We start from the raw sequence: 114,203 nt of genomic DNA, 5'->3' as shown, positions 1-114,203 counted from the left end.
AAGAAAGCCCCGATGGCACTGATGATGCCGCGTCCTATCGAGGGCCGAACCGCCTGATATTTCACCAGTCTAGTGGTATAGCCGTTGAGCTTGTTGAACACTTCATGCAGGTTATAAAAGGTGTCGTGACGCACCCGACCCGGCATTTTCACGGCGACAATATTGCCTTCAACTTTGTCATCCACTGGTCGTTGGTTGAAACGAGCCAGTGTACGATTGAACAGGCGCACCGGGAAATCAGGAGAGGAAACAGGATAGATTGTACGCACTTCCTCACCCAGCACATGCCAGTACCGGGCGATACGCCATGCGCGATCGGCGGAAGGTTCATCCCCGGCTTTGAGGGTCAGAATAAAGTCGACAGTTTCTGCGTCCAGAATCTCGTCGCTATCAATACACAGCACCCAGTCATTGCTCGCAAGGTCGATCGCATGGTTCATCTGCACGCCATGCATAGTATAGGGGTGATGGTAAAGGGAGAGGCTATACTCGCGGCAAATAGAAAGAGTGGCATCAGTACTGCCGGAATCCAGAACGACAATTTCATCTGCCACTGTCAGCAGCGGAGGGATCACCTCGCGCAGCAAACGCGCTGAATTACAGGTCAATAAACAAACGGTAAGCTTGAACATAGGCACTGTAAATGTAAACGGATCGTCAACAAACTTTATAAGTGTGTGGATAAAAAAGCGAAGGAAAAATCAAAATAATCTGATTGCGGATGTAAGAAATGTGAAGAAGCCGAAAAAAAAACGCCCGAAGGCGCTTTTTCTGTTAATCCCAGCTCAAAATAACTTTCCCAGACTGACCTGAACGCATCGCGTCAAAGCCTTTCTGGAACTCATCAACTGAGAAGCGGTGAGTAATAATCGGGGACAGATCCAGACCAGACTGAATTAATGCCGCCATCTTGTACCAGGTTTCGAACATCTCACGGCCATAAATGCCTTTGATGAACAGCCCCTTGAAGATGACCTTGTTCCAGTCGATAGACATATCTGACGGCGGAATACCCAACATCGCGATACGGCCACCGTGATTCATGGTGTCGAGCATGGTGCGGAACGCCGGTGGCGCACCGGACATCTCCAGACCTACGTCAAAGCCTTCGGTCATGCCCAGCTCTTCCATCACGTCGGTCAGACTCTCTTTGGAAACATCCACCGCGCGGGTGACGCCCATTTTACGCGCCAGCGACAGACGGTATTCGTTCACGTCGGTGATCACCACGTTACGCGCGCCCACATGCTTCGCCACGGCTGCCGCCATAATGCCAATGGGGCCCGCGCCAGACACCAGCACATCCTCACCCACCAGGTCGAAGGAGAGTGCCGTGTGTACCGCGTTACCGAACGGGTCAAAGATGGAGGCCAGATCGTCAGAGATATTGTCCGGGATTTTGAACGCGTTAAACGCCGGGATCACCAGGTATTCCGCGAAGCAGCCCGGGCGGTTTACGCCCACGCCAATGGTATTACGGCACAGGTGCGTACGCCCACCGCGGCAGTTGCGGCAGTGGCCGCAGGTGATATGGCCTTCACCGGAGACGCGGTCGCCAATCTGGAAGCCTTTGACTTCCTGACCAATGCCAACCACTTCACCCACATATTCGTGACCGACAACCATCGGGACCGGAATGGTTTTCTGTGACCACTGATCCCAGTTGTAGATGTGAACGTCAGTACCGCAGATGGCGGTTTTACGAATTTTGATTAGCAGATCGTTATGACCGACTTCCGGCTCCGGCACGTCGGTCATCCAAATCCCTTCTTCCGCTTTCAGTTTGGATAACGCTTTCATCACACGTCCTCAGGCAATTACGCCCAGCTGTTTGCCGATGCGGGTAAAGGCTTCCACCGCACGTTCAATTTGTTCAGGCGAATGCGCCGCAGACATCTGGGTGCGGATACGCGCCTGGCCTTTTGGTACCACCGGGAAGAAGAACCCGGTGACATAAATCCCTTCTTTCTGCAGTTCACGAGCAAATTTCTGCGCCACGACCGCATCACCCAGCATCACCGGGATGATGGCGTGATCGGCACCGGCCAGGGTGAAACCTGCGGCGCTCATTTTTTCACGGAACAGACGGGCGTTCGACCACAGGCGGTCGCGCAGCTCAGCGCCGGACTCCACCATCTCCAGTACCTTGATGGAGGCGGCAACAATGGCTGGCGCCAGGGAGTTGGAGAACAGATACGGGCGGGAGCGCTGACGCAGCCATTCAACCACCTCTTTACGCGCAGCGGTATAACCACCGGACGCGCCGCCGAGCGCTTTGCCCAACGTACCGGTGATGATATCCACGCGGCCCATCACGTCACAGTATTCGTGGGAACCGCGGCCATTTTCGCCGACAAAACCGACCGCGTGAGAGTCATCGACCATGACCAGCGCGTCGTATTTATCCGCCAGGTCACAGACACCTTTCAGGTTAGCGATCACACCGTCCATGGAGAACACGCCGTCGGTGGCGATCAGCACGTGGCGAGCACCCGCTTCACGGGCCTCTTTCAGGCGCGCTTCCAGTTCAACCATGTCGTTGTTGGCGTAACGGAAACGCTTCGCTTTACACAGGCGTACGCCGTCGATGATGGAGGCGTGGTTCAGGGCGTCGGAGATAATCGCATCTTCTGCGCCAAGCAGGGTCTCAAACAGACCGCCGTTGGCGTCGAAGCAGGAGGAGTAGAGAATCGCGTCTTCCATTCCAAGGAAGCTCGCCAGCTTTTGCTCAAGCTGCTTGTGGCTATCCTGGGTACCGCAAATAAAGCGTACGGAGGCCATACCGAAACCGTGAGTATCCATGCCGTTTTTCGCTGCGGCAATCAGCTCAGGGTGATTCGCAAGACCTAAGTAGTTGTTCGCACAAAAGTTGATCACGTGGCTGCCGTCGGCAACGGTGATGTCCGCCTGCTGAGCAGACGTGATAATACGCTCTTCCTTGAACAACCCTTCCGCACGTGCGGTGTCGAGGTCGCTGTTTAACTGTTTGTAAAAATCACCACGCATTGCAATTCTCCAGACTCGGCAAATTTCGGGACATATTACCCAAACCTATAGTTCATGACGAGATGACGCAGTATCTCTTGTCGTTTTTGCAGCATAAATCACGTGTACCCCTACCGCATATCGGTGAATGGCTGAAGACAGGGCATTGTGATGATATGATAGAAACATTAGCGTTCGGGATTGTCCCCGGACTCCACACTTCAAAGGTTACCGTTATGATCATCGTTACCGGCGGCGCAGGCTTTATCGGCAGCAATATTGTTAAGGCTCTCAATGACAAAGGCATCACCGACATCCTGGTGGTGGACAACCTGAAAGATGGCACCAAGTTCGTTAACCTGGTGGATCTGAACATCGCTGATTACATGGATAAAGAAGACTTCCTTATCCAAATTATGGCAGGTGAAGAGTTTGGCGAGATTGAAGCCATTTTCCACGAAGGTGCGTGCTCATCCACCACCGAATGGGACGGCAAGTACATGATGGACAACAACTATCAGTACTCCAAAGAGATCCTCCACTACTGCCTGGAGCGTGAAATTCCGTTCCTGTACGCCTCTTCTGCTGCCACCTACGGCGGGCGTACCTCAGACTTCATCGAATCCCGCGAATACGAGCAACCGCTGAACGTCTACGGCTACTCCAAATTCCTGTTCGACGAATACGTGCGTCAGATTCTGCCAGAAGCGAACTCCCAGATTGTCGGCTTCCGTTACTTCAACGTCTACGGGCCGCGCGAAGGGCACAAAGGCAGCATGGCGAGCGTGGCATTCCACCTGAATACCCAGCTGAATAATGGCGAAAGCCCGAAACTGTTCGAAGGCAGCGACGGCTTTAAGCGCGACTTCGTCTACGTGGGCGATGTGGCTGCAGTCAACCTGTGGTTCTGGGAAAACGGTGTGTCCGGCATCTTCAACCTGGGGACTGGCCGCGCGGAATCCTTCCAGGCAGTGGCAGACGCGACGCTGGCGTACCACAAAAAAGGCAGTATTGAGTACATTCCGTTCCCGGATAAGCTGAAAGGCCGCTACCAGGCGTTCACCCAGGCAGACCTGACTAACCTGCGTAAAGCTGGCTACGACAAGCCGTTCAAGACCGTTGCCGAAGGCGTAACGGAATATATGGCCTGGCTGAACCGCGACGCGTAAGTATGAGAATTCTGGTGATCGGCCCGTCATGGGTGGGCGACATGATGATGTCGCAAAGTCTCTATCGCACGCTCAAGGCGCGCTATCCCCAGGCGATAATCGACGTGATGGCACCCGCGTGGTGCCGTCCGCTGTTATCGCGTATGCCGGAAGTGAACGAGGCGATCCCGATGCCGCTCGGCCACGGTGCGCTGGAAATCGGCGAACGCCGCAAGCTCGGCCATAGCCTGCGCGAGAAGCGCTACGATCGCGCGTATGTCCTGCCGAACTCTTTCAAATCTGCCTTAGTGCCCTTCTTTGCGGGTATTCCGCACCGTACCGGCTGGCGCGGTGAAATGCGCTACGGCCTGCTGAACGACGCGCGGGTGCTGGACAAAGAGGCCTGGCCGCTAATGGTGGAGCGCTACGTGGCGCTGGCCTACGACAAAGGCGTGATGCGCAGTGCGAAAGATCTGCCGCAGCCGCTGCTCTGGCCGCAGCTTCAGGTTAATGACGGCGAGAAATCCCAGACCTGCAACGCGTTTGGTCTTTCGTCTGAACGCCCGATGATTGGCTTCTGCCCTGGTGCGGAGTTCGGTCCGGCAAAACGCTGGCCGCACTATCACTATGCGGAGCTGGCAAAACAGCTGATCGACGAAGGCTATCAGATTGTGCTGTTTGGCTCGGCAAAAGACCACGAAGCAGGCAATGAAATTCTCGCCACGCTCAGCACAGAGCAGCAGGCCTGGTGCCGAAACCTGGCCGGGGAAACGCAGCTCGAACAAGCTGTTATTCTGATCGCCGCCTGTAAAGCCGTGGTGACCAATGATTCCGGCCTGATGCACGTCGCTGCCGCGCTGGACCGCCCGCTGGTCGCGCTGTATGGTCCAAGCAGCCCGGACTTCACGCCGCCGCTGTCGCACAAAGCGCGCGTCATTCGCCTGATTACCGGCTACCACAAGGTGCGCAAAGGCGATGCCGCAGAAGGCTATCACCAGAGCCTGATCGACATCACGCCGCAGCGTGTTCTCGAAGAACTCAACGAACTGCTGTTGAGCGAAGAAGGGTAACGGATGCGGGTATTGATCGTTAAAACCTCGTCTATGGGTGATGTTCTGCATACGCTGCCTGCGCTGACGGACGCGATGCAGGCCATTCCGGGCATCCGTTTTGACTGGGTGGTGGAAGAAGGCTTCGCGCAGATTCCTACCTGGCATGAAGCAATAGACCGCGTGATCCCGGTGGCCATTCGCCGCTGGCGCAAAGCATGGTTCTCCACACCGATTAAAGCCGAGCGCACCGCCTTCCGCGAAGCGGTTCAGGCGCAGCGTTACGACGCGATCATCGACGCGCAGGGGCTGGTGAAAAGCGCCGCGCTGGTGACGCGTCTGGCACACGGCGTAAAGCACGGCATGGACTGGCACTCCGCCCGCGAGCCGCTGGCGAGTCTGTTCTATAACCGTCGCCACCGTATTGCAAAACAACAGCACGCGGTGGAGCGTACCCGTGAACTGTTTGCCAAGAGTCTTGGCTATGTAAAACCCAAAACGCAGGGTGATTACGCTATTTCTCAGCATTTTTTGCACAGTTCGCAACAAACAGATGCGCATTATCTGGTTTTCCTTCATGCCACAACGCGCGATGATAAACACTGGCCAGAAACACATTGGCGCGAACTGATAAGCCTGCTGGGGAGTGCGGGGCTACGTATCAAACTCCCGTGGGGAGCGCCGCATGAAGAAGCGCGTGCCAAACGTCTGGCGGCAGGGTTTGATTATGTAGACATTCTGCCGCGCATGAAACTTGATGGTGTGGCTCAGGAGCTGGCCGGCGCTGCGGCAGTGGTCTCCGTGGATACGGGCCTCAGCCATCTGACGGCAGCGCTGGATCGACCTAATATTACGCTTTATGGCCCAACGGACCCGGGCCTTATCGGCGGCTATGGAAAAAATCAATATATCTGCCGCCCGAAAGACTCATCGCAGCTAAGCGACCTCAGCGCCGCTGCGGTATTTGCGCAATTAGAGCCTTTGCTGGCAGCAGAGAGAGCCTATGTCTGATTTTTTCTCAGCGGAGCGTCCACCAAAGCGCGTGCTGATCGTTAAGTTGCGTCACCACGGTGACGTTCTGCTTACTTCGCCAGTGTTTACCGTATTGAAAAAGAACTGGCCGAATGTAGAAGTCGACGCACTGGTCTATGACGACACGCAGGCGATGCTGACCAGCCACCCGCATATCGACCAGGTCCATACGATTGGTCGTAACTGGCGTAAAAAGGGGTGGTTTGAACAATTCCGCCTCTACCGCTCGCTGCTCAATACCCTGAAAGGCCGTCAGTATGACGTGCTGATTAATCTGACCGAACACTGGCATGGCGCGCGTCTGGCGCGTCGCCTGAAACCGCGCGTTTCCGTTGGCTTTAAGCCGGATAAACGCGGGGGTCTGGCACGTCGTCGCTGGGTGAAATCGTTCACCACGCTCTACCCGGCTATTCAGGACAACAGCCGCCATATGGTGGAGGTCAATCTGGATGCCCTGCGCCGAATCGGTATTCATCCGCAGTCCGACGAAGACAAACATACTCTTTTTGTGCCTGGTGAAGCGGCAGAAGTCTCTGTTGCCGAAAAGCTGGCCGGATTTGGGCTCACGAGTAAATCGTACATTCTGGTTCACCCGACCTCGCGCTGGATGTTTAAAGCCTGGGATATCAAAAAGCTGGCAGCGACGATTGATAACCTGGCCGCGCGCGGCCTGCCGATTATCCTCTCCGCTGCACCGTCAAAAGAAGAGAAGACCTACATGGATGAGCTGCGCGCAGCCCTCACCCAACCGGTCTTTGATTTAAGCGGTCAGTTGAACCTGAAAGAGCTGGGCGCGCTCATGAAGCACGCGCGGATATACTTCGGAGTGGACTCCATGCCGATGCACCTTGCAAGCGCCGTCGGTACGCCGACCGTCGCCATTTTTGGCCCTACCGGCGCCATCAAATGGGCACCATGGGGGGTCAACTACCGTGTGATTGTGGCTGGGTTTACCTGCCAGCCGTGCGGTAAAGCGGGCTGCGGAGACAGCGGTGTCTCAGACTGCATCACTGCTATCACACCACAGCAGGTGCTGAGCGCCATCGACACGATGCTCCTGGCAACGGAAACACCTGCATGAAGCTGGCAATTGTTCGACAGACCTACAACCCCAACGGTGGCGCAGAGCGTTTTGTCTCACGTGCGCTTAACGTACTGGCGCAGAATACCTCGCTTGATGTCACGCTGATTGCCCGCCAGTGGGAAGATGCCGCAGGCTGGAAAACATTGACGGTCAATCCGCCGTTTCGCAATCGCATCGCTCGTGAATCCGGTTTTGCCGCGGAAGCCGCCGCGCACTTTGCGCAGTTTGATATTGTGCAAAGCCACGAACGCATACCAGGAGCGACTATCTTTCGGGCAGGCGACGGGGTTCACGCCACCTGGCTTGAGCAATATGGTCGCATTCTGTCGCCATTGGCGCGCTGGGCGCAATCTCTGAGCCGCTATCACCGCTACATCCTGCGATCTGAAACGCAGATGTTTACCCATCCGCAGCTACGCAAGGTAATCTGTAATTCGAAGATGGTGCGCGACGATATAGCCCGCCGCTTCGGGCTGTCGGATGACAAGCTGACGGTGATCTATAACGGCGTCGACACAGACCAGTTCAGCCCTGAGGTACGCTCCCTTTCGAAGCGTGTAGCACTGGGCATTCCCCATACTGCGCCGGTGCTGGCGTATGTTGGGTCAGGTTTCAGCCGTAAAGGTGTTGCCACCGCGCTGCGCGCCATTGTGGCGCATCCTGACGTCTGGCTGCTGATTGCCGGGCGCGATAAACATGCGCGGAAGTTCGAGAAACTGGCGCAAACGCTGGGGGTCGCCGCACGCGTGGCGTTCCTGGGCCCCGTTGCCAACGTGCGTGAAGTGTATGGCACGGCTGATGCACTTATCCTACCGACGCTCTACGATCCCTTCCCGAACGTCTGCGTGGAAGCACTGGCATGCGGTTTGCCGCTGCTCACCAGCCACGGCTGTGGCGCAGCCGAGTGGATAACCGAGGGTCAAAACGGTTGGGTGCGTGATGCGCTGGACAGCGAAGGTTACAAGCAGGCCATCTCTCTTTGGTTGAAAGGCCGTGAACAGGGTGTCGATTACTCCGCGGCTGCACGTGCAACTGCGGAGCCTTTCACCCTGGGCAGAATGGCGCGAGAGTTACAAACGCTTTATCACGATTTGCTGCGCTGAACGGCATCGGAGAAGACTTTCTCCATCGCGTCCAGCATGCATTCGCGGGTAAAGTGATTGCTTAGGTAGTCATAACCCTGTTGCGCGAGTGTTTCGCGAAGCGCTGAGTCGTTATAGAGTTTCATTATGGCATCGTGCAGGGCGTTTTCGTCGCGCTGCGCAATTAACAACCCCGTCTGCCCGTTAATCACCGCATCTCCCGTTCCACCAGCATCCGTTGCAATGGTTGCAACGCGGGTGGCTAACGATTGCAACACGCCCTGCGGGACACCTTCCATATCGTGTGAAGGGCTCAGCGCAATATCGAATGCCGGGAACCAACGTTCCGGATCGGTTTGATGTCCCGCCACCACCACCCGCTGCTGTAATCCCAGCGCGGTAATTTCCTGCTCCAGCGTCGCTTTGTGTGGGCCTTCGCCAACAATCGCCAGCTTGATCTGTGGATTGTCGATTTTCGCCAGAGCACGCAGCAGTACGCTGTGACCTTTGTTTGGACGCAAATGCGACACCACGCCCAGCCAGAAATCTGACTCAGATAAGCCACAATGTGCGCGGGCTTCGTGCTTATCCCCCGGATGAAAGCGCTGCGTATCGACACCGCTTGGCACCGACGTACTCTGGGACATCGGCACGCCAATATTTGCCACCTGATGACGTAACGCTTCCCCCGTGGTCACGATATGCGCGCAGGCCGTGCGGAATAGCCAGCGGGTCGTCCAGTTATTGCGTGGTACACCTGACGCATGACGAGTGCGGACCAGCGGTACGGGGTGAGAGAGCGTCAGATTAGCCAACGCCACCAGCCAGGTATCGGCGGAGTTATGGCTGTTAACGACGTCAATCGACTGGCGGTTATCCTTCAGCCAGCGACGCAGAAGGAGCACGTTTTTAAGGTTCTTACGCTTCAACGACATGGTGATCACCTTCAATCCAGCATTGCGCGCCAGCGCGTGTAGAGGCGCTGTTTCCGGACAAAGGAGAGTCACCTGATGGCCACGCTGAATCATCCCTAGCGATTCGTTGATAATGCGCAGAGGCTGTCCGCCTTTGCCGCCGTCTGCTTCAGTGTGAACAATATGCATACATTTCCTGTCATTGAGCTGGAATCGCTGTCCAATCTGCCGATTATATACATTGGTATTAGGGTAATGCACAGACGGATTAATCTTGCTTACAAACATTGTCCTTCTGTAGTTATGGCTTCTGTGGTAATTTTCTCAGGCTTTTATTCCATTCGAAATCAGTGGAATTTGCGCATGGCATTGTTAACTAACCGGTATTAACGCCGAGATCCTTTACCAGTACCAAAATTATGACAAATACGCGTAACATCCTGACAGGTCTTTTAGTACTGTCTGTACTGGCTTTATGTTTTATCTGGCCAATTCCAAACGATCAGCTTCCTTTTCATCGTAATGGTCTGATTTATCCCAATATTGTGGTGGCGCTCGGTCTTTTCTTTAGCTCTTCAATGGCGAGAAAAGCGCTGGACTTAAACAAAATTAAGTTCGTGCTTATTGTGCTTTGGACCTTAACCTTTTTTATCCTGATTAACGGCTTTTTTGTCGCACCGGATATTAAAGAGATGGTTTCGACCTGGGACGGTCAGTGGTTACGTCCGGTATTGCTTTTCTGTGCTGGCCTGGTGTTATTACCCGTAATTCAGGATCGCTTCCCCTCGTTATCGGCAGCCCGATTCTTTACACTCGTGGTGCTTTTTTTCTGGGGCGTTGTCTGTATCCACTTACTTGATACCGCCTGGCTTTACTGGCGAGACGGCGTGATCCACTGGGGTGAAACGCGAATTGTTTATAACCGCACGCGCATGAGCTTCCAGGTCAATATGATCACCGGTTTCCTGCTCGCCGAACTGCTTGCGCGCGGCCTGCTTCATCAACGCTTTTTACGCCTGAAAACACCGTTCCTTGCCTTTATGCTGCTGTGTAACCTGACCTGTACGGCGTTAGTTGACACCCGCTGGGGAACTATCGGCCTGGTCGGCAGCCTTTTCTCCTCCTTCATTCTGCTCAGCCTGCACAGCATGCGTCGCAGCCGGGTCGTGCTCACAGGTGCGATTCTTGTGGGCATCATTATCGTTTCCGCGCTCCTGGGCTATGCTTCCTGGAAAACCGATCCACGCTGGCAAAATCTGGAAAGTGATGCGATAACAGGATGGAACGCTCCTTTCACCAGTTTTTGCTATAACAAAACCAACGGAACGGTACCGACTAACGATCTTGGTCGTCCGATGAACCACTCCAACGGATGCCGCGCCAGCTTTTTCCACCAGGGCTGGAAACTGGTAGGTGAGCATCCTGCAGGAATGGGGCCACGCAAAGAGGCATTCCGTTATGTATTGCGTCGCGACACTCAGGACAATCGCATCAACATCCCGCACAGCCACTATGGCCTGATTGAGTTTGGTATTCAGAACGGTATCGCGGGTATTGCGGGTTGGCTTATTTTACTTGCAGGTTGCTGGTACATCGGCTGGCGAGAGTTCCGTCATGGCAATGCAATGGTAGGGATGTTCTTGCTGCTGTTTACAGTTGGTTTCTTCTCCCGAACCATGGTTGACCACAATCTGAAAGATCATTACCTGGAGCAATATATGCTGCTAACCGGGCTACTCGTGGGCATGTGCGCGTTACGCCCTGCTAAACAGACAGAAACGACCTCCTGATCGCGTATACATTGCGCCGGGAGTAAAAAGTATCGGCGCAATGGTACCCATCAGAACTCTTTTGCCTGCCGACTGTCGAAAAGCCATTGCACGTTACTGCATCGTTCGTTGGCCGCATCTCACCGCGTTAAATTACGGAGTAAGCATGTCTGGAACGCCTCAATTAAGCCTCATTGTCGCCGTCTATAATGGCGAAAATTTCCTGAGCGCTTTTTTTGACAGCATAAAGAATCAGAATCTGCAAAATCTGGAACTGGTTATTGTTAATGACGGCTCTTCAGACGGTTCCGCAGATATCATCGCCCGCTACGCCAGCGAATTCAGTAGCTTTACGGTCATCAATCAGGCTAATGGTGGCGTCTCTGCCGCCCGTAATTCCGGCCTCGCTGTAGCAACGGGTGATTACGTTGCGTTTCCGGATATTGATGATGTGATCTACCCGGGTATGTACCCGCGTTTGCTGGAAATTGCGCTTGCCGGGCAACTGGACGTCGCGACCTGCAACGGCACCTATATCTATGATGATGGACGTCCGTCGAAAAAGATTTTTCCTTCAGATAAACTCGCTTCAACCGACGTACTGGATGGCCCGACCTGGCTGCAGATGGCGCTCGAATCACGCAAGTTCCTGCATGTGACCTGGCTGAATATCTATCGACACGCTTTTATCAAAGAGCAGGGCTTCAGCTTTGAACACGGCCTTCGTCATCAGGATATCCCCTGGACGACGGAAGTGCTGCTCACCGCCAGACGCGTGCAGTATGTGGATGAGGTCTATTACGACTACCTGATCCACTCCGCTTCCGTTTCCCATACCCCAGGCACAGACGATACGCGCATGCGTTCCGCACGCCACTATATGAAGATTCTGGAAATGCTGGACGCTATCAACAAACGCTATCCGGAACAGGTGAAACGCGTACCAGCCTGCCACTGGCAAATCGCCAAAGAGGGTTTGGGGATCCTGCACAGCATTAACAACATTGACGATATGGCCAAAAAACGTGAGATCACCCGTGAGCTTTTCGATCGCGGTATCTGGAACATGATTTGGCAAAATGCACGCGGCTTTCGCCAACGGTGGCGCCTGGGGCGCCGCTACTTCCGTCTTAAAAAAATTCTTGGCTAACGAAAATTATGAGCAAACTTAAATTACACGCGGTTTCCCGCGCGGATTTTATCGCTAAAAACTACGCAGATTTTCAGAACCTCCTGGATAAACGTGTCAATCCGGACGACATTCCGGAACGATTTTATTGTGGAGGTCGCGGTGGCTGGACGTTCCAAACCACACTGGCGTTGAACCATTATTATGGTGACGCTATCGAATGTTCGTTTGGCTCTGAATGCAGGCCAGATGCCATTAATCTGATGCATAACGACGATTTTGGTTCTCGTGTTAAACCCTGGCGTGGTTTCACCGTGGTCGCTCGTGCGGATCGTCCTCCCGTCATTGGGGCCGATGTTGTCGTAGACCAGAACCCGGAAGTGGACAACCATAGCAACCGTATCTTCGTCCCCTATTGGCCACAGCCGGGCGTAAAGCCTCGCGCGCGCGCCGACGAAACCATCAAAACCGTTGCGTTCTTCGGCCGCGTGGACAGTTTTCCGAACGAATATCGCGAAGGGGCCTTTAAGCAACGTCTTGCTGAACAAGGTATCGAACTCCGCATTTCATTCGATAACTGGACAAACTACCAGGATGTGGACGTGTGCATCAGCTTCCGTAAATCGCACGATCACAAACTGGCCCGCAAACCTGCCAGTAAACTCATTAACAACTGGCTGGGGAGGACCGTGATGGTTTGCGACGATGAGCCGTCTTACCGTGCGATCCGCGAAAGCGAGCTGGACTACCTGATCGCTAAAAACCCTGATGAAGCATTTGATGCCATCATGCGTCTGAAAAACTCTCCTGAACTGTATCGTCAGATGCGTGAACAGGGTGAAAAACGTCTACAGGTCTATTCCCGCGAAGCGGTCGCTGCCCGCTGGTACGCACTGTTTGAGGATATTTGGCGTAAAGGATTGCACAATCGCCCTACGGTGGTTCGCGCATTGCGCTTTGGTTTTGGTAAAGCCATTCGTCCGCTGACTAAAAAGTTCTGATCGGAATAGAGTTCTCTCATGTTTAAAACAACTTCACAATCTTCGTTCACCCCACGCAGTAATCTGTTGCGTACCCTGGGGCTGACGTTGGCATTCATGCTGCTGTTCTCGCTCTCAGAAATCATCATCCTACTGAAAGATCATGTCTACCAGCCGAAATCCAGTGATCTCTCGCTGTATCTGATTATTTCCCTGCTGGCCGCCGCCAGTGCGCGCTTCTTCCTGACTCGCCTGCTGCTGGCTGTCACGTTTATCGTGCAGATATCAGAAGCGGTGTACTACCAGTTCTATGGCCAGTTCTATGGCCCGAGCGAAGTGTGGCTGGCGTTCGTGGAAACGAAAGACATTGCCAGCGGTATCACTGATAGCTTAGGTTCATTGGGCATCTACTTCGCCATTATGATTGTGTCAGTCGTGTTTGGGCTGGTCTTTGCGCGTCGTCTGGCTCCGCTTTGGCATAAATGGATTGCCCTTCCTTGCCTCCTTGCCATCGTCGTGATGTTTGTCGGTCAGTTCTATAAAGCGGTCGACGGGCAGATGTACAAATTCAATCCGGACCTCCGACACTCCCTGCTGCGTAACGGCCTGTCCGCAATGAGCTTCAGTGCAATCCGCCTGATTCCGGAAGCTATTTCTGGCGAAAACCAGAATTTGGCCCATTACGATCCCTACCAGGTCAAACCTATAGCAGGAACGCACGCAGGTAAATATTCTATTATTCTGGCGATTGGTGAGAGCCTTAACCCACACCACGTTAGCGCCCTGGGCTACGAGCGAGATACCACGCCAGAGCTGAAAGCACTATTAAAGCAATATCAAGGGACGGGTCGTCTGATTGTCTCAAATGCGGTGTCCACACGTGTGGCCATTCCGATGCTGGTGAATAATCTGCGTGAACCGGATAACTACGGCGCCTACAAATCCAAATCCACCAATATCTTCGCCAATGCGAAAAAACAGGGTTATCAGACCGCCTTTATCTCAGCTCAAGGGCTGGAAGGGCTGAGCAACTGGATTGGTATCCATGATATTGATCTGTGGGAAGATACCCAGATCCGCCCGGCACCGGATGTCGGCGCGGACGTTGTTCTGACGCCATCCGTTGAGAAAGCAACGCTGGACTGGAACAAACCGTTCCTGATGGTGCTCAACAGCCGTGCTCCACATATCCCGTACGAGCGTAATATCCCGCAGGGCTTCGCGAAGTTCTCTACGCCGCGTCTGAGTGATGATGTGGCGCAGAAGAAAAATGAGTATGACGATGCGGTCCGCCTGTATGACAAAGAACTCGCGTCCGCGATTCGCACCGCGCTAGCAAAATCCAAACTGCCGGTGCTGGTGTTTATCACCTCCGATCACGGGGAACGCGTGGGCGATAACGGTCTGTTTGGCCACTCGGTTGTAGAAATGCCAATTGCTCAGGTACCGTTCCTCTACTTCAGCAACGATCCAGCTTACGCCATGAAGGAGATCAGCCCGCAGATGCCGCTCAACCATTATCAGGTGGCAACGCTCATCAACAAGATGCTGGGCTACGACGTCAGTAATCCAAATCAAAAAGATGACAGCTTCTTTATCACTGGCGGTGACATTCGCGGGCTTTCGGAGCGCGTAACCTACCATCTGAACGCCCTCCCCGAAGCGGAGCGCTAAACGGTGAGACAAGAAACGGGCAAGAAATTGCCCGTTTTTTTTAAGGCGAATGAACGTAACGCAGGCAAATGGATGCCTAAAAACACCAAAGAGATAGCTTTAGACGGCCCAAATGCTTAGAATTTGCCCGCCGAAACTAAAAAACGGATAATCGCTTGGAATTGTTGTATACCGCCCTGCTCTACATCATTCAGCCACTGGTGTGGCTGAGACTGTTGCTTCGTAGCCGTAAAGCGCCTGCGTACCGTAAACGCTGGGCTGAGCGCTATGGCTTTTGCCGCAATAAAGTCGCCCCGGACGGTATTCTGCTGCATTCCGTTTCTGTTGGTGAAACGCTGGCGGCGATCCCGCTGGTTCGCGCCCTGCGTCACCGCTACCCGTCGCTGCCCATCACCGTCACGACGATGACCCCGACCGGCTCAGAGCGCGCGTTATCCGCCTTTGGCAAAGACGTTCATCACGTCTACCTCCCTTACGATCTGCCCTGCGCCATGAATCGTTTCCTGAATACCGTTCGCCCGAAACTGGTGATCGTGATGGAAACTGAACTGTGGCCGAACATGATTTCCGCCCTGCATGCCCGTAAAATTCCACTGGTGATTGCCAACGCGCGCCTGTCAGAGCGGTCGGCGAAAGGCTACGGCAAGCTGGGTAAATTTATGCGCCGTCTCCTGAGCAAAATCACCCTGATTGCCGCGCAGAATGAAGAAGATGCCGCACGTTTTATCGCGCTGGGCCTGAAACGCAACCAGCTTGCGGTAACGGGCAGCCTGAAATTTGATATTTCTGTTACCCCTGAACTCGCCGCCCGCGCGATCACGCTGCGTCGCCAGTGGGCCCCGCGTCGTCAGGTCTGGATCGCAACCAGTACCCATGATGGCGAAGAAGAGATCATCCTGCAGGCGCACCGCAAGCTGCTGGAAAAATTCCCTGATTTACTGCTGATCCTCGTTCCCCGCCATCCGGAGCGTTTTAAAGATGCCCGTGAAATGGTGCAGAAAGGCGGCTTCAGCTTCACGTTGCGCAGCAGCGGTGAGATCCCTTCCGGCAGCACCCAGGTGGTGATTGGCGATACGATGGGCGAGCTGATGTTGCTGTACGGCATTGCCGACCTCGCCTTTGTCGGCGGCAGCCTGGTGGAACGCGGCGGTCATAATCCGCTCGAGCCAGCTGCGCACGCCATTCCGGTGCTGATGGGTCCGCACACGTTTAACTTTAAAGATATCTGCGCCAAATTGCAGCAGGCCGATGGTTTAATTACCGTGACCGACGCGGACTCCGTCGTCAAAGAGGTGTCGACCCTTCTGACGGACGAAGATTATCGTCTGTGGTACGGTCGCCATGCCGTCGAAGTGCTGCATCAGAACCAGGGCGCACTCACCCGTCTTCTGCAGCTTCTGCAACCTTATCTGCCTCAGCGGAGCCACTAATGTCAACGCGTCTGTCGGTCGTGATGATCGCCAAAAACGCCGCCGACCTGCTTCCGGACTGCCTGGCTTCGATCGCCTGGGCTGACGAAATCGTCGTCCTTGACTCCGGCAGCACGGACAACACGGTGGACGTTGCCCGCGCAGCGGGTGCAAAGGTCTTTATCAATACGGACTGGCAAGGCTATGGCATCCAGCGCCAGCGCGCGCAAAAGTATGCTACCGGTGATTACGTGTTGATGATCGACACCGACGAGCGTGTCACCCCGGAACTCCAGCAAGCCATTCAGACCGTGCTTGCCGCACCGCAGCCCGAAGCGGTCTACAGCATTGCCCGTCGTAACTATTTCTTGGGCCGTTTTATGCGCCACAGCGGCTGGTATCCAGACCGCGTAATGCGCCTCTATGAGCGCGAGCGCTATCAGTACAACGACAACCTGGTCCATGAGTCACTGGCCTGCGACAACGCCCGGCTGATCCCCCTGACGGGCGATTTGCTACACCTGACCTGCCGCGATTTCGCCAGCTTCCAGCGTAAACAGCTCAGCTATGCCACTGCGTGGGCGCAGGAACGCCACCAGCGCGGCAAGAAGGCCACGCTGACCGGCATCTTCACCCACACGCTGGGCGCGTTTCTGAAAACGTTGCTGCTGCGTGGCGGGGTGCTGGACGGTAAGCAGGGCTGGTTACTGGCGGTGGTGAATGCCCAGTATACTTTCAACAAATACACCGAGCTGTGGGCGCTCTGCCGCGGCTACTCAGAGAAAACGTGAGCCATGAGCACAAAAGCGATTTATCCGGGTACCTTCGATCCGATCACCAACGGTCATCTTGATATCATCACCCGTGCGGCGTGCATGTTCGACACGGTGATTCTGGCGATTGCCGCCAGTCCCAGCAAGAAACCCATGTTTGACCTCGACGAGCGTGTTGCGCTTGCCCGCGATGCGATTGCACACCTGCCGAATGTAGAGGTAGTGGGCTTCAGCGACCTGATGGCAAACTTCGCCCGTGCCCAGCAGGCAAACATCCTGATTCGCGGGTTACGCGCGGTGGCAGACTTCGAGTATGAGATGCAGCTGGCGCACATGAACCGCCACCTGATGCCGGAACTGGAAAGCGTATTCCTGATGCCGTCCAAAGAGTGGTCGTTTATCTCGTCCACGCTGGTAAAAGAGGTGGCTCGCCATCATGGGGACGTTACCCACTTCCTGCCGGTAAACGTCCACCAGGCGTTGCTAGAAAAGCTAAAGTAGCGCTATTTCTGACACTGACGGCAGTAGAACGTGGCGCGCTGTGCGTGCTTCGTGGCAATAACTGGCGTTCCGCAGACTCTGCATGGCTCGCCTTTACGGCCATACACCTGCAGCTCCTGAGCAAAATAGCCCGGCTTGCCGTCGCTTTGCAGGAAATCCTTCAGCGTGGTTCCGCCCTGCTCAATCGAGCGCAGCAATACCGCTTTAATCACTCTGACCAGCAGTTCGCACTCCTGAGCCGACAGTGAAGAGGCCAGCCGATCGGGATGGATCCCGGCGGCAAACAGCGATTCGCTGGCATAGATATTCCCCACGCCGACCACCAGCTTGTTATCCATCAGCCAGGGCTTAATCGGGCTCTTCTTCTTCGCGCACTTCGCTTTCAGGTATTCCGCATTAAACGCGTCTGAGAGCGGCTCCGGGCCCAGATGCGCCAGCACATTGTGCCCGTCCAGCTCTTTAGTCCACAGCCACGCGCCAAAGCGCCGTGGGTCGGTGTAACGCAGCACTTTGCCGTTGCTCATCACCAGATCGACGTGGTCGTGCTTTTCCGCGGGCAGTTCTTCAGTAAGGATGCGCAGGCTCCCGGACATCCCCAGATGGATGATTATCCAGCCGTCAGGCAGCTCCAGCAGCAGGTATTTCGCGCGGCGCTGCACGCTAAGCACGGGTTTATCGCTTAACGCGTGGATCTCATCGGACACCGGCCAGCGCAGACGTTCATTGCGAACGACAGCATGAAGAATCGTCGCGCCGACCAGATGGGGCTCAATGCCGCGGCGGCTGGTCTCTACCTCAGGTAATTCAGGCATGGTTCCTCCGTTGAGATGCAGAATGCAAAAAACCCCGCAGTTGCGGGGTTTTTCAATACAAGGAGGCTAAAATTATTTGATTTTAGCTTCTTTGTACAGTACGTGCTGGCGTACAACTGGATCGAATTTTTTCAGTTCCAGTTTTTCCGGCTTAGTACGTTTGTTCTTCGTGGTGGTGTAGAAGTGACCTGTACCAGCAGAAGAAACCAGCTTGATTTTCTCGCGAATACCTTTAGCCATGATTTATTTCCTCTTTAAGTACTTAGTACTTTTCGCCACGGGCACGCAGTTCAGACAGAACTGTATCGATGCCTTTCTTATCAATTACACGCATACCTTTAGCAGATACACGCAGGGTGACAAAACGCTTCTCGCTCTCAACCCAGAAACGGTGAGAGTGCAGGTTCGGCAGGAAACGGCGTTTAGTCGCGTTCAGTGCGTGGGAACGGTTGTTACCGGTCACCGGACGCTTGCCAGTAACTTGGCAGACTCGGGACATGTCTATTCTCCAAAAATCAAATTAGCTCGAGCTTCGTATGGGGTATCGGCGCCTCGTCAGGCTTTACAGCCCGGTCATCGCATAGTTCTAAGTGAACTCTCGATTGCCAGGCCCAAATGCCAAACCCGAGATTCTCAAAGGTGGCGTAGTATACGCTGACTCGGCGGTGTGCTCAAGTCCCGAACAGACAAAGATCCCGATGGATCGCCAGAAATAGCCTAAATCCAGCCATGTTCGGCAAAAGAAAGGTACTCTCCGCGGCCAATTATCAGATGATCCAGCACACGAATGTCCATGAATTGACAGCATTTGATAATGCGCTCGGTCATTTCTTTGTCAGCTCTGCTCGGTTCTGCACAGCCAGAGGGGTGATTATGCGCGAGGATCACGCCCGCTGCATTCACTTTTATCGCTTCGCGCACAATTTCACGCGGATGTACCTCAACATGGTTCAGGGTACCTGAAAAAAGATGGCTGTGTTTCAGTACCCGGTTCCTGTTGTCGAGAAAGATCACCATAAAGATCTCGCGTTCAACATCGGTTAACTGACTTTGCAGGAATTCACGCGTCATCGCTGGCGTCAGGATCGGCGCCTCCTTCTCCATGCGGACATTGTTAAAACGGCGGGCCAGCTCGGCAATCGCCCTCAGCTGAGCATATTTCGCCACGCCGATCCCGCCAATATGCTTAAACTGCACCAGGTCGGCGGTCAGCAAGCCATACAGTGAACCGAAATGAGCGATCAGCTCTTTTGCCAGCGTAAAGACCGTTTTCCCCGGGGTCCCGGTACGCAAAAAGAGCGCCAGCAGCTCATCGTCTGTTAATGGGGTGACGCCGTTGCGCAGCAATTTTTCGCGCGGCAGCAGCAGTTCATCCTCTTCTTCCATGCTCTTTCTCCCTTTTTACCCACATGCTGCCACAGGCCAGTCAGGCACTCGACGGCCTCGTATCGTTCTTGCGTAGCGCCTCGCAAAGTGAGCTAAGGACAAAATCACCCCGCTCAGGGGATTGTGATAAAATGCCCGCTCTCTGGTGAAACCCAACAGGAAAGAATCATGATGAGCCTGGCCGGTAAAAAAATCGTTCTTGGCGTAAGCGGCGGTATTGCTGCCTATAAAGCGCCGGAGCTGGTGCGTCGTCTGCGCGAGCGCGGGGCGGATGTGCGGGTCGCGATAACCGAAGGTGGCAAAGCCTTTATCACTCCCCTGAGCCTGCAGGCCGTTTCAGGGTACCCGGTATCTGACAGCCTGCTCGATCCGGCCGCCGAAGCCGCAATGGGCCATATTGAGCTTGGTAAATGGGCAGACCTCGTGATTCTTGCCCCTGCCACGGCTGATTTGATTGCCCGAGTGGCGGCCGGTATGGCGAACGATTTGGTTTCAACCATATGCCTCGCTACACCTGCCCCGGTCGCCGTTGTGCCTGCGATGAACCAGCAGATGTACCGTAACGCGGCCACCCAGCATAATCTGGAGATGCTGGCGTCACGTGGCCTGTTTATCTGGGGTCCGGACAGCGGCAGCCAGGCCTGCGGCGATGTGGGCCCGGGCCGCATGCTTGACCCACTGACGATTGTCGACATGGCCGCCGCCCATTTCTCGCCTGTCAACGATCTGCAACATCTCAACATCATGGTTACCGCGGGCCCTACGCGCGAGCCGCTGGACCCGGTGCGTTACATCACTAACCACAGTTCCGGCAAAATGGGTTTTGCCATTGCCGCCGCCGCAGCAAAACGCGGCGCCAACGTCACGCTGGTAAGCGGTCCGGTCTCGTTGCCTACGCCGCCTTTTGTGCAGCGCATTAACGTCACCACCGCCCTGGAGATGGAAGCCGCCGTGCAGGCTCATGCGCAACGCCAGCAGATTTTCATCGGTTGTGCGGCCGTGGCAGACTACCGCGCTGAGACCATCTCTGATGCGAAAATCAAAAAGCAAGGCGATGAATTAACGCTAAAAATGGTGAAAAACCCGGACATTGTTGCCGGCGTCGCCGCACTAAAAAACCATCGTCCTTACGTTGTTGGGTTTGCCGCAGAAACGAATAATGTGGAAGAATATGCCCGGCAAAAACGTACGCGCAAAAACCTCGATTTAATCTGCGCGAACGATGTATCGCTGGCCACGCAAGGATTTAACAGCGACAGCAACGCACTGCACCTTTTCTGGCAGGATGGAGATAAAATCTTACCGCTTGAGCGCAAGGAACTCCTGGGCCAACAATTACTGGACGAGATCGTTACCCGTTATGATGAAAAAAATCGACGTTAAGATTCTGGACCCGCGTGTTGGCGAGCAATTCCCGCTGCCAACCTATGCCACCTCCGGCTCTGCCGGACTTGACCTGCGCGCCTGTCTCGATGACGCCGTAGAACTGGCTCCGGGTGCCACCACCCTGATCCCGACGGGCCTGGCCATTCACATTGCTGACCCGTCTCTGGCGGCAGTCATCCTGCCACGCTCTGGCCTTGGCCATAAGCATGGCGTTGTGCTGGGCAACCTGGTTGGCCTGATCGACTCCGACTATCAGGGTCAACTGATGGTTTCCGTCTGGAACCGTGGTCAGGACAGCTTCACCATTGAACCGGGCGAGCGTATCGCGCAGATGGTCTTTGTGCCAGTGGTTCAGGCAGAATTTAACCTGGTGGCAGATTTTGACGCCACCGACCGTGGCGAAGGCGGCTTCGGCCATTCCGGGCGCAAATAAACGCCCAACAAACACGTATCTCACAGCGCCATAATGCAATAACAAACCGCAAACGTCCGTTTGCGGTCGCTGTGTGGATGCCAGCCTGGCAAGTGCTTATTTTCAGGGGTATTTTGTAACATGGCAGAAAAACAAACCGCGAAAAGGAATCGTCGCGAAGAAATACTTCAATCTCTGGCTCTGATGCTTGAATCCAGCGATGGCAGTCAACGCATCACCACCGCTAAACTGGCCGCCTCTGTAGGCGTGTCTGAGGCGGCGCTATACCGTCATTTCCCCAGCAAAACCAGGATGTTCGACAGCCTGATTGAGTTTATTGAAGACAGCCTGATCACACGCATCAACCTGATTCTGAAAGACGAAAAAGACACCACCGCGCGTCTGCGTCTGATTGTGCTGTTAATTCTGGGCTTTGGTGAACGTAACCCGGGCTTGACCCGTATCCTCACTGGCCACGCGCTGATGTTTGAGCAGGACAGGCTACAGGGCCGCATTAATCAGCTTTTCGAACGTATTGAAGCGCAGCTGCGCCAGGTACTACGCGAGAAGAAAATGCGTGAAGGCGAAGGATACACGATGGATGAGACATTGCTGGCAAGCCAGATCTTAGCGTTTTGTGAAGGTATGCTCTCACGCTTTGTCCGTAGCGAATTTAAATACCGTCCAACGGACGATTTTGACGCCCGCTGGCCGCTCGTCGCCGCTCAGTTGCAATAACTCCGGTGCCGGATGACGGCTTCGCCTTATCCGGCCTGCGAGTGATGTAGGCCCGGTAAGCGGTAGCGCCACCGGGCAATTCAGCTACACGCCAAACTCTTCGCGATATGCACGCACCGCAGCCAGATGGTCCGCCATCTCAGGCTTCTCTTCCAGATACGCAATCAGCTCTTTCAGGGTAATGATAGAGGTCACTTTGCAGCCGTAATCACGCTCAACTTCCTGGATAGCAGAGATATCGCCGCGCCCACGCTCCTGACGATCCAGAGAAATCAGTACGCCAGCCAGCGTCGCGCCGTGAGCCTGGATAATCTCCATCGATTCACGAATCGCAGTGCCTGCGGTGATCACATCGTCCACCAGCATCACGCGGCCCTGCAGTGCACTGCCGACCAGGTTACCGCCTTCACCGTGGGTTTTAGCCTCTTTACGGTTAAAGCAGTACGGCACGTCGCGATCGTGATGTTCCGCCAGCGCTACTGCGGTGGTGGTCGCAATCGGAATGCCTTTGTAGGCCGGGCCAAAAAGCAGGTCAAAATCAATTCCGGAATCCATCAGCGCTTCGGCATAGAAACGACCCAACAGCGCCAGATCGCGCCCGGTATTAAACAGCCCGGCGTTAAAGAAATAAGGGCTCTTACGACCGGATTTCAGCGTAAACTCGCCAAACTTAAGGACCTGTTTATTAATCGCAAACTCAATAAACTGGCGCTGATACGATTTCATGGATTCGCTCCTTTGGTTTCAGTCTTGCAGGCAAAAAAAAGGCGACTCATTGGTCGCCTTTAAAATCAATTTTCTAACGCCGCTTTCTGCGACGTGACAATAGATTCGATTCCCCCTCGGGCCAGAGCCAGCAGGGTAAGAAGTTCTTCATGGGTGAACGGCTCGCCTTCCGCCGTACCCTGTACCTCAATGATGCGACCATCTTCGGTCATCACTACGTTCATGTCGGTCTCGGCGGCGGAATCTTCGACGTATTCCAGATCGCACAGCGCTTCACCGTTAACGATACCCACGGAAACCGCCGCAACCATACCTTTCATTGGGTTGGTTTTCAGCTTACCGGCTGCAACCAGTTTGTTCAGGGCATCGGCCAGCGCCACACAGGCACCGGTAATGGACGCGGTACGCGTGCCGCCATCAGCCTGAATCACGTCGCAGTCGAGCGTAATCGTGAATTCACCGAGAGTTTTCAGGTCCACAGCGGCGCGTAGCGCCCGCGCGATCAGACGCTGAATTTCCATGGTACGGCCACCCTGCTTACCCTTCGCCGCTTCACGGGCGTTACGGGTGTGGGTCGCGCGCGGCAGCATGCCGTATTCTGCGGTGATCCAGCCCTGGCCCTGGCCTTTCAGGAAACGCGGAACACCTTCTTCGATGGACGCGGTGCACAGTACTTTGGTGTCACCAAACTCAACCAGCACGGAACCTTCAGCGTGTTTTGTATAGTTACGGGTCAGGGTGACGGGACGCACCTGATTGGCGCTACGACCTGATGGACGCATGATGGATTCTCCGGCTTGAAACGAATGTGGCTGCGCATTATACGGATAAAGGACGCTTATTCCTATCCTGAGAAGCCCCCGAAAGCTATAATCCCCCCATCTCTCCTTTAAAAACGGGAATGTCTATGATCCGCAGTATGACCGCCTACGCCCGGCGTGAAATCAAGGGTAGCTGGGGTAGCGCTACCTGGGAAATGCGCTCGGTAAACCAGCGCTATCTGGAAACATATTTCCGTATGCCGGAGCAGTTCCGCAGCCTCGAGCCCGTTGTACGCGAGCGCATCCGTACTCGTCTGACGCGCGGTAAAGTGGAATGTAACCTGCGTTTTGAGCCTGATGCCAGTGCGCAGGGCGAACTGATCCTGAATGAAAAACTGGCTAAACAGCTCGTGAATGCGGCGAACTGGGTCAAAATGCAAAGTGATGAAGGCGAAATCAACCCGGTTGATATTCTGCGCTGGCCTGGCGTCATGGCTGCCGGTGAGCAGGATCTGGATGCCATCGCCGCCGAAATCCTTGCCGCCCTCGACGGAACCCTGGATGACTTTATCGTTGCCCGCGAAACCGAAGGCCAGGCGCTGAAAGCGATGATTGAGCAGCGTCTTGAAGGCGTAAGCGCCGAAGTGGCAAAAGTCCGCACCCATATGCCGGAAGTGCTGCAATGGCAGCGCGAGCGTCTGGTAGCCAAACTGGAAGAAGCGGAAGTTCAGCTGGAAAACACCCGTCTGGAACAAGAGCTGGTGCTGATGGCGCAGCGTATTGACGTTGCCGAAGAGCTGGATCGTCTGGAAGCACACGTGAAAGAGACCTACAACATCCTGAAGAAGAAGGAAGCGGTAGGCCGCCGCCTCGACTTTATGATGCAGGAGTTCAACCGCGAGTCGAACACCCTGGCATCTAAGTCGATCAATGCTGAAGTAACCAACTCAGCGATCGAGCTGAAGGTGCTGATTGAGCAGATGCGCGAGCAGATCCAGAATATCGAGTAACCTCCCTCGATAATGTTTAAAAGGCCACTGGAAGCAGTGGCCTTTTTCGTTTGGCATTAGAACACAAGAAATTACTTATTGCTTTTGTTACACTCTCCGACGTTTTAATTAAAAGAAAAATATTGTTCGGAAAAGTGAATGGCAAACATCAACTTAACATTCGAGGAAAGCAAAAGCCTCGCCGCTGACCGCGAATTCCGCCAGGATATCAACCTGCTGCGTGGCGTTGCCATTCTTTCAGTAGTGCTTTACCACTTCGCACCAGCCCTTCTCCCGGGCGGGTTTGTTGGGGTAGATATCTTCTTTGTTATCTCTGGTTTTCTGATGACAAAAATTATATCTACAAGCCTGGAAAAGCATTCATTTAACCTTATAAAGTTTTATACTGCACGTGCTAAACGCATACTCCCTGCATTGCTTTTGATGTGTATTATCATGGCATTGGCGACTTTATTTTGGCTTCCAACAAACGAATATCGAAAACTCGGAAATTATATTGGCTATATCGTTATTTTTATTTCCAATATAAAGCTAAATAAGGAGTCTGGAGACTATTTTGCTACCGACTCGCATGAAAACTGGTTCCTTCACACTTGGTCACTCTCGGTTGAATGGCAGTTTTATCTGGTTTTACCCTTTATTATTATGGCGTTATACCCGCTCAGGAAATGGATCACTACCGGGTTATGCCTGCTGATACTTACGCTGGGTGCATTTTGGTATAGCATGAGTGCAACGGCGAATGACGCTACCCGGTTTTATTTGATGCCCTATCGCGCTTGGGAAATGCTCTGCGGTGGCCTCGTCTGGTATGGGGCAAATCGTTTAACCCTCCCCAGGGCTTTGCGCACGATAACGAGCCTGCTGGGATATATGCTCATCGCGGCTTCTGTTTTCTTTATTAGCGCTGAACGCGCCTGGCCAGGCGGGTTAACTCTGCTACCCATCATCGGTACCATGCTAGTTATCTATAGCAACGATAATTCACTGTTTAGCCTTGCTGACCGAAACCTTCGCTGGGTGGGTTTAAGTTCCTATTCTATCTATTTATGGCATTGGCCTGTTGCCGTGTACCTCATTTATGCAGGGCACCAGGACAACGGACTCTGGGTAGTCGGCGCTATTGCCTTATCATTTTTACTCGGATGGGTCTCATGGGTAATGATTGAGCAACCCGCCAAAAACTTTTTGAACCAGCTTAGCGTTGCAGCATTATGGATAATTCTGTTTAGCTGTATCGGGACAGCCTGGGGGTATAGCTATCTGGTAAAAAACGGCATGATTGTCAGCCACCCTGATGTGCAGGTAGAGCGGATTGCCACCGAAGCGAACAATAAAAACTATGCCGCCGATCCAAAAACGCACATGAGTTTTTACGGTACCGGTACACCTGCAGCCATCATTATTGGCGACAGCCACGCCGAAGCGGCGGCAACTGCCGTTGCTGCAGCGGCAGCAGATCGTGGTTCAGTTGTCGGCATAACCTATTCCGGTTGCCCTACGTTGGCAGATGCCACTCTGCTAGAGAGCAAACGTTGTGGCAAATTTAACCGCTCGCTGAGTGAAAAATTGAAAGCCTATCCTGCTAACGTCCCGGTAGTGATTATCAACCGTCTGACCCACTATGCTGAGAAAAGACTTGTGAAATTCATCACAGGCTCTCTGGACGATAAAGAATATTTACAGCAGTATGCGGCGTCCATCGTAAAGATGGCCTGTACGCTTAATCGCGAACATCCGGTGGTGCTGGTCAATCCTGTTCCAGAAATGAATGTGAATGTGCCCCGAACCCTCTCCCATCGCTTAATGACGTCTAAAAAAGCGCAGGATATCTCCATTCCTCTGGAAGAGTATCAGAATCGAAACCGCGCAATACTGATGGCGCAATCTCTGGCAGCAAAAACCTGTGGCGTTAAGGTTCTCGACCCCACGCCTTATCTGTGCAGTGCGGGGCGGTGCATGGGCAGTAAAAATCTTGAACCGCACTATTTCGACGATAACCACCTCAGCGAGACGGGTAATAAAGCGCTTGTGCCTATGTTTCGTCTGATCTTCACTCAACACACGCCCTAAACATGAGAAAAAATAATGTATTCATAAACACATTGACGCCATAAAGACGGCGCATGAACTGTTTTTGGATTAAAATAAGTAGGTCATTGTCGCTCACACAAAAAAAACTAAATAGTGACCCGCTGCACAAAACGCTACTCTGCCGCCCAACATGCTGGGGGAAGACATGCTGCTACATATTCTTTATCTCGTAGGGATCACAGCCGAAGCCATGACTGGAGCACTCGCTGCTGGTCGTCGACGTATGGATACGTTTGGGGTGATCATTATTGCTACTGCCACAGCACTGGGTGGTGGATCGGTACGTGATATCCTGTTGGGACACTATCCGCTTGGCTGGGTAAAAAACCCTGAATACATTGTTATTGTGGCGATTGCCGCTGTGTTGACCACCATCGTTGCGCCGGTTATGCCCCATCTTCGCCGTCTGTTTTTAGTCCTTGACGCTTTGGGTCTTGTGGTTTTCTCCATCATAGGGGCGCAAATCGCGCTGGATATGGGCGAAAGTCCGGTCATTGCCACTATCGCCGCAGTCGTAACAGGCGTGTTTGGTGGCGTATTGCGTGATATGTTCTGCAAGCGCATTCCGCTGGTTTTTCAGAAAGAGCTTTACGCCGGGATATCCTTCGCCTCTGCCGTTCTGTATATTGCTTTACAACACTATGTTTCGAGCCATGATGTTGTGATCATTGCTACGTTAATATTTGGCTTTACGGCTCGCTTGCTGGCGCTGCGCTTAAAACTGGGATTGCCCATTTTTCATTACACGCAGGACACACATTGAATTCTCAACAAAGCTACAACAAAGTAGTAAAAAGCACTTTTTGTTATCTCATTTTACCGGGGCAATTGCGATAAACTATCGCACCTTTCCCCCCATTAATTTGCGTTAAAACAATGTCCTTTGCCAAAACGTCAGCACTGATTATTCATAAAAAACTCAGCAGTCATTTTTTAATATTGCTGCTCGTTTCCGTGCTAATTCAATTATGGCCTGTATTTTTAACGCAACCTGCCCGATTCGCAGTGCGCATTGCGATTTGTAATGCGCTGTTACTGATTTGTGCCGCAGCGATCTATCGCTCGCTTTCCGGCAAGATGGTCGCATTTGCTTTAACCGCCCTGCTCACGTTAAATTTTGCGATTGCTTACAGTACATGGAGTGTCTACCAGAGCGAATTTAACACTGTATTTGCGATGAGTATGCTCGGCACTCACGTAGCCGAGGCAAAAAGCATGTCGGGTTTATACCTTCACTGTTTACCAGCCGCGGTTGCTTACTTTATTGTCACCTGGTACGCAATCCAATCCGCTGGCGAGCATGCTTCTTCCCGGGTAAAAACCGTCGGATTCGTTCTGCTTGCCGTTTATTTGGGATGGTACTCAACGGCAAGCTGGCTAAAAAAACGCCACGACCTTGAAGTTTATTATCCCCTAAGCTCCCGGATTTTAACCAATACACCGTTTTACATCGGCGCAGAGTTTATTATTGCTCATCGTGATAACGCGCTGGCACAGAAAATCAGTCAGCACAGTATCAATTATCCTGCGTTGCAGCATCATGAAACAGGCATCGAAAATTATGTTGTTATCGTAGGTGAATCCGCACGTCGCAGCAATATGCAGCTTTACGGTTTTAACCAGGAGACCACGCCAGTGGAATCCAGGCTGACTAAGAATGCCCTCATTTTTAGCAATGCTATTGCCCCCGCGTCAGCCACCGTTCTTTCCGTGCCGATGATATTAAGTAAAGCGGATCCGGACCACTTCACCGCCGATAAGCTTGCTGACAATATCGTTAGCCTTGCTAATCAAACGGGTTATCACACGGAATGGATTAGCGCCCAGGGTAATACAGGCAAGAGCAATAATTACATTGTGGCCATTGCCTCTGTCAGCCAAAAAGCCCAGTGGATTGACACGCGTTATGACTCCGAGCTTTTACCTGCCCTTGATGAGGCGCTTAAAACCCCCGGCAAGAAATTGATTTTTCTACATATAAACGGCAGTCACGAGATGGCCTGCGATCGGTACCCCGCATCCGCCAATATTCTGCACTCCGGCAACAAATATGAAGATTGCTACAATAACGCGATTTTGTTTACCGACTCTTTCATTGGCGAAGTGACTAAACGCCTGCAGGGTAGCACATCCTCTCTGCTCTATTTTTCAGACCATGGACTGGAAAAAAACCCGCAACTGAATTCTATCTATATGCATGGCTCACGTAATCCAAGCAAAGAAGCTTACCAGGTCCCCCAGTTTATCTGGTACAGCCAGCAAGCCCTGAATACTCAAAAAAGAGCGGTGGGTTGGATACATGAACCGTGGCCCACGGCAAGCAATTATGAATTGATGTTAACGTGGCTTGGAATCACAACGGGTGTTGATCAGTGCAGTTCGGTACTTGAAGCGTGCTACCAGGCTCCCACGCTTATCCCGGTGATTGATGGCGGCCGTCACATCTATGACTACGATCAGCTTCGCGAAACCTTCAGTTCGCCAGACAGGCATACCCCCTGGCGCAAAGCTAAAGCAAGCTCACTCTAAAATCCTGGCAGACCCTGTTTGCCGAGCCACGTCGCCAGGATGGCAACGCCAGGATCGTGAATGAATGCGACAATTTTCCGCGCCCTCTCTTCCCCCGTACCCGGCAAGGCCTGCCACGCCTTTGCGCTGCGTTCACGCATCTGTTGCCATGACATATCCCCCAACGCCTTCAGCGAGGCTTGTGGCAATGGCGCACCCAACGCCATCATCCAGTGGATAAAAGGTTGTTCACGTACCAGGTTGAAGCGATGCCAGATCGCCAGCCCCCGCGCTGGAGAAAACCCCGGCGTAGACTGGAGCTGCGCCTGCGTTAAGAGCAACCATGAGAAGAGATGTTCAAAACGATGCGCCTGCCAGAGTGTTCGCCAGCCTGACTCGCCTAATCCTTCAATGTTGAATACCTGCTTAGAACTGAGCCACGTCAACCGGGCGAAGAACTGTTCCATACACTCTGGCGAAGCATAAAAACAGCTCAGGGAGTGAAAACGCGAGGCCGGTGGTTCTGGTTTTTGTCTGTCCGTCCCTCGCCAGATAACCTTATCAAACCGTGGGATACCCAGCCCGGCAAGGCTCACCTGGATCTGATCGCCAGGGGCAATATCCAGCCTCTGCCAGCGTCCAACCGACCCCAGGCTCACCCGCTGTACCTGTTTATCATCCAGTTGCACCGGCTCCAGCGCCGCCACGACGGAAATTTTACCCGTACGCCCAACTGAAAAATGAATATCCCTGACCTCAGCAACCTGCGCAACTGGCGGATATTTCCACGCCATGACCCAGTTGCCTTCGCCAGGCAGCCAGCGCTCCCCTGAAGGCGACTCCGCGGACCGAACCACAATGCCATCCGTGGCAAAGGGTAATGCTGTGTTTTGCCAGGCCAAACGCTGCTTTTCAACTTCAACAACCGTTCGGGTGGGCAAGGTATAGGACGCCGTCATGGAAAACCCTGCTCCGGACAGCGCAGAAAGCATACTTTTCATCTCTTTCGGACCATCCGGCCAGGCCCAGATAAATATTCCTGTCTGGTTCAGAAGCGCACCGTCGTTCTGCCGCATCATCGCTCCCGCCACTTTTGCGCGTGCATTCATTCCGCCCATCTGCCGCTGAATGTGATTCTCGCGCATCCAGAAAAGCTCCCCCTGCAGGACGCTGTTTGCCAGCGCGCCGGATACCTCTTTAGGCACTGACGGAATCAAACGCACGCGAGCGGTCCAGTCCTCACCTTTTAACCCATTACCACGACTGATAGCCTGGGTGAGCTTTCCGTTGCGATACACCAGCGTCACCGCCACGCCGTCGACTTTTGGCTGCATCCAGAGATTTTTCTGGCCTCGCATCCACTGACCTAGCGCTTCTTTGCTGGCGGCCTTATGCACCCCCGTATGGGCAACAGGATGTTTTACGCTTCCCGTCAGCGCAGGTAAGGTGTTCTCTGAGAGATCATGGCCAAAACAGCGCTGCCACTGGGCTAAGCGTCCGTTGAGCTGGTCGTATACCTCGTCGTTGACCTCGCTGACGCCCTGCTTCCAGTAGGCTTCATCCCAGCGTTTGATCTGTGCGCTTAAGGATGCAATCTCTTTTCCGGCTTTAGCCTGTGACCACACCGGACACACCGCCGCCCCATAACCACACCACAACAGCATTAACCCGCTTATCCATCGCCACATCGCTACCCCTCCTTTGCAATGCCGGAGGTATAACCTGACGTGAGAAACATGGCTAATAACAACTTCTCATCATGCGAGACGCTATCCAGTATTCATTTTTATTGCAGCAAACCGCGGGTAAAACCTGAAAACGGTACGCAAAATTCAATAATCCAGGGGAAAAAGTGTGACAAAGGCTACGTCACACTGCGCCGACGTGTATAATAAGCCCGTATGTAGGACTTCTTCGCTAACACATACAAAAGACTCTCATGGCTCAAGGCACGCTTTATATTGTTTCTGCCCCTAGTGGCGCGGGTAAATCCAGCCTTATTCAGGCACTGTTAAAAACCCAACCGTTGTACGACACACAGGTATCTGTTTCTCACACCACGCGTCAGCCGCGTCCGGGTGAAGTGCACGGTGAACACTATTTCTTTGTGGATCACGACGAGTTCAGAGCGATGATCGCCAGGGATGCGTTTCTTGAACACGCTGAAGTGTTTGGTAACTACTACGGTACCTCGCGTGAAACCATTGAGCAGGTTCTGGCCACGGGCGTGAATGTCTTCCTGGATATCGACTGGCAGGGCGCACAGCAAATTCGTAAGAAAATGCCGGAGTCACGCAGTATCTTTATTTTACCGCCATCGAAAGATGAGCTGGATCGCCGTCTGCGTGGCCGCGGTCAGGACAGCGAAGACGTGATTGCAAAGCGTATGGCCCAGGCAGTTGCAGAAATGAGCCATTACGCGGAATATGATTACCTTATTGTGAATGATGATTTTGATGCCGCGCTGAGCGATCTCAAAACCATCCTTCGCGCAGAACGTCTGCGTATGAGCCGCCAGAAGCAGCGACATGACGCATTAATCACCAAACTGTTGGCAGACTGAACCCACTTTCAGTATCATGCCCAGTCATTTCTTCACCTGTGGAGCATTTTAAGTATGGCACGCGTAACTGTTCAGGACGCTGTAGAGAAAATTGGTAACCGTTTTGACCTGGTACTGGTCGCCGCGCGTCGCGCTCGTCAGATGCAGGTAGGCGGTAAAGATCCGCTGGTACCGGAAGAAAACGATAAAACCACCGTTATTGCACTTCGCGAAATCGAAGAAGGTCTGATCAACAACCAGATCCTCGACGTGCGTGAGCGCCAGGAGCAGCAAGAGCAGGAAGCCGCAGAACTGCAGGCCGTAACCGCCATTGCTGAAGGTCGTCGTTAATTAAACCTGCGGGTCGCCCTTGTATCTGTTTGAAAGCCTGAATCAACTGATTCAAACCTACCTGCCTGAAGACCAGATTAAGCGTCTTCAGCAGGCGTATCTCGTTGCACGTGACGCTCACGAGGGCCAGACACGTTCAAGCGGTGAACCCTACATCACGCACCCTGTTGCGGTAGCCTGCATTCTGGCCGAGATGAAACTCGACTACGAAACGCTGATGGCTGCTCTGCTGCATGACGTGATCGAAGATACCCCTGCCACCTACCAGGATATGGAACAGCTGTTTGGCAAAAGCGTTGCCGAACTGGTGGAAGGGGTCTCTAAGCTTGATAAGCTGAAATTCCGCGACAAGAAAGAGGCGCAAGCCGAAAACTTCCGCAAGATGATTATGGCGATGGTGCAGGATATCCGCGTCATTCTCATCAAACTCGCTGACCGTACCCACAACATGCGCACGCTGGGCTCACTTCGCCCGGACAAGCGTCGCCGCATTGCTCGTGAAACCCTGGAAATTTACAGTCCGCTGGCGCACCGTTTAGGTATTCACCACATTAAAACCGAGCTGGAAGAGCTGGGTTTTGAAGCGTTATACCCGAACCGCTATCGCGTCATTAAAGAGGTGGTGAAAGCCGCACGCGGTAACCGTAAAGAGATGATTCAAAAGATCCTCTCGGAAATTGAAGGGCGTTTACAGGAAGCGGGTATTCCGTGCCGCGTCAGCGGTCGCGAGAAACATCTGTACTCGATTTACTGCAAAATGGTGCTCAAAGAGCAGCGTTTTCACTCGATCATGGATATTTACGCGTTCCGCGTGATCGTCCACGATGCCGACACCTGCTATCGCGTGCTGGGGCAGATGCACAGCCTCTACAAACCGCGTCCGGGGCGCATGAAAGATTACATCGCCATTCCAAAAGCGAACGGCTATCAATCTTTGCATACCTCGATGATCGGTCCACACGGCGTGCCTGTCGAAGTGCAGATCCGCACCGAAGACATGGACCAGATGGCAGAGATGGGTGTCGCCGCGCACTGGGCGTATAAAGAGCACGGTGGCGAAAGCAGCACGACTGCACAGATCCGCGCCCAGCGCTGGATGCAGAGCCTGCTGGAACTGCAGCAGAGTGCGGGTAGCTCCTTTGAATTTATCGAGAGCGTGAAATCCGATCTCTTCCCGGATGAGATTTACGTTTTCACCCCAGAAGGTCGGATTGTCGAACTGCCTGCGGGCGCAACGCCGGTCGACTTTGCTTACGCAGTACATACCGATATCGGGCATGCCTGCGTGGGCGCACGCGTCGACAGACAGCCTTATCCGCTGTCTCAGCCGCTCTCCAGCGGCCAGACGGTAGAAATTATTACCGCACCGGGCGCACGCCCGAACGCGGCCTGGCTGAACTTTGTGGTGAGCTCCAAAGCGCGCGCCAAAATTCGCCAGTTGCTGAAAAACCTCAAGCGCGACGACTCCGTCAGCCTGGGACGCCGTCTGCTCAACCACGCGTTGGGCGGTAGCCGTAAGCTGGCTGAAATTCCACCAGAGCATATCCAGCGCGAACTCGACCGTATGAAGCTCACGTCTCTGGACGATCTGCTGGCGGAAATTGGTCTCGGTAACGCCATGAGCGTCGTGGTGGCGAAAAACCTGCAGCAGGGCGAAGCGATACCTTCTGCTCCTGGCGCATCCGGCCACGCTCATCTGCCAATCAAAGGCGCGGACGGGGTGCTGATCACCTTCGCAAAATGTTGCCGTCCAATCCCCGGTGACCCGATTATTGCGCACGTCAGCCCCGGCAAAGGGCTGGTTATCCACCATGAATCCTGTCGTAACATTCGCGGCTACCAGAAAGAAGCCGAGAAGTTTATGGCGGTCGAGTGGGACAAAGAGACGGCGCAGGAATTTATCACCGAAATTAAGGTGGATATGTTCAATCACCAGGGTGCCCTGGCAAACCTGACGGCAGCGATCAACACGGCCTCGTCCAACATTCAGAGCCTGAATACGGAAGAAAAAGACGGCCGCGTTTATAGCGCCTTTATTCGTCTGACCGCCCGCGACCGCGTGCATCTGGCGAATATTATGCGCAAGATCCGCGTCATGCCGGACGTGATTAAAGTTACCCGAAACCGAAACTAGGTTTATGAATTCACAACGTTATACACGTATCTGCGAAATGCTCGCCAGGCGTCAGCCTGACCTGACGGTCTGCATGGAGCAGGTTCATAAGCCTCATAACGTCTCTGCTATCGTTCGTACCGCAGACGCCGTCGGCGTGCATGAAGTGCACGCCGTCTGGCCGGGCACCCGCATGCGAAACATGGTGTCTGCTGCCGCAGGCAGCAACAGCTGGGTATCCGTCAAAACGCATCAGACGATTGGTGAAGCCGTATCGCACCTGAAAGGCCGCGGTATGCAGGTTCTTGCGACTCACCTTTCTGCTAAAGCTGTGGATTTCCGCGAGATCGACTACACCCGCCCAACCTGCATTTTGATGGGGCAGGAGAAAACCGGGATCACCCAGGAAGCGCTGGATCTGGCGGATCAGGACATCATCATCCCGATGATCGGTATGGTTCAGTCCCTGAACGTGTCGGTTGCCTCTGCGCTGATTCTGTATGAAGCGCAGCGCCAGCGCCAGAACGCCGGAATGTACGAGCGCAGCAACAGTATGCTGCCGGAAGAGGAACAGCAGCGCCTGCTGTTTGAAGGCGGTTATCCGGTGCTGGCTCGCGTCGCGAAGCAGAAAAAATTGCCTTACCCCCACGTCAACGCGCAGGGCGAAATTGAAGCCGATGCCGAGTGGTGGTCCACCATGCAGTACGCCGGGTAACTGATGAAAGGCCGCCTGCTGGATGCCATTCCGCTCAATAGCCTGACGGGCGTGGGCGCGGCGCAAAGCAGTAAGCTGGCAAAAATTGGCCTGCATACCGTGCAGGATCTCCTCCTGCACCTCCCTCTGCGTTACGAAGACCGCACTCAGCTCTACAAAATTGGCGATCTGCTGCCTGCCATTTACGCCACCGTTGAAGGCGAAGTCCTGAACTGCAACATCACGTTTGGTGGACGCCGGATGATGACCTGTCAGATCAGCGACGGTACCGGCATTCTCACCATGCGTTTTTTCAACTTCAGCGCAGCGATGAAAAACAGCCTGGCGACAGGCCGCCGAGTGCTGGCCTATGGCGAAGCCAAACGCGGTAAATACGGCGCAGAGATGATCCACCCGGAGTACCGCGTGCAGGGCGACCTCAGCACACCGGAACTGCAGGAGACGCTTACGCCGGTTTACCCGACGACTGAAGGCATTAAGCAGGCAACGCTGCGTAAACTCACCGATCAGGCGCTGGAGCTGCTGGATACCTGCGCGATTACCGAACTTCTGCCCCCCGAGCTGGCACAGGGCATGATGAGCCTGCCCGAAGCATTGCGCACACTGCATCGTCCACCACCCACATTACAGCTCAGCGATTTAGAAAGCGGCAAACATCCCGCACAACGGCGTCTTATCCTTGAGGAATTACTGGCACATAACCTGAGCATGCTGGCGCTTCGCGCAGGCGCGCAGCGTTTCCACGCTCAGCCGTTAAGCCAGAATGATGCGCTCAAAGATAAGCTGCTGGCCTCTCTGCCGTTTAAGCCGACCGGCGCACAAGCGCGCGTAACGGCCGAGATTGAACGCGATATGGCCCTCGACGTGCCGATGATGCGCCTGGTGCAGGGCGACGTCGGGTCCGGTAAAACTCTGGTTGCCGCCCTGGCAGCACTGCGCGCGATTGCCCACGGTAAACAGGTGGCGCTGATGGCGCCGACTGAGCTGCTGGCTGAACAGCACGCCAATAATTTCCGCGCCTGGTTCGCGCCGCTCGGGATTGAGGTAGGCTGGCTTGCCGGGAAGCAAAAAGGCAAAGCGCGTCTTGCGCAGCAGGAAGCCATCGCCAGCGGCCAGGTGCAGATGATTGTCGGCACACACGCTATCTTCCAGGAGCAGGTACAGTTTAACGGCCTTGCGCTGGTGATTATCGACGAACAGCACCGCTTCGGCGTGCATCAACGTCTGGCGCTGTGGGAAAAAGGGCTACAGCAGGGCTTCCATCCGCATCAGCTGATCATGACCGCCACGCCAATCCCGCGCACCCTGGCGATGACCGCCTATGCCGATCTGGATACCTCCACCATCGATGAACTGCCGCCGGGGCGTACTCCGGTCACGACGGTCGCCATACCGGATACTCGCCGCAGCGATATCATCGACCGCGTGCGCAACGCCTGTACCCACGAAGGGCGTCAGGCCTATTGGGTCTGCACCCTGATTGAAGAGTCAGAACTGCTTGAAGCGCAGGCTGCTGAAGCAACGTGGGAAGAGCTAAAGCTGGCGCTGCCGGAGCTAAACGTGGGTCTGGTTCACGGGCGCATGAAGCCTGCCGAAAAACAGGCGGTGATGCAGGCGTTCAAACAGGGTGAGCTGCATTTACTGGTCGCGACGACGGTTATTGAAGTGGGCGTCGACGTCCCCAACTCCAGCCTGATGATCATCGAAAACCCGGAGCGTCTTGGCCTTGCTCAGCTCCACCAGCTGCGTGGGCGCGTTGGGCGTGGCGCAGTGGCCTCCCACTGCGTGCTGCTCTATAAAGCGCCGCTCTCAAAAACTGCCCAGATGCGTTTGCAGGTGCTGCGCGACAGCAACGACGGTTTTGTGATTGCACAAAAAGACCTTGAGATACGCGGCCCGGGCGAATTGCTGGGCACGCGTCAGACGGGAAATGCCGAATTTAAGGTGGCGGATTTGCTGCGCGATCAGGCCATGATCCCGGAAGTTCAACGCCTCGCACGCCATATTCATGAACGCTACCCCGAACAGGCGGCAGCGTTAATTGAGCGCTGGATGCCGGAAACCGAGCGCTATTCCAACGCCTGATTTCAGGCAAACATCGGCAGCATCAGGTACAGCTTAATCACCAGCGCGTTGACGATATCAATAAAGAACGCCCCGACCATTGGCACCACCAGAAACGCCATGTGCGATGGCCCAAACCGTTCGGTGATCGCCTGCATGTTGGCAATAGCCGTTGGGGTTGCCCCCAGACCAAACCCGCAGTGGCCCGCTGCCAGCACCGCTGCATCGTAGTTTTTCCCCATCAGGCGCCAGGTCACGAACATGGCGTACAGCGCCATAAACAGTGCCTGCACCGCCAGAATCGCCACCATCGGCAGCGCCAGCGAGGCCAGCTCCCACAGTTTGAGGCTCATCAGCGCCATCGCCAGGAACAGCGACAGACAGACGTTACCGAGCACCGATACCGCACGTTCAAACACGCGGTAGAAGCCCATCAGCGCCAGACCGTTGCTCAGAATGACCCCGATAAACAACACGCAGACAAAGGTCGGAAGTTCAAACGCTGTACCCGCCAGCCATTGCGCAACCACTTTGCCCACGGTCAGGCAGATGGCAATCATCGCGATGGTTTCAATCAGTACCAGCGAGGTGATGCTGCGCCCGACATCCGGCTTTTCGAACGCGGTGGGCACCATTTCATCGTCCGGTCTGCCATTCGGCGTGGTGGAATGTTTAACGAGATAACGGGCCACCGGGCCGCCAATCAGGCCACCCAGCACCAGACCAAAGGTTGCGCAGGCCATCGCCACTTCCGTTGCGTTTTCAAAGCCGTAACGCTCGATAAACAGCTTACTCCACGCGGCTCCAGTACCATGGCCGCCTGACAGGGTAATCGAACCCGCCAGCAGACCCATCAGCGGATCCAGCCCCAGCAGCGTCGCCATGCCGATGCCAATGGCGTTTTGCATCAGCAGCAGTCCCACCACCACAATCAGAAATACGCCGAGCACCTTACCGCCAGAGCGCAGGCTCGCCAGGTTGGCGTTCAGGCCGATGGTGGCAAAGAAGGCCAGCATCAGCGGATCTTTCAGGGACATATCAAAATCAATTTCCCAGCCCATGCTTTTTTTCAGTACCAGCAGGGCCAGCGCCACCAGCAAACCACCGGCGACAGGTTCAGGAATGGTGTACTTTTTCAGAAAGGAAACACTGTGTACCAGCTTGCGACCAAGCAGCAGAACCAGCGTTGCGGCAACAAGGGTCGACAACGTATCGAGATGAATCATAAAAGGCTCCTGTTATGCGCGTGTTCCATACACACGCGGCGTTATCCTGGCCGGTTTGCGCTCTTCATGAGCCACCGGCGCAAAAAGTGTAATTTTTTTTCCCGACGGGTTGTAGAAAACCTGCTCACAACGGCAGATTTTCTTCCCTTTTTTTGCTGGCAATCGTTTGCTTTTACCAGGTGGTCAGATAAAATGCCCGCTTTTCCACCGTGGGATTGCCGCCGATGTCCGTTAACACCATAGAGTCGCCTGATGCGCAACCGATTGCGCAGAAGCAAAATAGCGAACTGATTTACCGCCTTGAAGATCGCCCGCCACTGCCTCAGACGCTTTTCGCGGCCTGCCAGCATCTTCTGGCGATGTTTGTCGCGGTGATCACCCCGGCGCTGCTGATCTGCCAGGCGCTCGGTTTACCGGCGCAGGATACGCAGCACATCATCAGTATGTCCCTCTTCGCCTCTGGCGTGGCCTCAATTATTCAAATTAAAGCGTGGGGTCCGGTGGGGTCGGGATTATTGTCGATCCAGGGTACCAGCTTTAACTTCGTGGCACCGCTGATCATGGGCGGCACAGCCCTGAAAACCGGCGGTGCGGATGTCCCGACCATGATGGCGGCGCTGTTCGGCACCCTGATGCTGGCAAGCTGCACGGAGATGGTCATCTCCCGCGTGCTGCATCTGGCGCGCCGCGTCATTACCCCGCTGGTCTCCGGCGTGGTGGTGATGATTATCGGCCTGTCGCTGATTCAGGTCGGCCTCACCTCCATCGGCGGCGGCTATGCCGCAATGAGCGACCATACCTTCGGCGCGCCGAAAAACCTGCTGCTGGCGGGCGTCGTGCTGGCGATCATTATTCTGCTGAACCGCCAGCGTAACCCTTACCTGCGCGTGGCTTCTCTGGTGATCGCCATGGCAGCCGGTTATCTGCTGGCGTGGGCGCTGGGCATGTTGCCGGAGAACACCGCACCGACCAACAGCGCGCTGATCACCGTCCCCACGCCGCTGTACTACGGTCTGGGCATTGACTGGGGTCTGCTCCTGCCGCTGATGCTGGTCTTTATGATCACCTCTCTGGAGACCATCGGCGATATCACCGCTACCTCCGACGTCTCCGAGCAGCCGGTGTCCGGCCCGCTGTACATGAAGCGCCTGAAAGGCGGCGTGCTGGCGAACGGCCTGAACTCGTTTGTTTCTGCGGTATTCAATACCTTCCCGAACTCCTGCTTCGGCCAGAACAACGGCGTGATCCAGCTGACCGGCGTCGCCAGCCGCTACGTGGGTTTTGTGGTGGCGCTGATGCTGATCGTCCTCGGCCTGTTCCCGGCAGTGAGCGGCTTTGTGCAGCACATTCCTGAGCCGGTGCTGGGTGGCGCAACGCTGGTGATGTTCGGGACTATCGCAGCGTCCGGGGTGCGTATCGTCTCCCGCGAACCGCTGAACCGCCGGGCGATCATGATTATCGCGCTGTCGCTGGCCGTAGGTCTGGGCGTTTCTCAGCAGCCGCTGATCCTGCAGTTTGCCCCTGACTGGGTGAAAAACCTGCTCTCTTCCGGCATCGCCGCGGGCGGTATCACCGCTATTGTGCTGAACCTCGTTTTCCCGCCTGAAAAGAACTGATCCCCTTCACGGCAGGCAGTCAATGCCTGCCGTGACATCTATTTACACCATTCCCGCCTTGAGGATTGCGCATAAATCGTGCATAACTCCCTTATGTACGTTTGCGGGATGGAAGACCATGAAATTTATTGGAAAGCTGCTCGTCTATCTTCTGGTAGCCCTGCTCATTGTGATACTGGCGCTCTATATTCTGCTCCAGACCCGCTGGGGCGCGGCTCAGGTCAGCAGCTGGGTGACGGTGAATACCGATTACGAACTCAGTTTCGACAAGATGAATCACCGCTTTTCGTCGCCTTCCCATCTTATTCTGGAAAACGTCACCTTCGGGCGGGACGGTAAACCTGCCACGCTGGTAGCCAAAAAAGTTGATATCGGCCTGAGCAGCCGTCAGGTGACCGATCCGCTGCATATGGACACCATTACCCTTTTCGATGGCACGCTGAACCTATCGCCGCAGACGGCACCGCTGCCCTTGCAGGCCGATCGTCTTCAACTGAGCAATATGGCCTTTAACAGCCCGAATACCGAATGGGATCTGAGCGCGCAGAAGGTGACGGGCGGCGTCAGCCCATGGCAGCCGGAAGCAGGCAACGTGCTGGGGAAAAATGCGCAGATACAGATGAGCGCAGGCTCGCTGACCCTCAACGGCGTCCCGGCCACCAACGTGTTAATTGAGGGCCAGCTTAACGGCAAGGAGGTGGTGCTGAACACTATCGGTGCCGATATGGCGCGCGGTTCGCTCACCGGCTCCGCCCTGCGTAACGCCGACGGAAGCTGGGTTATCGACACCCTGCGTCTGAATGAGATCCGCCTGCAGAGCGACAACACGCTGACAGCCTTCTTTGCCCCGCTGGCCACCCTCCCTTCTCTGCAAATAGGCCGTCTGGAGGTCACCGACGCCCGGCTGCAGGGCCCGGACTGGGCGGTGACCGATCTCGATTTAAGCCTGCGCAACCTGACGATAAGCAAAGGCGACTGGCAAAGTCAGGACGGGCGTTTGTCCATGAACGCCAGCGAGTTTATCTACGGCTCGCTGCATCTGTTTGACCCGATCCTGAACGCAGAGTTTTCCCCGCAGGGTATGGCGCTGCGCCAGTTTACCTCCCGCTGGGAAGGCGGCATGGTGCGCACCTCCGGCAACTGGCTGCGCGACGGCAAAGCGCTGGTGCTGGACGATGTCGCCATCGCCGGTCTGGAGTACACCCTGCCGCAGAACTGGAAAACGCTGTGGATGGAGCCGCTACCGGAATGGCTGAACAGCGTCACGCTGCAAAAATTCGGCCTGAGCCGCAACCTGGTGATCGACATCGATCCCGCCTTCCCGTGGCAGATCACCTCCCTGGATGGCTACGGTGCCAACCTGCAGCTGGTGAAAGACCGCCAGTGGGGCGTGTGGAGCGGCAGCGCAACCCTGAACGGCGCGGCGGCGACCTTTAACCGCGTGGACGTGCGCCGTCCGTCGCTGGCGTTGAATGCCAACGCCGCCACGGTGAACATTACCGACCTGAGCGCATTTACCGAGAAAGGCATTCTGGAAGCGACGGCGACGGTTTCGCAGTTGCCGCAACGGCAAACCACCGTAAGCCTTAACGGGCGCGGCGTGCCGCTCAACGTGCTGCAGCAGTGGGGCTGGCCAGCGCTACCGGTGACGGGCGATGGCAATATTCAACTCACCGCCAGCGGTAGCGTGCAGGCCAATGCGCCGCTGAAGCCGACGGTGAACGGCAAGCTGAGCGCGGTGAATATGGATAAACAGCAGGTAGAGCAGACGATGACGGGTGGCATTGTTTCAACACCCGTGCAATAAATAAGCCGGGTGGCGGTTTTATTCCCTCTCCCTGTGGGAGAGGGTCAGGGTGAGGGCATCAGACCGCATAATTACCGTAGGCCCGGTAAGCGAAGCGCCACCGGGCATTTTTATTGCTCAGAGGTGAACCACCACCTCATTCTCCTCCGCTTTCACCACCACGCCCCACTCGCTTCCCGCATGTGAACCGCCTTTCACGCCGCCCACCTTCTGCACGTTGCGCAAGCACACCGACCAGTTTCGCGCCTCACCCACGCCGGTCAGGGTCACGGTATCGCCCTCTCGCGACGCTTTCAGCGTAAACGCCACCGCGCCGTCCGCCGCAGGCACTTCACTCACCGCCGTTGCGCCATCCTCCAGGTTAAACAGCTGGAAGGCCGTGCCCTCGTTCCACGCATAGTCTGGTTTCTGGCTGTTATTGCCCAGCGCCAGCAGGGTGTTATCGCGCACATAGACTGGCAGGCTGCGGAAATCGTGCTGTTGCTTATGCCAGCGGCTACCCTGAATTTCGTCGTTATGCCACAGGTGCGTCCAGCGTCCTTCAGGTAGCCAGAACTGTACATCGCCCTCCTCTGAGAACACCGGCGCGACCATCACCGCATCCCCCAGCATGTACTGGCGGTCAAGATAATCGCACGCCGGATCGTCCGGGAACTCCAGCATCATCGCCCGCAGCATCGGCGTACCGCACTCGCGCGCCAGCGCCGCCTGACGGTACAGATACGGCATCATCCGGCACTTCAGCTGCGTAAAGTGACGCACCACGTCGCAGGATTCGTCATCGTACGCCCACGGCACGCGGTAAGATTTACTGCCGTGCAGGCGGCTGTGGCTGGATAAAAGCCCGAACGCGCACCAGCGCTTGTAGACGTGCGCCGGGGCGGTGTTTTCAAATCCGCCGATATCGTGGCTCCAGAACCCAAAGCCGGACAGGCCAATCGACAGCCCGCCGCGCAGACTTTCCGCCATCGACTCGTAGTTGGCGTAGCAGTCCCCCCCCCAGTGAACGGGGAACTGCTGCGCACCGACGGACGCCGAGCGGGCAAACAGCACCGCCTCTTGCTCACACACGGTCTCTTTCAGCACGTTCCACACCAGTTCGTTGTAGATGTAGGCGTAATGGTTATGCATCTTCTGTGGATCGGATCCGTCAAACCACTGCACGTCCGTCGGGATGCGCTCGCCAAAGTCGGTCTTAAAGCAGTCGACGCCGATGTCCACCAGGCCTTTCAGCTTGTCGGCATACCACCGGCACGCTTCCGGGTTAGTGAAGTCATAAATTGCCAGCCCCGGTTGCCACTTATCCCACTGCCACAGGGAGCCGTCCGGGCGCTTGAGCAGGTAGCCCTTCTCTTTCAGTTCGCGAAATACCGGCGACTTCTGGCCGATGTACGGGTTAATCCACACGCAGACCTTCAGCCCTTTCTCCTTCAGGCGGCGGATCATCCCTTCCGGATCCGGGAAGGTCACCGGGTCCCACTCAAAATCACACCACTGGAAGGCCTTCATCCAGAAGCAGTCGAAGTGGAAGACGTGCAGCGGCAGATCGCGCTCGGCCATGCCGTCGATAAAGCTGTTAACCGTCGCCTCATCGTAGTTAGTGGTGAACGACGTGGTCAGCCACAGGCCGAACGACCACGCGGGCGGCAGCGCCGGACGCCCGGTGAACCGCGTATAGCGGTTGAGCACCTCTTTCGGCGTCGGGCCGTCGATCACGAAGTACTCCAGATACTCCCCTTCGACGCTGAACTGCACTTTGGAGACTTTCTCCGAACCCACTTCGAACGAGACATTTTCCGGGTGATTCACCAGCACGCCGTAGCCGCGGTTGGTCAGATAAAACGGGATGTTTTTGTAGGACTGCTCGGTGCTGGTGCCGCCGTCGCGGTTCCACGTTTCGACCGTCTGGCCGTTGCGCACCAGGGCGGTGAAGCGCTCGCCCAGACCGTAGACCGTTTCGCCCACGCCGAGGTCGAGACGTTCAAACAGGTAGTTGCGATCGGTGTTGGTGTCCTGCACGTAACCGTTGTTTTTCAGCTGGCTGCCGGTAATGCGCTGGCCGTTGCGCAGGAAGTCCAGAGCCCAGAACTCCCCTTTGGTGACGCGCACGCTGACGCTGCCGCTTTTCAGCTCGGCAAATTCCGCGTTGTTTTCAATCTCGACCTTCACGTCTTTCAGCACGTTCAGCGGATAGTGCGGGCCGTTGTCCAGCGCGCCCTGGAAGTGCTCGATGCGCACCCCGACAATCCCCTCCTGCGGGGCAAACAGGCGCACCGTGAACATGAGCGTGTCGAGCTGCCAGGTGCGCTCACGCACGTCGCGCGGCGCCACGTACACCACCAGGTCATTGCCCTGCTGCTCCACGTCGAACACCTGTACCGGATACGTCACGTTCAGACCCGGTTGAATAAGCCAGTTTCCATCACTGATTTTCATGCTTTCGTCCTCTTAGTTCTGCAATTCTTTGCTGACCGGCAGGTTTTCAAACTCCTGCTGATTGCGGCGCGCACCCTGCGCCAGCTCGCCCAGGATTTTGGTCAGGAAGGGGGTTTTCAGCGTGTAGTAGCGTTTGGCGATAATGGCGCTCAGCACGTAGCAGACCGCCGGGGCCAGGGTAAAAAGGCCGATAATGATGCTGATGGTCGCGCTGTTCTGGGTTTTGGCTGCCGCGTCGTAGCCGCCGCCTGCCAGCATCCAGCCGATCATCGCCCCGCCCAGCGCCAGGCCAAGCTTCAGCACGAACAGCGTGCCCGCAAAGCTGATCCCGGTCAGACGTTTGCCGTTGGTCCATTCGCCATAGTCGACGGTATCGGACATCATCACCCACTGGATCGGCGTCACCAGCTGGTGCAGCACGCCGATGACGAAGATAAAGGCGAACATCACCACGGTGGCATGCATCGGCACAAAGAACATCGCTACGCTGACCACCGCCAGCGCGGCGTTGGTCCACCAGAAGATGCTGACCTTACACTTCCAGTCGGTGAGCGGTTTCGCCAGCGCGGAGCCGATCAGGTTGCCGACGCAGTAGGTGGTGAGGAACGCGACGAACACTTCCGGCGAGCCCATGATCCAGGTGCAGTAGTACATCATCGCGCCGCCGCGCACGCAGACGGCGAGGATGTTGAGGATGGTCAGCACGCCAACGATGCGCCACTGATCGTTCCGCCAGATGTCGCGCAGATCTTCCCGCATGGCGGTGGTGCTCGGCGGCACCTGGATGCGCTCTTTGGTGGTGAAGAAGCAGAACGCCAGCATCAGGAACGCGACCACCGACAGGACGGCGATCCCGCCCTGGAAGCCGAACGCTTTATCGTCGCCGCCGATCAGGTTCACCAGCGGCATCATCAGCACCGTGGAGAGCATGCCGCCCGCCGTCGCCAGCACGAAGCGCCAGGATTGCAGGGAGATACGCTGCGTCGGGTCGTTGGTGATCACCCCGCCCAATGCGCAGTACGGGATGTTAACCACGGTATAGAGCAGGGTCAGCAGCGTATAGGTAATGGCGGCATACACCATTTTGCCGTTGAGGCTGAGATCCGGCGTGGTATAGGCCAGCACGCAGACGATGCCGAACGGGATGGCGCCGAACAAAATCCACGGGCGGAACTTGCCCCAGCGGCTGCGGGTGCGGTCGGCAATCAGCCCCATACATGGGTCGGAGATTGCATCCAGCGCACGGGCGAGCAGGAACATGGTGCCGACAAACCCGGCGGGAATGCCGAAAATATCGGTGTAGAAAAACATCATATACAACATGACGTTATCAAAAATGATGTGGCTGGCGGCGTCTCCCATGCCGTAGCCAATCTTCTCTTTTACTGACAATACTTCGCTCATCTTTTATTCATCCTTCACGCTGTAGGGGGCGCTGAGACCGGTTACATTGGTTTTAAACCATTGTTTCATGAGCGGGTATTGCGTTTTCTGGTTAGCAGATTACGTTTCTTGTTTTTTGTGATCGCGGTAAATGTCGGAGAGCACAAAACGCTAACCTGAGGATTTTCTTAAGAATTAACTGAAACAGGGGGGTACAGGTCAAAAGAGAGGTGAAAAAAGTGTGTCGGGGTATGTGGTAAATGCCTGAAAGTAGCTATAATGCGCCCCGCCTCCATGTAGCAATGCAGGCGCGGAAGATCGTCATCTCCGGTGAGGTGGCTGGACTTCAAATCCAGTTGGGGACGCCAGCGTTCCCGGGCAGGTTCGACTCCTGTGATCTTCCGCCAAAAATGCTCATCTACCAACCATGAGTAAGCCTATCGTATAAGCATGCTAACTTCCTAAAGTAACTTGAATAGCTTGAGTTTTCGTTATTAAGCTTTTCTTGATGCTGAATGAGGAATTCCTTCGCTACATCCAGCTCTAATTTATCCCAAAGGAAAGGAAGATAAATCGCGGCCGACTCCGGTGTCGAATGGTTAATAATATAAGAGGTATCTTTATCTTTAAATTTCTTCACAAAAGCCCTCAAATAATTTGAGGACTGATAACTAATAGCTGTCCGATTCACCCATTTATCTAAAGGTAAACCAGAATCTAAATACTCTTTCTGGTTTCTGATACCAATAGTGGAAAGATATTTAAACACTACAATATTTGGACTATATCTACCTGCAGATGGAATTACGCTGCCAATAATCGCATTCGGATCATATTTTTTATTATCATGCAGTAAGTCATCAAATAAGTCTATGCTGCTAATTTGAGTATAACCGCAACTTCCAACTTCAATTTCTTTTCTCTTTGCTTCGGCAACCCCCACACCGACAATAAATTCAACATCAGCATGTTTTTCGACTTCATCTATATCCACAACACAAATCTTTTTTTCAGGCTCATTCGATTGAACTAAATTGTAAAGTTGCTCCTTACAATATCTAAGAATTCGCGCTGGAATTTTTCTTTTATTTTCATCAATAGATTCAAATATTGGAATAAAATCATCTGTCCTTATTAGTGTTATTGGAATTTGAACTCCGTCAATTGATGTGTAAGTGTTTGATATTGAACAATCGGTTAAACCCTCATCTCTTTCAACAAAAATTAGATTATGCTGCAATTGTTCTACATTTTGAGGGCCAATACATGTTGATATGGCGCTAAGTAAGGACGTAATATTTTTATCCGACAGTGAATAACCAATAAAAACCACAGGATGCTCAACAAAAATAGTTATTAACTTCGCTGCAAGATACGGATTTTTCAAATTAAACTCATGATAATCAGTATCGGTCATAATTAGTGATTTTGGCTTATGGGCACTTCCATGTATTTTATAAATTTCAGCTATTGATTGAGGATTTGAAAATAACAACTCATTTTGGCCTGTATAAACCTTGTAATCTGGAAATAGCTGCTCCAGGAAACAGTCCCAGTTTGTTGTAATTATCCCATCAACATTTAAATTTGAAAGCAATTTTATTTCATTGTAGTACTTGCTTTCTGTAAGAGAAACATCGAGAGCATTTGTTAAATATTCACAAATTTCAAAACGCAGTGCGGATGTTTTATCAACTACCTTCTTATGATACTTTTCCCTACTACTTGCAAAACGAGCGTCCTGCCACCATTCTTGATTAAAGTCTTCTGCAATAAGTCTTGCGGCAGTTGGATAAGTAGAATCACCAGTAGCTAAATAATATTCGAACGGTTTACCAAAAATACAATATTTTTCTAGAAGGGATTTCCAATCACATAATCCTAGGTATCTTCTAGAAAAACCTGAACCTATAAATAAAAATGGACCTGCATTACGTGACTTGAATATTGCTGTTAATTGTGTCTTAAGCTCTAGATTATTCATTTCATAATCCAAATAAATTATTAGGTTATCAAATTAGGCATTATTTTACAGGGATTATGCCTTTGCGTTTCAGTTCATCACGACCTAAAGTTTTTAACCAATTCCCCAAACTCATCCCCTCCTCCTTTGCAGCAGCCTCAAACTGGGCCTTCAACTCTGGCGTAATGCGAATCTGAAAAGTCGGTGCTTTTCCGGATTTAGATTTGTTAGGGTCTCGTTTAGCTGTTGACATGTACGTACCTACAGGAGCAAGATATCTTCATTGAGGTACGTACCTTAACATACGAAAACCTCAAATTGAAACGCCCTCGCCAGGTACTCGCAATACCGGACGAGAGCTAACCTCACCAACTATCAAGGAGTTGATTATGGCTGATTCGCATTCTACCCCAGACACCGACCAATCCGGAACCGAGCGTTCGTTAATTGTGGGATACCGCCCGAATGTTTTCGACAAATCCACGCCCAATATCATTCTGTCTGGCAAGTGGCTGCGTGCCGCAGGCTTTGATACCGGACAGCAGGTCACGGTCAAGGTGATGAAAGGTTGCATCGTTCTGGTGGCGTATAGCGAGCAGGAGCAGCGGTTGCAGGACGATTATAAACGGACCAAAGCAAAGCTCGTTGAGATAGAGAATGCACTCGCAGCGATTCAAATCCAGCATCCTGGAAAGCACCTCGCAAAATCAAATACAAACCACCTGGCTTAGCGGCGGTTTCTGGCATACAACCTGCCTGGTGCTTTAGACGATGTGGATGTGAACACGACATGCACAGGAAGACGCAACCCAGTCTCCGTGTTGGAACCATCAATTAGCATCTTATAAATAGATTTTCTGATGGCGAAATTGATCAGCATTCAACTATCCGGAAATTCCGGATAGTTGGCCAGGAAAGGAGACATCAGATTTACAGTGAGAGATCGCTACAATCTCCAAGCAACACTCGTAGTTACGCTCCGCTCGCGGCACCCAATTTCGCCTTTATCGGCCATACGGCTATTAAACTAATCTATAACGGATCTAACGCCCTCATTCTCACGCTCATACAATATCTAAATTAATAGCCAATAATCATTCATAGTAAATATAATGCAAAGGTTAAAATCCCTGTATTTTTTATTGAAGATAAACTATTGCGATATGCATCACAGCAGAACGCCAATATTAATAGAAACTTGTGCCTATGTTTATTGTTATAGGGTGCGATATGTATTATAGCGACTCATTAATAACATCAATAGATGCACATAAAATATTGGCTTTAAAGTTAGAGCACGCCTTAACAGGCGTAAAAGATGAAGTCTTAAAGCAAGCGCAACTGATAGATGATGGGGCAACGCGATTAAGCTATCAGCTTTCGTGCTTTACTGAAAACTATCAGGATGTATGTTTACGATTACGCAAAGAAGACTCAAGATTTTTGATAGGTATTGTTCAGTTGATAAAACACAGGGACGTTATCTATAAGATGCTCTACATTTATATTAAAAGCTTATTAACTAACAAGAGTGAAAAAAGGATACATAATATACAAAAAAATCTTATGCGTTTAGGTGTATCAATTTCATCATCGATGCTATCCAGTCAGGCTTTTATATACTCTGCAACTATTGCAATTTGTAGTAGTGTTCATACCAACATTTGGATGAAAGAAAAGATCACTTCGTTTTCTACTTATGCCGTTCTTGGTTTAAAAGCCTATGGTATCGTTGAGCAGGCATCCAGAAGCGCCAGCTATCTAAAAAACTATAATGCTTATTATTACAATCTACTTTACCAGGAAGAACTTGAAATGATGTTTTTCTTGATTGAACCCATAATAATGAGATCCCCTGTGCTTAACCAAGCTTATGCTTCAGACAACGACATTGCATATGCGATTTCAAGGATGATAAAGGGATGATTAAAGCTATTAAAGACTGGTTAAAAGGTCAATTCATATTCTTCCTAAGAGGCGCAACCCCCCTTCTATTCGTCATAATATTTGCATTATTTGCCGTAACCTGGCTACCCGAAAAAATCGCAATGAATGCAATATGGTCATTTGTAGTTATTGTAGGACTCTGCATTCTTCTACGTAAAAAAAGATAATTACTATTTAACAGGAGTAAATTATGTCAAATCCCGCTCATCTGTGGTTGTTTGATGAAAATGGTTCGCCCGTAGTTGGTCCATCATTACTGCCAACGAGATTAGGATCTTTTGAAATCCGTTCAGTTAACCATCAAGTATGGATACCTGAAAACTCGAATACAGGTCGTTTGACAGGTACAAGAGTTCATTCCCCGTTAAACTTGCATAAGGAATTTGATGCTGCAACACCTGTCTTGTATCGTGCTATGTGTGAAGGGAGAACGTTCCAAAAAGCAGTTTTGAAAATGTATCGAATCCTGGACCAGGGTGTTGAAAGTGAGTATTTCAATATGATAATGGAGAATGTCAAGATCACCTCTATATCCCCTCTGTTGCACCCCACCGGATTGACAAGTACGCATCTTGAAGAGATCCAACTCCGTTACGAGAAGATTACCTGGAAATATTGCGATGGAAACATTCTCTATACTGACGAATGGAATAACCGGGCAACATATTAGGGTATCGAAATGAAAGTACTGTTGATTTCTGCTGCGCTTTTATTCTTGGTTCAATATGCATCGGCAACCCAGATGTCCGGTTTCGCGGCCATGTATTATCAGGATGACAGAACAACGCCGGAAGAATCCACAAATGCGCCCCTCTTTCCCGCCATTATCCACGGCAAAAAAACCATTCGAATGGAAGTATCTCGACTGTCAGATATCACAAGTACACTCATTGAAAAAGACAGTTCTGCACACTGGGTCTGCCTTCATGACGACGATGGCACGAATTACTGGTTTATTTCTGATAACGAAATGGGAGCAGGACTGCTCACAGCGCTGGCCATATCCAAAGATGGCAGCCATAAAGAATGTGCGAAAACAACAGAACATGTCAGCGTCTCAGTCGCTAATATTCCATTGTTGAATGCGACTCATGGAAATTTAGTTAAATGGTTCGGCAAGAGTGAGATTGCCAAACAAAAAGCGGTACTTTTTTATCATGAGACGCCAGTAAAGAATGGATTCATCCAGAGTAATACGGTCTCTTATTACTTTGATGGCGAAAAAATACGGGGCGTCATTATCGGGCAAATTACCAGTAACTAGCTTGCAAACTCCCTCTACCAAAAGGAGAGGGAGTTAAGCCTACCCGCCCAACCGCATATGCAGCAACGGAAACGCATTTCCCTGTCCGTCAAGTTCCGAGCGCCCGAGCTGCTCAAATCCCATATGCCGATAAAAGGCGACTCCCTGCGGATTCTGCTCATTCACGTCCACTTCGTTCGCGCCGAACTCTGCGATGGCGTGTTTAAGCAGCAGTTTCCCGACACCCTTCCCGCGACTCGCATCATCCACAAACAACATTTCAATGCGGTTTTCATCCACCCCTAAAAAGCCGTGAATAACGCCTGCGTCATCGCGGGCTATCACGACCTTGAGGTTGGGGAGATACGCGTTGAGCAATAGCGGACGCAGCGCCGCAATATCGCTTTCCTGTAAAAAGTGATGGGTGGCGCGGACGGAGGATTCCCAGATCGCGACCAGGCGTTCGAAGTGGGAGGGTTGTGCGGTTTCGATTTTCATGGGGGGGATCATGATTGGAAAACCGAACAATTTCAAGCCACTCCTTGCGGTCAGTCCCCCTCACCCTAACCCTCTCCCTCAGGGAGAGGGAATAAACAGTGCTACACCCTCACTTCCATCACCGCATACACCCCGTCCTTCGGCACGACCACGGTGACGTTTTCCACCGGTACGCCCGCCGCCAGGTGAATATCCTGCAGCTGCTGTAGCGTCCTCGGGTGGATATCCTCCCAGCCGATACCGCGCAGCACAAAGTCAATCTGCGGGCTGCTGGTCAGCATGTTTGAGACAATCACCGCCCCGCCGGGCTTGACCAGCCGCAGCGCGCGCTGGAGAAGAATCACCGCGTCGGCGTCGTTGAAGTATTCAAAAATCCCCAGCGCGTCGACTAGTTCGGCCTGATGCTCGCCCAGCTCCAGCAGCAGGTCCTCGTTACGCACCAGCGTGTGCACCAGGTTGCGCCTGAGCAGGGTCAGCTGTTCGCCCACCACAATGCCTTCCTGCGCCGCCATGGTTTCGGCCCAGCTAAGCGCCACGGGGTCTTTATCCACCAGCGTGAGATAGACCTGCTGACCATCGAACTTTGCTTCGCGCAGCGCCTCCAGCACCGGAATGGCGGCGCCGCTTGCCAGGCTGACCCAGTTGTTCTCGCTCTCATTGTGAATGTACTTCTCCACCAGCGCGGCAAGCACCCGGGCGCGGGCGCGCACGCCGATGGCATCGTTCGCGTGGATAAACCACTGGCGACTGTCGCTGTCCATCTTTGTGCCGTCCGGCAGGCGATCCTCAAGCGGGTTTTGCACCACAAACAGCGCCAGCGCGGAAGGCACCAGCCGGGTTCGCCATGCGGTAAGCGCCGGACGGTTGCGGAAAGCCTGCTCGGAATAGCGGTTCTGCGGGACGAGCACGGCCTGCCCCCCTTCCTGATATTCGACCTGCGGAGGGCGAAGCGCTGGCTCGGCTTTCAGCGCCCGATCGAGCGCAGCGATTTCACGGGCAGCATCGTCTTTCATCGGCCACTGGTCGCTGACGTCGGGAAAGGACGCACTGAAAATCGTCATGTTTTTCGGTGCGTCACCACGAAAAGGCTGCCAGATCATAACGTCTTCCCTCCGTTGGGGTTTTAACGGAAGTCTATCCAGGCGAGTCCGTAATACCCTACGAAGAAAGCACGATCTTTACTGCTTCACCCACACCAGTTGGTCAACCCGGAAGCCCAGACTGCGCGCGGTGTTCAGGTAATCCTGCTTCACCGCATCCGGGATGGTCGGCGTGCGTGACAAAATCCACAGATAATCGCGGTTCGGGCCGCTGACCAGCGCGTACTGGTACTTGTCGTCCAGTTTGATTACGTTATACCCGCCGTAGAACGGACCGAAGAACGACACCTTCAGCGCGGCGGTGGTCGGCTCGCCGGTGAAGTACGCTTTCCCCTCACTTTCATTCCACTTGTTTTTCACCGGATCGTAACCCCGGTTCAGCACGCTGATACCGCCGTCGCTACGCTTGCCGTAGGTGGCGGTCACCTGCTCCAGACCGCGTTCAAAGCGGTTTTCAAGGCGCGCGACTTCGTACCATTTGCCGAGATAGCGGCTGGCTTCAAAATGAGTAATAGGCTGCACGCCTTTCGGCGGCGTAGGGGATTTACAGGCAACCAGGGTCAGCGCAATGGCAACACCGGTCACAACAGGCCATAGCTTCATGAGAATTCCTTTCATTTGCACGGTTGGATGTTAAGTGTAGTGCACCGTTTCGGCGCTTCATCCCGTTCGGGAAAATTCGTAGTATATTGAGAGTATTCCTCCACTCTGGACACGGACATGGCTTACTCCATCGGCGAATTCGCCAGACTCAGCGGCATTACCGCCACTACCCTCCGGGCGTGGCAGCGTCGCTACGGTTTACTCAAGCCACAGCGCACGGAAGGCGGTCACCGCCAGTACAGCGATGAGGACGTCCAGCAGGCGCTGAAAATCCTCGACTGGGTCAAAAAAGGCGTCCCAATCGGCCAGGTCAAACCGCTGCTGGAACGCCCGACGCTGGGGCGGACCAACAACTGGCAAACCCTGCAGCAGAACATGCTGCAGCGCCTGCAGGACGGCAAAGTCGAGTCCCTGCGCCAGATGATTTACGACGCCGGACGCGAGTACCCAAGACCAGAGCTGGTCGCGAACGTGCTGCGTCCGCTGCGCAGCCAGGTCTCGGCTAACGTTGCCGCCGCCATGACCCTGCGCGCGATCCTCGACGGCATCATCATCGCCTACACCTCGTTTTGTCTCGAAGGTGATAAGAAAGCGCCGGGCGACAATATTCTGCTCAGCGGCTGGCATCTCAACGACCCGTGCGAGATCTGGCTCGAGGCCTTAACGCGCACCGGTCAGGGTCACCGGATCGACATCCTGCCGGTTCCCCCTGCCACGCTGGCTCCGGAGATTTTCCCGGAGCGAAAATGGCTTCTGGTCACCAGCGGCAAACTTACCGCCGGACGGAAAAAGCAGCTGGAGCAGTGGCAGCAGCAGGTATCGCTTGAAGTGATTATCCTCTGATCATTTTCTGCTATGGGAATCTTCACGAAAAGTTGAATATTTTCCCGCGCCGCAGATGCTAACGTTTTCCTGTGACCAATAACTCCACAGGAAAACACCATGAAAAAAACAACCCCTCTGCTGTTCCTGGCCGCCATGGCCTTTGCCCCTGCCGCCTTTAGCGCCCCTGCCGGCACGCTGAGCGTCCACATTCTCGACCAGCAAACCGGGATGCCGCCATCAGACGTGACCGTTACGCTGGAGAAGCAGCAGCAGGACAAATGGACCCCGGTTGCCAGCGGCAAAACCGACCACGACGGACGTATTAAATCGCTCTATCCGCAGGACCAGGACATGCAGCCTGGCGTGTATAAAGTGACCTTTAAAACCGCAGAGTACTTCCACGGTAAAAAGCTGGACACCTTCTTCCCGGAGATCCCGGTGCTGTTTACCGTGACCCGCACCAACGAAAAGCTGCACATCCCGCTTTTGCTGAGTCAGTACGGTTACTCGACCTACAAGGGCAGTTAAGACGCATTGATTCTAAAGGAATAAAAAAAATAGTTCCGCGAATACTTGGACAAATTAGTCATGTTGTGTAAGTTTTAATGATATGAACGGGAGGACCACACCATGACAACGAAACCTGTGCTCGGTATTAGCGGATGTTTGACCGGCTCCGCCGTACGCTTTGACGGCGGACACAAGCGTATGGGCTTCGTTATGGATGAGCTGGCCCAGTGGGTGAATTTCCGCCCCGTCTGCCCGGAAATGGCGATCGGGCTGCCGACGCCTCGCCCGGCCATACGCCTGACGCTGACGGACAGCGGCGAGACGCAGCTCCGTTTCAGCAAGCCGCCTCATGATGACCTCACGCAGAAAATGGCCAACTTTACGGCGGACTATCTGCCAAAAATCGGCGATCTTTCGGGATTTATCGTCTGTGCAAAATCCCCAAGCTGTGGCCTGGAACGCGTGCGGCTGTACGATGAAAACGGCAACCGGGGCCGCAAGGAGGGCGTCGGGCTGTTCACCGCCGCCCTTCTTGAAACCTACCCGTGGCTGCCCGTCGAGGAAGATGGTCGGCTGCACGACCCTGTGCTGCGGGAAAACTTTATTGAGCGGGTATTTGCCCTGCACGAGCTAAACACGCTGCGCGCTAAAGGTCTGACGCGACGTGGGCTGCTGGATTTCCACAGCCGCTATAAATTGCAGCTGCTGGCGCACCATCAGGCGGGCTACCGCGAAATCGGCCCGTTCGTTGCCTCGCTGCACGAGTGGGAAGACCTGGACGCCTTCTTCGTGGCGTACCGGGAAAAGCTGATGACCATCCTGAAAAAACCGGCTTCGCGGAAGAACCACACCAACGTGCTGATGCATATTCAGGGGTATTTCCGCAACCAGCTAAACACCCGCCAGCGCGGTGAGCTGCGCGACGTGATCCTGCACTATCGCAACGGGCAGTTACCTATTCTCGCCCCGATCACGCTGCTGAAGCACTACCTGGCCGAATATCCTGACCGGTATCTGATGACGCAAAACTACTTTGATCCCTATCCTGATGATTTGGGTCTGCGTCTGGCAGTCAAGTGATCACAAAAATGCGAAGGCCCCATTGACCCGTAGAGGCCCAAAGCAGTACCCCGTTTAGACGACATCCTCACTGTCGTCTCTTTTTTGCATTTAACCTCAAATACTGTGATTATATACAGGCTTATTCTGCAAAAAGGGGCCTGCCCGTGATCAACACCCTGCACATTCAAAACTACCGCTCCATCCGCGAGATGTCGCTTGAGCTGGAGCAGCTCAACATAGTCTTCGGCCCGAACGGCACCGGGAAATCCAATATTTACAAGGCGATACACCTGATGCACAGCGCCGCCCAGGGGCAGTTCTCCCAGGCGCTGGCGAACGAGGGCGGCATTCTGAAGGTGTTCTGGGCAGGCAAAACCCGCAGCGACCAGCTGCGGCGGATGAACCTGGCGGTGGAAACCGAGACCTACGAATACGAGCTGCAGGTCGGGTTTGTGGAGAGGCTGCCCTATCCCTCGCAGTTTCAGCTCGACCCGGTGATCAAAGAGGAGTCCATCTGGCTGAGCGGCCAGCATCGACGCCCGTCGTCACAGCTGATGAAGCGTAAGAATCAGGCGGTGTTTCTGAATAACGTGCATCACGAGAAAGTGACCCACAGCGGCACGCTGTACGAGAACGAATCGGTGTTCGGGCAGCTCGGCGAACCGCATCTTTACCCGGAAGTGTCGCAGATGCGCGAGTCCCTGCGTAACTGGCGCTTTTATCATGAGTTTTCCGTCTCATCCGGCTCGGCGATGCGTGCCCCGCAGGTCGGGTTCCGTTCCCCGGTGCTGGCCAGCGACGGTGCCAACCTGGCGGCGGCGTTTCAGACCATCGTGGAGATTGGCGACGAACTGCTCCTGATGCGCATCCTCGACCAGGCCTTCCCCGGCTGCGTGTTTTACAGTGACAACACCGGCGGACGTTTTCGCATGATGATGCAGCGCGAGGGGCTGAGCCGCCCGCTGGAACCGGCGGAGTTCTCCGACGGCACCCTGCGCTTTCTGTGCCTGGCGGTGGCGCTGTTAAGCCCGCGCCCACCGGCGTTTATCGCGTTGAACGAACCGGAAAACAGCCTGCATCCGCAGATGCTCCCCGCGCTGGCGAGCTTAATCGCCGAGGCCAGCCGCTACTCGCAGATTTGGCTCACCAGCCACTCGCCGGAGCTGGCGAAGTTGATTGAGAAACAGCGATCGTTTTCGCTGTACCAGCTGTCGATGGCGGAGGGGGAGACGAAGGTGGAGAGGCTGGGGTAGATCAATCTATCATACCCAACTTACCGGAGGGGACTTCCACGCTAGCTATGCAGACGGAACGTCTTTCGCCACTCCGCCGGGCTGACCCCAAAACGCGCCTTAAACTGCTGTCGCCAGGTGACGGCAGAATTAAATCCCACCAGCTCGGCCACGCGTTCAATCGGCATATTTCCGGCTTCAAGCAGGATCTGGCTACGCCGCAGGCGTTCGGCGGTAAGCCAGTCGGCGACGCTCATTCCCGTGGCTTTAATAAAGTGACGGGTCAGCGTGCGGCGGCTCATCGAAACCACCTCCGCCAGCGAGTCCAGGCTATGCGGTTCGGTGATGTGCTGCTGTAGATAGTCGATCAGGCAATTGATACGTGCATCGCGGGTGTCATTCGGAACAGGCTGAGCAATAAACTGCGCCTGACCGCCCTCGCGGTGCGGCGGCACAATCATCCGCCGGGCAATCTGGTTGGCGACCACGCTGCCAAAGCGCTGACGAATGATATACAGGCAGCAGTCCAGCGCAGCCGCGGTTCCGGCAGAGGTGATGATATTGCCGTCATCCACGTAGAGGGCATTGATATCCAACTGGACGTGCGGAAAGAGCGACTGGAACTGATTTTCGAACTCCCAGTGGGTGGCAGCGCGCTTGCCGTCGAGAATGCCCGCATAGCCCAGCACAAACGACCCCAGACACAGCCCGACGATTTCCGCGCCGTTGTCTCTCGCCTGCACCAGGCTGTCGAGCAGCGTCTGAGGCGGGCGTTCGAGGACGTGCTGCCAGTAGGGAACAACGACTATATCGGCCCGACCAATGGCGGTGTAGTCCTGCGTGGCGTTGAGGGCGAACCCGTCTTTTGAGGTGAGGAACCCCGGCGTTTCGGCGCAAATCGTCACGTTAAAGCGCTTTTCGCCGGAAACGGAATCGCCAAACAGAATGCAGGGAACGGAGTAGTGGAACGGGCTGAACCCGTCTACCGCGACAATCGCGACGTTGATTAGCGACATTTGTCTCTCCTTTCCCTTTAACGCACTCAGAATATAACGGTTTCACCATCCTGGGGAATGGTCACTACGTCACTCACCTGATTGGCTTCAACGTACTCACGCAGCGCGCTGCGGGTCAGCAGGCAGTGGTTAATCGCCTCCATATGGCTCGCCACTATTTTGGCCTGTGGGAGCAGGAAATGAACGTTGAGCACATCTTCCTGGCCCATAATGATGGGCCCAAAACCAAGCACGTGGGCATATCCGGCATTAAGTACCACCACGTCCGGCTGGTGCTTTTGCAGATCGGCCGCCACCGCGTCACGCCAGACGGTATCCCCGGCAAGATAGAGCGTCTTCTCATCAGGATGACGGAGCACCACGCCACAGGCCTCGCCCAGACGCTCCGCCAGCTCCGGCACGGCGTAGGCCCGGTCGGTACCGTGCTGGCCGCCGTGGGTTTTCGTAATCTGAATATCGCCGAAGAAGGTCGCGTCGGTCATGACCGTCAGGTTGCTAAACCCCTGGCTGCGCAGCAGCGCGGCATCACGATCGTTTTGCACGTAGATCGGCTTGTCTTTGGCGATCAGCTCCGCCGCGGTGCGATCCCAGTGATCGTCATGGGTATGGGTGACAATCACTGCATCGGCGTTCAGCAGCGTGTTGACGTTAACGGGGAGCTCAACCATTGGGTTACGACGCTCGGCATGCGCCGTGCCGGGAAAACCCGGATAAGCATCTTTCGGGGCCAGCATCGGGTCGATTAAAAGACGTTTCCCGGCGTAGGTAATCAGCAGGGTGGCGTTGCGAATTTGGGTAATGTTCATGGGCTATCCTCCGGTTGGTGTGATAAGGAGGATAGCCCGACGTCGCAGGCCACGCTGTGGGTTAAAGGGCGATTACCGATGGAATCGGGCCAATTTAAACTCCGCGTTTTCAGGCTGAATTTACCAGCCCGGTACCGCTCCGCCGTTAAAGATCGTCTCAGCCGCTTTCGCCACTTCCGGCGACTGATACGACTGGATAAATTCCTTCACGTTCTCCGCGTCTTTGTTGTCTTCGCGCGCCACCACGATGTTCACGTACGGCGAGTTTTTATCTTCAATAAAGACGCTGTCATGCACCGGCGACAGCCCGGTTTGCTGAAGATAGGTGGTGCTGATGATGGCGACATCCACTTTGGGATCGTCCAGCACGCGCGGCAGTTGTGCCCCTTCCAGCTCCATGATGTTCAGATGTTTAGGGTTAGCGGTAATATCCAGCGCCGTCGGCAGCAGGCCGGTGTCTGGCTTCAGGGTAATGAGCTTCTCTTTTTGCAGCAGCAACAGCGCGCGGCCAAGGTTGGTTGGGTCGTTTGGAATGGCAATGGTCGCACCGTTCTTCAGGTCCGAAACGGATTTGATTTTGCGTGAATAACCGGCCATCGGGAACACGAAGGTATTCGCCACGGCAACCAGCTTGTAGCCATGCGCCTTGTTATCTTCTGCAAGGAACGGACGGTGCTGAAAGACATTGGCATCCAGCTCCCCCTGGTTGGTGGCATCGTTAGGCAATAGCGAGCCGCTGAAGCCGACCAGCTCCACGTCCAGACCATATTTCTCTTTCGCCACCTTTTTGGCGACTTCCGCCACGTCCTGCTCGGCGCCGTTGATGACGCCTACTTTAATGTGTCTGGCATCGCTGCCGTTTTGATCGCATCCTGCCAGCAGCAGGCCAGCGAGGACCAGCGCACCCAATCGACGTTTCACGAGACAGTTCCTTTTGCTGAATGTTTCAATGACTATATCGACAACGAGGCGGGGAAATAAAAAACGAAAAAGAATCAATAAGAAGGATAAGTTATATGCGGGTATCGCCGGGTGGCTCTGCGCTTCCCCGGCCCGCAGAATCAGAATTTAAAGCGCTTTCGTCAGGTAATGACGCTGCATACCCGGGTATGGGTAATCCTGCAAAGACATCTGCAGCTGGTAGCCCTGTTTTTCATAGAACGGGCGCGCCTGGAAGCTAACGGTATCCACCAGCGCGTGCTTGCAGCCTTTACGCCTGGCTTCATTTTCCGCCGTGTTGATAAGCTGGCTGCCCACACCGCTGCCCCGCACGGTATCGCTCACCCAGAGATAGTCGATATTCAGCCAGTCGCCTTTACGTACGCCAATTAAGCCGCCCAGCATGACGCCCTTTTCGTCTCGAACGTAAACGCCTATGTCACCGCTAAAGTTCGTCAAATCGAGGAACTGTCCGTTATAGGCTCTCAGACCCACAAGTAGCTCTTCTTTTTCCTGCGGCGTGACGGCGTCAGTAATGCTCAAGTGCATATTTTCTCTCCTTGTTTTCTGTGCCGTCTCACTATCGCACACCGGTGGCGTGGAGAAAATTCATACTTTCGACTGGCGTCGCTACACTGAATGTAACGATATATTTCATGGGAAGCATGTGACTTCTAAAGGGGGTTTTGATGAAAGCTGCGCACCTGGTCTGCCTGCTGGTTTGTCTGCTCTTCGCCGCGTTTGTCCATGCTCAGGAAAAGGATGACCCCGCGAAAGAGGCGCAAATAAAGCAGCAGGTCCTTAAAGATATTAAGAAAACCTGTACGCCACAGAGAAAGCAGAGCGATAAAGCCTGGCAGGAGATGATTTTGTCGTCCGAGGCCAATCAGTTGCTGATCAAAAATGCCGTTACCGCCGTCAAGCGCGACAATCTGGATGCTTACTGGGCGGCGATTGGTCAGGTGGACTGTATGGAAGATTATTGAGGGCTGGAAACGTGCTTCTCGCCGGGTGGCGGCTGCGCCTTACCCGGCCTACACAACATTTTTAACGCTTACGCACATCCGGAATAATTAAATCCCCGCGCAGCACATACGACCCCAGCATCTGCGTTTTCTCCGTCAGCCAGCTCACGATACGCGCCGCCATGGCATCCATGGAATATTCAATGGCCGGGATCACCGGAATACCCGGCAGGTGCAGGGATCCAGCAAGGCTGAAGACCATAATGTCTTCCGGCACGGATTTATTAAACGCCTGCAGCTGTGGGATCACTCGCTGGGCTTCTTGCTCGTCCGCCACCAGTAATGCGTTGAAATTCAGCGTGCTGGCGTTGTTAAGCAGCTCCTGTAGCGCAACGGACGAGGAGGTCGCGTCCATAAAGACGAGGTTGCGATTAAAGGGCAGGAAATTTTTCTCCAGCGCATGTTTGTAGCCGAGCAGCACCTGATCGGCAAAACCGCTGCCGTGCGGGTGGATCAGGGCAATCTGGCGACGACCCTGGCTGGTCAGGTAGTTACAGGCGGTTTCAGCGGCAAAGGCGTGATCGAACTGGATGCTATTGGAATTATCGGACTCCATACAGTCCACGAGGATGACGTTGTCCATATCCATGTCCAGCGGGAAACGCGCGCCGATGACGAGGATGTCATCACACAAACCGCAGGAGAGCTCTTCGAGCGCATTCATTACTTCGGCTTTGCTATGCGCGAAGCGCAGCAGCAGGTGTTTTTGATGCTGGCTGAGATGTTTTTCCAGCGCGTACAAATAACCGGTGGTCTGGTTAATATTTTCCTGTGCGCAAATGACGCCGATACATCCCGTCGACTGGCTCAGCAGCGACTGGGCAATCACATTAGGCCGGTAGTTAAGCTCATCCACTGCCTTCAGAACGGCCTGACGGCTGGCTTCCTTTACGCCACGCGACCCACTCAACACTCGCGATACCGTGGCTTTAGATACCCCGGCAAGACGTGATACATCATTGATTGTCGACATCTCTTTCCCCTGACAGGCTTACCTCGCGCCTGCAAATTCCATGACCGCTTCGGCTCATATTATAGCCAGAACGGAGTATATCCGTTTCCGTTTTCCATGGAAACCGATTTTCCGTTTCCACTCAAAATGATGTCAAAACAGCCAAATTATGTGACTTACATCCGGTTAATTATCCTCATAAGTAAGGGATCTTGATGGTTGTCACACTTCTGTCTTTTATGAATGGAAACCGGTTTCCGTATAATGTCCAATCATTCCCGCAATAACTTTTTACATTTAGAGGATGGTTGTCGATGTTCAAGATTATGCTGTGCTGCTCTGCCGGGATGTCCACCAGCCTGTTGGTCAGCAAAATGGTCGATGTCGCGAAAGAACGTGGTTTGCCGGTGAAAATAGATGCGTACGGTGTTTCCGAATTTGATACGCAGTTTCCGCAATACCAGGTGGTGCTTCTCGGACCACAAGTGAAATACATGTTACAGACACTCTCAGACAAGGCGGCTACGAAAGGCATTCCGGTCCAGCCCATCGACATGATGGACTACGGCATGCAGCGTGGCGATAAAGTACTGGACTATGCTCTGTCGCTCATCGAAGCGGCACACTAAAAGGTGTTCACATGAGTTCGTTATATCAATCCATGGTCGCGGTGATTGAGCAGTCAATTACCCCGCTGGCCGCCAAACTTGGTCAGCAAAAGTATGTGATTGCTATCCGCGACGGCTTTACCGCCGCGCTGCCGTTCATGATCATCGGCTCGTTTATGCTGGTGTTCATCTTCCCGCCGTTTTCGGCGGATACTACCAATAGCTTTGCGCGCGGCTGGCTGGATTTCTCCCAGACTTACCGCGAACAGCTGATGCTGCCGTTTAACCTCAGCATGGGCGTGATGACCTTCTTCATCTCGGTGGGGATTGGGGCGAGCCTGGGGCGCCAGTTTAACCTCGACCCGGTGATGTCCGGCCTGCTGGCTTTTATGGCCTTCCTGCTGGTCGCCGCGCCGTATGCCGACGGTAAAATCTCGACCCAGTATCTCTCCGGCCAGGGCATTTTTACCGCGCTGATCACCGCCATCTACGCCACCCGCGTTTATGCGTGGCTGAAGCAGAACAACGTCACCATCCGCCTGCCGAAAGAAGTACCGACCGGCGTGGCGCGTTCGTTTGAGATCCTGATCCCGGTGGTGGTGGTGATCGGTACCCTGCACCCGTTGAACCTGTTCATCGAAGCGCAAACCGGCATGATTATCCCGCAGGCGATCATGCACCTGCTGGAGCCGCTGGTCTCTGCCTCCGACTCCCTGCCCGCTATTCTGCTCTCCGTGCTGCTGTGCCAGATCTTCTGGTTCGCCGGTATCCACGGCTCGCTGATTGTCACCGGCATCATGAACCCGTTCTGGATGGCGAACCTCTCGGCAAACCAGGCGGCACTGGCGGCCGGCGCGGCGCTGCCGCACGTATACCTGCAGGGCTTCTGGGATCACTACCTGCTGATTGGCGGCGTAGGCTCCACGTTACCCCTGGCGTTCCTGCTGCTGCGCAGCCGCGTTACCCATCTGCGTACCATCGGCAAAATGGGCGTGGTGCCCAGCTTCTTTAACATCAACGAACCGATTCTGTTCGGCGCGCCGATCATCATGAACCCGATGCTGTTCATTCCGTTCGTGTGCGTTCCGCTGATCAACGCCTGTCTGGCGTATGCGGCAACCAAACTCGGCTGGCTGGCGCAGGTCGTCTCGTTAACCCCGTGGACCACCCCGGCACCGATTGGCGCCTCGTGGGCGGCGAACTGGGCGCTGAGCCCGGTGGTGATGTGCCTTGTGTGTATGGTGATGTCCGCGCTGATGTATCTGCCTTTCCTGCGTGCCTATGAGCGTACGCTGATGAAAAACGAAGAGCAGAAAGCGCAGGCGACCGTCGGTGCTGCCGAAACCGCAAGCAATTAAGTCAAAGAGGAAAGGTCATGAAATACGCATTTCCCGATAACTTCTGGTGGGGCAGCGCAAGCTCCGCTCTCCAGACGGAAGGGGCAAGAGAGGGCGAAACCACGTGGGATTACTGGTTTGCCCGCGAGCCAAACCGTTTTCACAACGGCGTGGGGCCGCAGCAGACCTCCACGTTTTATCAGCACTGGAAAACGGACATTCAGCTGTTAAAGCAGCTGAACCACAACAGCTTTCGTACCTCGATTAGCTGGGCGCGCCTGATCCCTGACGGTATCGGTGAAGTGAACCCGGAAGCGGTCGATTTTTATCATCAGGTCATTGATGAGCTGAATGAACAGGGCATCACGCCGTTTATTACCCTGTTCCATTTCGACATGCCGATGGCGATGCAGGCGATCGGTGGCTGGGAAAACCGAGAAGTCGTGGACGCATACGCCCGCTATGCGCAGATTTGCTTCGAGCTGTTTGGCGATCGCGTGCTGCACTGGTTTACCTTCAACGAGCCGATTGTGCCGGTGGAAGGCGGCTATCTGTACGACTTCCACTACCCGAACGTGGTGGATTTTCGTCGGGCAGCCACCGTGGCGTATCACACCGTGCTGGCCCACGCAAAGGCGGTTCAGGCCTACCGCGCCGGTCACTACGCGGGGGAAATCGGCATCGTATTAAACCTGACGCCGTCCTATCCGCGCTCGCAAAACCCGGCGGACGTGAAGGCGGCACACATTGCGGATCTGATGTTTAACCGCAGCTTCCTCGACCCGGTCCTGCGCGGCGAATACCCGGCGGACCTGGTTGCGCTGCTGAAGGCATACGATCAGCTGCCTGCCTGTAAGCCGGAAGATAGCGCCCTGATCGCGGAAGGGAAAATCGACCTGCTCGGCGTGAACTACTATCAGCCGCGCCGCGTTAAGTGTCGTGACAGCGCGGTGAACCCGCAGGCGCCGTTTATGCCGGAGTGGTTCTTTGATAACTACGACATGCCGGGCCGCAAGATGAACCCGTACCGCGGCTGGGAAATCTACGCGCCGGGTATTTACGATATTCTGGTTAACCTGCGTGATAATTACGGCAACCCGCGCTGCTTTATTTCGGAAAACGGCATGGGTGTCGAAAATGAACAGCGCTTTATTGAAAATGGCCAGATTAACGATAAATACCGTATCGAGTTTATTTCTGAGCATTTAACGTGGCTGCATAAAGGGATTAGCGAGGGCTGCAATTGTCTTGGCTACCATATGTGGACGTTTATTGATAACTGGTCATGGTGTAATGCGTATAAAAATCGCTACGGGTTTATTCAGCTCGATGTAGAGACGCAGCAGCGCACCATTAAGAAAAGCGGAGAGTGGTTTGCCGCCACCGCCTTAAATAATAGTTTTGAACAAGAGTAATGATGATGATCGCACTAGAAGAAGCCGTAATGGAAATTATCGTCAATGCCGGACAGTCCCGCAGCCTGTGCTTTGAAGCCCTGCACGCGGCGCGTCAGGGCAACATTGACGAGGCCAAAAGTCTGCTGCGCGAAGCCGATGGCTACGCGCGCCAGGCGCACAAGATGCAAACCAAACTGATTGAGCAGGATGCCGGCGAAGGCCGCCAGCCGATGACCTTAATTATGGTTCATGCCCAGGATCATTTAATGAACTCCTTATTAGCGCGTGAATTATCCGAAGAAATTATTCATTTATATCAGAGATAGTCTATGGCGAAATAATTAATGTAATACCTCTGTACCCTAAATAGAGATCCACTTGTTCTGATGATAGCGACATACTCTGTCAGATCGGAGCGGGATGGTTATTGTCTGAATAAAATTAAACTATATTGAGATAACCATGAATACGATTAAAAAACTTCCATTAACCATGGCGGTTATCGCCGCGCTTTGCCCAATTTCTGTACTCGCACAAGAATTTACGCAGGAGCAAATCGACGCCATTGTGGCTAAAGCGGTGGACAAAGCGCTGGCCGAGCGGCAGGCCAAAATGGATGCGGCGGTCGCGAAAAAGGCAGACGTGGTGACCGAGCCGCAAAGCGCGGCGCAATCCCCGGATATGGCGATCCCGTTCGGGGTGAAATTTACCGGTTACGCCCGCTACGGCGCGCACTTCCAGGCCGCCGATCAGAAATACGTGGCGGTGGACGGTTCCTACAACGGCGCCTCCGCGATTGGTCGTCTGGGTAACGAGGGCAACGGTGGGGAATTCCAGCTCTCTAAAGCCTTCAAGGGTGATAACGGCGCCATTTGGGACATCAACGTGATGATCGACCACTGGGGCGACGAAGTTAACCTTAAAAAAGCCTACGCGGGCGTGACCAACATTATGGCCTCCAACCCGAACGCCTATTTCTGGGCGGGCCGTGACTTCCATCAGCGTCCACAGCAGGGCATTAACGATTACTTCTGGATGAACCACGACGGCCAGGGTGCCGGGGTGAAGAACTTCGACATCGGCGGCGTGCAGTTTGACGTCGCTGCCGTGGCGGCGGTGGAATCCTGTAGCCCGGAAGTGATGGAGGATGAAGCCAACCCGTCGCGCATCACCTGTACCGGCGGTTCCGGCACGGGCGACAAAGGCAACTACGCCGCGACGTCAAAAATTCACGGCATGAAGCTCGGCCCGATCGACATGGAGCTGTACGCTAACTACGGCTTTGACTCCAAAGCGGTTGAAAGCGACGAACGCCTGAACGCCTGGCAGGGCGGCGTGGTGCTGAGCCACACCAACGACAGCGGCGTGAACAAGGTGATCGCGCGATACTCCGATAATGCGGACAACAGCGTGTTCAACAAAACCGAGGATCTGACCACGGTTTACGCCAGCTTCGAAGGGTTATACAAATTCACCCAGGCCACGCAGGTAGAGTACATCCTCGCCTTCCACGACTACGACAACAGTCGTGATAAGACCGACAACCGTAAGAACTACAACGCCATCGTGCGCCCAATGCACTGGTGGAACGACGTTCACTCCACCTGGCTCGAAGCGGGCTGGCAGCACGTTGATTATGACAACGGCGGCGATAACAAGGGCTGGAAGCTGACCCTGTCGCAGAACATGTCTATCGCCATGGGTCCGGAGTTCCGTCCAATGCTGCGCTTCTACGTGACCGGCGGCAAAGTGGATAACGAACGCACCGCCCGCGTGAATAATACCAAAGACGAAACGCTGGACGACTTCAACGTCGGCGCGATGTGGGAGGCGTGGTTCTAGCAAGGTAAACGCAAAACGGCAACGCAACGTTGCCGTTTTTAGTGTTTTCTCCCTCTCCCTGTGGGAGAGGGCTGGGGTGAGGGCATCAGGCCGCACACAACCATGCTATGCTGTTGACCGAATTAACGACAACATAGCAGGGGAGAACATGGGTTCCACACGCAAAGGGATGTTAAACGTCCTGATCGCCGCCGTTTTATGGGGAAGTTCAGGGGTTTGCGCGCAGTACATCATGGAGAAAAGCCACATTTCTTCGCCTTACCTGACTATGGTTCGCCTGCTGTTTACCGGCGTGATCCTGCTGACGCTTTCTTTCGTTCACGGCGACAAGATTTTCTCGGTCATCAAGCATCGCAAAGATGCCCTCAGCCTGCTGTTCTTCTCTCTGGTTGGCGCGCTTACCGTGCAGCTCACCTTCCTGCTGACGATTGAAAAATCCAACGCGGCGACCGCCACCGTGCTGCAGTTTCTGTCACCGACCATTATCGTGGCCTGGTTTGCGCTGGCGCGAAAAAAGCGTCCCGGCGTGTTTGTCCTGTCAGCGATTTTTACGTCGTTGATAGGTACTTTCCTGCTGGTGACTCACGGCGACCCGACCTCGCTCTCCATCTCCCCTGCCGCGCTGTTCTTCGGTATCGCCTCGGCCTTTGCCGCCGCGTTTTACACCACGTATCCCTCAACACTTATTGCCCGCTACGGCACGCTGCCGATTGTCGGCTGGAGTATGTTGATTGCCGGGCTCATGCTGACGCCGTTCTACGCCGGACGCGGGACCACCTTTGTGATTGACGGCGGCCTGCTGCTGGCCTTCTTCTACCTGGTGGTAATCGGTACGGCGCTGACATTTAGCCTGTATCTGAAAGGCGCACAGATGATTGGCGGGCCGAAGGCAAGCATTCTGAGCTGCGCCGAGCCGCTGAGCAGCGCATTACTGTCGGTGGTTTTGCTGGGTGTGGCGTTCACCCTGCCGGACTGGCTGGGGACGCTGTTGATTGTGTCGTCGGTGGTGTTGATTTCGATGGATTCGCGTAGAAGGGTTAAGGCATCGGTGTAGCCTGATGTCCCCTCTCCCCATAGGGGAGAGGGGACATTTGGTTTACTTCGCCTTAACCTTCCCGGCCACCAGCAGCGCTGTCAGCAACATCAGCGTACCGGAAATCACCAGCGGTGACGTCAGTCCCAGATGGTCCAGTGCAACGCCGCCCACCGCCGCGCCGCAGGTGTTTGCCAGTTGGATCACGGCCACCTGAATCGACCCGGCTTTCTCCGCCTGATCGGCCAACGAGCGAGTAATCCACGTCGACCAGCCCACCGGCACCAGCGCAAAAGCAAAGCCCCAGACAACCGCAATGGCTGACGCAACCCACTTATCGCTACCCCACAGCACCAGCACCGTGGCACTCACTGCCAGTACCAGCGGTGCGCCAGCCAGCGCCACTTTCAGGGAACGTTTCAGGAACTGTGACGACAGCGACGTACCGACAAAGCTGGCGATACCAAAGCTCAGCAACACCAGCGTCAGACCATCCACGTCAAAGCCCGCCATGGTCATATACACCGGACGGATATAGGTGAAGAAGGCAAACTGCCCGGCAAAGGCCATAAAGATGGCGGTCATCCCCGCCAGCACACCCGGACGCTTGAGGAGGCTGAACATATTCTGTTTGTGATGCGCCGCTTCGCCCGGCAGGGACGGCAATGCCTTCCATACCCAGAGAATACAGAGCACGCCCATCACCGCCGCCGCGTTGAAGACGTTACGCCAGCCGATGATCCCGCCGAGGAAGCTGCCCAACGGTGCGGCAATCACCAGCGCGATGGAGACCGCACCGAAGATGACGGACAGCGCTTTCGGCACCGTACGCGCGGGTACCAGGCGCATGGTGAGCGAGGCGGACATCGCCCAGAAACCGCCAAGACCCAGTCCCAGACAGGCGCGCCCCAGCAGCAACAGGGTGAAGTTTTCCGCGAAGGAGACCAGCAGGCAGGAGAGCGTCAGCAGGACGCTGAAAAGAATAACCACTTTGCGGCGGTCAATGGCGCCAATCACCTGCGTAATAAACAGACTGGCGAACATCGCCACAAAGGCGGTCACGGTAACGGACTGCCCCGCCACGCCCTCGGAAATGCCGAGATCCTGCGCCATCGGCGTCAACAGGCTGACCGGCAGAAACTCGACGGTGATCAGGCAGGCAACGCAGAATGCCACGGAGAAAACCGCCGACCAGTTGGGGCGTGAAACCTCTTTGGTCTGCGGTCTGGTCGAGGGCTGGATATGTTCTGTCATGGCGTCACCTGAAGATAAAAACATGCGGAAAAGTCGCGCAGTTTATCATCAAAAGTGTGACGGATTTAACGTTTAGACAACTTTTGTGGTTTTTAATGATTCGGAAGGCAGATCGGCGGTGACTGATACCTTTTCAGCATAACGAAAATGAAAATTCAGTAACCACAATTGAGGTGAAACAATCATAGCGTCTGAAAAGGAGAAACTATGAAAACACGTACTTTATCTCAAAATCTTACCGTCAGTGCCGTCGGCTACGGTGCCATGGGTCTGAGTGAATTTTATGGCCAGACTGATGACAAAGGCTCACTGCAGGTGTTGCATAACCTCATCGATCTGAACGTGACGTTTATTGATACCGCAAATTTATATGGCCGAGGTCATAATGAACGACTGATCGGTCACTTTCTTGCCGGGCTGGATAAAAGCACTCGCGAGCAGTTTAAAATTGCCACGAAATGCGGTATCGATCGCTCTCCTGACGAGTCCTATGCCCGCACTATCAATAACACACCCGACTATATTATCCGCTGCTGTAACGAATCCCTTAAGCGGCTTGGCGTTGAACGGATTGATCTCTTTTATCTTCACAGGGTCAGCAACGAAACGCCGGTCGAAGAAAGCATGGAGTGCCTGAGCACACTCGTTAAGGAAGGTAAAATTAATCACATTGGTCTTTGTGAAGTGTCGGCTTCAACGTTACAGCGAGCCCATACGGTACATCCGGTCACCGCGCTGCAAACCGAATATTCGCTGTGGACGCGTGATATTGAGGATACCGTTCTACCGGTTGTGAAAGCGTTGGGTATCGGCCTGGTCCCTTACTCTCCTCTTGGCAGAGGCTTCCTGACAGGCAAATACCTCAGCAACGACGATTTTGCAGACGGTGATTTCCGCAAGAATAATGCGCGTTTTATTCAGTCCAGTCTGGATCATAATCGCCAGTTGCTCGATGCAATTACCCCGCTTGCACAGAAATACGATTGCACTACAGGGCAAATTGCTCTGGCCTGGCTGCTGGCACAATACGATAAGCTGGTTCCAATTCCTGGCACTAAGCATACCCGTTATCTGGCTGAAAACGCTCATGCGGCGGAAGTTATTCTGGAAAAAAGCGATGTTGAATCGCTGAACAACATTCATCGGAAGATAGAAATTAAAGGGGAACGATATTCGGAAGAAGGCATGAAAGGTGTGAACGCCTGATATATTCCGCTCAACAACGTAAAAAAACCGGGGAGACCCGGTTTTTTATGGCTAACAAAGTCACGTTTTTTTATTTCTCAGCAGTGCCTTGCACAGTCGTTAATTTGACTCGTACGATTTCTCCACGCGAGAATGTTTTGTCGTAAGGCTCGCAGGAATAACCGCGACAAGCAGGATGGAAAGGCCAATGGCTGTGCCCGCTACGATATACAGGAGGGGGACCGGGAACGATGACACCATCCAGGCCCCCACTGAAGCACCGATACCAATGGCGATATTGAAAAACGAAACATAGAGTGCTGAGGCTGGAAACGTTTTATCTTCCGCCATACGTAACACCCATGTCTGAAATCCGACAAATACTCCTGATACCGCAACGCCCCAGATAACCATGGCAGTGAAAATGAGCGCGACAGAGAGTGAGGAACCTGACCGTCCGAGGAAGATCAGCACCGCACAGATAAGCAGCACGGATAAAGCTACCGTCATCTTTAGATATTTATCAATCAACACGCCGGTCAGGAAATTACCGGCCAGACCCGCGATGCCGTAAACTAAAAGCACAGCCGGAACAAAAGCAGCGGAGAGTAAACTCTGCATGTGTAACCAAGGCTCAATGTAGGTAAATGCGGCAAAGTGGGCGGTAACGGCAAGCAGCGTGGCAAAGTAAATTTTCCACAGCGTGGACGATTTCAGCACTCTTTTGAGAGCATCAATACCCATCGCGCTTTTATTGTTTATTTGCGGGACAAGAACAGTAATGCCCACAAAGGCCACGACGCTGAGTGCTGCCATCAGCCAGAATGCCTGTCTCCAGCCCAAATGAATGCCAATATAATTTGAAACCGGTACACCAAACACGCTTGCCGCAGAAACACCGCCAAATACGATTGATGTTGCCGTACCGATATAACGGGCAGGAACAATGGCTACTGCAGTCGCTCCAATCATTGCCCAGAATGCACCATGAGCAAGTGCACCCAATACGCGCGCACTCAGTAGAGCACCGTAAGTGCTTACCGTGGCGGCCAAAATATTGGATATCATAAGAACGACGGTGAGTACCAACAAAAGACGCTTTTTCGCCACATTTTCCAGGAACACGGAGGCAAACAATGCGCTTAATGCCCCTACCCACGCATAAAGAGACACGGTCATGCCAACCGCGGATTCCGAAGAATGGAGCCCCTCTGCAATAGGAGTTAATAACCCTACAGGCGCAAGTTCAGTGGTAACGATGGTGAATGTTGAAATTGCCAGAATAACTAAAGCGAGCCATGACTTTAGCGTCATATTTTGTGGTAATTTCTCTGAAATCATATTACTTACCTCAATAATCGTTTATATAATTAGCCATTTTTTCTGCTGTGCATCTCGTAAGCAAGATATAATCATCTACACAGAACCCTCTTGCCAAACACGCTAGTTCTGATAATTACGTGGGCGACCTTTAACAGAATTTAAATGCCATATTTCGCGTTAGAGAAAATGAGTCAAAATTGCATGAGAAATTTATCAATCCAGTACTCAAATGGAATTATTAAATTTGTAATATAGTTTTTGTATTACTATTTTTTTAGGTTTTTATTTTAAACGTTCCCGTGTAAGATCTGAGAAGATAAAATAAAACGAAAATACCTTTTCGCTTTTCAGGATCATCGTTATGGCTACAGCAGAACATTTAATCAGCAATAACCTTCCCAGTATCAAACAATTGCAATGCTTTCTCGCTGTCGCGCATGAGTTGAACTTCCGCAAGGCAGCTGAACGTCTGAGGATGACGCAGCCCCCTCTGACCCGGCAGATTAAATGTCTTGAGGCCGTTTTGAAGCGTCAGCTCTTCAGTCGAAATACGCACGACGTAAGCCTCACTGAAGCAGGGCGCGCACTGGTGGTAAAAGCTGAGAAAATTCTTCGCGAAATCAGTGAACTGAAAACGGATTCCCTCTCCTCTGAAACCACCTTACGGATCGGACTCACCCGGACGCTTAATTTTGAATATATTGAACCGGTGAATAGGCAGCTTCAAAAACTGAACGCCGGGGATGATGTTGAAACACCGGACCTGACATCAGCGCAGCTGCTGCAAAGCTTGTCCAAAAATATGCTGGATCTGGTGCTAACAGGGGAAAAAGGGACAGGTCATGAAGATATTGTCCAGTACCGTTGGGTTTGCCAGGAGCCGCTCCTTATCGCAATGCCTTCTTTACACCCTGCAAGCCTGAAAGAAAAAGTCGCTCTCGACGATATCAGTGATTTACCGATTTTCTGGTTTTCCAGAAGTGCTAATCCGTCGTTTTACGACAAATGTGAAAGCTACTTTGACACGCTGAAAACGCCGCTGAAGCGCATAAAAGAACCAGACGATTCACTGGTGATGCTGAGTCGTATCGCAAGAGGGAAAGGGTTTGCGCTGCTACCTCAGTCAAAATGCACCTTCAATCAGGAGGGGCTCTGTTACCGCGAGCTAACGGATGATGAGGCAAAGCGACTCAATATTGATATCTATGCGGCAACCCGCCTCAATGAAAACCGGGAGGAGATCCTGAACGCTCAGAATATCTTGTGCGGGAAGGAGAACTAATGCAGGTAAAACACGCCCTCTTCCGGCAGGAAAAGATGGTTATAGCGCAGCTGAAAGGCATTAAGCTCCTGCGGGTCGGGCTCCATCTCGCGCATAAAGCCGAGCGCCAGACGAATTTGCGCATCGGTGATCGGCGCACCCAGGCGGGCTTTACGCAGCAGACGGTGCCACGTATGCAGGTTCTCTTCACTGCCGTCGACAATGCAGACCTGCCAGATCAGCAATACCTGCGCCGCGTTTTGCAGATGCGCCTCGTCCGGGCGTTCAAGATAACGGATAAACTCATTCCCGGCTGTTTTACCGAACTGATCGATCATCGACTCAACCGGCATTGGGGTGATTCCCAGCCGTTCGCTTAAACGTTTGATGGCGCGGCGGGAATCTGAGGTCAGGACACGAAATCCCACCACAAACACCACGGCAAGCGTTGCCAGCATTATCCAGACCATGCGTTCTCCTCAGACTAGCCGCTTATCATAGCGGGAAACGCAAGGCCTCAACAGCGGGCAAAACGCTATTAGTGCAGTGAAAAGAGGTGGAAAATCATTCTGAAAGCGGATCGCCGCGCTGAAGCCCCTTCAGCAGTGCCTCGTGGAAGCGCGCAGGATCCTGCATCTGCGGCGCATGACCCATATCGTTAAATTCCACCAGCGTCGCGTGCGGAATGCGTTTTGCCGTCTCTTTCCCCAGCACCGCATAGTTGCCGAGCGTCTTGCGGATCTCCGGCGGGGCGAGATCTTTCCCGATGGCGGTGTTGTCCTTCGTGCCGATCATCAATAATACCGGCATCTTCAGCTCACTAAATTCGTAGATCACCGGCTGGGTGTAGATCATGTCGTAGAGCAGCGCCGAGTTCCAGGCCACGCGCGCTTTGCCCGGCCCGTTGTTCAGCCCGGCGAGCATGGTCACCCAACGCTCGTATTCCGGCTTCCACTCCCCAGCGTAGTAGGTGTTTTTCTCGTACTGACGAATACCGTCGGCACTGACTTTCAGTTCGCGCTGGTACCACTGGTCGACGGTAATATGCGGCACACCGCGCGCTTTCCAGTCTTCCAGCCCAATCGGATTGATCATCACCAACTGTTCCACCTGCTGCGGCCACATTAGCGCGTAGCGCGTCGCCAGCATGCCGCCGGTCGAATGCCCGATAACCGTCACGCGATCGACGCCAAGCGATGTGAGCAGCGCATGGGTATTGTCCGCCAGCTGCTGGAAGGTGTACTGATACCGCTCCGGCTTGGTGGATTTACAGAAACCAATCTGGTCGGGTGCGATCACGCGATACCCGCTGGCCGACAGCGCTCGGATCGTGCCGTCCCAGGTTCCAGCGCAGAAGTTTTTGCCATGCATCAATACCACGGTGCGACCGTTGGGTTTTTCCGGCTTAACGTCCAGATAAGCCATATCCAGAGACTGGTTTTGCGAGGTAAAGGTAAAGTGTTTTACCGGCCAGCCGTAATCGAAACCTTCCAGCTTCTCGCCGTAGGAAGGGGTATCCGCGGCCATTGCGGGTGACGCCAGCGCCATCAGCAACGCAAGGCAGGATAATCGTCGGGTTAACATGCAGGCTCTCCGTTCTAAGGCTGCACAAAAGGCGGCAGCAAAAATACTGTAGAGCATACAGGGGAGGGAGAGTGTAAAGCGGGGTAAAGGCAGGACGTACAAAACAAAAAAGCCCGGCAAAACGCACCGGGCAAAGAAGTCACCTGCACACTCAGGCTGTTTTCAATTTCTGCACTCGCCTTTCGCGACGAATTTTACGTTCTTCCAGCACCGCAACCATCGCCATCAGGACGATACAGCCAATGGCTGCCGCATCCAGCGCCGCAAAGGTACCTGCCCAGCCGGTGAGGCCAAAAATTGGCGTACCGTCGGCAATCATCCCCAGCCCCAGCTTGGCGAAACTGTCGCCGATCAGGTAAGCGAAGGTGCCTTTAATCCCATCGGCTGCGCCGATCGCTTTTTTCGGTACAAACCCGACCGCCGCCACGCCAATCAGCAGCTGTGGACCAAATACCAGGAAGCCGAGCGCAAACAGGGAAGCCAGGTAAACATACTGGTTGCTGGCGTGCTGGTAGACGCCGAGTGTGGCGATAATCAGCGCCAGCGCGACGCAGGCCACCAGCGCGCGGCGGCCATTGGCGAGATCCGAGAGCCAGCCCCACAGCAGCGTGCCGACCAGCGCGCCCACTTCAAACAGGGTGAAGCCCTGAATCGCGACTTCTTTAGAAAGCTTCAGCTCCTGGAAGGCATACACCGTCGACCACTGGTCGATGCCGATACGCACCACGTACAGGAAGATGTTTGAGAAGCACAGCAGCCAGATCACTTTGTTTTTCAGCACGTATTCAACAAAGATCTGCCATTTGGTCATCTCGTTTTCTTCGGTCTCTTTGTCCTCTTCGCTGATCTCCTCGCCGAACAGCTCTTCGGCTTTGCCGAGGCCGTAAGATTCCGGGGAATCGCTGCCGAAGCGCAGGCCGATAAAGCCGACAATCAGGGCGATAATCGACGGGAAGATAAACATGCCGATCACGTGGCCATCGAACAGATAGTTCGCGCCGAACAGCGCCACGCCTGCCGCGCCCGCACCGCCGAGGTTATGCGAGATGTTCCACATGCCGAGGTACGAACCACGCTTGCGGCGCGGGGTCCATTTGGTGATGGTGGAGTAGCTGCACGATCCGCCGGTACTCTGGAAGAAACCACTCAGGGCATAGAAAGCGATCATCAGGAACAGGCTCACGGAGCCTGCGCCCATGCTGGCGCTGAAGCCGAGCATACAGATGGCGGAGAGAATCAGCATAAACGGCAGGAACTGCTTGGTATTTTTACCGTCCGCATAGTAGGAAACCACCGTTTTCCCCACCCCGTAGGTGATGGAGAATCCCAGGCCAATCATCCCCAGCTGCGTCATGCTCAGCCCGTAGGTCGAGATCATGTCGTTCTGCGCGATGTTAAAGTTTTTGCGGATCAGGTACATGGTCAGATAGCCGATGAAGACCACCAGATACGACTGCATGAACGGTTTGAACCACATTTTGCGCCGCACGTCGAGCGGCAGATCCAGGGTCGGCTTGCGCACCTGATTGAGGAAGGCCAGCATGGTTTGCTCCTGAGCTGATTTTTACCTGCGAATGGCAGGCATTGTAAAAATCAGCCGGGAGAGATGCCTGAGATAGCGTCCAGGTAAAACCGGGAAAATTTCTTAGTTTTGCGCCACTCGGCAGTAAAAGGTGAAGTGTGTCACGCTTCGCGCGGGGCCTGCGCGTGCAGGAAGGGCAGCAGCAGCAGGGCAGAGATCCCCGCCGCGATGGCGATGACCGCGAAGAAACCGCTCCAGTGCCAGGTGTCGATCACCCGCGCCAGGGGCCAGCCAGAGAGCGATGCGCCAAGATAGGCAAACAGCCCGACAAACCCCGTCGCCGCACCCGCCGCCTCTTTGTGCGAGCACTCCGCCGCGGCCATGCCGATCAGCATCTGCGGGCCAAACACGAAGAAGCCGATGGTGAAGAAGCATGCCGCCTGCATCACGTAGCTGGCGAACGGCATCAGCCACAGCGAGCCGACGGAGAGCAATATCCCGGCGGCGAAGATCAGGTTCATCGGGCCTCGGTTGCCGTTAAACAGCTTGTCCGAGCCCCAGCCTGCCACCAGCGCGCCGATAAATCCGCCCAGCTCGAACATCGTGACCGCCGAGTTGGCGGTGACCAGATCCACCCCGAGCGTCTCCGACATGTACAGATTGCCCCAGTCGTTGATCGCCGCACGTACCACGTAAACCAGCACGTAACAGAGCGAGAGTAGCCAGATGTAGGGATTTTTCAGCACGTATTTAGTCAGGATCTCTTTGCGGGTCAGCCCCGCCCCTTCCTGCTGTTGGGCAATCTCCATCTCGTCGTGCCGCCAGTCGCCTACCGCAGGCAGTCCAACGGTTTGCGGCCTGTCGCGCAGGCGCCAGCAGAGGAACAGCCCGGCAACAATCGCCAGGCCCCCGGCAATCATCATCCCTGCGCGCCAGCCGTAGTGCAGCGCCGCTGCACCGACCACCATCGGGATCAGCGCCCCGCCGACGTTATGCGCGGTGTTCCAGATTGCCCACCAGCCGCCGCGCTCGTTGCGCGAGTACCAGGCGGTGAGGAGACGGGCACAAACCGGCGCTCCCCAGCCCTGGAAAAAAGCGTTCAGCGCCCACAGCAGGGCAAAGGCCCACAGCGAGGTGGAGAAGCCGAACAGGATATTCACCACGCCGGTGGCAATCAGCCCGACGCCCATAAAGTAGCGCGCGTTGGAGCGGTCGCTGACGATGCCGGAGAAGAACTTCGACAGGCCGTAGGTGATGTAAAACAGCGTCGCCAGCAGGCCGATATCGGTACGCGTCATCACGCCGCTGGCGAGGATTTCCGGCGCGGCGGCGTTAAAGCTTTTGCGGGTAAAGTAAAACAGCGCATAGCCAAGCCAGATGGTCATCAGGATATGGCGACGCCAGTAGCGGTAGCGCGCGTCAATTTCCGCTTTGTCGCCTAGCGGTGAGGCGTTGGCAGGCATTTTAAACATGGTGGTTCCTTAGCGGCAGGCTGACGCTAACGCGCGTCCCGTGAGTACAGGAGATAGCCAGCGTGCCACCCAGCGCCTTCACGCGCTCGCGCATGCCCGCCAGGCCAAAACCCTGCTGGCCGGAGCCCGGCGGCAGGCCGCAGCCGTCGTCTTCAATCACCAGCGTCAGGCGATCGTTCTGCTGGCCGCCCTGAATGGTGACCGCGCTGGCATTGGCGTGTTTGACGATATTATTCAGCCCTTCCTGACAGACGCGGAACAGCGTCACGCGCTGGCCTTCACTCAGCGCAGATTCATTAATTCGCCAGTCGAGATGGCTGACAATGCCGCGGCTTTCCAGCTCCATCTCGCGCATCAGGGAGCGTATCGCCTGCTCAAGTGACAGGTCGTCAAGCTGGCGCGGACGCAGCCGTCCCAGCAAGCGGCGAACGGCGTCATAAACCCCCAGCGAAAGCTGTTCGATATGCGCCCCGCCCTGCTTCACACCGGCATTTTCCGCCGCCAGACGCTGGACAATGCCCGCCTGGGTGCGGATGGCGGTGATGGTCTGGCCGATGTCATCATGCAGCTCACGGGCGACCTCCTGCCGCACGCTCTCTTCCGTCTCCAGCAAACGCTCCGCCAGACGGCGATTACGCGCCAGCTCGTTTTGCAGAGACTGGTTCAGCTCGCGCAGACGCTGGATCCCCGCCCCCAGCAGCAGCCCGGTCAGGCTTTGAGCCAGCAGGGAAAGCAGCAGGTCCACCGGATGGTCGTGCCAGGTCTGGCTGGCAATGAGCGCGATGGCGTTCATCAGCGTGGCAATTAAGGCGCCCTGCCAGCCGTAGTGCCAGGCGAGGGCGATGATCGGCAGCGCCAGACAAAACGGTGTGAAACGTGAAAGCTCTGCGGGCAGGCCGAGCTGTAGCCACAGGCTCACCACAAACAGCAGCAGATACCAGATGAGATGCCGGGCGCGCCAGTTGACGGGCTGGGAGACCAGCGCAGGCCCCAGCGGCTGCCAGACGGTGCTGGTGAGGTAGTGCCAGAAAACCAGACAGGTCGGCGCAAGGGTCAGCCCGCCGGTGAGGGTCAGCAGCAGGGCGTTGAGCATCTCCTTGTCGCCAGCCCACGGCAGCGATTGCAGCAGCGCGGCGGCAATCAGCGCCGCCCCCTGACGCAGCAGCGTGCGCCAGTCACGCTGGTGACGATAACGGGAAATGAGCGCAACCGGGATAAGCGTGAGCAGGCTTCCGGTCATCAATAATGGCAGCTGCGTGAGCGCAACTTCCTGCGCCAGCCAGACCAGCATCAGCCACTCTGCGCCCAGCAAAACGGGCCAGTAGCCGCGGGGACATTGCAGCATCAACCCCAGACGCAGGCCGAAGGGGAACAGCAATACCGCCAGCTCGGGTCGCTCCACCAGATGCAGGCTGATGCTCCACAGGCAGAACCATGCGGCAGAAAAGATAAAAAAGCTGGCGACGACGGCGATCAGCCGCGAAAACAGCGGGTTCATTGCCAGCTATCAAACATGCGGCGCGCCAGCTCGACATCGTTGCTGACGTTGAGTTTTTCCATCAGATTGGCGCGGTGAACGTGGACGGTTTTTGGCGACAGGTCCAGCTCGGCCGCAATCTCTTTCACCGACATTCCCTGTGCGAGTTTCTCTGCAACCTGACGTTCGCGTTTAGTGAGCGGATCCTGACGTCCGGCCGCCAACTTAATGGCGATATCCGGTGTTAAATAGCAGCCGCCGGTGGAGACGGTACGCACGGCGGCGATCAGCTCGTCCGGGCTACAGCGTTTTGAGAGGAACCCGCGTGCGCCCGCGTTGAGCGCCTGCTCGACCAGCGCCGGGCTGTCGTGGACCGAGAGCATGATCGTCGCCATCCCTTTCGGCAGCTGGCTTAACAGCTCCAGACCGGAGAGATCCGGCATTGAGATATCGCAGATACAGACCTGCACTCCGCGCCCCGGCAGGCCCGCCAGCGCCTCACGACCGGAGCCAAACTCGGCCACGACCTGAAAATCGGGTTCGAGGTTGAGAAGCTGGGCAAAGCCGGAGCGGACGATAAGGTGGTCGTCGATGAGAGCGATGGTGGTCATGTTTGATCCTGCGGTCTGAAAACGCCGGATGGCGCTGCGCTTATCCGGCCTACAAGAGCGAAAGACGCTTACCTTAAGCGATCTACTCGAAAAACACCGCAATTTTGTTAAACATGGTGGGATCGGACTGGTTGCGCGCCACTTTGGTGACATCTTCCAGCTTGTCGATCTGCGCCATCATCTGCTCCAGACGCTGGTCATCGTTGACCAGTAGCCAGATGCGGCTGTGCTCGCTGCCCTGAATCGGCAGACAGAGAATGCCTTCCACGTTAAACGCCCGGCGGGCAAACAGCCCGCAGACGTGGGTCATGACGCCAGGATGGTTGCGGACGGTGAGTTCCAGAATGACGTTATCATGTTGTTTCTGCATGGCTTATTCTCCCACCATCTCAGTATTTGCCGCACCCGGCGGCACCATCGGATACACTTTTTGTTCAGGGTCGATACGCACGTGGATCAGCGCCGGGCCCGGGCGCGAAATCGCCTCCTGCAGCGCCGCGTGAGCATCCTCTTCGGCGTTCAGATCGCAGGTGTAAAGGCCAAAACCGGCGGCAATCTGCATAAAGTTAATCATTCCCGGATAGGTCGCAGCAAACACGCCCTGCTTGTAGAAAAGGCTTTGCTGCTGGTGTACCAGCCCCAGCGCCTCGTTGTTCATCAGAATGATTTTGACGTCTAACTGGTTTTCGGCCGCGGTCGCCATTTCCTGAATGTTCATCATCAGGCTGCCGTCACCGGAGAAGCAGATGACTTTGCGGTCCGGATTCGCCAGCGCCGCGCCCACGGCAGCAGGCAGGCCAAAGCCCATGGTGCCGAGGCCACCGGAGGTCAGCCACTGGCGCGGACGGTTCAGCGGGTAGGCCTGGGCGGTCCACATCTGATGCTGGCCCACGTCGGTGGTAATAATCGCGCTGTCGTCCACGCAGGCGGCCACAGCGTTGATAAGACCATAGTGGCTCAGCGGATCGCCCTCGGTCGGGATGGCGCCCGGGAACTCTTTTTGCAAATCGGCGACCAACTGACGCCAGTCGGCACGGTCGGCTGCGTCCGTCTGCGGGATCAACTGCGCCAGCACTTCAGCCACGTCGCCCTGAATCGCCACGTGCGGCTGCTTAATTTTACCCAGCTCGGCGCGGTCGATGTCCACATGAATGATTTTGGCGTTCGGGCAGAACTGCTCGGTTTTGCCAATCGCCCGGTCATCAAAACGCGCCCCCATCACAATCAGCAAATCCGCCTCTTGCAGGATGTAGTTGGTGCTGCGCGCGCCGTGCATGCCCAGCATGCCGAGCGAGAGCGGGTGCGCTTTAGGCAGCATGCCGAGCGCCATCAGGGTCATGGTGGTGGGCAGGCTGGCTTTTTCAGCGAACTGGCGGATTTCATTCGCGGCGTTAATCGCCCCACCGCCCAGATAGAGCACCGGGCGTTTGGCCGCATTAATCATCGCCGCGGCGTCACGCACGCTCTCAGCACTGAATTCCGGCGCGGGGGCACGGTCGCCCGGCTCTGGCAGTACGTCAATCTCGATCTCTGCGGTCTGGACATCCTTAGGAATGTCTATCCACACCGGGCCCGGGCGGCCAGACTGCGCAATGCGAAACGCATCGCTGATAACCTGAGGAAGCTCGCTGATATCGCGAACTAAATAGTTATGTTTGGTGATGGGGATAGAGATGCCGTAGGTATCCACTTCCTGGAACGCATCGGTACCGATCATCGAAGACGGCACCTGGCCGGTAATGCAGATCAGCGGAATGGAGTCGAGGCGCGCGTCGGCGATGGCCGTTACCAGGTTGGTTGCCCCCGGCCCGCTACACGCCATACAAACCGCCGGTTTCCCCTGTGTACGCGCCATGCCCTGCGCGATAAAGCCCGCGCCCTGCTCGTGGCGAGCCAGCACGTGGCGGATTTTTGTGCTTTGGCTTAACGCATCGTACAGCGGCAGCACCGTGCCGCCCGGGATGCCCGCAACCGTGGTGATGCCCTGTCGTTCCAGCAAATGAACGATCAGCTGCGCGCCCGTAAAACGCGTCTTAGTAGATGTTGTGCCCGAACTTGCCATGCTCCAGTCCTTTTCTTCTGAGCCAGCCTTCCGGGGAGGGTCCTAAACGAAAAACCCCGCCCGGTTTGCGCCGGCGGGGTTTTGGATTCGTGTGTTGATCCAGTCCCTACGGCGCATTGCCGACGACCACCACCACACGCACGACGACCACTGCGGCTGGTTGCGCAGTTTTTAGTAGGGTCGAGGTGAACAGAGATGGAGTCATTAGGAACCTGTGTTTGGAATCATTGATTGAATTTATACAAACACAGGTTTTCGGGCGTGACAATGGAAATATTTTCATCTGCGCAAAAATGCGTCAGGGATCACGTTTCGGTTGTTGGGTGATGAAAACAGTAGTCGGACGTGAGTATTTCATTCAATGAACAGCGCAGGCGATACCCCAAAGCGAGCAGCCAGTTTTTTTATATGGTTCAACGTCAGCTGACGTTGACCGTTCAACACCCTTGAAACCATTGATTTACTGCCAATTTCATCCTGAAAATCCGAAATAGTCAGTTTGTATTGATCCATAAGGGTTCTTAAAACGGCAATGCCCACTGGGACAGATTCCATCTCCTGGCGTAAGGCGACAATTTCGGGCCGATTGGCTTCGTAACGACGAATTCTTGCACATACGATATCCAGCAAAGGGCTGCCAGGTTCGTTCATCAGTAAATACTCAACCAGCTCAAGTGCGTCCTGGTAATCTTTCTCGTTTGGATGTTCACCCAATAAAGGAACCGCCGCGACAAGGGCATGCGTTGCTTTCATTGCATCAGCTACGATCATCATTTCTTCCCCTTAGTGCGATGTTTCTCCGTAAAACGGTCATATTCCTTATGAGTAAAAACATGGCGCACATAAAACTTTTGGCTTTCAAAGAATATGAGAGCCACTACTCTGAGGTTGTTGTTAGCAATATCAATAACATAATGCTTATCGAGATACTTCAAATTATCTAGCGTTGGAAAGATTTTTCTTAGCGCAACAGGCGTCGTGCAATGGCTCTTTTCGATGGTTCGCCCCAGAAAGAGAAGCTCCTCTCTGTGTTGCGGAAACTGGATCACCGCATCCAAAATTGCCTTCATTGAGATTAAATGCATACTGCATACCTGCCGCGTCCGTTGCCATTATGGCAACAATATCACGGATTGCCAATTAGTCAACGGAAGGCCTGCTTAGGACGGACCCAGAAAACAAAAAACCCCGCCGGAGCGAGGTTTTTATCAGGGTTTTGCGGTTGGTCGCCGCAGAACACACTGTGTTACGTCAACGCAAAAAGTATACGCGATCGAGGACGAACGCGCAATTCCGGCACGGATTTTGACGTTTTTGAGTATGGGTCGCCTTTCGATTTTTGTCCAAAAAATACTGTTCATGCATACAGTATTTATCTATACTGAGGGTGTTCGCAGTGAGCGAGGGGGCCGCAGTTCTACCGGCGCAATGAAGTCCTGGCTGAAACGGGTGGTGCCGTCAGTGCCTTAACCCCTGAAGTGAGCACACTGTGTTACGTCAATCCAGGTGCTGGCAACAGGCGGCGGAAAGGTACGCCAGCATCGTGCTCCTTTTTACCAAAAGGAGACGCGTATGGGCATCGTGGATATGGTGATACTTATCCTCAAACTCATTGTTGCAGTATTGCAACTGCTTGATGCTGTCCTGAAATACGTTCGGTAAGTCAGGTTCAAGTCGCACCTGAGAGGGGCGGGCAACTGCCCCTCTTTAATAACGAGGGAATGCTATGTCGCGTCTGTTAATTGAGCCTGTTACGCCTGATGAACCGGGCTATATCGCCCTGAAGGCGGAAAGTATCGCATTGAATTTCAACATGCTGCGCAGGCTGGAAGAGAACTGGCAGCGGGGTGAAAACCGCTTTAACGCGCCGGGCGAAAAGCTGCTGGGGGCGTTTCTTAACGGCAAGCTGGTAGGCGTATGCGGTCTCAACCGCGATCCCTTCAGCCAGCAACCGCGCGCCGGGCGCATTCGCCATCTCTATGTTAGCGAGAAGTGTCGCGGGTTGGGCATCGGCAAACAGCTTTTAACCGTGGTGATGGCCGATGCCAGCATCTGGTTTGATTTCCTGAATACCCACGCGCCGGATACCGCGTATGGGTTCTACCGCCGGGCGGGTTTCACGCTGGTCTCGGATGAGCCGCGGGTGACGCACCGCCTGTTTTGTGCGGTGTAACCGGCTGGCAGCATCAGGACGTGAATGTTACAGTTGAGTGACAATTCACCACCCGATACGCCATGACCATCACCGTATTCTGCATTTTGCTGTTTGCCGCGCTGCTGCATGCCAGCTGGAACGCTATCGTTAAGGCCGGAACGGACAAGCTCTATTCTGCGATAAGCGTCAGCGGCTCCGCTACGCTGATTGCGCTGGTGTTGCTCCCCTTCTCTCCACAGCCTTCTACTGCAAGCTGGCCGTTTTTAATCGTCTCCTGCGCCTTACAGGTGGTGTACACCGTGCTGGTGGCAAAGACCTATCAGGTCTCGGATATGAGCCAGACCTACCCGCTGATGCGCGGTACCGCCCCGCTGCTGGTGGCGCTGATCAGCGTCCTGGCGCTCGGCGATCGTCTCTCCTGGCTCGCCTGGTCCGGCATCGGGGTGATCTGCCTGTCGATTCTGGCGATGGCCATGAACGGGCGCACGCAGTCCCGAAAAGGGATCTGGCTGGCGCTGCTGAACGCCTGTTTTATCGCCGGATATACGCTGGTGGACGGCACCGGGGTGCGGCTCTCGGACACTGCGCTGGGCTACACGCTGTGGACCTTCTTTATGAACGGTTTTTGCCTGCTGAGCTGGGCGATGGTGGCGCGTCGGCGTGAAGCCTTTGGCTACCTGCGTCTGCACTGGAAAAAGGGGCTGCTCGGCGGTGTCGGCACCATGGGCTCGTATGGCCTGGCACTGTGGGCGATGACGCAGGCACCGCTGGCCGTAGTCGCGGCGCTGCGTGAAACCTCGATTCTTTTCGGGGCGCTGATTGCCTTTGTGCTTTTAAAAGAGAAGGTTGCGGGCCTGCGCATCGCTGCGGCGCTGGGTATTGCTGGCGGCGCTATTCTCCTGCGCCTCGCATAAATCACTGGCAACATTAGTTGCCGTTTTTGTTTACAAATCCTGCCTTTTGACGTTCATCCATTCACCATCACAATGATTAAATTGTCATCTCACTGTGGTAGATTCCTCGCGCATTTATGGGAATGCGCAGTCACTTATTCTTCATTTTTCTCTTTTGGCAAAAGTATTCAGCGACATGAAAAAACAAAGGAACGTTAACTTATTGTTGATGCTGGTGTTACTGGTGGCCGTCGGTCAGATGGCGCAAACCATCTACATTCCGGCGATCGCCGACATGGCAAAGGAATTAAACGTCCGCGAGGGCGCGGTACAAAGCGTAATGGCCGCCTACCTGCTAACCTACGGCGTTTCACAACTCGTCTATGGCCCGCTGTCCGACCGCGTCGGGCGTCGCCCGGTGATCCTGGTCGGCATGAGCATATTCATGGTGGCGACGGTGATTGCCATCACCACCCATAGCCTGACCGTATTGATTGCCGCCAGCGCCCTGCAAGGCGTCGGAACCGGCGTCGGCGGGGTGATGGCGCGAACCTTACCGCGCGATATGTACCAGGGCACCCAGCTCCGCCATGCCAACAGCCTGTTGAATATGGGGATTCTGGTCAGCCCGCTGCTGGCACCACTGATTGGCGGCCTGCTGGACACAATGTGGTCCTGGCGCGCCTGTTACGCCTTCCTGCTGGTGCTCTGCGTGATAGTGACCTTCAGCATGGCACGGTGGATGCCGGAAACGCGCCCGCAGGACGCGCCGCGCACGAAGCTTATCGCCAGCTACAAAACGCTGTTCGGCAACGGTGCGTTTACCTGTTACCTGCTGATGCTGATCGGCGGCCTGGCAGGCATAGCGGTGTTCGAAGCCTGCTCCGGCGTGCTGCTGGGCGCAGGGCTTGGCCTGAGCAGCATGGTGGTGAGTATTCTGTTTATTCTGCCTATCCCGGCGGCGTTCTTCGGCGCCTGGTTTGCCGGACGTCAGAACAAGCGTTTCTCCACCCTGATGTGGCAAGCAGTGATTAGCTGTCTGCTGGCGGGACTGATGATGTGGATCCCGGGGCTGTTTGGCGTGATGACCGTCTGGACGCTGCTGATCCCGGCGGCGCTGTTCTTCTTCGGCGCGGGGATGCTGTTCCCTCTCGCCACCAGCGGCGCGATGGAGCCGTTCCCGTTCCTCGCGGGCACGGCGGGCGCGCTGGTGGGCGGTTTGCAAAACATCGGCTCCGGCGCGCTGGCCTGGCTCTCGGCCATGATGCCGCAGACCGGGCAGGCTAGTTTGGGTTTGCTGATGACGCTGATGGGGCTGCTGATTTTACTGTGCTGGCTGCCGCTGGCGTCGCGTGTCCCGCATCACGAGCAGCCGGTTTAACCGCATGATGGCCCGGCTTTTCGCCGGGCTTTTCACAGACGGGAGCAATCATCGCCTGTAATAACGGCTCTGGCGCAGGTCGCCAGGCGCCCTCTTCCCCGTCGTAAAACTGGAAATCCGCGTTAAGCGCATACGGAATTTTCGCCTTTTGCAGCTCGCAGGCCATAAAGGTGGCGAAGGCCATTTGCGAAGCGGTTGGCGTGAGGTGGTTTGACTCCCCCACGCCCCAGCCTCCGACCCAGCTGACGTGCCCGGTTTTTTGCTGCCAGCGCAGCGCGGTATTGATGCGATTATGGATAGCCGCTTTCTCTGCCGCCGTGCCGGACGTCCACGGGTATTTACCGTTATTTTTCAGCGGCCCCCACGGGAAAATATGCCACTCCGCCAGCAGGAAGTTCTGGCTGTGCGCAGGCAGCTTCAGGCTGGTTAAATCCTCCGGCGCGGCGCGCAGGCGCGGTGCGATGAAAATCATGCGCTGCGGGTCAATGTCATGGATCGCTTTTATGGTTTTTTCATACACGCGATTTAACGACGCGAGGTTGTGGTTGAGCTTGTCGGCGGGCTCGTAAATCAGGTCAAAACCCAACTGCGGGTAGCTCTGACCGAAATAGTGGGCGACGGCAATCCACCAGTTGATTGTCTCTTTCTCATTATCGGCTTTCGGGTCGTTTTTATATTCATCTGCCTGATAAGCAATAATCGGGATGACACCATACTGCTCGCAGGCTTCCACCAGCTTGCGCAGATGGATGAGCCGCGCTTCCGTCGGCTCATCGGCGACGCGGATGCGCACATGGCTAATGCCTTTTGCACGAAAATCGCGTACCACCAGCGGGTCAAATTCACGTATACCGCGCTCGGTACGCGCCCAGTCTACATCCATCCCCACACCCAGCTGCTGAGCATAGCGGGCAGCCGTCATCGCCGGCTCAGCGGCAATCGCCCAGCCGGAAGAGATCAGTAACGCAGAGGCAATAAAAGGCTTTAACACGGTTTACCCTGGATAAATCGAAAGCATTACCTGTATTTAGCACGCTTTTTCACATTTGGTGTAGCGTCAAAGCGTAATAATTCTTCACCTTGCCCGTTCTCTCAGCCAGCTAATAAAGGCGTCAATTTTCGGCCACTGGCGGCCCGGAAGCGTTGAGATATAGTAATGCTGATGGCATTTGAGGGTCTTTTCACCAAACGGTGCAATCAACTCTCCCTTCTCGAGCCGTTTCTGCACCAGCCGCTTTCTGCCCATCGCCACCCCCACATCATTGATGGCCGCAATAATCGCTAAATCAGAACGATCAAAACCAATCCCCGACGATGACGGCATATTTACCGCAAAATGCTGCGCCCAGCTTTGCCATTCATCCGTACCGGAATCATTGCTCCAGGCCTGACGGTCATGCAGCAACGTACAGTGGCTGAGGTTATGGGGGTTTTTAACCAGTTGATGTTCGCGGGCGTACGCGGGCGAACAAACGGGCAAAATCTCCTCATCCATCAGGAAGTGTTGGGAAAGGTGGTTTGCCGGGGTATCGTCGAAATAGAGCGCCAGATCGATGCCCGTTCGCTGCATATTGACGTAATCATTTCCGGTCAGGACGGTGAGTGAAATCGACGGATAGCGGCGGGTAAAATCTCCCAGCATGGGAACCAGCCAGCACTGCGCAATCGATGGCCGGGAGTACACCGTTAGCGTACCGGAGAGCGCCTGGTTTTTGATGTCCAGGATCTCCTGATTCAGGGTATCGAGGGAGGATTTAAGGGTCCAGTAAACGCGCTTCCCCTCCTGCGTCAGCTCAACCTTACGGTGCGAGCGGACGAACAGCTGAATACCCAGCTCCTCTTCCAGCAGATTAATGCGGTGGCTCACCGCGCTGGGGCTGAGCGAGAGCTCCTCCGCGGCCAGCGCGAAGGACTCATGCCGGGCGGCCACTTCAAAGGTGTACATTTTCGACAGCTGCCAGCCGTTTAACAGCCGGTTTCTGGCTTCATTCGCATCGGTCATCACAATTCTCACGCGTGGTTTCTGCGCTCAGCATACCGTTTAAGGGTGAATTTATGTGAACCTAATGCAAGTTAAGTGCGTTTTTTAGAGCGTAGTCACTCAGTTGATCCAATCTGGCTCACCTGAATGCCAATTTATATCGTTTGTCAGCCCCCGCCGTTTTTTCGTCCAATACCCACAGATGACATAAGGGTGAGGTGAGATATGGGATCTCAGGTCTGGGTTGTGGCAACGCTGCTGGTCAGCATTGTTTTAATTGTTTTAACCATCGTTAAGCTGAAGTTTCACCCGTTCCTCGCGCTGCTGCTGGCGAGCTTTTTCGTCGGTGCGATGATGGGAATGAGCCCACTGGATATGGTGAACGCCATTGAGAGCGGGATTGGCGGTACGCTGGGCTTCCTGGCGGCGGTGATTGGTCTGGGCAACATTCTCGGCAAAATGATGGAAGTCTCCGGCGCGGCAGAGCGCATCGGGATCACGCTGCAGCGCTGCCGCTGGCTGTCAGCTGACGTGATTATGGTGCTGGTGGGCCTGATTTGCGGCATTACGTTGTTCGTGGAAGTGGGCGTGGTACTGCTGATCCCGCTGGCGTTTTCCATCGCCAAAAAGACCAACACGTCGCTGCTCAAGCTGGCCATTCCGCTCTGTACTGCGCTGATGGCGGTCCACTGCGTGGTGCCTCCGCATCCAGCCGCGCTGTTTGTGACCAATAAGTTAGGCGCGGATATCGGAACGGTAATTGTTTATGGTTTGATGGTAGGACTGGTGGCGTCTCTGGTCGGTGGCCCGCTGTTCCTGAAACTGCTCGGCAATCGTCTGCCGTTTAAACCGGTTCCGGCAGAATTTTCTGACCTCAAGGTGCGGGAAGAACACACCCTCCCGTCGCTGGGCACCACGCTGTTTACGGTTCTGCTGCCAATTGGCCTCATGCTGGTGAAGACCATTGCCGAGCTGAATATGGCAAAAGAAGGTTCGCTGTATACGCTCCTCGAATTTATCGGCAACCCAATCACCGCGATGTTTATCGCCGTGTTTGTCGCCTACTACCTGCTGGGGATCCGCCAGCATATGAGCATGGGGGCGATGCTGACGCACACCGAGCACGGTTTTGGCTCTATCGCCAATATTTTGCTGATTATCGGCGCGGGCGGCGCGTTCAACGCCATCCTCAAAACCAGCGGACTGGCGGACTCACTGGCGCATATTCTCTCGAACCTGCACATGCATCCTATCCTGCTCGCCTGGCTGGTGGCGCTGGTGCTGCATGCCGCCGTAGGCTCCGCCACGGTCGCGATGATGGGCGCCACGGCGATAGTCGCGCCGATGCTGCCGCTCTATCCGAACGTGAGTCCGGAGATCATCACCATTGCTATCGGTTCCGGCGCCATTGGCTGCACGATCGTCACCGATTCTCTCTTCTGGCTGGTGAAGCAATACTGCGGCGCAACCCTGAATGAGACCTTCAAATACTATACGACGGCGACGTTTATCGCCTCGGTGCTTGCACTTGGCGGCACATTCCTGCTTTCTTTCATTATCTGAGCGCGAAGAGACGTACTATGGAAAACGCAACTATCACTACTTTAACCGCACAGTTTCCTCTGGTTGAGGATCTGATTGCCCTGAAAGAAACCACCTGGCTTAACCCACGTACCACGACGCTGGCGGAAGGATTGCCTTACGTCGGGCTGTCCAAAGCCGACGTGGACGACGCGCACGCGCGCCTTAACCGCTTCGCGCCGTATCTGGCGAAAGCCTTTCCGGAAACGGCCGTCACGAAGGGGATTATTGAATCCGAACTGGTCGCCATTCCGGCCATGCAGGCGCGACTGGGGAAAGAATATGACAAGACCATTCCCGGCACCCTGCTGCTGAAAAAAGACAGTCATCTTCCGATTTCCGGCTCGATTAAAGCACGCGGCGGCATCTACGAGGTGTTGACCCACGCGGAGAAACTGGCGCTGGACGCCGGCTTGCTGAGCATCGAAGACGACTACAGCGTTCTGCTGGAGCCGCGCTTTAAGGACTTCTTCAGCCAGTACAGCATTGCGGTGGGCTCAACCGGCAACCTGGGGATGTCCATCGGCATTATGAGCGCATGCATCGGCTTTAAGGTGACGGTGCACATGTCCGCCGATGCCCGCGAGTGGAAGAAAGCGAAGCTCCGCAGCCATGGCGTCATCGTCGTGGAGTATGAGCAGGATTACGGCGTGGCGGTGGAACAGGGGCGCAAAGCGGCAGAAAGCGATCCGAACTGCTTCTTCATTGATGATGAAAACTCCCGCACCTTGTTCCTGGGCTATGCGGTGGCAGGCGAGCGGCTGAAGGCGCAGTTTGCCGAACAGGGCCGCGTGGTGGATGCGGCGCATCCCCTGTACGTCTACCTGCCCTGCGGTGTCGGCGGCGGCCCTGGCGGCGTGGCGTTTGGCCTGAAGCTGGCCTTCGGTGATAACGTCCACTGCTTCTTTGCGGAACCCACGCACTCGCCGTGCATGCTGCTCGGCGTTTACACCGGCCTGCACGACGAGATTGCGGTGCAGGACCTGGGTATCGACAACGTGACGGCGGCAGACGGCCTGGCGGTCGGGCGCGCGTCCGGCTTCGTGGGCCGCGCGATGGAGCGCCTGCTGGACGGGTTCTACACGCTTTCCGATCAAAGCATGTATGACATGCTCGGCTGGCTGGCGCAGGAGGAAGACATTCGTCTGGAACCGTCCGCGCTGGCGGGCATGGCCGGGCCGCTGCGTGTGCATTCAGATGCCAACGTCACCCACCTGGTATGGGCAACCGGGGGCGGCATGGTGCCGGAAGACGAGATGGCGAAGTATTTAGCAAAAAGCCGTTAATCGTAGGCCCGGTAAGGCGTAGCCGCCACCGGGCTTATAAGCTCACCATTTGCTGAATATGAGTAACGGCAAAGAGTAAAGACAGAGACAGCACAGCGAGCGCGATCAGGAACTTATCCCGCACCGCTTTCGGCTGCACAAAATCATCCTGCGCCACGTCCATCAGGTTACGGCTGCGGGTATAGCGCCACAAAATGAAGGCTACCAGCGCCAGCACAACAATTGAGATCCAGAATGGCACCCCGGTCCGGTGCCAGTTGTGCTTGATCGCCAGAGCAATCAGCGCGCCATACCCCAGCAACGTGCGCAGCCATGCGAGCGACGTCCGCTCCGGCTGCAGGCCAGGGTCCGCTTCGCGTCGCGCTTTGCGGCTATCCGCCATAGAACACCAGCACCATCACCACGCCTGCCACCGTCAGCAGGATCGCGCTGATGATGAGTAGCCCGCGCGTATAGGGTAAATCCTGCTTCAGACGCATCGCCTTCTCATTGCGCAACCAGCGCAGATAGCCGTAAATCGCCAGCACGCCTGCGAACAGGCACAGAAGCAGCGCCAGTACTTCGCGGATCAGCGGCGTGGCGAAATCAGGTGCGAGCTGATCGAGGCCGACACCTGCAGCCAGAAAGCCCAGCGCCGTGCGGATCCACGCTAAGAACGTGCGTTCATTAGCCAGAGAGAAGCGATAATCCGGCGCTTCACCGAGGCGGGAAATTTTCATGGAGGTTCCTTGTCGAGCTACGGGCAGGCTTCAGCATAGCGTAAATCGACCAGGACAAGGAGACCGGCATCGGGGGATGCCGGTCAGGAAGGTTAGTGCAGTTCCGGCCAGTACTCTTTGTTGGCTTCGATCAGGTCATCCAGAATCGCTTTCGCGACTGACGCGCTCGGCACGGTTTTCGACAGGGTAATCGCCTGCCAGAGTTTCTGATACGAACGCTGCTCCCAGGCATCCACCACCAGTTTTTCCACCGCCACCTGCTGGCTCATCAGCCCTTTCTGGAAGTGTGGAATATCGCCAACCGTGAGCGGCTCCGGTCCGTTATGGCCCACCAGACACGGAATTTCCACCATCGCATCGGCATCAAAGTTATGAATGGCACCGTTGTTTGGCACAATCAGCAACATGCGTTCCTGGGTGTTAAAGGCAATCGCGGTCGCCAGATCGACGATGTACGACGCATGTTCGTCGATTTCCAGCTCCCCGGCGGCGGAATTACCCGCTTCGATGATCGCCCGACAGGAGCTGAACACATGTTTCTCGCGGTGATCCATGACTTCATTGGCGCGGGTCCGTTCCGGGTTAGAGTGCGCAACAACGTAGTCCGGGAACAGATAGTATTTCAGATAGGTGTTCGGCATGGTGTCCGGATCCAGCGCCTGCACATCTTTTGCTTTAGCAAAGGTATCGTTCCAGCTTGCTTCGGTATGCGCATCTTCAGAAGGCGGAACATAGCCGTATTTCGCCACGTATTCGCGCAGTTTCGGCATTAAATCGTTACCGTTGAGATCTTCTATTGAGGTCCACCAGCCGAAGTGGTTCAGACCGTAGTAGCGCACGCGCATCTCTTTGCGGTCTTTCAGGCCAACGATCTGCGCCATGCGTCCTTCGATGCCAATCGGCATATCGCAGATGTTGAGGATTTTAGCATTCGGACGCAGGCGGCGCGTGGCTTCCGCGACAATCGCCGCCGGGTTGGAGTAGTTCAGCATCCACGCATTCGGGGAGTACTGCTCCATGTAATCTACCAGCTCTAGCACGCCGCCGATCGAGCGCATGCCGTAGGAAATCCCACCAGGCCCGCAGGTTTCCTGGCCCAGCACGCCGTGGCGCAGCGGGATTTTCTCATCTTTTTCACGCATCGGGTATTTGCCGACGCGGATATGCGCCATCACGAAATCCACATCGGTAAACGCCGCTTTAGGATCGGTGGTGTAGCTAAACTCAATCTCCGGCGCCTGCTCTCTAAGGATGATTTTGCACGCTTCGGCGATGGTCTCCTGACGTGCGCCGTCGTTGTCATAAAACTTCAGGGCGCGCAGCGGGAAACGGTCACGGTTGGCTAACAGCATCAGGACGATACCAGGCGTAAAGGTGCTGCCGCCGCCTGCAATGACAACTGAGAATTTTTTCATGATATAGCCTCTGTCAGGGTGGTTTGTTCATTCGTTAAAGGGGTTTTCATCAGCGATTCCAGCTGGTCACGCACCTGAGGAACGTGCAGACCGACAATCACCTGAATGCCGTTGCCGCGTCGCACCACACCGTGTGCGCCCAGGGCTTTGAAGACGTCGTCGCTTTGGGTTTTCGCCATATCCACCAGCGCGATACGCAAGCGGGTGGCGCAGTTGTTGATGCTTTCGATATTGGCCGCACCGCCGAGCGCCTGCAGGAATCCGGCGGCCTGTCCGACCTGCTGGCTGGCCGCCGCCGGGGCAGTGGTTTGCCCGCGTGCCGCCTTATAGTCGGCCTTGCTGTACAGTTTGATTTCGCTCTCTTCCCGGCCCGGCGTTTTGAGGTTCAGACGCACAATCAGCGTTTTGAAAACCATGAAGTAGAGGCCGGTAAAGCAGACGCCGATGCCGATTTGCGTGAAGACCGTTGAGGCGTGGTTATGGAACATCGGGATCCAGTTTTGCGGCAGGAACTGGTCCAGCAGGCCGCCGCCCATGTTGCCGACCACCCCAAAGGTGTACATCACCGTTGCCATGGTGGCCGCCAGCACGGCGTGAACGGCAAACAGCAGCGGCGAGATAAACAGGAAGGTGAATTCGAGTGGTTCAGTAATGCCCACCAGCACGGCAGTGAGCGTGGCCGGGACCAGCAGCCCCGCCACCTTGACGCGGTTTTCCGCTGAGGCGGTGTACCAGATCGCCAGCGCAATCCCGACCGAGCCAAACACTTTTGAATTGCCGTGGAGCGCGAACCCGCCTTCGGGGAAGAGGGTTTTCAGCGGCAGGGTACTCTGGCTGAATTCCTGCAGATGCTGCGCCCAGTAGACCTGAATACCGCCTTCCACCGCCGCCGGGCCGAAGATGAACGGGCCATAGACGAAGTGGTGCAGTCCGGTTGGAATCAGAATGCGTTCCAGGAAGGTGTACACCCACACGCCCAGCGCACCGGCAGAGCGCAGGAACGCCTGTAGGGACTCAATGCCCATCTGCACTTTCGGCCAGCCCAGCAATGTCAGCCAGGCGCAGGGGATCATGACGAAAAACGCGAGGATAACGACAAACGAACTGCCCTGGAAAATCCCCAGGAAAACCGGCAGCGGCTTGTCGAAATAGCGGTTGTGGATAGCGGTCACGATGCCAGAAATCACAATGGCACCGATGATGCTGGTATCGAGCGTTTTGATCCCGGCAATCATCGCCAGCCCGCTTCCCGCCGTGGGTTCGGCGGAGAAATCGACGCCGAAGAAGTGACCCCAGGTCATCCCCATCGCGTTGATGAAGTAGTTCCAGGTCAGGAAGCTAATCAGCACCGCCAGACAGGCGCGGCCCTGCGCCTGCTTTGCCAGGCCAATCGGTAAACCGACGGCGAAAATCAGCGGCATATTGCGAAATACCGCCCAGCCGCCCTCTTCAATAATGTGAACGATCTGCGCGAAAAGATTATCAGGGGCCGTTAAGGCTTCGCCGACAAACAGCGGGTTGCGAAGCATAATGGCGATTCCCACCACGATCCCGGCAAACGGAAACAGCAATACCGGGGTAAACATGGCACCGCCAAAACGTTGTATTTGACTGAGCATTTTTAAATCCTCACGTAACAACCTGTAGGGGGTAGAGGCCGTTATGTTTTTTTGCTGGCCTGAGGTGAGCATAAGAACTTACTGATACGCGAACATGGCGTGCCGTTGCGATTCGTGATCGCATTCATGGTTTTATTTTGACCAGTGAGGTCTACTTTTCGTTGTAAATATGGACATGTGAAGACGTAACCGACGCCATGATGCGGGCAGAGAGGTCTACTGGTGATCTACAAATCTATTGCCGACAGATTGCGGCTGCGGCTGAATTCGTCGGACTACAACATCGGCAGCCCGCTACCGGGTGAGAAAGCGCTGGCGCAGGAGTTCGGCGTGGCGCGCATGACCATCCGCAAGGCGCTGGATCTGCTGGTGAGCTGGGGGCTGGTTGAGCGACGGCACGGCAGCGGCACGTTTGTCTCGCGTAAGGACGTTCACCACGAAACCACGAATCTGACCGGGCTGGTGGAGGTGCTGCGTCAGCAGGGAAAAGAGGTGCAGAGTAAAGTGTTGCAGTTTGAAGTGATGCCCGCGCCACCCGCCATCGCCAGCCAGCTGCGGATTCAGGTCGATGAGCGGATCTACTTTTCCCGGCGGGTACGCTACGTGGACGGGAAGCCGCTGATGCTGGAGGACAGCTTTATGCCGGTGAAGCTGTTTCGCAACCTCTCGCTGGCGCATCTGGAAGGGTCAAAGTTTGATTACATCGAGAAAGAGTGCGGGATCACCATCAGCGGCAACTATGAGAGCCTGACGCCGGTGCTGGCAGATAAACAGCTGGCCGGTTACCTGAACCTGCCGGAACAGACGCCGCTGCTGCGAATCACGTCACTTTCCTACAGCGACAGCGGCGAGTTCCTCAATTATTCCGTGATGTTCCGTAATACCAGTGATTACCAGGTGGACTACCATCTGCGGCGCATCCACCCGGAAGTGCTGCTAGCTCATCCCCCAGAACAGCACCGCGAGTAGCTGCGGCGTGATGATGCGCAGGAACATTACCAGCGGGTAGACGGTGGCATAGGAGAGTGCCGCTGCACCGCTGGTGGCATGCAGGTTATTGGCAAACGCGAGCGCTGGGGGATCGGTCATGGAGCCCGCCAGCATGCCGCACAGCGTCAGGTAGTTCATTTTGGCGAACATCTGCGCCAGAATGCCTACCGTCAGCAGCGGGATTGCCGTGATAAATATGCCGTAACCGACCCAGCTCATCCCTTCGCCCTTGATTAGGGTATCGACAAAATCCCCGCCGGATTTCAGCCCGACCACTGCCAGAAACAGCACGATGCCCAGCTCGCGCAGCGCCAGGTTGGCACTCGGCGGCATAAACCAGTAGAGCTTACCAATACAGCCGATGCGCCCGAGGATCAGCGCCATAATCAGCGGCCCGCCTGCCAGGCCCAGCTTAAGCGCCACCGGGAAGCCCGGCACGTACAGTGGAATGGAGCCCAGCAGCACGCCCAGACCGATGCCGATAAACACCGGCAGCATCTGTACCTGCTGCAGTTTTTGCTGGGCGTTACCCACCATATCCGCCACCGCGTCAATTGACGACGGGCGACCAACCAGGTTGAGGATATCCCCGAACTGCAGGCTGGCTTCCGGGCTGGCGACCAGTTCAACACCCGCGCGATTCAGACGGGAGATAACCACGTCATAGCGTTCTTTTACCTGCAGATCGCGTATTTTTTTGCCGAGAACATGCTCATTGGTCACCACAACGCGTTCCACCCGCATATCGGTGCCGCGCGTGGAGAGCGAGGTGTCCACTTCCTGACCAATGACCAGTCGCGCATTGTTTAAATCCCCGGGCTGGCCGACCAGATGTAGCAGATCGCCTTGCTGAATAACGGTGCCGGGCGCGGGCACCATCAGCATATCGTCACGCTTAAGGCGGGAGCAGATGATGTTGGCGCTGTTCAGGATCGGCACGTCCTGAATCGCCATATTATTCAGGTTGGGATTATCGACGCGAATGTTGATGGTTTTGATGGGCATATGGCCGTTGGTCAGCGTGGTTTCGTGATCTTTGACCTCTGATTCGACGTTAACGCGAAACAGTACGCGTACCAGCCACATGGAGAGCAGAATGCCACAGATGCCAAACGGATAGGCCATGGCGTAGCTCATCCCCATCTGGTCGACAATGCCGGGTTGAATCCCCAGATCGCGCAGGATTTGCTGGCCCGCACCGAGCGCCGGGGTGTTGGTGACCGCACCGGAGAAAATGCCCAGTACCACAGGAAGGGGAATATCAAAGATTTTGTGCAGAATCGCGGTGACCAGCCCGCCCATCACCACAATGCCGAGGGCAAACAGGTTGAGCCGTAGTCCGGAGACACGCAGGGAGGCGAAAAAGCCAGGGCCTACCTGAATCCCGATGGTATAAACGAACAGAATCAGGCCGAACTCCTGAACAAAGTGGAGCATTTCAGCGCTCAGAGCCAGCCCGAGCCGATCGGCAAAATGCCCGACAAAAATGCCGCCAAACAGCACGCCACCAATGCCAAACCCGACACCGCGGATTTTGATATTGCCTATCCATAGTCCCACAACAGCGACCAGGGCCAACACGCTAACGGTTAACGCGATATCACTCATGATCTACTCCCTGCCCATAACCTTAGTTATACCAGGGATTCTCTCAGAGCAGTGGGGCGTTGTATGGGCGATGGCGCACAAAAAAGCCCTGCCGGGGCAGGGCCTTATGCGGTCTGTGAGCGGTGTCGGGTGGCGGCTACGCCTTACCCGACCTACAGGTTCGGCGGGCTTGTTAACTGTTCAACGCTGGCCGCTCGCTAATGGCGATACGCTGCGGCGCGATGGCTTCCGGTACGTTACGGGTCAGATCGATATGCAGTAGCCCGTTGGTAAAGGTCGCACCTGACACGTCCATATGGTCTGCCAGGGTAAAGCTCAGGCTAAACGGCTGATTAACCAGCCCCTGATGCAGCCATTGAGTCTCGGTCTCCTGTTTTTCCGGCGTCCCTTTCACGGTCAGACGGGTACCTTCAAGCTGGATGTCCAGATCCTCCTGGCGGAAACCGGCCAGCGCAAGGGTGATGCGATAGTGGTTATCGTCACTTTTTTCAATGTTATACGGCGGAAACGTCTGGTGCTCAGTCGTGCTTTGCAGGGCGTTAGCCAGTTTGTCAAAACCAATCCACTGACGCAGCAGAGGGGATAAATCATAGTTACGCATACTAAATCTCCTTCTAAGAAGCGAGTTCGGCACAGTTTAATTTTGTGCGCAGTTGTTCCTGCAAATCCTGATGGATTCGCATATGCTCCCGTTACGGCAAGCAAGTCTGTGTGGGCCGCGCTTGCGACCCCCGTGATTAGTTAATTTCGATACGGCGCGGTTTTTTCTCTTCCGGAATCACGCGTTCCAGTTCGATAAACAGCAGGCCGTTAACCAGGTTCGCGCCCTTGACGTGAATGTTCTCGGCTAACTGGAACTTGCGTTCAAAGTTACGCTCGGCGATGCCCTGGTAGAGGTAGGTACGTTCTTTCTGCTCGGCCGTATGGGAACCTTTCACCACCAGCAGGTTGTCCTGCGCGGTGATCTCCAGTTCGTTTTCTGCAAAACCGGCAACGGCAATCGCGATGCGGTAGTGGTTTTCGTCAACCAGCTCGACATTGTATGGAGGGTAGCCATTGCTCTGGCTTTGGTTATTTTCTAAATGGTTAAACAGGCGGTCAAAACCAATTGCAGAACGGTATAGCGGAGAAAGATCGAAGTTACGCATAAATAAAACTCCTGAAATCAGCGAGAAATTATAGCCTTCCACCATGGACAGGCCTTTGTGCCCCCGAACGCCCATCAGGCGCGTTCGTTATCGGGTCACATTCTTAAAATGGGTCTGGAACCGGGCTTTTCAAGACTATTTATGTGAGATTTTTTTGCACTTTGCTGGTTGTCGCATAGACTCTGGGACAACAGCACAAAGGGTTAAATTGCGATGACTGCCACAGTGCGGGATTATCGAGCTATCCATTTCGGATAAGGCTCGCTATAACCCTGAGTTGCAGGTCTATGCAGTAACATTAACGATGACTGAGTGATGATGAAAAATGTTCTGATAAAGCTGACGACGTTCAGCGGGGTAGTTTTACTTTGCGGGTGTTCGAGCGTGATGTCTCACACCGGCGGTAAAGAAGGAACATATCCGGGGACGCGCGCCAGCGCGGCGATGATCTCCGATGACGATACCAACTGGGGCACCAAATCCCTGGTTATCCTGGATATGCCGTTTACGGCAGTAGCGGATACGCTTCTGCTGCCGTGGGATGTATTCCGTAAGGATGACTCCGTGCGTTCACGGGTAGAGAAAAGCGAGCAGGAAAACCTGGCGACCAACGCCGTCATTCCGCCCGCCGAGATGCCTCCGCGCTAGTTCTGTGCGGTTTCCGTTATCCAAAGCTGACGGAAACCGCCCGTCTCTTCCATCCATGCAATAACGCGCCCGTTCGGAGAAAACACGACGGCATCCGCAGAAGGTGGATTGCCGTGATCGGACGTCAAAAACGTCACCTCTCCGGTCTGTGCGTCGCAGCACGCAATCCGATTTTCGAGCACAAATCCCAGCATCTTCCCGGACGGGTGCCAGTTGAACGCAGACTGGATATCGCGCTCAGCGTGGGTGAGCTGGCGCGGCTCGCCGCCCTCAGGCGAGATCAGCCACAACTGCACAACGCCGTTATCATCACGCATCAGAAACGCGATTTGTGTCGCCTGCGGGTTACTGCGCACCCAGTGGCGCGGCACGTTCACCAGACCCGGATAGCGGTTGTGGTGCGTGAAGGTTAACCGACGCTGCATCACGCCCGCTGGCGGCGCAGGCAGCGTTTCTGGCGTTCCCTGCAGCGGCGCATCACCCGCACGTTTCCAGCCCTGTTCATCTACTGGCAGGTTAACAATGAATAATTCAGGCACTTTTTCGCCCTGTGCTGAGAGGATATCGCCGATAAACGCCAGCCTGTCGTTGCCCACCCAGCCCTCTTCGTAGGCGCGATTGATTTCGTCGCTGCCCGGTTGTGGGTTAGGCGTCGTGCGGCTGACCAGCACGCTCCAGAAGGTTCCCGGATATTCACGCGGATGGTTCCCCTGTGGATTCACCGGGCCGAAAGGCGCCGCCACGCCAACGTTGCGTAAATCGAGCTTCGGATCGCGCATATGCATGACATGGTCGTTATAGGTAAAGCTGACCAACTGTCCGTTCGGGCTGAAGACATGTACGTGGCTGCCACCGCGCAGCGCGCCTGGAGTATAGGGCGCAGTGATATCCATCGCATCCAGATTGCTTACCTGACCGTGATGCGCAATCACCCCCTGGCGATGATGAAAATCGTAGCGCCAGTCCGCATCCGGGTGTTTCGGACCGTGGATAAAGATGTATTCATCCTGTGCAGGATGAACGGTCACCACGCCAACGTGCGCGCCGTCCGTAGCGCGATAAATCACCTCGACCTCGCCCGTGCCTACGTTAACTCGTTCGATGGTTTCACCGGTGAACGACGCCCCTGACGGACGCACGTCATAGACCAGCCACTGGCTGTCCGGCGTCCAGGTATTGATATTAGTAAGCTGGTGGTTGCGGGAAGAGAAGGTGATTTGTTTCATGAGGATACCCTGATGCGCAGTTATCGCATCAGGGTAAAACATCCGTGTGGATTAGCCTACTCGTTTCACATCGCCTACCAGCAGTATGTAAGAAAGCGCGCCAATCAACGCCACGGCGGAGATGTAAACCAGCGCCGGGCCAAAACCGTAATCCTGAGCCAGATAACCAATGACCAGCGGCACGGTAATTCCACCCAGCCCGCCAACGAAGTTGAACACACCGCCGGTCAGACCGATCAGCCGCATCGGTGCCAGGGACGACACCAGCGACCAGGTAATCGATGCGAAACCATTACCAAAGAACGCCACTGCCATCAGGGTCATTATCCACACCGGATCGTTGGTATAGTTGGCACCCATGATGCAGGTGGAGATCAGCAATCCGCAGATAATCGGTGTTTTACGCGCTACCCCCAATGAGAACCCTTTTTTTACCAGCTTATCCGCCAGCCAGCCCGAGAGCAGGACACCGAAGAACGCGGCAAGGAACGGTACGGTGGTCATAAAGCCCGCCTTCAGCGCGGTGATCCCCTTCTCCTGCGTCAGGTAGTTTGGGAACCACGTCAGGAAGAACCACAGCGTGGACGTCACCGCAAATTGCCCCAGGTAAACCCCCACCAGCTTACGGTGGAAGACCAGCTTCCAGTCGGCTTTGGTCAGCGGCTGTCGCGCCTCTTTTTTCACGGGCGCATCACCATCCACCAGGCCGCCGCCGTCGCGGATATAGTCCAGCTCTGCTTTGCTGATGCTTTTGGTCAGGCGCGGCGGCTGATAGACCTTAATCCAGATAAACGACCAGATGATGCCGATCCCACCGGTAACAATAAACACCCAGTGCCAACTCAGCAGTTCCTGGATCCAGATTAACAATGGCGTCAGGAATGCCAGACCAACAAACTGCCCGGAGGTGTAAAAGCCCACCGCGGAGGCACGTTCGTGTTCCGGGAACCAGCTGGTCACCATGCGGTTATTGGTCGGGAACGCGGGTGCTTCAAATATCCCGGTGATGGCACGCAGGCCGATCAGCGACATTAGTCCGGTCGTGAAGCCCTGGAACAAGGTCGCCACGGACCAGCCAAAAATAGCGATAAAATAAGTCAGACGTGAACCCACGCGGTCAAGGAACCAGCCGCCCGGGATCTGGCAAAGCGTATAGAGCCAGGCAAACGCCGAGAAGACATAACCCATTTCCGCTTTAGTGATACCAAACTCTTCCTGAATATGGGCCGATGCCACGGCAAGGTTGGCGCGGTCAACATAACAAATGACCACGGTAATAAAGATCATCAACAGCGTCAGGTAACGGCGACGCCCGGTTTTTGCAGCAGTAACTGGAATATCCATCGCAATCTGTCTCCAGATTTTGGGCATAGCGAAGCCGCTCACCATGCCCTGTAGTTTCAGAGGGTGTAATTATTTTTTTATTTAAAAACGTAGCCAGAATGCGCTAAATAATTCGTGCTGGGGGAAGGCGGCAAGTTTTCGCATCCCCGGGAGCATACAAAAGTATGTGACCGGGGTAAGAAAGCGCAGCCAACGCCTCACCAGCGCGAAGTATGACGCGCATTTACCACTCGGCGACGGAACCGTCTTCATGCCGCCATAACGGGTTACGCCAGTCCGGCGCATGTTTACTCAGCTCAATAACTTTGGCTTCGTCAATTTCAACGCCCAGACCCGGTTTCGTTAACGGTTTAAAGAATCCGCCTTCCATGCTGAAGTCTTCTTTGTTTTTCACAAAATCGAGCAGCTCCGCGCCTTTGTTATAGTGAATCCCCATGCTTTGTTCCTGGAACACGGCATTGCGGGAGACAAAATCGACATGCAGGCAGGCCGCCAGCGCGATTGGTCCGAGCGGACAGTGCGGAGCCAGCGCCACGTCGTAGGCTTCTGCCATGCCGGCAATTTTGTAGCATTCGGTAATGCCGCCCGCGTGGGAGAGATCCGGCTGCAGGATCGCAATGCCGCCCGCTTCGAGCACCCGTTTAAATTCAAAGCGTGAGAACATCCGTTCGCCCGCCGCGATAGGAATGTGCGTCTGTTCAGCCAGCTTCGGATAGTATTCGGCCTGCTCGGCCAGCACCGGCTCTTCGATAAACAGCGGGCGATATGGTTCCAGTTCTTTAATGAGCACCTTCGCCATCGGCGCGCTGACACGCCCATGAAAATCCAGACCGAACTCAATCTCGTTGCCGAAGGCTTCACGGATTTGCGCCACGGTATTTACCGCCCGGTCTACCGCGCGCGAGTTGTCGATGACGCCCATCTCTTCGCAGCCGTTGAGCTTGAAGGTGTCAAAACCGATGTTGCGCAGCTGTGTAATGCCGTCGATCACTTCCGCAGGGCGGTCGCCTCCGACCCAGCTATAGGCTTTGATTTTGTCGCGCACCAGGCCACCCATCAGTTGCCAGACCGGGGCGTTCAGCACTTTACCTTTGATATCCCATAGCGCCTGGTCGATACCGGCGATAGCGCTCATGAGAATCGGACCACCGCGGTAGAAACCCGCGCGATACATCACCTGCCAGAGGTCGTTAATGCGTGCCGGATCCTGCCCAATCAGATATTCCCCCAGCTCATGCACTGCAGCTTCAACGGTGCGGGCTCGCCCTTCAATCACCGGCTCGCCCCAGCCCACAACACCTTCGTCGGTTTCGATTTTCAGGAACATCCAGCGCGGGGGTAAACGGTACGTGGTGAGTTTGGTTATTTTCATTTCACTGCCTCTCGATACGCTTTCACAAATGCTGCCGCCTGCTGTGCGGTACGTTCAACGGGCTGTCCGGCGCGATAAAGATCGCTGCCCAGCCCCGCGCCCACACAGCCAGCGCTTATCCACTGGCCCAGGTTTTCTGGCGTAACGCCACCCACGGCAAAGACCGGCACGCTGGCGGGCAATACCGCCTTCAGCGCTTTGATGTAATCCGGACCAAAAGCCGAGGACGGGAAAATTTTCAGCGATTGCGCGCCCGCGTCGAGGGCAGTAAACGCTTCTGTGGCCGTCGCGCATCCCGGACAAACGGTCATGCCGTAACCCACCGCACGGCGGATCACCTCAGGATGGATGTTCGGGGTGACGATGAGCTTGCAGCCCATCTTTGCCAGCTGGTCCACCTGCTCCGGTTGTAAGACGGTCCCCGCGCCAATCAGCGCTTTATCACCAAACGCATCCACCACGGCCGGAATGCTCTTTTCCCATTGTGGGGAGTTGAGCGGAATCTCCACCGCGTCGAACCCGGCGTCTATAACTGCGCCGACGTGCGCTAACGCCTCATCGGGCGTGATACCGCGCAAAATCGCGATAAGGGGAAGGTCAGTTTGCCACTGCATGAGCGATGCTCCTTATTCCTGCCTGAAATGCCGTGTCGCCGGGTACCGTTGAAACGGTAAGCCCAACAGCGCGGAACGCCTGTTCATAGCGTGACGTTAGCGATGCGCCTGCGACAATCGTGATGGCCTGCTCGTGCGCGATGAAGTCACGCATGCTGGCGACCTCAGCGCCAATCAGCAGGCCCGAGAGAAATTCACTGACCTGCTCGCGCGGGAGATCGCCCAGCACGTGCGAGGCGCGAACCTCAAAAAGTTGCGGCAAAACGACAGGACAGGCGTTCCCACGCGCCAGACCAGCAGCAAACGCCTCTGGCGAGGATTTTTGCTCCGGCAAACCAGCCCCCACCAGCGAATGGTTGAGCAGCAAATGATGCAGCTCGCCGGTCATCACGGTGCGAAAGTCGTGGATTTGCTCAGCATCCGCCTGGACCCACTTGCAGTGCGTTCCGGGCATAACGTAGACAGAAGAAGGAGATAGCGTGCGCGCGCCAAGGAGCTGCGTCTCTTCGCCGCGCATCACGTTGTGGTTATCGTCGCGAGAAACGCACAAACCGGGAATAATCCAGATATTGTCGCCTACGGACGTTAAACGATCGCCAATAGCAGAGAAATGGGCGGGAACAGGCAAATAAGGCGCGGTTTTCCAGCCTACGTTACTGCCTACCATACCCGCCATAACTACCGGCGTGGCGCTATCGCGCCAGTTTTGCGTCACTTCTGCTAACACCGCCTCAGGGGATTTACCGTTCAGGCGCGTTACGCCTGCTTCTGATTGCCTGCTCTCCAGGCACTGCTCGTCCTGGTACAGCCAGGCGCGCAGATTGGTCGAACCCCAGTCAATTGCGATGTAGCGAGATGTCATGTGATTTCCTTCAACCTTCGTGTCGAGCTGGCAATCATGGTAAGTGCCGCCTGCTCTGCCGCATCGCCATCCTGATGCCGTATCGCATCAAACAGCGCTTTATGTTCCTGGAGCGTTTTTGGCATGTTGGCCTCATCGCCCATCCAGGTACGTTCAAATACTGCTCGCTGTAGCGAGCTGATCGCCACGCTAAGCTGCTGTAATACCAGGTTATGTACCGACTGCAACACCGCTTCGTGATAGCGAATATCAGCCTCATTGAACGCTTCCCGGTTCTGGTTATTGGCAATCATGTCGTTTAAAGCCGACTCGATTTGTGCCAGGTCGCCGGACGTTGCCCGTTCCGCTGCCCAACGTGCGATTGCCGGTTCCACCAGATTTCGGACTTCACTCATCGCGCCGATAAGCCGCGGGTCGTAATCGTTTTCCAGTACCCACTGCAATACGTCGGTATCGAGGTAGTTCCACTGGTTGCGCGGGGCAACAAACGCGCCGCGATACCGTTTCATTTCAATCAGACGCTTCGCCATCAGCGAGCGGAACACTTCCCGGATGATGTTGCGCGAAGTTTCAAATTCCTCACACAGTTCAGCCTCTGCTGGCAGTGGCGAACCGGGAACATATTTGCCCCCGACAATCTGGGTGCCCAGCGTAATGACGATGCGATCGGTTTTATTGAGAGTCATGGAGAGTCCTTGTGCTCTTTGTGTACATGACTACTTTACCGCGACCGCCGAATTTCACCTCACTTTTGCAGTACAAACGTGAGGGAGTTCGTCTTTGCCATGGCTGTAATGTAGTACAATCATTCAATGTTGTACTACAATCAAGATCACAAAAAGAACAATTCAATAAATTCAGCGCAAAAAAAAGCCCCGGTTGATAACCGAGGCCGATGAATGCAAACAGGCGTTACTGCAGCACAAACTTCTCGATGGCGTACGCCACACCGTCTTCCAGATTGGATTTGGTGACGAAGTTAGCCACGTCTTTCACCGACGGGATCGCGTTATCCATCGCGACGCCCATCCCCGCGAATTCAATCATCGCGATGTCGTTTTCCTGGTCGCCCAGCGCCATGATTTCCTCAGGTTTAATACCCAGCGCGTCAGCCAGTGATTTTACGCCCGTGCCTTTATTGACGCGTTTATCGAGAATTTCGAGGAAGTACGGCGCGCTTTTCAACACGGTGTACTTCTCTTTGACCTCTGCCGGAATACGCGCGATGGCTTTATCCAGGATCTCCGGCTCATCGATCATCATTACTTTCAGGAACTGCGTCGCCGGGTCCATTTTCTCGGCTTCACAGAAGACCAGCGGAATGGTCGCAACGTAAGATTCATGTACCGTGTAGTAGCTGATATCGCGGTTGGCGGTGTAGAGCGTATTGCGATCGAGCGCGTGGAAATGAGAGCCCACTTCACGGGAAAGTTTTTCCAGGAACAGATAGTCGTCGTAGCTCAGTGCCGTTTGCGCAACCGTGCTGCCATCTGCGGCTTTCTGCACCAGCGCGCCGTTATAGGTGATGCAGTAATCGCCCGGCTGGTTCATGTGCAGCTCTTTCAGGTAACTGTGCACGCCCGCATACGGACGCCCCGTGGTCAGTACCACATTCACGCCCTTCGCGCGTGCGGCAGCGATCGCGTTTTTAACGGCAGGAGAGATAGTGTGGTCTGGCAGCAGCAGCGTGCCGTCCATGTCGATTGCAATGAGTTTGATAGCCATGAGTTCCCCGGGATAAATGAGTGCTGTCTCATGCTAACGCGATTAAGCACACAAAAATAGAGCTACATTGCGCAACAGAAGTGCCCCTTTTACCCGCATCCCGGGGAATAATGCCTTACTCGCGGGTCAGGACAATTTTGCCAAACGCACCGCGATCCAGGTGTTTAAGCGCCTGTTCGAGTTCATCAAAGCGGTAGCGATGCTCGATCACAGGTTTCAGTCCCGTCACATCAACAGCGCGGACGAAATCTTCCAGCGCCCGGCGGTGCCCGACGCCAATCCCCTGAATGACCGGAGATTTCAGCAACAGTTCGCCAGCGGACAGCGAAATCTCACTTCCGGCCAGCACGCCAATAACAGAAATACGCCCGTGAACGGCAACGGCACGCAGGGAATGCTTCAGGTTCTCTCCCCCCACGGTTTCGATAATATGGTCGATGCCGCGATCCTGCGTGAGCGCCAGGGTATTTTCAGCCCAGTCGCCTTTCAGCCGGTTGATGCCCTGGCTGGCGCCCAGTTTTTTGGCCAGCGCCAGTTTTTCATCGCTCCCCGAGGTGACAAATACCTCTGCGCCGTGCGCTTTTGCGATCTGCAGGGCGAATATCGCCACGCCGCCCGTCCCCTGCACCAGTACCGATTGCCCGGCACGTAACTGACCGCGCTCCACCAGCGCGAACCAGGCGGTAAGCCCTGCGCAGGGCAGCGTGCTGGCTTCTGCATCGTCCAGAGTGTCCGGGGCGGCCACCAGCGCGTCTTCCTTCACAATCACATACTCGGCCAGCATTCCCTGGAAATAGCCGCCGGAGGTTTTATAGGGCAAATTGCGCGCGTCCGCCTGCGGCCTGCCGTCGATCCACTCCGGGAAGAAAGTGGAAATGACGCGAGCGCCGGGTTTGAAACGTGTTACGCCTTCGCCCGTGCTGTCCACCACGCCCGCCATGTCAGACGCAGGGGTAAACGGGAAGGCAAGCGGAATCGGCATCGTGCCTTCAATAACCATTTTATCGCGATAGTTAAGTGCAACGGCATTTACCCGTACGCGCACTTCACCCGGGCCAGGCGTTTGAACAGGTTCCTGAATGAGTCTGAGGTTCTCGCGCCCGAGGGCATTCATGGACCAGCGTTGCATTGTCTCTGTCATAATTTACTCCTGCCATCAATTAATCTTCAGTTCTGACAGTCTACCGTTGACTTAATCTCTCCAGTGGCGATAAATTTTCTCTTTATTGACGCCACAAAAGATACAATTCATGAGCGATACGCTGAAGGATATCCCTGTTTTTGTCGCCGCCGTGGAGGCGGGAAGTTTTGCTCAGGCCGCCATCCGTCTGCATTTGTCACGCTCGGCGGTAGGAAAAAGCATCGCTCGCCTTGAACAGCGTCTTGGCGTTCGTCTGTTTCAGCGAACCACCCGTAGCCTGAAGCTGACCGATAACGGCGCACTTTTTTATGAACGCTGCCTGCGCGCGCTGGAGGAGATTCGGGGCGCAGAATCGTTGCTTGAGTCCGGAAAACAGCAGATCCGTGGCCGCCTGCGCGTCGCCATGCCGGTTCTGTTTGGCCGTCAGTGCGTTGCCCCTTTGCTGATAGAACTGGCGCAGGAGCACCCCGGTCTTGAACTGGAAATGTCGTTCAGCGACCGCGTGGTGGATCTCGTGGAGGAAGGATTCGATATGGCGGTACGTAACGGCACGCTTCAGGACAGTAGCATGCTGGTCGCCAGAAGGCTGGGGGAGCACCGGATGGTGCTGTGCGCCGCGCCGGATTACCTGCTGGAGAGGGGCCAGCCACAAAGCGTTGCGGATTTAGCACACCATGCAGCCATTAACTATCTGCGCGCAGGCAGAGTCTTGCCCTGGGAGCTGATGGATAACGAAGGGACGTCGCACACCTTTACTCCCCGCTCCTCACTCAACATGGACGACTTGCAGGCTATCTGCGATGCGGCGCTGGCCGGACACGGCATTGCGTGGCTGCCCTGCTGGATGGCCAGCAGAGAAATTCATCAGGGAAAACTCATCCCGCTGTTAAAGCAGGCACCGGAAGTGCGCTTCGACGTTCATGCAGTCTGGCAAAAGACGCCACATCTGCCACTGAGAGTCAGAATTGCCGTCGATATGCTCGCCAGCCGTTTACCGTCAGTGCTGTCGCTGGATTTGTCTGCGCCCATAAAAAAGCCGCGCTAAATGCGCGGCCTCAGTAAAGCAATCTCACTACGATTAAATATCGATATTCGCCGCTTTCAGCGCGTTCTCTTCGATGAAGGCACGGCGTGGTTCAACCGCATCGCCCATCAACGTCGTGAACAGCTGGTCGGCTGCAATCGCATCTTTCACGGTGACGCGCAGCATACGACGGCTTTCTGGATCCATGGTGGTTTCCCACAGCTGATCCGGGTTCATTTCACCCAGACCTTTATAACGCTGAATAGAAAGACCGCGACGGGACTCTTTCACCAGCCAGTCCAGCGCCTGCTCGAAGCTGGCTACCGGCTGACGACGTTCGCCACGTTCGATAAACGCATCGTCTTCGATCAGACCGCGCAGCTTCTCGCCGAGGGTGCAGATACGACGGTATTCCGGACCGGTCACGAATTCATGCTCGAGCGGGTAGTCGGTGTCGACGCCGTGGGTGCGCACGCGAACAATCGGCTCGAACTGCTGGGCCGCGTTCTGCTGAACGTCAAATTTCCACTGGCTACCGTGCTGCTCTTTCTCGTTCAGCTCGCTCACCAGGGTGTTCACCCAGCGGGTAACTGCCTGTTCGTCGCTCAGTTCGGCTTCGGTCAGGGTTGGCTGATAGATCAGCTCCTTCAGCAGCGCTTTTGGATAACGACGCTCCATACGACCAATCATTTTCTGAGTGGCGTTGAACTCAGAAACCAGACGCTCCAGCGGCTCGCCGGCCAGTGCAGGGGCATGAGAGTTCGCGTGCAGGGTTGCACCGTCAAGCGCGATCGCGATTTGGTACTGATCCATCGCATCGTCATCTTTAATGTACTGTTCCTGCTTGCCTTTCTTCACTTTGTACAGCGGTGGCTGTGCAATGTAGACGTGGCCACGTTCAACGATTTCCGGCATCTGACGATAGAAGAAGGTCAACAGCAGCGTACGGATGTGCGAGCCGTCGACGTCCGCATCGGTCATGATGATGATGCTGTGATAACGCAGTTTGTCCGGGTTGTACTCGTCACGCCCAATGCCGCAGCCCAGCGCGGTGATAAGCGTCGCTACTTCCTGAGAAGAGAGCATTTTGTCGAAGCGCGCCTTCTCAACGTTGAGGATTTTACCCTTCAACGGCAGGATTGCCTGGTTCTTACGGTTACGGCCCTGCTTCGCAGAACCGCCCGCGGAGTCCCCTTCCACAAGGTACAGTTCAGAGAGCGCCGGGTCACGTTCTTGGCAGTCAGCCAGCTTGCCTGGCAGACCCGCTAAGTCCAGAGCGCCTTTACGACGGGTCATTTCACGGGCTTTACGCGCCGCTTCACGAGCACGTGCCGCGTCAATAATTTTGCCGACAACGATTTTCGCGTCAGACGGGTTTTCCAGCAGGTATTCGCTCAGCAGTTCGTTCATCTGCTGTTCAACCGCCGATTTCACCTCAGAAGAGACCAGCTTATCTTTGGTCTGTGATGAGAACTTCGGATCCGGCACCTTCACGGAGACAACGGCAATCAAACCTTCACGGGCATCGTCGCCGGTGGCGCTGACTTTCGCTTTTTTGCTGTAGCCTTCTTTGTCCATGTAGGCGTTCAGGGTACGGGTCATCGCCGCGCGGAAGCCCGCCAGGTGCGTACCGCCGTCACGCTGTGGAATGTTGTTGGTGAAGCAGTAGATGTTTTCCTGGAAACCATCGTTCCACTGCAACGCCACTTCAACGCCGATACCGTCTTTTTCTGTGGAGAAGTAGAAGATATTCGGGTGAATTGGCGTTTTATTCTTATTCAGATACTCAACGAACGCCTTGATCCCGCCTTCGTAGTGGAAGTGGTCTTCTTTGTTGTCACGCTTGTCGCGCAGACGAATCGACACACCGGAGTTCAGGAACGACAGTTCACGCAGGCGTTTCGCCAGGATGTCATACTCGAATTCGGTGACGTTGGTGAAGGTTTCGAGGCTCGGCCAGAAACGCACCATGGTACCGGTTTTGTCGGTGTCGCCAGTGACGGCCAGCGGTGCCTGCGGCACGCCGTGCGTATAAAGCTGACGGTGAATTTTGCCTTCACGCTGGATAACCAGCTCCAGCTTCTGCGACAGGGCGTTAACCACGGAGACGCCTACGCCGTGCAGGCCGCCGGAAACTTTATAGGAGTTATCGTCAAACTTACCGCCTGCGTGCAGAACGGTCATGATCACTTCCGCAGCAGAGACGCCCTCTTCCGGGTGAATACCGGTTGGGATGCCACGGCCATCATCAGTGACGGAGACGGAGTTGTCCGCATGGATGGTGACCACGATGTCTTTACAGTGACCCGCGAGCGCTTCGTCGATAGCGTTATCTACCACCTCGAATACCATGTGGTGCAGACCGGTGCCGTCATCCGTGTCGCCGATATACATACCCGGGCGCTTACGCACCGCATCCAGCCCTTTCAGGACTTTGATACTGGAGGAGTCATAAGAATTCGACATCAACGTTTCTCGCTCATTTCAACTTGGGTTAATCCGTTATTTTACCCTTTTCCACGGTAAACATCTTCGAATTTTCGTCCGACATGTCCATAACGTGTTCAGCGCTAATCGCGCTGACGAAAACCTGCGACTGCGTGGCTTTTAAGCGGCTGGCAAGCAGCCCGCGCCGCGCGTCGTCAAGTTCCGAGGCAAAATCATCTATCAGGTACAGGCAGCGTCGCCCGCTCTCGCGAGTGAGGAACTCTCCCTGCGCCAGGCGCAGTGCGCACATCAGGAGCTTGAGTTGCCCGCGCGACAATGTGTCTTCCACCGGCGCACCGTCGGCACGAATGCGGAAATCCGCCTTGTGCGGGCCGTGCGCGGTGTAGGTCAGCATGCGGTCGCGCTCGAAGTTTCTCTCTAACACCTCAGCATAATCCGTCTCTTTCTCCCAGCCGCGCTGGAAGGAGAAGGTGAGAGAGAACTCGGGTAAAAACTGTTTGCAGGTGTCGGCCATGTCTTCGGCGATACCTGCGCTGTATTCGGCACGCCAGCGGCTGATCTGTTCCGCGAGAGGGATAAGCTCCAAATCCCACGGGCGCAGCTGGGCGTAACGGGTGACCTGGCGCAACGCGGCGTTACGCTGCTTGAGCAGGCGCTTCAGGTTGCTCCAGGCGTTAAAGAAACCGGCTTCGTTGTGAAAGCATCCCCAGTCGAGGAATGCTCTTCTGTATTTGGGGCCGCCGTTGAGTAAAGTAAACCCCTCGGGCGTAATCAGCTGCATCGGCATGAGCAGCGCCAGCTCCGCCACCTTGTGGCCGTCGGTGCCGTCGATGCGTACCTTGCTGTCGCCCTGCTTGTCTTTGGTCAGGCCAATGGCGGTTTCTCGCTCCGCCCCCTGCAAACGCCCATGCAGAACAAAAGATTCCTGCTCGTGGCGAATGACGCGGCCAATCTGCAAACTGCGAAACGCCCGACCATGGCCGAGCGTATAGATGGCTTCCAGCACGCTGGTTTTGCCACTGCCGTTTGCGCCAACCAGGAAGTTAAAGCCAGGGGAGAGAGCGAGATCCGCGCTTTCGATGTTGCGAAAGTCGCGGATCAACAGACGGGTGAGCGACATTACAGTCTCATTGGCATAACAACATAAGCCGCGCTTTGGCTGGCAGCATCTTCAATCTGTACGCTCGATACGGAGTCGGTCAGCAGAATGCGCACGTTCTCGCATTTCAGCGCGTTCAACACGTCCAGCACATAGCTGACGTTGAAGCCGATTTCCATCTCGGTTCCGGCGTAGGTGACGTCCAGAATCTCTTCTGCCTCTTCCTGCTCCGGGTTATTGGCGGTGATTTTGATCTGGTTTTCACTCACGTACAGACGCACGCCGCGGAATTTCTCGTTAGAGAGAATGGCGGCACGGGCAAACGCCTGCTTGAGGCTATCGCAGCCCGCTTCCAGCGTCTTGTCCGGGTTCTTCGGCAATACGCGGCGATAATCCGGGAAACGGCCGTCAACCAGCTTCGAAGTGAAGACAAAATCGCCCACATGCGCGCGGATGTTGTTGCTGCCGATCTGCACGCACAGCGGCGTGTCGCCACCGTCGAGCATACGCATCAGCTCAATCACCCCTTTACGCGGCACGATCACCGAATGGTTTGGCAGCGAGTCGCCAATCGGCATAGAACAGACCGCCAGACGGTGGCCGTCGGTCGCTACGGTACGCAGCTCTTCGCCTTCGGTTTCGAACAGCATGCCGTTTAAGTAGTAACGAACGTCCTGATGCGCCATGGAGAACTGCGTGGCTTCAATCAAACGCTTCATCGTCGCCTGCGGCAGGGTGAATTCAACTTCACTCTGCCAGTCGTCCAGGTTCGGAAAGTCTGCAGCAGGCAGCGTGGAGAGCGAAAAACGGCTGCGGCCAGAGCGCACCAGCATACGGTCGCCTTCCAGCTGCACGGCAATTTCAGCGCCTTCCGGCAGCCCACGGCAGATATCAAAGAATTTACGTGCCGGAACCGTGGTCGCGCCCGCGTCGTGCGGCTGCGTCAGCGTAACGCGCGCGATCATTTCCATTTCCAGATCTGTACCGGTCAGCGACAGCGTACCGTCCGCGACCTGAAGCAGCAGGTTTCCGAGAATAGGCAGCGTTGGGCGGCCACCTAATGGGCCACTCACCTGTTGCAGCGGTTTTAATAAATGTTCACGTTCAACGGTAAATTTCATAGCGTCACGATGATAGTGTTCTGATTAAATTGGAGAAATCTTCTTTTATGTCGTGGCTTTCTTCGCGTAACTGCTCAATCTTGCGGCACGCATGCAGCACGGTCGTATGGTCACGGCCACCAAACGCATCGCCGATTTCCGGCAGACTGTGGTTGGTTAACTCCTTTGCCAGCGCCATCGCCATCTGACGCGGACGCGCCACCGAGCGGGAACGACGTTTAGACAGTAAATCTGCCACTTTGATCTTGTAGTACTCGGCCACCGTCTTTTGAATATTGTCGATAGTGACCAGTTTTTCCTGCAATGCCAGCAGATCACGCAGCGCTTCTCGCACAAAATCGATGGTGATCGCACGACCGGTAAAGTTGGCATTGGCGATCACGCGGTTCAGTGCTCCTTCCAGCTCACGCACATTGGAACGAAGACGCTTGGCAATAAAGAACGCCACTTCACCCGGCAGGCGAATGTCGTTCTCATCGGCTTTTTTCATCAGGATCGCGACGCGGGTTTCCAGCTCCGGCGGCTCGATCGCCACGGTCAGGCCCCAGCCGAAGCGGGATTTCAGACGATCTTCAACGCCGTTGATCTCTTTAGGATAACGATCCGAGGTCAGAATGATCTGCTGATTACCTTCCAGCAGGGCGTTGAAGGTGTGGAAAAATTCTTCCTGCGATCGTTCTTTATTGGCAAAGAACTGGATGTCATCGATCAGCAACGCATCAACGGAACGGTAGTAGCGTTTAAACTCTTCGATCGCATTGTTTTGCAGGGCTTTTACCATGTCCTGAACGAAGCGCTCGGAGTGCATATACACCACTTTCGCATTCGGCTTGCGGGCCATAATGCCGTTACCCACCGCGTGCAGCAGGTGCGTTTTACCCAGACCCGTGCCGCCATACAGGAACAGCGGGTTGTAGGCGCCACCGGGGTTATCAGCAACCTGACGAGCCGCCGCGCGCGCCAGCTGGTTCGACTTACCTTCAACGAAGTTATCGAACGTGTGCTTCACGTTAACGTTGGAACGGTAGGTTGGCTCTGCCGGTGCAGGCACGTTATCCCAGCCCTGACGAGCAGGTGCAACGCGAGGGGCTGGCGCAGGAGCGGCCTGAGCTGGCGCTGCGACATTCACGGTTTCACGAACGGTTTGGGTGACGGGCCTGGTGCCCACTTCAAAACGCAGCTGCGGGACATCTGACCCGCAGAAATCGTTCAGCAGGCCGTTGATGTTATTAAGGTACTTGTCTCTTACCCAATCGAGCACAAAACGGTTTGGCGCATACAAAGCCAGCGTGTTATCGCTCAGCTCCGCCTGCAACGGGCGGATCCACATACTGAATTCTGTGGCTGGTAACTCATCCTGCAATCGGGCAAGACACTGCTGCCAAAGCGAAAGTGACACGGCGGACTCCACTCGAACAATAAAAGAAAACTATTGAATATTCATGATTGTTGGCGCACATCGACATGACCCTGTGCAAAGGGTGACGTGCGAATTGCTA

General features: G+C 55.0%; 110 protein-coding genes, 1 tRNA gene and 1 other annotated feature (1 of these 112 running past the window's edge). Of the genes, 53 read left to right on the top strand and 58 right to left on the bottom strand.

Features of this window, described 5'->3' with window-relative positions:
* The 3 genes from L3068_RS00550 to kbl all read right to left on the bottom strand — a co-directional run.
* Positions 1-632: the 5' portion of a glycosyltransferase family 2 protein gene (locus tag L3068_RS00550; protein ID WP_047343729.1), read on the bottom strand. 169 nt of this gene lie to the left of the window's left edge; the window shows 632 of its 801 coding nt (coding positions 1-632); its start codon is at positions 630-632; its stop codon lies off the left edge, out of view.
* A gap of 142 nt (positions 633-774) precedes the next feature.
* Positions 775-1,800 (bottom strand): L-threonine 3-dehydrogenase, encoded by a 1,026-nt coding sequence (gene tdh, locus L3068_RS00545; protein ID WP_047026793.1) that lies wholly within the window; start codon positions 1,798-1,800, stop codon positions 775-777.
* 9 nt (positions 1,801-1,809) lie between these two features.
* Positions 1,810-3,006: a glycine C-acetyltransferase gene (gene kbl / locus L3068_RS00540; RefSeq protein ID WP_047343728.1), complete on the bottom strand. Its 1,197-nt coding sequence runs from the start codon at positions 3,004-3,006 to the stop codon at positions 1,810-1,812.
* A gap of 215 nt (positions 3,007-3,221) precedes the next feature.
* On the opposite strand from kbl, the gene rfaD reads away from it, so the two are divergent.
* From rfaD to L3068_RS00515, 5 genes are read left to right on the top strand one after another with little or no spacing between them, the layout of a single operon-like run.
* Positions 3,222-4,154 carry an ADP-glyceromanno-heptose 6-epimerase gene (rfaD, locus tag L3068_RS00535; RefSeq protein ID WP_014881999.1) on the top strand — a complete coding sequence of 311 codons (933 nt, stop codon included), beginning with the start codon at positions 3,222-3,224 and terminating at the stop codon, positions 4,152-4,154.
* A 2-nt stretch (positions 4,155-4,156) separates the two neighbouring features.
* Positions 4,157-5,203, top strand: coding sequence for an ADP-heptose--LPS heptosyltransferase RfaF (gene rfaF, locus L3068_RS00530; protein ID WP_014881998.1), 1,047 nt, complete (start codon positions 4,157-4,159; stop codon positions 5,201-5,203).
* A gap of 3 nt (positions 5,204-5,206) precedes the next feature.
* Entirely contained in the window at positions 5,207-6,193 is a 987-nt protein-coding gene (rfaC, locus tag L3068_RS00525) for a lipopolysaccharide heptosyltransferase RfaC (RefSeq protein WP_117581993.1), read from the top strand.
* The gene (gene rfaQ / locus L3068_RS00520; protein ID WP_117581995.1) at positions 6,186-7,295 is read left to right on the top strand and encodes a putative lipopolysaccharide heptosyltransferase III; all 1,110 of its coding nucleotides are present in this window, start codon (positions 6,186-6,188) and stop codon (positions 7,293-7,295) included. Before rfaC ends, rfaQ begins: the two co-directional genes overlap by 8 nt.
* Positions 7,292-8,401, top strand: a complete 1,110-nt coding sequence (locus tag L3068_RS00515) for a glycosyltransferase family 4 protein (RefSeq protein ID WP_047343725.1) — start codon at positions 7,292-7,294, stop codon at positions 8,399-8,401. The genes rfaQ and L3068_RS00515 overlap by 4 nt, the downstream gene beginning before the upstream one ends.
* On the opposite strand, the gene L3068_RS00510 is transcribed toward L3068_RS00515, so the two are convergent.
* Entirely contained in the window at positions 8,383-9,483 is a 1,101-nt protein-coding gene (locus L3068_RS00510) for a glycosyltransferase family 4 protein (RefSeq protein WP_047343724.1), read from the bottom strand. The two genes, L3068_RS00515 and L3068_RS00510, sit on opposite strands and share 19 nt — an antisense overlap.
* A 230-nt stretch (positions 9,484-9,713) precedes the next feature.
* Here L3068_RS00510 and L3068_RS00505 point away from each other — a divergent pair, with 230 nt between their 5' ends.
* The 7 genes from L3068_RS00505 (at position 9,714) to coaD (ending at position 17,529) form a co-directional block, all read left to right on the top strand.
* The gene (locus L3068_RS00505) at positions 9,714-11,084 is read left to right on the top strand and encodes an O-antigen ligase family protein (protein WP_047343723.1); all 1,371 of its coding nucleotides are present in this window, start codon (positions 9,714-9,716) and stop codon (positions 11,082-11,084) included.
* 145 nt (positions 11,085-11,229) lie between these two features.
* Entirely contained in the window at positions 11,230-12,213 is a 984-nt protein-coding gene (locus tag L3068_RS00500) for a glycosyltransferase (RefSeq protein WP_047343722.1), read from the top strand.
* Between the two features lie 8 nt (positions 12,214-12,221).
* Entirely contained in the window at positions 12,222-13,193 is a 972-nt protein-coding gene (locus tag L3068_RS00495) for a glycosyltransferase family protein (RefSeq protein WP_047343721.1), read from the top strand.
* Positions 13,194-13,211: 18 nt separating this feature from the next.
* The gene (locus L3068_RS00490; RefSeq protein ID WP_050863120.1) at positions 13,212-14,846 is read left to right on the top strand and encodes a sulfatase-like hydrolase/transferase; all 1,635 of its coding nucleotides are present in this window, start codon (positions 13,212-13,214) and stop codon (positions 14,844-14,846) included.
* 155 nt (positions 14,847-15,001) lie between these two features.
* Positions 15,002-16,276 (top strand): lipid IV(A) 3-deoxy-D-manno-octulosonic acid transferase, encoded by a 1,275-nt coding sequence (gene waaA, locus L3068_RS00485; RefSeq protein ID WP_014881988.1) that lies wholly within the window; start codon positions 15,002-15,004, stop codon positions 16,274-16,276.
* Positions 16,276-17,046 carry a glycosyltransferase family 2 protein gene (locus tag L3068_RS00480; protein ID WP_059372041.1) on the top strand — a complete coding sequence of 257 codons (771 nt, stop codon included), beginning with the start codon at positions 16,276-16,278 and terminating at the stop codon, positions 17,044-17,046. Before waaA ends, L3068_RS00480 begins: the two co-directional genes overlap by 1 nt.
* A gap of 3 nt (positions 17,047-17,049) precedes the next feature.
* Positions 17,050-17,529, top strand: a complete 480-nt coding sequence (gene coaD / locus L3068_RS00475; protein WP_014881986.1) for a pantetheine-phosphate adenylyltransferase — start codon at positions 17,050-17,052, stop codon at positions 17,527-17,529.
* Between the two features lie 2 nt (positions 17,530-17,531).
* Here the strand turns inward: coaD and mutM are convergent, their stop codons facing one another.
* The 4 genes from mutM to radC all read right to left on the bottom strand — a co-directional run bounded on the left by mutM (position 17,532) and on the right by radC (position 19,727).
* Positions 17,532-18,341, bottom strand: coding sequence for a bifunctional DNA-formamidopyrimidine glycosylase/DNA-(apurinic or apyrimidinic site) lyase (gene mutM / locus L3068_RS00470; RefSeq protein ID WP_117581999.1), 810 nt, complete (start codon positions 18,339-18,341; stop codon positions 17,532-17,534).
* A gap of 72 nt (positions 18,342-18,413) precedes the next feature.
* Positions 18,414-18,581, bottom strand: coding sequence for a 50S ribosomal protein L33 (gene rpmG / locus L3068_RS00465; RefSeq protein ID WP_003024094.1), 168 nt, complete (start codon positions 18,579-18,581; stop codon positions 18,414-18,416).
* Between the two features lie 22 nt (positions 18,582-18,603).
* Positions 18,604-18,840 (bottom strand): 50S ribosomal protein L28, encoded by a 237-nt coding sequence (gene rpmB / locus L3068_RS00460; RefSeq protein ID WP_002436699.1) that lies wholly within the window; start codon positions 18,838-18,840, stop codon positions 18,604-18,606.
* A 218-nt stretch (positions 18,841-19,058) separates the two neighbouring features.
* Positions 19,059-19,727: a RadC family protein gene (gene radC, locus L3068_RS00455; RefSeq protein ID WP_059372042.1), complete on the bottom strand. Its 669-nt coding sequence runs from the start codon at positions 19,725-19,727 to the stop codon at positions 19,059-19,061.
* 171 nt (positions 19,728-19,898) lie between these two features.
* Here radC and coaBC point away from each other — a divergent pair, with 171 nt between their 5' ends.
* The 3 genes from coaBC to slmA all read left to right on the top strand — a co-directional run bounded on the left by coaBC (position 19,899) and on the right by slmA (position 22,263).
* Positions 19,899-21,110 carry a bifunctional phosphopantothenoylcysteine decarboxylase/phosphopantothenate--cysteine ligase CoaBC gene (coaBC, locus tag L3068_RS00450; RefSeq protein WP_117582007.1) on the top strand — a complete coding sequence of 404 codons (1,212 nt, stop codon included), beginning with the start codon at positions 19,899-19,901 and terminating at the stop codon, positions 21,108-21,110.
* Positions 21,088-21,546, top strand: coding sequence for a dUTP diphosphatase (gene dut, locus L3068_RS00445; RefSeq protein ID WP_015570042.1), 459 nt, complete (start codon positions 21,088-21,090; stop codon positions 21,544-21,546). The genes coaBC and dut overlap by 23 nt, the downstream gene beginning before the upstream one ends.
* A 120-nt stretch (positions 21,547-21,666) precedes the next feature.
* On the top strand, positions 21,667-22,263 hold the full coding sequence (slmA, locus tag L3068_RS00440; protein WP_014881982.1) for a nucleoid occlusion factor SlmA: 597 nt from the start codon (positions 21,667-21,669) through the stop codon (positions 22,261-22,263).
* Between the two features lie 84 nt (positions 22,264-22,347).
* Here slmA and pyrE read toward each other — a convergent pair whose 3' ends face one another.
* Positions 22,348-22,989: an orotate phosphoribosyltransferase gene (gene pyrE, locus L3068_RS00435; protein WP_023331719.1), complete on the bottom strand. Its 642-nt coding sequence runs from the start codon at positions 22,987-22,989 to the stop codon at positions 22,348-22,350.
* Positions 22,990-23,054: 65 nt separating this feature from the next.
* A complete protein-coding gene (rph, locus tag L3068_RS00430) occupies positions 23,055-23,771 on the bottom strand; it encodes a ribonuclease PH (RefSeq protein WP_023331718.1) in 717 nt (238 codons plus the stop codon).
* A gap of 125 nt (positions 23,772-23,896) precedes the next feature.
* Here rph and L3068_RS00425 point away from each other — a divergent pair, with 125 nt between their 5' ends.
* The 4 genes from L3068_RS00425 (at position 23,897) to L3068_RS00410 (ending at position 29,383) form a co-directional block, all read left to right on the top strand.
* On the top strand, positions 23,897-24,760 hold the full coding sequence (locus L3068_RS00425) for a YicC/YloC family endoribonuclease (RefSeq protein WP_008502687.1): 864 nt from the start codon (positions 23,897-23,899) through the stop codon (positions 24,758-24,760).
* 138 nt (positions 24,761-24,898) lie between these two features.
* A complete protein-coding gene (locus L3068_RS00420; protein WP_117582001.1) occupies positions 24,899-26,833 on the top strand; it encodes an acyltransferase family protein in 1,935 nt (644 codons plus the stop codon).
* 166 nt (positions 26,834-26,999) lie between these two features.
* A complete protein-coding gene (locus L3068_RS00415; RefSeq protein WP_050863103.1) occupies positions 27,000-27,617 on the top strand; it encodes a trimeric intracellular cation channel family protein in 618 nt (205 codons plus the stop codon).
* A gap of 113 nt (positions 27,618-27,730) precedes the next feature.
* Positions 27,731-29,383: a phosphoethanolamine transferase gene (locus tag L3068_RS00410; protein WP_047343848.1), complete on the top strand. Its 1,653-nt coding sequence runs from the start codon at positions 27,731-27,733 to the stop codon at positions 29,381-29,383.
* On the opposite strand, the gene ligB is transcribed toward L3068_RS00410, so the two are convergent.
* Positions 29,380-31,050 carry an NAD-dependent DNA ligase LigB gene (gene ligB, locus L3068_RS00405; RefSeq protein WP_117582003.1) on the bottom strand — a complete coding sequence of 557 codons (1,671 nt, stop codon included), beginning with the start codon at positions 31,048-31,050 and terminating at the stop codon, positions 29,380-29,382. The two genes, L3068_RS00410 and ligB, sit on opposite strands and share 4 nt — an antisense overlap.
* A 251-nt stretch (positions 31,051-31,301) precedes the next feature.
* On the opposite strand from ligB, the gene gmk reads away from it, so the two are divergent.
* Genes gmk through recG form a run of 5 tightly spaced genes read left to right on the top strand, consistent with a single transcriptional unit; the run spans position 31,302 to position 37,168 of the window.
* On the top strand, positions 31,302-31,925 hold the full coding sequence (gene gmk, locus L3068_RS00400; protein ID WP_014881977.1) for a guanylate kinase: 624 nt from the start codon (positions 31,302-31,304) through the stop codon (positions 31,923-31,925).
* A gap of 54 nt (positions 31,926-31,979) precedes the next feature.
* Positions 31,980-32,255 (top strand): DNA-directed RNA polymerase subunit omega, encoded by a 276-nt coding sequence (gene rpoZ, locus L3068_RS00395; RefSeq protein WP_000135058.1) that lies wholly within the window; start codon positions 31,980-31,982, stop codon positions 32,253-32,255.
* A gap of 19 nt (positions 32,256-32,274) precedes the next feature.
* Positions 32,275-34,389 (top strand): bifunctional GTP diphosphokinase/guanosine-3',5'-bis pyrophosphate 3'-pyrophosphohydrolase, encoded by a 2,115-nt coding sequence (spoT, locus tag L3068_RS00390; RefSeq protein ID WP_014881976.1) that lies wholly within the window; start codon positions 32,275-32,277, stop codon positions 34,387-34,389.
* A 4-nt stretch (positions 34,390-34,393) separates the two neighbouring features.
* Positions 34,394-35,083, top strand: coding sequence for a tRNA (guanosine(18)-2'-O)-methyltransferase TrmH (trmH, locus tag L3068_RS00385; protein ID WP_014881975.1), 690 nt, complete (start codon positions 34,394-34,396; stop codon positions 35,081-35,083).
* Between the two features lie 3 nt (positions 35,084-35,086).
* Positions 35,087-37,168 (top strand): ATP-dependent DNA helicase RecG, encoded by a 2,082-nt coding sequence (recG, locus tag L3068_RS00380; protein ID WP_032635294.1) that lies wholly within the window; start codon positions 35,087-35,089, stop codon positions 37,166-37,168.
* 2 nt (positions 37,169-37,170) lie between these two features.
* On the opposite strand, the gene gltS is transcribed toward recG, so the two are convergent.
* A complete protein-coding gene (gltS, locus tag L3068_RS00375) occupies positions 37,171-38,373 on the bottom strand; it encodes a sodium/glutamate symporter (protein ID WP_014881973.1) in 1,203 nt (400 codons plus the stop codon).
* Between the two features lie 224 nt (positions 38,374-38,597).
* Here gltS and xanP point away from each other — a divergent pair, with 224 nt between their 5' ends.
* Together xanP and L3068_RS00365 are read left to right on the top strand one after the other, a co-directional pair.
* On the top strand, positions 38,598-39,989 hold the full coding sequence (gene xanP / locus L3068_RS00370; RefSeq protein ID WP_014881972.1) for a xanthine/proton symporter XanP: 1,392 nt from the start codon (positions 38,598-38,600) through the stop codon (positions 39,987-39,989).
* Between the two features lie 118 nt (positions 39,990-40,107).
* Positions 40,108-41,796: an AsmA family protein gene (locus L3068_RS00365; RefSeq protein WP_032629635.1), complete on the top strand. Its 1,689-nt coding sequence runs from the start codon at positions 40,108-40,110 to the stop codon at positions 41,794-41,796.
* Positions 41,797-41,913: 117 nt separating this feature from the next.
* Here L3068_RS00365 and yicI read toward each other — a convergent pair whose 3' ends face one another.
* The gene (yicI, locus tag L3068_RS00360; protein ID WP_117582005.1) at positions 41,914-44,232 is read right to left on the bottom strand and encodes an alpha-xylosidase; all 2,319 of its coding nucleotides are present in this window, start codon (positions 44,230-44,232) and stop codon (positions 41,914-41,916) included.
* Positions 44,233-44,244: 12 nt separating this feature from the next.
* On the bottom strand, positions 44,245-45,636 hold the full coding sequence (locus L3068_RS00355; protein ID WP_023331710.1) for a glycoside-pentoside-hexuronide family transporter: 1,392 nt from the start codon (positions 45,634-45,636) through the stop codon (positions 44,245-44,247).
* Between the two features lie 291 nt (positions 45,637-45,927).
* Between L3068_RS00355 and L3068_RS00350 the strand changes: the two genes are divergently transcribed.
* Positions 45,928-46,022 (top strand) — tRNA-Sec (locus L3068_RS00350).
* An 11-nt stretch (positions 46,023-46,033) separates the two neighbouring features.
* Here the strand turns inward: L3068_RS00350 and L3068_RS00345 are convergent.
* The gene (locus L3068_RS00345; protein WP_214602809.1) at positions 46,034-47,599 is read right to left on the bottom strand and encodes an SIR2 family protein; all 1,566 of its coding nucleotides are present in this window, start codon (positions 47,597-47,599) and stop codon (positions 46,034-46,036) included.
* Between the two features lie 40 nt (positions 47,600-47,639).
* Positions 47,640-47,831, bottom strand: coding sequence for a toxin-antitoxin system HicB family antitoxin (locus tag L3068_RS00340; protein ID WP_023331708.1), 192 nt, complete (start codon positions 47,829-47,831; stop codon positions 47,640-47,642).
* Between the two features lie 136 nt (positions 47,832-47,967).
* Here L3068_RS00340 and L3068_RS00335 point away from each other — a divergent pair, with 136 nt between their 5' ends.
* From L3068_RS00335 to L3068_RS00320, 4 genes are all read left to right on the top strand, one after another.
* Positions 47,968-48,309 (top strand): SymE family type I addiction module toxin, encoded by a 342-nt coding sequence (locus tag L3068_RS00335; protein WP_023331707.1) that lies wholly within the window; start codon positions 47,968-47,970, stop codon positions 48,307-48,309.
* A 499-nt stretch (positions 48,310-48,808) separates the two neighbouring features.
* Complete coding sequence (locus L3068_RS00330) at positions 48,809-49,504, top strand: hypothetical protein (RefSeq protein ID WP_023331706.1); 696 nt, start codon at positions 48,809-48,811, stop codon at positions 49,502-49,504.
* A gap of 211 nt (positions 49,505-49,715) precedes the next feature.
* A complete protein-coding gene (locus L3068_RS00325; RefSeq protein ID WP_014881960.1) occupies positions 49,716-50,195 on the top strand; it encodes an Hcp family type VI secretion system effector in 480 nt (159 codons plus the stop codon).
* A gap of 9 nt (positions 50,196-50,204) precedes the next feature.
* The gene (locus L3068_RS00320) at positions 50,205-50,789 is read left to right on the top strand and encodes a hypothetical protein (protein WP_023331705.1); all 585 of its coding nucleotides are present in this window, start codon (positions 50,205-50,207) and stop codon (positions 50,787-50,789) included.
* A 39-nt stretch (positions 50,790-50,828) separates the two neighbouring features.
* Here L3068_RS00320 and L3068_RS00315 read toward each other — a convergent pair whose 3' ends face one another.
* The 3 genes from L3068_RS00315 to L3068_RS00305 form a co-directional block, all read right to left on the bottom strand.
* The gene (locus tag L3068_RS00315) at positions 50,829-51,266 is read right to left on the bottom strand and encodes an acetyltransferase (RefSeq protein WP_032629789.1); all 438 of its coding nucleotides are present in this window, start codon (positions 51,264-51,266) and stop codon (positions 50,829-50,831) included.
* Positions 51,267-51,367: 101 nt separating this feature from the next.
* On the bottom strand, positions 51,368-52,366 hold the full coding sequence (locus L3068_RS00310; protein WP_023331703.1) for a class I SAM-dependent methyltransferase: 999 nt from the start codon (positions 52,364-52,366) through the stop codon (positions 51,368-51,370).
* 78 nt (positions 52,367-52,444) lie between these two features.
* Positions 52,445-52,969 (bottom strand): lipocalin family protein, encoded by a 525-nt coding sequence (locus L3068_RS00305; RefSeq protein ID WP_014881956.1) that lies wholly within the window; start codon positions 52,967-52,969, stop codon positions 52,445-52,447.
* 117 nt (positions 52,970-53,086) lie between these two features.
* Here L3068_RS00305 and L3068_RS00300 point away from each other — a divergent pair, with 117 nt between their 5' ends.
* From L3068_RS00300 to L3068_RS00285, 4 genes are all read left to right on the top strand, one after another.
* The gene (locus tag L3068_RS00300; protein WP_014881955.1) at positions 53,087-53,812 is read left to right on the top strand and encodes a MerR family transcriptional regulator; all 726 of its coding nucleotides are present in this window, start codon (positions 53,087-53,089) and stop codon (positions 53,810-53,812) included.
* Positions 53,813-53,911: 99 nt separating this feature from the next.
* Positions 53,912-54,322, top strand: a complete 411-nt coding sequence (gene uraH, locus L3068_RS00295; RefSeq protein WP_014881954.1) for a hydroxyisourate hydrolase — start codon at positions 53,912-53,914, stop codon at positions 54,320-54,322.
* A 102-nt stretch (positions 54,323-54,424) separates the two neighbouring features.
* The gene (locus tag L3068_RS00290; protein WP_014881953.1) at positions 54,425-55,384 is read left to right on the top strand and encodes a YbgA family protein; all 960 of its coding nucleotides are present in this window, start codon (positions 54,425-54,427) and stop codon (positions 55,382-55,384) included.
* Between the two features lie 146 nt (positions 55,385-55,530).
* Positions 55,531-56,619 carry an AAA family ATPase gene (locus L3068_RS00285; RefSeq protein WP_014881952.1) on the top strand — a complete coding sequence of 363 codons (1,089 nt, stop codon included), beginning with the start codon at positions 55,531-55,533 and terminating at the stop codon, positions 56,617-56,619.
* 41 nt (positions 56,620-56,660) lie between these two features.
* Here the strand turns inward: L3068_RS00285 and L3068_RS00280 are convergent, their stop codons facing one another.
* From L3068_RS00280 to L3068_RS00265, 4 genes are all read right to left on the bottom strand, one after another.
* Complete coding sequence (locus L3068_RS00280) at positions 56,661-57,614, bottom strand: GlxA family transcriptional regulator (RefSeq protein ID WP_014881951.1); 954 nt, start codon at positions 57,612-57,614, stop codon at positions 56,661-56,663.
* Positions 57,615-57,640: 26 nt separating this feature from the next.
* Positions 57,641-58,420, bottom strand: a complete 780-nt coding sequence (locus tag L3068_RS00275; protein ID WP_063862060.1) for an MBL fold metallo-hydrolase — start codon at positions 58,418-58,420, stop codon at positions 57,641-57,643.
* Between the two features lie 120 nt (positions 58,421-58,540).
* The gene (gene nlpA, locus L3068_RS00270) at positions 58,541-59,341 is read right to left on the bottom strand and encodes a lipoprotein NlpA (RefSeq protein ID WP_014881949.1); all 801 of its coding nucleotides are present in this window, start codon (positions 59,339-59,341) and stop codon (positions 58,541-58,543) included.
* A 147-nt stretch (positions 59,342-59,488) separates the two neighbouring features.
* The gene (locus tag L3068_RS00265; RefSeq protein ID WP_045269326.1) at positions 59,489-59,908 is read right to left on the bottom strand and encodes a GNAT family N-acetyltransferase; all 420 of its coding nucleotides are present in this window, start codon (positions 59,906-59,908) and stop codon (positions 59,489-59,491) included.
* Positions 59,909-60,048: 140 nt separating this feature from the next.
* Between L3068_RS00265 and L3068_RS00260 the strand changes: the two genes are divergently transcribed.
* A complete protein-coding gene (locus L3068_RS00260; RefSeq protein WP_014881947.1) occupies positions 60,049-60,345 on the top strand; it encodes a YicS family protein in 297 nt (98 codons plus the stop codon).
* 61 nt (positions 60,346-60,406) lie between these two features.
* On the opposite strand, the gene L3068_RS00255 is transcribed toward L3068_RS00260, so the two are convergent.
* Positions 60,407-61,357 carry a LacI family DNA-binding transcriptional regulator gene (locus tag L3068_RS00255; RefSeq protein WP_063862058.1) on the bottom strand — a complete coding sequence of 317 codons (951 nt, stop codon included), beginning with the start codon at positions 61,355-61,357 and terminating at the stop codon, positions 60,407-60,409.
* Positions 61,358-61,650: 293 nt separating this feature from the next.
* Between L3068_RS00255 and L3068_RS00250 the strand changes: the two genes are divergently transcribed.
* The 6 genes from L3068_RS00250 (at position 61,651) to L3068_RS00225 (ending at position 67,574) form a co-directional block, all read left to right on the top strand.
* Positions 61,651-61,965 (top strand): PTS sugar transporter subunit IIB, encoded by a 315-nt coding sequence (locus L3068_RS00250; RefSeq protein WP_014830072.1) that lies wholly within the window; start codon positions 61,651-61,653, stop codon positions 61,963-61,965.
* 11 nt (positions 61,966-61,976) lie between these two features.
* Positions 61,977-63,302 (top strand): PTS sugar transporter subunit IIC, encoded by a 1,326-nt coding sequence (locus L3068_RS00245; protein WP_063862057.1) that lies wholly within the window; start codon positions 61,977-61,979, stop codon positions 63,300-63,302.
* Positions 63,303-63,319: 17 nt separating this feature from the next.
* Positions 63,320-64,696, top strand: coding sequence for a 6-phospho-beta-glucosidase GmuD (gene gmuD, locus L3068_RS00240; protein ID WP_047343384.1), 1,377 nt, complete (start codon positions 63,320-63,322; stop codon positions 64,694-64,696).
* Between the two features lie 5 nt (positions 64,697-64,701).
* Positions 64,702-65,004 (top strand): PTS lactose/cellobiose transporter subunit IIA, encoded by a 303-nt coding sequence (locus L3068_RS00235; RefSeq protein ID WP_029741865.1) that lies wholly within the window; start codon positions 64,702-64,704, stop codon positions 65,002-65,004.
* 136 nt (positions 65,005-65,140) lie between these two features.
* Entirely contained in the window at positions 65,141-66,520 is a 1,380-nt protein-coding gene (locus L3068_RS00230; protein ID WP_014881942.1) for a carbohydrate porin, read from the top strand.
* A gap of 148 nt (positions 66,521-66,668) precedes the next feature.
* Positions 66,669-67,574, top strand: coding sequence for an EamA family transporter (locus L3068_RS00225; RefSeq protein ID WP_047343385.1), 906 nt, complete (start codon positions 66,669-66,671; stop codon positions 67,572-67,574).
* A 42-nt stretch (positions 67,575-67,616) separates the two neighbouring features.
* Here the strand turns inward: L3068_RS00225 and nepI are convergent, their stop codons facing one another.
* Positions 67,617-68,807: a purine ribonucleoside efflux pump NepI gene (gene nepI, locus L3068_RS00220; RefSeq protein WP_063614469.1), complete on the bottom strand. Its 1,191-nt coding sequence runs from the start codon at positions 68,805-68,807 to the stop codon at positions 67,617-67,619.
* 207 nt (positions 68,808-69,014) lie between these two features.
* Here nepI and L3068_RS00215 point away from each other — a divergent pair, with 207 nt between their 5' ends.
* Positions 69,015-70,013, top strand: coding sequence for an aldo/keto reductase (locus L3068_RS00215; RefSeq protein WP_045281342.1), 999 nt, complete (start codon positions 69,015-69,017; stop codon positions 70,011-70,013).
* Positions 70,014-70,112: 99 nt separating this feature from the next.
* On the opposite strand, the gene L3068_RS00210 is transcribed toward L3068_RS00215, so the two are convergent.
* Positions 70,113-71,333 (bottom strand): MFS transporter, encoded by a 1,221-nt coding sequence (locus L3068_RS00210; RefSeq protein ID WP_214602808.1) that lies wholly within the window; start codon positions 71,331-71,333, stop codon positions 70,113-70,115.
* Positions 71,334-71,676: 343 nt separating this feature from the next.
* Between L3068_RS00210 and L3068_RS00205 the strand changes: the two genes are divergently transcribed.
* The gene (locus tag L3068_RS00205; RefSeq protein ID WP_047343388.1) at positions 71,677-72,597 is read left to right on the top strand and encodes a LysR family transcriptional regulator; all 921 of its coding nucleotides are present in this window, start codon (positions 71,677-71,679) and stop codon (positions 72,595-72,597) included.
* On the opposite strand, the gene L3068_RS00200 is transcribed toward L3068_RS00205, so the two are convergent.
* From L3068_RS00200 to L3068_RS00150, 11 genes are all read right to left on the bottom strand, one after another.
* Entirely contained in the window at positions 72,594-73,046 is a 453-nt protein-coding gene (locus tag L3068_RS00200) for a DUF1198 domain-containing protein (RefSeq protein ID WP_045281345.1), read from the bottom strand. The genes L3068_RS00205 and L3068_RS00200 overlap by 4 nt on opposite strands.
* Before the next feature lie 94 nt (positions 73,047-73,140).
* Complete coding sequence (locus L3068_RS00195; RefSeq protein WP_059373343.1) at positions 73,141-74,160, bottom strand: alpha/beta fold hydrolase; 1,020 nt, start codon at positions 74,158-74,160, stop codon at positions 73,141-73,143.
* Positions 74,161-74,311: 151 nt separating this feature from the next.
* Positions 74,312-75,703 carry a hexose-6-phosphate:phosphate antiporter UhpT gene (uhpT, locus tag L3068_RS00190; protein ID WP_045269323.1) on the bottom strand — a complete coding sequence of 464 codons (1,392 nt, stop codon included), beginning with the start codon at positions 75,701-75,703 and terminating at the stop codon, positions 74,312-74,314.
* Between the two features lie 140 nt (positions 75,704-75,843).
* Complete coding sequence (locus L3068_RS00185) at positions 75,844-77,154, bottom strand: MFS transporter (RefSeq protein ID WP_032635256.1); 1,311 nt, start codon at positions 77,152-77,154, stop codon at positions 75,844-75,846.
* The gene (gene uhpB / locus L3068_RS00180) at positions 77,147-78,652 is read right to left on the bottom strand and encodes a signal transduction histidine-protein kinase/phosphatase UhpB (RefSeq protein WP_045134486.1); all 1,506 of its coding nucleotides are present in this window, start codon (positions 78,650-78,652) and stop codon (positions 77,147-77,149) included. The genes L3068_RS00185 and uhpB overlap by 8 nt, the downstream gene beginning before the upstream one ends.
* Positions 78,649-79,242: a response regulator transcription factor UhpA gene (gene uhpA, locus L3068_RS00175; RefSeq protein ID WP_014881931.1), complete on the bottom strand. Its 594-nt coding sequence runs from the start codon at positions 79,240-79,242 to the stop codon at positions 78,649-78,651. The genes uhpB and uhpA overlap by 4 nt, the downstream gene beginning before the upstream one ends.
* An 82-nt stretch (positions 79,243-79,324) precedes the next feature.
* The gene (gene ilvN, locus L3068_RS00170) at positions 79,325-79,612 is read right to left on the bottom strand and encodes an acetolactate synthase small subunit (RefSeq protein WP_010426528.1); all 288 of its coding nucleotides are present in this window, start codon (positions 79,610-79,612) and stop codon (positions 79,325-79,327) included.
* A gap of 3 nt (positions 79,613-79,615) precedes the next feature.
* Positions 79,616-81,304, bottom strand: coding sequence for an acetolactate synthase large subunit (gene ilvB, locus L3068_RS00165; RefSeq protein WP_117582102.1), 1,689 nt, complete (start codon positions 81,302-81,304; stop codon positions 79,616-79,618).
* A 106-nt stretch (positions 81,305-81,410) separates the two neighbouring features.
* Positions 81,411-81,509, bottom strand: a complete 99-nt coding sequence (gene ivbL / locus L3068_RS00160) for an ilvB operon leader peptide IvbL (RefSeq protein ID WP_023331688.1) — start codon at positions 81,507-81,509, stop codon at positions 81,411-81,413.
* Between the two features lie 149 nt (positions 81,510-81,658).
* The gene (locus tag L3068_RS00155) at positions 81,659-82,078 is read right to left on the bottom strand and encodes a helix-turn-helix domain-containing protein (RefSeq protein ID WP_023331687.1); all 420 of its coding nucleotides are present in this window, start codon (positions 82,076-82,078) and stop codon (positions 81,659-81,661) included.
* Positions 82,075-82,389 (bottom strand): type II toxin-antitoxin system HigB family toxin, encoded by a 315-nt coding sequence (locus L3068_RS00150; protein ID WP_023331686.1) that lies wholly within the window; start codon positions 82,387-82,389, stop codon positions 82,075-82,077. The genes L3068_RS00155 and L3068_RS00150 overlap by 4 nt, the downstream gene beginning before the upstream one ends.
* 487 nt (positions 82,390-82,876) lie before the next feature.
* Between L3068_RS00150 and tisB the strand changes: the two genes are divergently transcribed.
* The 4 genes from tisB (at position 82,877) to emrD (ending at position 85,733) form a co-directional block, all read left to right on the top strand.
* Positions 82,877-82,966: a type I toxin-antitoxin system toxin TisB gene (gene tisB, locus L3068_RS25295; RefSeq protein ID WP_023331685.1), complete on the top strand. Its 90-nt coding sequence runs from the start codon at positions 82,877-82,879 to the stop codon at positions 82,964-82,966.
* A 64-nt stretch (positions 82,967-83,030) separates the two neighbouring features.
* The gene (locus tag L3068_RS00145; protein ID WP_014881927.1) at positions 83,031-83,477 is read left to right on the top strand and encodes a GNAT family N-acetyltransferase; all 447 of its coding nucleotides are present in this window, start codon (positions 83,031-83,033) and stop codon (positions 83,475-83,477) included.
* A gap of 62 nt (positions 83,478-83,539) precedes the next feature.
* Positions 83,540-84,373: an EamA family transporter gene (locus L3068_RS00140; protein ID WP_117582104.1), complete on the top strand. Its 834-nt coding sequence runs from the start codon at positions 83,540-83,542 to the stop codon at positions 84,371-84,373.
* Positions 84,374-84,548: 175 nt separating this feature from the next.
* Positions 84,549-85,733, top strand: coding sequence for a multidrug efflux MFS transporter EmrD (gene emrD, locus L3068_RS00135; RefSeq protein WP_045269345.1), 1,185 nt, complete (start codon positions 84,549-84,551; stop codon positions 85,731-85,733).
* Here the strand turns inward: emrD and L3068_RS00130 are convergent.
* Entirely contained in the window at positions 85,636-86,724 is a 1,089-nt protein-coding gene (locus L3068_RS00130; protein WP_023331681.1) for a cellulase family glycosylhydrolase, read from the bottom strand. The genes emrD and L3068_RS00130 overlap by 98 nt on opposite strands.
* A gap of 84 nt (positions 86,725-86,808) precedes the next feature.
* Positions 86,809-87,735, bottom strand: coding sequence for a DNA-binding transcriptional regulator DsdC (dsdC, locus tag L3068_RS00125; RefSeq protein ID WP_050862197.1), 927 nt, complete (start codon positions 87,733-87,735; stop codon positions 86,809-86,811).
* A gap of 204 nt (positions 87,736-87,939) precedes the next feature.
* On the opposite strand from dsdC, the gene dsdX reads away from it, so the two are divergent.
* Together dsdX and dsdA are read left to right on the top strand one after the other, a co-directional pair.
* Entirely contained in the window at positions 87,940-89,277 is a 1,338-nt protein-coding gene (gene dsdX / locus L3068_RS00120; RefSeq protein WP_117582106.1) for a D-serine transporter DsdX, read from the top strand.
* A gap of 17 nt (positions 89,278-89,294) precedes the next feature.
* Entirely contained in the window at positions 89,295-90,581 is a 1,287-nt protein-coding gene (gene dsdA / locus L3068_RS00115) for a D-serine ammonia-lyase (RefSeq protein ID WP_023331678.1), read from the top strand.
* Between the two features lie 34 nt (positions 90,582-90,615).
* On the opposite strand, the gene L3068_RS00110 is transcribed toward dsdA, so the two are convergent.
* The 4 genes from L3068_RS00110 to L3068_RS00095 form a co-directional block, all read right to left on the bottom strand.
* Positions 90,616-90,963 (bottom strand): DUF202 domain-containing protein, encoded by a 348-nt coding sequence (locus L3068_RS00110; RefSeq protein WP_023331677.1) that lies wholly within the window; start codon positions 90,961-90,963, stop codon positions 90,616-90,618.
* Positions 90,953-91,300: a YidH family protein gene (locus tag L3068_RS00105; protein WP_014068263.1), complete on the bottom strand. Its 348-nt coding sequence runs from the start codon at positions 91,298-91,300 to the stop codon at positions 90,953-90,955. Before L3068_RS00105 ends, L3068_RS00110 begins: the two co-directional genes overlap by 11 nt.
* 92 nt (positions 91,301-91,392) lie before the next feature.
* Entirely contained in the window at positions 91,393-92,715 is a 1,323-nt protein-coding gene (locus L3068_RS00100) for a 6-phospho-alpha-glucosidase (RefSeq protein ID WP_058690212.1), read from the bottom strand.
* The gene (locus L3068_RS00095; RefSeq protein ID WP_014881918.1) at positions 92,712-94,334 is read right to left on the bottom strand and encodes an alpha-glucoside-specific PTS transporter subunit IIBC; all 1,623 of its coding nucleotides are present in this window, start codon (positions 94,332-94,334) and stop codon (positions 92,712-92,714) included. The genes L3068_RS00100 and L3068_RS00095 overlap by 4 nt, the downstream gene beginning before the upstream one ends.
* Positions 94,335-94,556: 222 nt before the next feature.
* On the opposite strand from L3068_RS00095, the gene L3068_RS00090 reads away from it, so the two are divergent.
* Positions 94,557-95,303 (top strand): GntR family transcriptional regulator, encoded by a 747-nt coding sequence (locus L3068_RS00090; protein WP_014881917.1) that lies wholly within the window; start codon positions 94,557-94,559, stop codon positions 95,301-95,303.
* On the opposite strand, the gene L3068_RS00085 is transcribed toward L3068_RS00090, so the two are convergent.
* The 3 genes from L3068_RS00085 to ibpA form a co-directional block, all read right to left on the bottom strand.
* The gene (locus tag L3068_RS00085; RefSeq protein ID WP_117582110.1) at positions 95,271-96,932 is read right to left on the bottom strand and encodes a putative transporter; all 1,662 of its coding nucleotides are present in this window, start codon (positions 96,930-96,932) and stop codon (positions 95,271-95,273) included. The genes L3068_RS00090 and L3068_RS00085 overlap by 33 nt on opposite strands.
* Positions 96,933-97,104: 172 nt before the next feature.
* Positions 97,105-97,533 (bottom strand): small heat shock chaperone IbpB, encoded by a 429-nt coding sequence (ibpB, locus tag L3068_RS00080; protein ID WP_014881915.1) that lies wholly within the window; start codon positions 97,531-97,533, stop codon positions 97,105-97,107.
* A gap of 136 nt (positions 97,534-97,669) precedes the next feature.
* A complete protein-coding gene (ibpA, locus tag L3068_RS00075; protein ID WP_008500162.1) occupies positions 97,670-98,080 on the bottom strand; it encodes a small heat shock chaperone IbpA in 411 nt (136 codons plus the stop codon).
* Positions 98,074-98,145: a sequence feature (ROSE (Repression Of Heat Shock gene Expression) occurs in the 5'-region of heat shock genes and acts as an RNA thermometer to modulate expression.), on the bottom strand. (Overlaps the previous gene by 7 nt.)
* A gap of 250 nt (positions 98,146-98,395) precedes the next feature.
* Between ibpA and L3068_RS00070 the strand changes: the two genes are divergently transcribed.
* Positions 98,396-98,728, top strand: coding sequence for a YceK/YidQ family lipoprotein (locus L3068_RS00070; protein ID WP_014881914.1), 333 nt, complete (start codon positions 98,396-98,398; stop codon positions 98,726-98,728).
* On the opposite strand, the gene L3068_RS00065 is transcribed toward L3068_RS00070, so the two are convergent.
* From L3068_RS00065 to L3068_RS00030, 8 genes are all read right to left on the bottom strand, one after another.
* Positions 98,725-99,954 (bottom strand): YidR family protein, encoded by a 1,230-nt coding sequence (locus tag L3068_RS00065; protein WP_181969323.1) that lies wholly within the window; start codon positions 99,952-99,954, stop codon positions 98,725-98,727. The genes L3068_RS00070 and L3068_RS00065 overlap by 4 nt on opposite strands.
* Positions 99,955-100,005: 51 nt before the next feature.
* Positions 100,006-101,343, bottom strand: coding sequence for an MFS transporter (locus L3068_RS00060; RefSeq protein ID WP_058690211.1), 1,338 nt, complete (start codon positions 101,341-101,343; stop codon positions 100,006-100,008).
* A 178-nt stretch (positions 101,344-101,521) separates the two neighbouring features.
* Positions 101,522-102,670: a galactonate dehydratase gene (gene dgoD, locus L3068_RS00055; RefSeq protein WP_024907394.1), complete on the bottom strand. Its 1,149-nt coding sequence runs from the start codon at positions 102,668-102,670 to the stop codon at positions 101,522-101,524.
* Positions 102,667-103,284 (bottom strand): 2-dehydro-3-deoxy-6-phosphogalactonate aldolase, encoded by a 618-nt coding sequence (locus L3068_RS00050; protein WP_032635239.1) that lies wholly within the window; start codon positions 103,282-103,284, stop codon positions 102,667-102,669. Before L3068_RS00050 ends, dgoD begins: the two co-directional genes overlap by 4 nt.
* Positions 103,268-104,146: a 2-dehydro-3-deoxygalactonokinase gene (locus L3068_RS00045; protein ID WP_014881909.1), complete on the bottom strand. Its 879-nt coding sequence runs from the start codon at positions 104,144-104,146 to the stop codon at positions 103,268-103,270. Before L3068_RS00045 ends, L3068_RS00050 begins: the two co-directional genes overlap by 17 nt.
* Positions 104,143-104,832: a D-galactonate utilization transcriptional regulator DgoR gene (dgoR, locus tag L3068_RS00040; RefSeq protein ID WP_236904772.1), complete on the bottom strand. Its 690-nt coding sequence runs from the start codon at positions 104,830-104,832 to the stop codon at positions 104,143-104,145. The genes L3068_RS00045 and dgoR overlap by 4 nt, the downstream gene beginning before the upstream one ends.
* A gap of 226 nt (positions 104,833-105,058) precedes the next feature.
* A complete protein-coding gene (yidA, locus tag L3068_RS00035; protein WP_014881907.1) occupies positions 105,059-105,871 on the bottom strand; it encodes a sugar-phosphatase in 813 nt (270 codons plus the stop codon).
* Positions 105,872-105,986: 115 nt separating this feature from the next.
* Complete coding sequence (locus L3068_RS00030; RefSeq protein WP_045134497.1) at positions 105,987-107,012, bottom strand: zinc-dependent alcohol dehydrogenase family protein; 1,026 nt, start codon at positions 107,010-107,012, stop codon at positions 105,987-105,989.
* 109 nt (positions 107,013-107,121) lie between these two features.
* On the opposite strand from L3068_RS00030, the gene L3068_RS00025 reads away from it, so the two are divergent.
* Positions 107,122-108,057, top strand: a complete 936-nt coding sequence (locus L3068_RS00025) for a LysR family transcriptional regulator (RefSeq protein WP_014881905.1) — start codon at positions 107,122-107,124, stop codon at positions 108,055-108,057.
* 33 nt (positions 108,058-108,090) lie between these two features.
* On the opposite strand, the gene gyrB is transcribed toward L3068_RS00025, so the two are convergent.
* The 4 genes from gyrB to dnaA are packed head-to-tail and all read right to left on the bottom strand — an operon-like array spanning position 108,091 to position 114,103.
* Complete coding sequence (gene gyrB, locus L3068_RS00020; protein ID WP_014881904.1) at positions 108,091-110,502, bottom strand: DNA topoisomerase (ATP-hydrolyzing) subunit B; 2,412 nt, start codon at positions 110,500-110,502, stop codon at positions 108,091-108,093.
* 28 nt (positions 110,503-110,530) lie between these two features.
* Positions 110,531-111,604, bottom strand: coding sequence for a DNA replication/repair protein RecF (gene recF / locus L3068_RS00015; protein WP_014881903.1), 1,074 nt, complete (start codon positions 111,602-111,604; stop codon positions 110,531-110,533).
* Positions 111,604-112,704, bottom strand: a complete 1,101-nt coding sequence (gene dnaN, locus L3068_RS00010) for a DNA polymerase III subunit beta (protein WP_117582114.1) — start codon at positions 112,702-112,704, stop codon at positions 111,604-111,606. Before dnaN ends, recF begins: the two co-directional genes overlap by 1 nt.
* 4 nt (positions 112,705-112,708) lie before the next feature.
* The gene (dnaA, locus tag L3068_RS00005) at positions 112,709-114,103 is read right to left on the bottom strand and encodes a chromosomal replication initiator protein DnaA (protein WP_014881902.1); all 1,395 of its coding nucleotides are present in this window, start codon (positions 114,101-114,103) and stop codon (positions 112,709-112,711) included.
* Between the last annotated feature and the right edge of the window lie 100 nt (positions 114,104-114,203).

Origin of the sequence: Enterobacter cloacae complex sp. ECL414 (assembly GCF_021869685.1) — a bacterium.
Classification (GTDB): Bacteria; Pseudomonadota; Gammaproteobacteria; order Enterobacterales; family Enterobacteriaceae; genus Enterobacter; species Enterobacter kobei.
This window is presented reverse-complemented; position numbering and strand designations above follow the sequence as displayed.

Coding starts and splice junctions, on each gene's coding strand:
- tdh (WP_047026793.1), bottom strand. CDS start 1,800: ATGAAAGCGTTATCCAAACTGAAAGCGGAAGAAGGGATTTGGATGACC.
- kbl (WP_047343728.1), bottom strand. CDS start 3,006: ATGCGTGGTGATTTTTACAAACAGTTAAACAGCGACCTCGACACCGCA.
- rfaD (WP_014881999.1), top strand. CDS start 3,222: ATGATCATCGTTACCGGCGGCGCAGGCTTTATCGGCAGCAATATTGTT.
- rfaF (WP_014881998.1), top strand. CDS start 4,157: ATGAGAATTCTGGTGATCGGCCCGTCATGGGTGGGCGACATGATGATG.
- rfaC (WP_117581993.1), top strand. CDS start 5,207: ATGCGGGTATTGATCGTTAAAACCTCGTCTATGGGTGATGTTCTGCAT.
- rfaQ (WP_117581995.1), top strand. CDS start 6,186: ATGTCTGATTTTTTCTCAGCGGAGCGTCCACCAAAGCGCGTGCTGATC.
- L3068_RS00515 (WP_047343725.1), top strand. CDS start 7,292: ATGAAGCTGGCAATTGTTCGACAGACCTACAACCCCAACGGTGGCGCA.
- L3068_RS00510 (WP_047343724.1), bottom strand. CDS start 9,483: ATGCATATTGTTCACACTGAAGCAGACGGCGGCAAAGGCGGACAGCCT.
- L3068_RS00505 (WP_047343723.1), top strand. CDS start 9,714: ATGACAAATACGCGTAACATCCTGACAGGTCTTTTAGTACTGTCTGTA.
- L3068_RS00500 (WP_047343722.1), top strand. CDS start 11,230: ATGTCTGGAACGCCTCAATTAAGCCTCATTGTCGCCGTCTATAATGGC.
- L3068_RS00495 (WP_047343721.1), top strand. CDS start 12,222: ATGAGCAAACTTAAATTACACGCGGTTTCCCGCGCGGATTTTATCGCT.
- L3068_RS00490 (WP_050863120.1), top strand. CDS start 13,212: ATGTTTAAAACAACTTCACAATCTTCGTTCACCCCACGCAGTAATCTG.
- L3068_RS00480 (WP_059372041.1), top strand. CDS start 16,276: ATGTCAACGCGTCTGTCGGTCGTGATGATCGCCAAAAACGCCGCCGAC.
- coaD (WP_014881986.1), top strand. CDS start 17,050: ATGAGCACAAAAGCGATTTATCCGGGTACCTTCGATCCGATCACCAAC.
- mutM (WP_117581999.1), bottom strand. CDS start 18,341: ATGCCTGAATTACCTGAGGTAGAGACCAGCCGCCGCGGCATTGAGCCC.
- rpmG (WP_003024094.1), bottom strand. CDS start 18,581: ATGGCTAAAGGTATTCGCGAGAAAATCAAGCTGGTTTCTTCTGCTGGT.
- rpmB (WP_002436699.1), bottom strand. CDS start 18,840: ATGTCCCGAGTCTGCCAAGTTACTGGCAAGCGTCCGGTGACCGGTAAC.
- radC (WP_059372042.1), bottom strand. CDS start 19,727: ATGGAAGAAGAGGATGAACTGCTGCTGCCGCGCGAAAAATTGCTGCGC.
- coaBC (WP_117582007.1), top strand. CDS start 19,899: ATGAGCCTGGCCGGTAAAAAAATCGTTCTTGGCGTAAGCGGCGGTATT.
- dut (WP_015570042.1), top strand. CDS start 21,088: ATGATGAAAAAAATCGACGTTAAGATTCTGGACCCGCGTGTTGGCGAG.
- slmA (WP_014881982.1), top strand. CDS start 21,667: ATGGCAGAAAAACAAACCGCGAAAAGGAATCGTCGCGAAGAAATACTT.
- pyrE (WP_023331719.1), bottom strand. CDS start 22,989: ATGAAATCGTATCAGCGCCAGTTTATTGAGTTTGCGATTAATAAACAG.
- rph (WP_023331718.1), bottom strand. CDS start 23,771: ATGCGTCCATCAGGTCGTAGCGCCAATCAGGTGCGTCCCGTCACCCTG.
- L3068_RS00425 (WP_008502687.1), top strand. CDS start 23,897: ATGATCCGCAGTATGACCGCCTACGCCCGGCGTGAAATCAAGGGTAGC.
- L3068_RS00420 (WP_117582001.1), top strand. CDS start 24,899: ATGGCAAACATCAACTTAACATTCGAGGAAAGCAAAAGCCTCGCCGCT.
- L3068_RS00415 (WP_050863103.1), top strand. CDS start 27,000: ATGCTGCTACATATTCTTTATCTCGTAGGGATCACAGCCGAAGCCATG.
- L3068_RS00410 (WP_047343848.1), top strand. CDS start 27,731: ATGTCCTTTGCCAAAACGTCAGCACTGATTATTCATAAAAAACTCAGC.
- ligB (WP_117582003.1), bottom strand. CDS start 31,050: ATGTGGCGATGGATAAGCGGGTTAATGCTGTTGTGGTGTGGTTATGGG.
- gmk (WP_014881977.1), top strand. CDS start 31,302: ATGGCTCAAGGCACGCTTTATATTGTTTCTGCCCCTAGTGGCGCGGGT.
- rpoZ (WP_000135058.1), top strand. CDS start 31,980: ATGGCACGCGTAACTGTTCAGGACGCTGTAGAGAAAATTGGTAACCGT.
- trmH (WP_014881975.1), top strand. CDS start 34,394: ATGAATTCACAACGTTATACACGTATCTGCGAAATGCTCGCCAGGCGT.
- recG (WP_032635294.1), top strand. CDS start 35,087: ATGAAAGGCCGCCTGCTGGATGCCATTCCGCTCAATAGCCTGACGGGC.
- gltS (WP_014881973.1), bottom strand. CDS start 38,373: ATGATTCATCTCGATACGTTGTCGACCCTTGTTGCCGCAACGCTGGTT.
- xanP (WP_014881972.1), top strand. CDS start 38,598: ATGTCCGTTAACACCATAGAGTCGCCTGATGCGCAACCGATTGCGCAG.
- L3068_RS00365 (WP_032629635.1), top strand. CDS start 40,108: ATGAAATTTATTGGAAAGCTGCTCGTCTATCTTCTGGTAGCCCTGCTC.
- yicI (WP_117582005.1), bottom strand. CDS start 44,232: ATGAAAATCAGTGATGGAAACTGGCTTATTCAACCGGGTCTGAACGTG.
- L3068_RS00355 (WP_023331710.1), bottom strand. CDS start 45,636: ATGAGCGAAGTATTGTCAGTAAAAGAGAAGATTGGCTACGGCATGGGA.
- L3068_RS00345 (WP_214602809.1), bottom strand. CDS start 47,599: ATGAATAATCTAGAGCTTAAGACACAATTAACAGCAATATTCAAGTCA.
- L3068_RS00340 (WP_023331708.1), bottom strand. CDS start 47,831: ATGTCAACAGCTAAACGAGACCCTAACAAATCTAAATCCGGAAAAGCA.
- L3068_RS00335 (WP_023331707.1), top strand. CDS start 47,968: ATGGCTGATTCGCATTCTACCCCAGACACCGACCAATCCGGAACCGAG.
- L3068_RS00330 (WP_023331706.1), top strand. CDS start 48,809: ATGTATTATAGCGACTCATTAATAACATCAATAGATGCACATAAAATA.
- L3068_RS00325 (WP_014881960.1), top strand. CDS start 49,716: ATGTCAAATCCCGCTCATCTGTGGTTGTTTGATGAAAATGGTTCGCCC.
- L3068_RS00320 (WP_023331705.1), top strand. CDS start 50,205: ATGAAAGTACTGTTGATTTCTGCTGCGCTTTTATTCTTGGTTCAATAT.
- L3068_RS00315 (WP_032629789.1), bottom strand. CDS start 51,266: ATGAAAATCGAAACCGCACAACCCTCCCACTTCGAACGCCTGGTCGCG.
- L3068_RS00310 (WP_023331703.1), bottom strand. CDS start 52,366: ATGATCTGGCAGCCTTTTCGTGGTGACGCACCGAAAAACATGACGATT.
- L3068_RS00305 (WP_014881956.1), bottom strand. CDS start 52,969: ATGAAGCTATGGCCTGTTGTGACCGGTGTTGCCATTGCGCTGACCCTG.
- L3068_RS00300 (WP_014881955.1), top strand. CDS start 53,087: ATGGCTTACTCCATCGGCGAATTCGCCAGACTCAGCGGCATTACCGCC.
- uraH (WP_014881954.1), top strand. CDS start 53,912: ATGAAAAAAACAACCCCTCTGCTGTTCCTGGCCGCCATGGCCTTTGCC.
- L3068_RS00290 (WP_014881953.1), top strand. CDS start 54,425: ATGACAACGAAACCTGTGCTCGGTATTAGCGGATGTTTGACCGGCTCC.
- L3068_RS00280 (WP_014881951.1), bottom strand. CDS start 57,614: ATGTCGCTAATCAACGTCGCGATTGTCGCGGTAGACGGGTTCAGCCCG.
- L3068_RS00275 (WP_063862060.1), bottom strand. CDS start 58,420: ATGAACATTACCCAAATTCGCAACGCCACCCTGCTGATTACCTACGCC.
- L3068_RS00265 (WP_045269326.1), bottom strand. CDS start 59,908: ATGCACTTGAGCATTACTGACGCCGTCACGCCGCAGGAAAAAGAAGAG.
- L3068_RS00260 (WP_014881947.1), top strand. CDS start 60,049: ATGAAAGCTGCGCACCTGGTCTGCCTGCTGGTTTGTCTGCTCTTCGCC.
- L3068_RS00255 (WP_063862058.1), bottom strand. CDS start 61,357: ATGTCGACAATCAATGATGTATCACGTCTTGCCGGGGTATCTAAAGCC.
- L3068_RS00250 (WP_014830072.1), top strand. CDS start 61,651: ATGTTCAAGATTATGCTGTGCTGCTCTGCCGGGATGTCCACCAGCCTG.
- L3068_RS00245 (WP_063862057.1), top strand. CDS start 61,977: ATGAGTTCGTTATATCAATCCATGGTCGCGGTGATTGAGCAGTCAATT.
- gmuD (WP_047343384.1), top strand. CDS start 63,320: ATGAAATACGCATTTCCCGATAACTTCTGGTGGGGCAGCGCAAGCTCC.
- L3068_RS00235 (WP_029741865.1), top strand. CDS start 64,702: ATGATCGCACTAGAAGAAGCCGTAATGGAAATTATCGTCAATGCCGGA.
- L3068_RS00230 (WP_014881942.1), top strand. CDS start 65,141: ATGAATACGATTAAAAAACTTCCATTAACCATGGCGGTTATCGCCGCG.
- L3068_RS00225 (WP_047343385.1), top strand. CDS start 66,669: ATGGGTTCCACACGCAAAGGGATGTTAAACGTCCTGATCGCCGCCGTT.
- nepI (WP_063614469.1), bottom strand. CDS start 68,807: ATGACAGAACATATCCAGCCCTCGACCAGACCGCAGACCAAAGAGGTT.
- L3068_RS00215 (WP_045281342.1), top strand. CDS start 69,015: ATGAAAACACGTACTTTATCTCAAAATCTTACCGTCAGTGCCGTCGGC.
- L3068_RS00210 (WP_214602808.1), bottom strand. CDS start 71,333: ATGATTTCAGAGAAATTACCACAAAATATGACGCTAAAGTCATGGCTC.
- L3068_RS00205 (WP_047343388.1), top strand. CDS start 71,677: ATGGCTACAGCAGAACATTTAATCAGCAATAACCTTCCCAGTATCAAA.
- L3068_RS00200 (WP_045281345.1), bottom strand. CDS start 73,046: ATGGTCTGGATAATGCTGGCAACGCTTGCCGTGGTGTTTGTGGTGGGA.
- L3068_RS00195 (WP_059373343.1), bottom strand. CDS start 74,160: ATGTTAACCCGACGATTATCCTGCCTTGCGTTGCTGATGGCGCTGGCG.
- uhpT (WP_045269323.1), bottom strand. CDS start 75,703: ATGCTGGCCTTCCTCAATCAGGTGCGCAAGCCGACCCTGGATCTGCCG.
- L3068_RS00185 (WP_032635256.1), bottom strand. CDS start 77,154: ATGTTTAAAATGCCTGCCAACGCCTCACCGCTAGGCGACAAAGCGGAA.
- uhpB (WP_045134486.1), bottom strand. CDS start 78,652: ATGAACCCGCTGTTTTCGCGGCTGATCGCCGTCGTCGCCAGCTTTTTT.
- uhpA (WP_014881931.1), bottom strand. CDS start 79,242: ATGACCACCATCGCTCTCATCGACGACCACCTTATCGTCCGCTCCGGC.
- ilvN (WP_010426528.1), bottom strand. CDS start 79,612: ATGCAGAAACAACATGATAACGTCATTCTGGAACTCACCGTCCGCAAC.
- ilvB (WP_117582102.1), bottom strand. CDS start 81,304: ATGGCAAGTTCGGGCACAACATCTACTAAGACGCGTTTTACGGGCGCG.
- ivbL (WP_023331688.1), bottom strand. CDS start 81,509: ATGACTCCATCTCTGTTCACCTCGACCCTACTAAAAACTGCGCAACCA.
- L3068_RS00155 (WP_023331687.1), bottom strand. CDS start 82,078: ATGATGATCGTAGCTGATGCAATGAAAGCAACGCATGCCCTTGTCGCG.
- L3068_RS00150 (WP_023331686.1), bottom strand. CDS start 82,389: ATGCATTTAATCTCAATGAAGGCAATTTTGGATGCGGTGATCCAGTTT.
- tisB (WP_023331685.1), top strand. CDS start 82,877: ATGGGCATCGTGGATATGGTGATACTTATCCTCAAACTCATTGTTGCA.
- L3068_RS00145 (WP_014881927.1), top strand. CDS start 83,031: ATGTCGCGTCTGTTAATTGAGCCTGTTACGCCTGATGAACCGGGCTAT.
- L3068_RS00140 (WP_117582104.1), top strand. CDS start 83,540: ATGACCATCACCGTATTCTGCATTTTGCTGTTTGCCGCGCTGCTGCAT.
- emrD (WP_045269345.1), top strand. CDS start 84,549: ATGAAAAAACAAAGGAACGTTAACTTATTGTTGATGCTGGTGTTACTG.
- dsdC (WP_050862197.1), bottom strand. CDS start 87,735: ATGACCGATGCGAATGAAGCCAGAAACCGGCTGTTAAACGGCTGGCAG.
- dsdX (WP_117582106.1), top strand. CDS start 87,940: ATGGGATCTCAGGTCTGGGTTGTGGCAACGCTGCTGGTCAGCATTGTT.
- dsdA (WP_023331678.1), top strand. CDS start 89,295: ATGGAAAACGCAACTATCACTACTTTAACCGCACAGTTTCCTCTGGTT.
- L3068_RS00110 (WP_023331677.1), bottom strand. CDS start 90,963: ATGGCGGATAGCCGCAAAGCGCGACGCGAAGCGGACCCTGGCCTGCAG.
- L3068_RS00105 (WP_014068263.1), bottom strand. CDS start 91,300: ATGAAAATTTCCCGCCTCGGTGAAGCGCCGGATTATCGCTTCTCTCTG.
- L3068_RS00100 (WP_058690212.1), bottom strand. CDS start 92,715: ATGAAAAAATTCTCAGTTGTCATTGCAGGCGGCGGCAGCACCTTTACG.
- L3068_RS00095 (WP_014881918.1), bottom strand. CDS start 94,334: ATGCTCAGTCAAATACAACGTTTTGGCGGTGCCATGTTTACCCCGGTA.
- L3068_RS00085 (WP_117582110.1), bottom strand. CDS start 96,932: ATGAGTGATATCGCGTTAACCGTTAGCGTGTTGGCCCTGGTCGCTGTT.
- ibpB (WP_014881915.1), bottom strand. CDS start 97,533: ATGCGTAACTATGATTTATCCCCTCTGCTGCGTCAGTGGATTGGTTTT.
- ibpA (WP_008500162.1), bottom strand. CDS start 98,080: ATGCGTAACTTCGATCTTTCTCCGCTATACCGTTCTGCAATTGGTTTT.
- L3068_RS00070 (WP_014881914.1), top strand. CDS start 98,396: ATGATGAAAAATGTTCTGATAAAGCTGACGACGTTCAGCGGGGTAGTT.
- L3068_RS00065 (WP_181969323.1), bottom strand. CDS start 99,954: ATGAAACAAATCACCTTCTCTTCCCGCAACCACCAGCTTACTAATATC.
- L3068_RS00060 (WP_058690211.1), bottom strand. CDS start 101,343: ATGGTGAGCGGCTTCGCTATGCCCAAAATCTGGAGACAGATTGCGATG.
- dgoD (WP_024907394.1), bottom strand. CDS start 102,670: ATGAAAATAACCAAACTCACCACGTACCGTTTACCCCCGCGCTGGATG.
- L3068_RS00050 (WP_032635239.1), bottom strand. CDS start 103,284: ATGCAGTGGCAAACTGACCTTCCCCTTATCGCGATTTTGCGCGGTATC.
- L3068_RS00045 (WP_014881909.1), bottom strand. CDS start 104,146: ATGACATCTCGCTACATCGCAATTGACTGGGGTTCGACCAATCTGCGC.
- dgoR (WP_236904772.1), bottom strand. CDS start 104,832: ATGACTCTCAATAAAACCGATCGCATCGTCATTACGCTGGGCACCCAG.
- yidA (WP_014881907.1), bottom strand. CDS start 105,871: ATGGCTATCAAACTCATTGCAATCGACATGGACGGCACGCTGCTGCTG.
- L3068_RS00030 (WP_045134497.1), bottom strand. CDS start 107,012: ATGACAGAGACAATGCAACGCTGGTCCATGAATGCCCTCGGGCGCGAG.
- L3068_RS00025 (WP_014881905.1), top strand. CDS start 107,122: ATGAGCGATACGCTGAAGGATATCCCTGTTTTTGTCGCCGCCGTGGAG.
- gyrB (WP_014881904.1), bottom strand. CDS start 110,502: ATGTCGAATTCTTATGACTCCTCCAGTATCAAAGTCCTGAAAGGGCTG.
- recF (WP_014881903.1), bottom strand. CDS start 111,604: ATGTCGCTCACCCGTCTGTTGATCCGCGACTTTCGCAACATCGAAAGC.
- dnaN (WP_117582114.1), bottom strand. CDS start 112,704: ATGAAATTTACCGTTGAACGTGAACATTTATTAAAACCGCTGCAACAG.